Origin of the sequence: Bacteroides sp. AM07-18 (assembly GCF_003602695.1) — a bacterium.
In the GTDB taxonomy this organism is placed as follows: Bacteria; Bacteroidota; Bacteroidia; order Bacteroidales; family Bacteroidaceae; genus Bacteroides; species Bacteroides uniformis.
The window spans coordinates 115,825-231,167 of the sequence record NZ_QTLM01000004.1; the positions used below are offsets into that span (position 1 = coordinate 115,825).

Genomic DNA, 115,343 nt, shown 5'->3' on the forward strand with positions numbered 1-115,343 from the left:
ATAGACCATCACGCGGATATCGCGTACCACTCCCGTACGAAGGGGAATCATAATGGCGGAAGAACCGAAATAGCAGGAAGTCTTCAACATGGTCATGAAAGCAAGGAAAAGCCCCATGAACAGCAATGTCATCTGTGGCCCGTGTGTCTCAATCATCTGAGTGACGTAATAATAGAAATTGTTCACCGCCACTTCCTTCAAGCTACCGCTTCCCCACTCCATGAAGTGATACACTTGGGTGTTCTCCCCCGTCTTGAAAAGGATATTGAGAATAGGAATGAGCAGTGTGAATGAAAAGACATTGAATATAGCGGACAGCACATTGAGCACGATTGCCCAACCGATATATCTCTTGTAAGGCGACACAAAGCGCCGCATCAGTTGTAGGAATTCCTTCATTGCTTGTAGTTAAGTGAATTATGAGGTCGCAAAGATACAAGAAAACGAGGGAATGGAAAAGGGTTTCAGGTTATTTCTGCCTAAATGCCCACATTCTCTACTTTCTTTTGTGTCCTTGCATACTTCTCCAGCACCATGTACACTCATACATTGTCATCTTAATAATAGCCGGCTCATTTATTTTCCATCTTTACTCCTAACTTCCACACAATTTTCTTCAAACTTCAATATGCCCAAGCAATTATATGAGTAAATAATGAAAAAGATGTACCTTTGCACCCGACTTAACTGAGAACTTTGTTCACCACATGAGAAAAGCTATTATCACAACCCTATCTGTCCTAATCGTACTTCTGTCCATTGCTTGCAATACCCGAGTGAACTATAATAAGTACCTGATTACAATTGACTCGCTCATCGTTCAGCAACCGGACACTGCCCTATCTATGCTCGAAGCATTCCCGACAAACAGCCTGCAGACCCAAGCTGACAGTGCTTATTATGGCCTATTAATGACAGAAGCAAGAGATAAGAACTACATTATCCAAACCAATGATTCCCTGATACAATCGGCCCTGACCTACTACAACGGCACAAACGACATAGAAAAGCGGGCAAGGGCCCATTACTATTCCGGCTGCGTCTACCGGGATTCACAGAGAAGAACAGAATCTATGACTCAATACCTCATAGCAGAGCCCTTGGCTGAAAAAGCAGGAGAAAGACGTCTATTAAGTCTTATCTACCTGAATATAGGTTATCTATACTATTCACAAAACCTAAATACACAAGCCGATTCCAGCTATCAATTGGCACAACAAATAGGTATTCAGCTAAAGGACTCTGTTCTTCAAGCAGAAGTTCTGTCACGACGAGGAGTCATCTGTATGGAAAAAGGAGAAGAATTCTATCCCGAAGCCGAAAAAATGATGTTGAAGGCACTCGCTATCGTCCAAAAACAGTCCAACATACAATTAAAAGAAAATGTGTCCTCCTCACTATGCCAACTATACAACTGGATGGAAAACGGAGAGAAAGCTATAGAATTCGCCAAACAGAATCTTGGCGTACAGAAAGACCGCACAACATGCTACAAAGCTTTCGAACTACTTGGAAGCGCATATTACCTAATATTGCAATATGATTCTGCCCGCTACTACCTACAAAAATCCCTTTTCACAACAGACTATGCCACCAAAGCCGGGGCTTACATGTATCTGGCAGACATAGCCAAAGAGCAAGGAGACTTAGCTACTTCCTTAGAGATGGAACGCAACTACTCTGCCTATTTGGACAGCATGCAGAAGTCCAGACAGCCCGATGCCATTGTCTGCGCAGAACAAGGGATGCCAAGCAACAAGCAAAACATAATCAGCAAACACACCCATTATCGTATCATAGGTATATCAATAATCATATTAACCCTCATTGTAGCTGTAATCATCCTATCCTATAAGAAAAGAAAACAAAAGCCCAATAACCAAACCGAAAAAGAAATGCTGCATAAGGCAGGACTTGTTCTATTCGAACAATCTGAGGTATACAACAAGATGACTCTAATCATCCGCTCTCATAAAGAAAAGGCAGAATCAGAAATAATGCATCAAGGTGACTGGCTACAACTAATTGCAGAAACCAACAAATGTTGGAATAATATTGCCCGGGAACTACAATCAAAATATCACCTGACAGAAGACGAAATCTACTTATGTTGTCTGTACCTGACAAACCTCCCGATAAGCCATTTTTGCCATATATTGAGCTGCGAACGGGATACTATTTACAAAAAGGCAGACCGCATATTAGAAAACAAAATGGGATTTGCACACAAAGAGATATCTCTTAAGGAAGCTTTAAAAAAGAATCTCCAATCATCTTGCCAATCATAACAATCATTAGCAAGTACAACAATTATACAATATTATACGCCATTATACACCGAAATTATACAATATTATACACTTATCCTGCCGTATTAAACCGACCTTTGCGGCATCAATAATCAAAAAAGTGTATAATGATGAAGAATCTATTGTCTATCTTAATTGCGACATTCTTTTTAAGCAATATTGTGACATACGCACAAAAAAAGAACAATCCTTTTACAGAAATCGCCCTAATCCAAGCAAAAAGAAAAAATCCGACTAGTAAAGGAGATACCCCTATATCTCGTAGTATCATTCAAACCGCCAACGCCTACCTATATAATAATACGGTATGTGTCGACTTCAACGAGGTATTACCCACCGTCACCATCCTCCTCATCAATGAATCAACCGGTGAAACCGTCTATTCAGAAACATACGATGCTCCAACAAATATCAGCATCAACCTAGATGAAGAATCATGCGGCAACTACTCCATTCAAATAGAGTCCGATGAAGCATTCCTATATGGCAGCTTCACGCTATAGAAACATCCAACTGACAAGGAAGTGATATATATCACCAATTTATAAAACGAACCGATTGAAAGGACTGAATACGCGTTAAACCAGTCCTTTCAAAAGGCAAACTAAATTAATTTCCAGAATTATGAAGAAAAAACATTTTCTTTTTATTCCCATCATTACAATGGGAATATTCGCCATTAGCTGCACCAACACTTTTGACGAGCAGTTTGTTCAAGAAGACCAACAAATGCCAACAACGAAGTCAATGGGAGATGGTCAATATCAAGTATTAGGCTACGGTTATGATATAACCGGAGAATATCTTGCCAGACAATCCATAAAAAACGAAGTATTAGATATTGCAGGTTTCTATGCGAAAAATCCCCAATTATACAAAGTGGAATATGTAGGTGAAATCAAAGACAACTTTTATGCTGGAGAAGACTACATGAACTATGTAAAAGACATCATCAATAAAACGAATTTTAGTGGTTCGGTTGCTGCAAAAATCAATCCTAAAAAAGATGGGGCAACCAGCACAGACACCTCCAATAAGGAAGTACCCTATAGCCTTTCAGCAAATGTCTCTTTTGACAAAGAATCAAGCAATAAAACTTCCATTACGACCAAAGAGACCTACATTCGGGTCGACCAAATCAAGCAATTAGAACGCTACCAACTTTATGCTGACCCCACAGTTTTGGCCGACTACCTCACTCCATACTTTAAGAGCAGACTTTCTACAGCCTCTCCTGATGCCATTATTGAAGAATTCGGAACACATATTCTTATCGACTTCAATGTAGGTGGACGCCTTTCTATATTCTATAAGTCAACTATCACCGACAATCTAAAAGTAGAGTCTAAAACCAAAATTGCCAAAGGAGGCATCACTGGTGCCATTAAAACGGTTAACCTCTCCTTCTCCGGAAGTTCTACTACAACCGAAGTAGAACAATACCAAAGGAGAAATAGTAACTGGTCATGCAACGTCAACATGTATGGCGGCCAGCACGATGGTCATACAATCACAATAACATCCGACGGAGCAACCAACCACACATTCAATCTTAGCGGATGGCAGCAGTCTGTTGACAAAACGCATTGTGTATTGACAGAAATTAATTTCAATAAGACATACCCCATATACGAATTCATCAAAGACCCTATAAAAAAACAGCAAATTAAAGACGCTGCAGAAAAATACATCAAAAGCAAAATTCGTCCGATTATAGAGGTAAAACCAATGTTTCAAATAAAAAGTCCACACACAAAAGACAACTGGTGGGTTTTTTCACAAGATGACGTAAACTATATAAATCAAGTAAGCGGTGATTATTTAACTGACTTTTTAGGATTTGTATTAGTAGAACCTGCACCCAATACAAAACCAATGCATCGCCTGAAAAGCATACATACCAAAGACACGTGGTATGCTTTCAGTTACGCTGATGTTGAATATGCTAAAAAGAAATGGAATGAACAGTATTATGGAATAGATGGATATGTATATGCTGACGAGCAACCCAATACTGTACCACTGCATCATCTCAAGAGCACACACACAAAAGACACTTGGTACACCAACAGCTATGCGACCGTAGAGTATGCCAAAGCTAAATGGGGTGAACAATATTTCGGAATTGACGGATATATAATCAAACCCTAACCATTCTCCAAGACATAACAGAAACACTATATTAACGTGAATTCGATATGAATCAAAAGAGGTTTTGAACGAAGCTGATGGCTGTGATGGCTGATAGTACAGCTATATCGAATTCACGTATAGTTAATAATACTACTTTATTCATACTGTTTTCAAACCAAGCACCAAACAAGGTCCAAGGAAAGAGCAAACCACACCGGAAGAAATCATGCGGTCATGCTCCTTAACCGAGCTTTATGAATTGAGACCAAAAAGGGAGCATCTCAGGATGCGTCCAATTATGGCAGCCGAAAGGGAGCTGGCATCCATTTGCCCTATATGACCATGCCGGAATTTGCTCAATTGCAAATTTCATAGCCAATTTGTAAGAAGGACGTTTCAAATGAACTTCTTTATCATGAGTATTCAAAAGCAAAAAGACATCTTCGGGGAAAAAAGAATTACTGTCTGCCATGCACTTATCAATTATAGCTTTGTAATGCTCTGTAACTGCTATCATCTTACTGATTTTCCTTAAAGAAAAGCCACCATTACCAACATGAAACCAACAATACTTCATTCTGCGCAGATTCTTAGGATAGAAAATACTCCAGAAGCAACGCTGGACAAACCAGACGAAACGAGTAGGAAACCTCCAATATTTTCTTTGGTGCGGCATCCACGGCGCACCAATATAATCATACCCCAGTGAAGCCCAAAAGAACAATTCGTCTTTAAACGCATAAGCATCCAATTGATAAACAAGCATATAAGTATAGCTCGAAAAAGTTCTATAAAAAGCCACGTCAAGCATTAAACGATTATAAGCTTCAATACCTTGGAAACATCTGTCTGGGAAAGATATTACCTTAGGGAGTAAAAATTGAGATTGTATATTGGAAATATCCAGATTTTCAGGCTTAATAATCACTATGGAGTAATCAGACAAAATATCCAAGCACTGTTTCAGCGACACCGCTTCCATCTCTGATAGAGCAGGTAAATAAATAGGCACTACTACTACAATATCTTTTTTATCCATACACTATAACTTTGAAGGGCACAAAAATACACAATATAAAAGATATAAAAATCATTTCAATCACAGAACTTCAAAACTTTCCTTTACCTTTGCATCGTATTACAATATATAGACAAGCATGGAGCAGCCCTTTATAGTATATGATTCACAAATTTTCGACCAGCAGAAATTCGGCGGCATTTCTCGCTATTTCTGTGAAATCATGTCCAATTTACAGTTTAATTACGATATTGCAGTACGCTATACAGAAAATCATTATCTATTGAATAGTAAAATCAAGAGACACGGTATCTACATCCCCCATTTGTTCTTTAAGTATCATCAACAGAAACTGTATCAAAGCAACGCCAAACTAATCTTAAAGCTGATGCAGAAACACGCTCCATTTGTCTATCATCCGACATATTACAATCCCCTTTTTCTTAAGCAAATAGGCAATAATCCTTTTGTGATAACCGTACACGACATGACCTATGAAAAATATCCAGACTTGTTTCAAGACTCCATATCCATTATTCAACAGAAGAAAGAAATTATCACAAAAGCCAATCACATTATAGCCATTAGCGAACATACCAAGAAAGATATCATAGAAACATTAGGCATATCCCCTCAAAAAATAGACGTTATCTACCACGGTTGTAGTCTACAATCCACTATAAGCAAGCCTAATCTACATCTTCCCCAAAGATACATTTTGTTTGTTGGTGACCGGACATCCTACAAAAATTTCCAACGATTAGCAGAAGCTTTCAGTATAATCCATCAAACAGATGCACATCTACATCTAATATGTGCAGGCAAACCGTTTTCAAAGGCTGAATCAGAATTAATATCACGTATAGGCATCGCTCCGCATACACTGCAAATTTCGGTCAACGACCAGCATCTGAAAGAATTATACAACCGTGCTCTGCTATTTGTATATCCATCTTATTATGAAGGTTTCGGCATCCCTATTTTAGAAGCCTACACTTGCAACTGCCCCGTAGCTTTGAGCCAAGCCTCTTGCTTTCCTGAAATTGCCGAAAATGCAGCGGCATATTTCGACCCATTCTCTGTTTCTTCGATGGCAGAAGCTATCAAAAGTGTGATATACGACGAAGCTGAACGCACCAGACTTATACTTGCCGGCAAAGAAAGGATTAAACTTTACTCTTGGGAAAAGGCAACCCGCCAAACCGAACTTGTCTACCGGAAAGTAGCAAAAGCAGTCTTCTGACCATTCATTTCCGCATAGAGAAAGCGTTGTTCAATTTCAGCAAGAAGGTCAGGACAGGCTTTACCCTCTTCTGGAAACGGTGTGTCTTGCTCATCTCACGGAAAAGTTCAAACAAAGGCTGCTTTTTCAGGCAAGCAGCCAACTGCAAAGAGTCGAGTATCATGGGAGGAAATATTCCCTGCAGGATATATTTCTTTTCCTCCTCACAAAGACTTAAAGAGACAGAACTGATGCCTTGCATATTAAAGATACTTATCACCCTCTCGACATGTCTATAAGAACAGCTTTCAAGCACTATCTTCTTCACAAAGAATTCCCAATCAGAAACAATCTTAAGCGTCTCCGTATAAAGGCACCCCTCAAATAATGCTCTCTTTATAAAAGCAGCAGGATGTCCCAAAGAGCGTTCCAAAAAATATTCAAAGCTCAAGACATCCGGGTATACAAACAAATCCTCCTTTCCATCGCCGTGTACAAAAAGCAAATCCCCGTAAACAATGTCTTCGCCCGACAAAAAAGGATGAATGTCCTCCAATACAGCAAAGTCATGAAGAAAATCACCCGAATTCAAAAAAAGTAAATACTCTCCAGATGCCTCCCGGATGCCTTTATTCATGGCATTATATATGCCCGAATCTTTTTCAGAGCACCAATAAGCAATTTTATCCTGATTGTTCACAATCAAGTCCTTACTGCCATCAGTGCTGCCACCATCTATGACAATATATTCAAAGTCAGAAAAGCGCTGTCTGAAAACACTGTCCATTGTCTTGGCCAGTCCTTCAGCATTGTTATAGTTGATAGTTATGACAGATAGTTTCATTTGTGAAAAAGTCCTTTTATATATTGACGGAAAAATCTTCTATACCATTTATTTCTATGCGCCTCGCGCTTCTTGCGCAGATAAAGCAGTTCGCGAATGATGTGCAATGCACTGCCTCCAAAAAAGGAAGCATAAAGGGTTCTGTGTTTTGAATAGATATAAAACTCCGTTTCATTAAATACATCGGCCTGCTTTGCCGCAGTTATCATAGATTGCTCCTTGACACGGTAATAAAAGAGTGGAGAGGGTATCTGATACACAAGACTATTTTCATCTAACAACCTGATAAAGAACTCCCAATCCTCGTGTCCTTTCCGCATATTCTCATCATAGCCGCCAATGGCCATGCAATCACTGCGCCTAAAAAAAGCAGAACAAAAAATATGATTTCTCTGAAGCAACTCCTCATACCCTTCATAACGCAAATTCCAAACCTTATTTTTTACTCCGAAAAAAACTCCTCGACAAAATACCAGTTTCAGGAATGGATTGTCCTCGAATGCCTCCATCGCCTTTTCCATATACTCCGGATGTATAATGTCATCTGCATCCAACGGCAATATAAATTCTCCCTGAGCCAATTCTATACCTTTATTTCTCGCAGAAGACAATCCTCCGTTTTCCTTGAATACATATTTAATTCTTGAGTCTTTCCGCGTATACTCCAATGCCACTTTTTCTGTTTCATCAGGCGAACCGTCATTCACAACTATCGCTTCCCAGCACTGATAAGTCTGAGCCAATAAAGAGTTCAAGGCTTCGGGCAAATAAATGGCTTGATTATAACAAGGTACAATAACAGACACCATACCCTTTTCATTTAATGCGTCCATACAATATGTTTATATTTTATCTAAATTATTTAGCAGATGACAATAATCAATTTACAAAGTTAAGAATCTTTCCCTACTAAATATCTATATACTCCCGAAATACAATGCAACAAATGTTCTAAAGAAAAAGGATAAGACAAAAAAGCCATCAAAACTTCTTTCTTCTCAGGGAAATCAACTTTAAAAGATTTTTGCAAGAAACGATTAAAGCTCTTTTCTCTATATCTTTCCATCTCCCTTTTAGTAAGACAAAGGTCATCTATCTTTATCGGCAAAATAACATTCCATTTCCGATTATACATCCTGACCGTATCTTGGCACCAGTTGCGATTATAATTACCTTCCGAGAGATGTTCCACTTGAACTTCCGGTGAGCAACAAACATAATTCCTATATCGTTTGCTTACAGCTATCTGTAAAGAGAAATCAACATCATAGCAATGAAATCCAGTCAGCATCTTTTCATCGAAAGGATATGCCTTCCATACCTCTTTTCGGACAAACATTCCGAAACCGTCCACTGCTACAACTTCCGCAAACCACTCTCCTTGTACCACATTGAACCCAGTGAATGCCGTCACATTTCCTTTTTTTTGTAAATAAGAAGTACAAGCAAAACGACGATGCTGCATCCATCCCGAATAGCAGTCGAACATTATTTTAGTTCCTGCAAAACCTATTACTCCACAACTCGGTTCCGCCAACTTCTCAGCAACAACCGTCCCCCAATCCTGCGAATGGAATTTCACATCTTCATGGACGAAAAACAAATAAGGATAGCGAGCCTGCCGAGCACCTTCATTATAAGCGCGAGCTATAGACCAGCACTTCTCCCGATTATCTATAGCGATAATCTCATGTTCCACTCCAATAGTAGCATGTATATTTTGGCTGATTTCTTGCAATCGTTCCGGTGAAATAGAGCAAATGATAATTGACAGCATTCCTATATCCTCTTTTATATAATGTACCTTTATTTGAATTTATCTTTTCTATGAGTAGGAAGAAAAGGAATCACAAATGCTAATATCCTATTTATACGTTCCAGATAGTAATGTACTGGCAGAACCCCCATTTTCCCTCTTGCCTCAACATACAGACGGGCACGGATGTCCGGTGAAACCGGTAGTTTCGCTATAAGTCTATAACACTCTCCCCTCACCAAGCATTTTCTATACCAGCCAACGTCTGTACAAGAAAACATATACGACATCACATCTATCGTATTGAACATTCCTTCCCCTGTATATTTAGACCTGCTGGTTACTTTATTGGTATGTTGCCGGAAGTAATTCAATTTCCGGCGTACCTCTACAACTTTCCCCTCCTGTGCCACTTCTACCCAGAACTGCCAATCACCCGCACAGCGAAGTTGCTGAAAGGACTTATCTAGTTTATCGTAAACCTCCCTCTTGAAAAGCACCATACTGGCATTATACACATAATTCCTATATAACAGATTATGTTTTACATATTCTTTGCCATCGAATGTTTTCACTTCTCCGGTTTCTTTCCAACGGTCACGGCTCTTACGTTTCATCCTTTGTCCCTGTCCATCTATCAGAATGGAACCAGTAAGGCACATTATTGCACTTGGATTCAACTCCAATGCGGCAACTGTTGCCTCCAAAAAATGAATATCGGCAGTGTCATCACTTTCTGCAATCCAAACATACTTTCCTTTAGCAAGGCGAATGCCCCTATCCCATTGAAGAAAAGTATTGCCTGTATTCTTTTCATTCAACATTAATGCCGAAACTTTTGGATGTTCTTTATAGGCATTCAAAATATCACAACTATTGTCCGCAGAACAATCATCCAGCAGAATCAATTCAAAGTTCTGATAGGTTTGATTGAGGATGCTTTCAATCCTCTCTTTCAAATAAACAACATGATTATAATTGGGAAGTATTACACTCACCATAGGAGAATTATCCATAAAATTTATGCAGATTTCATACTTTATAAAACAAAAAAATAGGCCGACAGATTATCTATCGCCTACCATAACCGCAAAGTGGCCATCAACGGATAACCCACCCGCCATCGCAATTTAAACTTACGCACCAGATTCCAGGGCTTGGTTCTGGTCTTACCTTGAAAATACCAGATGTAGTTGTTTACGGCATCCAGTACCCGTGAAGAGGACTCACCGTCCAGATGGGCTTCATGCTTGTGCACATAAGCACGCATCCGTTCCATCAGTTCCGCCGGACGGGAAATGGCCTTTTCTATCGCTCCCTCTACAGCATCCGTGTCAGTGACATTCAGCAAATGAGCTCCCGGCATGGTGTTGCAATAGGTCACAACCGGTTTGTCCAACATCATTGCCTCGACAATCACAGACGAAGCATCGGACAACAGTACATCTGCACTGTTTAGCAGCTTGGCATCAACAAGTCCACTCTCGTGGAAAGTAATATTGGGGCAGGAAGCAGCCAGTTCCTTGTATTTCTTGAGGACTTCCATATCCGAGAATTTCGGATGGAACGAAATAATCCAATCCCAGTTCTTCTCGCGCACCAGTCTCTTGATGGTATCAAACAGATGAGGAGCAGAAGTTATATTTTTTGTAAACGTAGAAGAGTACAAAACTACCGGACGTGCATTATGAGGAGTGTGCGCACGTTCTTTCACGAAAGTATCCGCCTTGCACCAGCCCGTTTCGTATACCTTGAAGAAGCCGTATTTCCTCTCAAGTTCCTTGAAAGGAAGAGTGCTCGTTTCTCCTTGCGTGCAATAGACATCGAACCATCCACGAACAGAAAAATGGTCATCCTTTTCATCGCCACGCTTATTGATGGGGTAGCCATGGAAAAGGGAAACTTTCACTCCCGGGAAGAAATCATAAATATAATTACCCGGTGCAAAAACAGCAATAGGCTGATAATCCATCACTTCCTGAACAGATTGAAGCCACCTTTCATCTTGATTCAACAGAACCGGACAGTCTGGCTCGATAAACCATGCAACATCGTCTCCTCTACGCCTGATTTCGTCCTGAAGCGGGCGAAGTATAGGATAGGAATAGGCTACCGAAACGAAAAATAAATAATGCTTCTTCATACACTCAAAATATCACGGCAACGACACAATCGTCACCTCAAATTACCAATAGAACAATAAAATCCAGCCCTTAGTTTGTAACAGTTTTGCTTTCTTTGCTTTAAACGTCTGCAAAGTAAATACAAGAATTCTTTATATACTGCATCAATCCGGAAAAAAAAATGACTTTTATCAATTTTCCTCCAAAAGTTGCTGTTTATGAAGCTTTTTCTTCTCTAAAATATCTATCTTTGCACCCCAATATTTTAAAAATACTATTTTATGAGAAGAAACCTTTTTCATTGCTCCGACAGTCAACAAGGGGCAACAGATAAAGTGACTCTTTTGTTCGGAATCACCATTTTTTTCAAATTCCTGCTATTCGATTTCATCTGGAGCATCCCCACCACATTCGCTTCATTCTCTACCATCGAGTTCTATACAACCAAGATAATAGCCACCCTCGTACTTCTCGCCCCCTATAAGTTCTTCCGGCTCTGGAAAACAGAAATAGTCATCATGCTTTTACTGGATATACTGCTGATTGTCAACCTGATGTATTTCCGCACCTACTATACTGCCATCCCACTTAACAGCTATGGACTTTCTGGAAACCTCGCCGATTTCACCGGAAGCGTTTACGACTCCTTCCGCTGGTACGACATCTTCTTCCCTCTATCTACCATTGCCAGTATCCCCCTTTATTGGCATTACAAAAGAAATACCGCCGGAAGAACATCATACAAGTATTACGGAGGAGCTTTGGGAATCGGTATCCTGCTGTTTGCCATCACCACCCTGGCAAAAGGAGGATTCAAGGAAGCATACAACACCGTCCGCCAGAAAGCCTATCTGTGTGCAAGCACCACTTCCATGTATACCGTCTTCGGAAGCCTATGCTATGACCTCATCAACCAGAAGCAGGAGGCCACCCCACAGATACAGCAAGAGATAAAGGAGTGGCTGAGCCAGAAACCCGGACATCACCCTTTGGCCGGACGTATCGGAATCCGCAACAACTGCATCGTCATCCTGGCAGAATCTTTGGAAAGCTGGGTACTCGAAAGGGAAGTGGAAGGGCAAGAGATTACCCCATATCTCAACAAACTGCTGCAAGACTCCACCACCCTATACGCCCCCCACGTACTGACGCAAGTGAAAGGAGGGCGCTCCATTGATGCACAGCTGTTGCTTTGCGCCGGTATGCTGCCTATCAACAGCGGCACATACAGCAGCCAATATCCAGACCACACCTACGGAACCCTGCAAAAAGCCATGCATCAGCAGAAGAACTCGCGCAACTACCTCCTGACCATCGATAAAGTATCGACCTGGAACCAAGGCGTCATAGCCTACAGTTTCGGGACCGACACCATCATTGCTTATCATGACTTTGAACTGACAGAAGCCTTTGGCACGCACAAACGTACCGGAGACGGCTCCTTCCTGGCGCAATGCCGCCAAAAAATAGAGAAGGGGGAAATCTGGAAGAAGGGGGAGAATGTTTACATGCAGCTGGTGACCTACTCCGGCCATGCTCCCTTCAAATTGCCTGAAGAATTGAAAGAGATTCATTTCTCTCCGGCCATTCCACAGAAAATGAATGACTACATGACCACTGCACGCTATACGGACAAGGCGATAGGAAAATTCGTGGAGTACTTGAAAACACTCCCACAATACGACGAGACCCTTATCGTCATCACCGGTGACCACGAAGGACTGGCTACCTACCGTGAAGAATTGTGTAACGCCCCCGGTGGCAAGGGTATCGTATCCGACAAGACATTCACCCCTTTCATCATAGTAAACTCTCCGGTAGGCATGCGTTATGATAAAGTGATGGGACAAATCGATATGTACCCCACCTTACTGAACCTGCTCCAACTGGATGATTACTACTGGAGCGGATTGGGCCAAAGCATCCTCGACCCATGCAAGAAAGGATTCGCCATCAGCCCCCAAATGGAGGTGGTAGGTGAAGAGCCCACCCCGGCAGAAGCCGAGTTCGCTAAAAAAGCATACGATATTTCCGACCAGATGATACATTTTGATTATCTTTGCTCAAAAGCGAAGATAGGCGGCACCTCAAAATAAAAAATGAACAAGTTCATTTTGTTCTGCTTTCGGTTTGCACTATCTTTGCACCGTTCAAAAGAAGTAAAATGTAAATAAAAGCAATGAAGGTACATATTCATCCGCACTATGCCGCCTACGAGAGTTATATCCGAGCCATCCCATCGGAAGAATATGAACGGGAAGAGGTTTATTGTAACCGAAGGAACACAGTCGAAAGAGTGCGGTTCGGAGACAAGGACTTCGTAATCAAGAAATACAAAAGACCTGCCCTCATAAACTGCCTCATTTACACTTGGTTCCGCAAAAGCAAAGCGCAGCGCGCCTTTGAATATGCAGAACTTTTTCTGCAACGGGGAATAGAGACCGCCCCTCCGGTAGCTTATATAGAAATCAAAAAGAATGGTTTCTTCCACACCGGATACTTTATTTCCGAATACCTCCCCTACCCGCTTGTTACGGATATGTTCGGTACGGAAATGGAGGAAGAAGAGAAAAAACGGCTAAGACATGACCTCGTAGACTTCACTCTCCAATTACATCTGAACAAGGTCTTGCCACTGGACTATAATCCCAAGAATATATTTTACCGGAAGACAGACGGCAAATATCACTTCGCCCTCATTGACATCAACCGCCTGAAGCTCGGTAAAGTACCCGGTATCAGAATGTCCATGAATGCCTTCAGCCAACTGGGTATTCCCGCCGATGACTTCATGAAAATAATACCTCTATATGCCGAGCAAAGAGGATTCGATATTGAAGAATGCATATTCTTCACTCTCTTCAGCAGACTGAAATGGAGAAAGCAAAGACAATTTAAAAATTTCGTCAAAAGCAAGCTTCATTTCTGAAATGTCGTATCTTTGTACCAACGAGATTAGAAAATTATGCAAGATTATATCACCCAGTCCATCCAAGAAGGTATCAGGCTCAAAGAAAATATCCTGAACAACCGGCAAATGCTTGCCGACATCGAAACTGTCGGCAATCTGATAGTACAAGCCCTTCGACAAGGGCACAAAGTCTTGCTTTGCGGTAACGGCGGCAGTGCAGCCGATGCCCAGCATATCGCTGCCGAACTCGTCGGACGTTTCGTGACCGAACGGGAAGGCCTGCCCGCCATCGCCATGACAACCGACACTTCCATCCTGACCGCAGTCAGCAATGATTATGGCTTCGACCGCGTCTTCGAACGGCAGACAGCAGCCTTGGGAACGAAAGGTGATATTCTGATAGGCCTTTCTACCAGCGGCAACTCTCCCAACGTAGAGCATGCCTTGCAGAAGGCACAATCTATGGGCATCACCACCATAGGGCTCCTGGGAAGGGATGGAGGAAGGTGCAAGGAACTTTGCAATTACCCGTTGATTATACAGCACGCCGAATCTGCCAGGATTCAAGAAGTGCACATTACCATCGGACATATCTTGTGCGGCATCGTCGACAATAAACTGTTTTCTCATGAATAAAGCGATTTTCCTTGACCGGGACGGTACCATCAATGTCGATTTCGGCTACGTTTATAAGCCCCAAGAGCTGGAATTGCTGCCCGGCGTAGCCGAAGCACTCCGCATCTTTCAGGAACTGGGTTATCTGCTGATTGTCATCACGAACCAATCCGGCATTGGACGTGGCTATTTCACACCGGAGGACGCCGAACTGTTCAACCGGGCACTCGCCCAAGAGCTGGAGAAACATGGAGTTATACTGAACGATTTCTATACTTGCCCCCACGCTCCGGAGGAACATTGCGAATGCCGCAAGCCTTCTCCTTTCATGGTGATGGAAGCGATGAAGAAGTATGACATCGACCCGTCCCAATCCTATATGTTCGGAGACAAGAAGTCGGATACGGAATGCGGCGAACGAAGCGGTGTCAAGTCCTTCCGGGTCACCTCTGAGCATTCACTTCTATATTGGGCCAACCAATTAAAAAACAACCTATTATGAATACAGAATTAAACAGTATAAAGGGAAAGAAGGTACTCGTTATCGGAGACGTGATGCTGGATACTTACCATATAGGGGACGTGAAAAGGATTTCTCCCGAAGCCCCCGTACCAGTGGTCCGTGTCACCCGTACCTACAATGTATTGGGAGGAGCGGCCAATGTTGCAAGAAATCTGTTGGGACTGGGTTGCTCGCCGTATGTCGTCAGCCTGCTTGGCAACGACCACAACGGAAACACAATGCAGGAGATGTTCGCTGATTTGGGCATCAGAAACGAACTGTTTTATACAGAACACCCCACCATCACCAAAACCCGCGTAATAGGCAACAGCCAGCAAGTAGTACGGCTGGACTTTGAAACAGAAAATGAATGCCTGAACGAAGAGACTGAGCAGAAACTGCTGGATGCCGTGAAGCGTGCACTCCCCGAAGTGGACATTGTCGTGATTTCGGATTATGGCAAAGGAGTATGCAATGATACAGTATGCCAGCAGGTTATATCCGCCTCTGCCGGGCAAGGGAAGAAGGTCATTATAGACCCCAAAGGGACAAATTGGGAGAAATACCGTTCCGCAACCATCATCACCCCCAACCTGAAAGAGCTTTCGGCTGTTTCGGGAGTGGATGTGAGAAATGAGGATAAAGAAATCCATAGCGCAGCAGACCGGATACTGAAGGAGTATAACCTTACTTCTCTATTAGTGACACGTTCCGAAAAAGGCATGTCATACATAGCTCCGGAAGCCTCACAAGACATTCCTACCGAAGCAAGGGAAGTATATGACGTTTCAGGTGCAGGCGATACTGTCGTGGCAACTTTAGCAGCTGCGCTGGCAGCCGGTATCCCTATTGCAGATGCCATTTATCTTGCCAATAAAGCGGCCGGCATTGTAGTCGGGAAAATAGGCACCAGTCCCATTCTGTTCAAAGAGTTGCAGGACGAGTTACAAATCGGGAAACCGGCCAGCAAACTTATTCCTATTTCCCAACTTGCAGATACTATAAAACAACTGCGTGCGCAGGAGCGCAAAATCATATTCACAAACGGCTGCTTCGACATTCTGCACAAAGGACACGTGTGCTATCTGGAAAAGGCCAAAAGACTGGGGGACGTACTTATCGTAGGATTGAATTCGGACAGCTCAGTAAAACGTCTGAAAGGGGAATCGCGCCCCATCAATGATGAAAGCGCCCGCTCCACAGTCCTGGCAGCCTTGGAAGCAGTGGACTACGTAGTGATTTTTACGGAAGATACCCCTCTGAATCTCATCAAAACAGTTGCACCGGACGTGTTGGTAAAAGGTGGCGACTATGCCATAGAAAACATTGTAGGCAGGGAGTACGCCCAAGAAACAGTAACTATCCCTTTCGTAGACGGTTATTCCACTACAAAGACTATAGGCGCCATCAACCAAGAGAAGCAATAATCTTTTCAGCGACTTGTTGGGGGGTAATATCCACCATACACTTCTGATAAACAGCCAGCTTGCATTTACCCCGTCCGTCTTTGGTGCACGGACGGCAAGGCAGGGCTGTTTCGAGTATTTCCACCGTAGGTCCCGTAGGGAAACCGAAGGCCGTAGGTCCCATCAAGGCAAAAGCAGGAACACGGAACAAATCAGCGGCATGCATAAAACCCGTATCAGCGCTGATTACCAGATTGGAACGCAACACTATGTAAGAAGACTCCATCAATGAGGTTTGTCCCGCAAGGTTAACTACCCGTTCCGGTGCAGCACTTCTGATTTCCTCACAGAAAGTATCCTTCGGACCAGCCAGAATGACAAATCTATACTCAGGAAGAAGGGCAACCAATTCTTTCCAATAGGAAACGGGCCAGCGTTTCATTTCCCAGTTGGCAGACGGCACCAGCGTAATCATATCTTTGGTTACAAAGTTCTCATACTTGCTACGTATTTCATCCGGGAAATGCCAGTCGTGATAGTTGTCCGGAAAATGCGTAATTCCCCATTTCTTCAATGGTTTCTGAAAAGACACCATCCCCCTGAAAGGCTTGTCGAAATGATTGATTCCCAGTTTAAACAACAAAAAGCGTTTGCCTCTCTCTTTGCTCCGCAAAGCAACGTAAGGTTTCACAAAAGGCAATGGAGACACTATCAGCTTCAATATGTTGGAACGGATATTACTATGAGCGTCATAAATGTAGTCGAAATGCTCTTTTCTCAAATCAGCCGCCATTTTCAACAATCCGGCAAGTCCGGTCTCCTTGTCAAACGCCCAGATTTTATCAATCCTGCCATCCATCGACAAGGTCCCCACCATATCTTTCCGGGTAATCCAATGAATTTCCACATCTGCAAACCGTTCACGTATTCCACCGATAATTCCCATACACTGGATAATATCCCCTATCGAACTGAAACGGATAATTAAGAATTTGGTCATAACAAATTTATTAGAATTGCTGATTCGGCACAAAAGTAAGCGTTAACAACGAAAAAACAAACCAGACTACTCAAAATCTGAAAACAGAGCAACTCTTTATTACAAAAAGAATATGATAATTAAAGGATAAATTCAATTGGAAGTTCTCATTTATTTATATAAGTTTGCATCATATTTCATACAATGCACCTACTGAATAAAAAACGAAATCAATGGAGTACAAACTATTGTATGCCCTAAGAAGCGGGAAGAACATCAAACTTATCTATTATATAAAGAATATGCTCGGTATGCTGATACCCAATATATTCTTTCAGATGCAGCTTCGTCATAAGTTGGCATCTTTATCCGACAGAAAAGATAAAGACTACATTTTATACCGAGTAAACTACTATAACAAACTTTTACCGGGTGCAATATTGCCCGAATCGGTACCTGCACTCGCAGAACATAAACTAAAAGGGCATAAAGTCTATATCTATGATACCCGCTGCTATACCCGCTGGTTTTCCCAACAACTACGGTTGAACCTATGTGCCGGTGATGTGGATTTCGTCCCACCAATCCCATCCATTTCAAAAAGCCGTCTTATAACTGAAAACAACGGAAACGGGGTTATTATGAAACTCAACAAGATAAGGCATTTTATTTTTGTCCGTGACAAGAAAAAATTTACAGAGAAAAAAGATATGGCTGTCTTTCGCGGAAAAGTAACAGACAAAGAGCAGCGAATCAAATTCATGAAAATGTATTTTGGCCATCCCATGTGCGATTTGGGAGATATCAGCCGGGATACTATCAATCCTACGTGGTGCATTGGAAAATTGACCATTAAAGAACAATTGGAATACAAATTTATTCTAGCCATAGAAGGCTATGATGTTGCCAGCAATCTAAAATGGGTAATGTCTTCCAACTCTATTGCCGTAATGCCCCGTCCTACTTGTGAAACTTGGTTCATGGAAGGCACATTAATTCCTAACTATCACTACATTGAAATCAAACCGGACTTCTCTGATTTGGAAGAAAGACTGCAATATTACATGGCTCATACTGATGAAGCTCAAGCAATAATCAAACATGCACATGAGTATATAGAGCAATTCAAGAATAAAAAACGGGAACAATTGATATCCCTTCTTGTATTGGAAAAGTACTTCAAGATGACCGGACAACTCTAATCATTGATAGCATTATTACATCATTGACTTTCAGTTACACCGGTAATCAGGCTCCATATTCTCTGTAGGGCTTATCTAAATCCAGATAGTGGAAATTATGCTGTCTCTGCCCGCTTTGTTTCGGTATAACCATGTAGTCTCCATATTTTCTGGTCAGATAGGTATCATAATCTTGTACTCCCCACACAGTTTCGTCCTCAAACGAAACGGGAGTCGGAGTTCCCAGCTCTGCCTTGGGCATGATGCCGCGCATACCGTCATCATAATCACAAACTAAAGAAGACTTGTCAAAGTCATAGGTGGTCATCACATTTCTGATACTCCTCTGTACGCCGGCAGTAGTAAAAAGTCTCCGGCACAGCAGCGGCAACCATGAGCCGGGACCTTTCCCATGCTTATAAGGGTCGCGGTAGATAAAATAGAGCACCCGCTTGTAAAATTCATACCGGGCAAAATGAATCCTCTGTTTCAGGTTGCTTTGCGGTACACCGTCCAATGGAAATACGTCCAAGTAGATACCTCCCAAGTATTTCAAATGCATACGCTCAATAAGAGTCGTATCCGCATCTTGTATCTTGGCAAAAGGTAATGGATAATTCGGATCATTTTCTGCGCAGACAGCCTCATAAGGCTGGGGAAGCCACTCCTTGGAATGAGACATCAACAAATCATAATCAGCCCTCGGCATACCGATATCCAAATCATCGTCCCAAGGGATAAATCCCTTATGACGGACTGCACCAAGCATAGTACCGGCCATTATATAATAGCGCAAACCATGTTCTTTACAAACTTTATCCACAGCAAGCAATATCTTCAAAATACGAAGCTGCAAAGGACGTATATCATAATCTGCCATAAAAATCAGCCCATTAATTAATAAAGTTGTGAAGGAATCAACCGCTGTGCTTGTTCAAAGTCATTCACCGTATCAAGCTCCACAGAAAAATATTCGGTAGTGTCAAGCGCATAGAAAGAGTGTCCTTGTGGTATGAGACGCTCAAAAGCACGTTCATAGAAGATATTATCCAAACCTTCTTTGGTAATCATAACCTCCAATTCCCGGAAAAGCGCTTCTGTATAAGCGGCAGACATCTTCTCGATGCCAATAGACTCGCCAATAGCTCGGGATATGGAGCACGTCTTACTGATTTCCAACACCTTGCCATCATTGTCCGCTATTACCTTGATTTCCTCTTCCCCCAATGTATGATGGTTCAGAGCCAACGCATCCGCTTGACCATATCCAAGCAACTTGGCTACAATCTGCGGGTCAAAAAGGATATCGCTGTCCAGCAACAGAATGTCCTCTTTATCTACATAAGGCCGTGTAAGCCATAAAGAGTAGATATTATTGGTAGAAGCATATTTCTCATTATAGATAAACGTAACCTCCAATGCCGGATAATGAGCTTCCAGAAAGTTCACAATCTGCTGCTGTCTATAACCGGTGACAATGACAAACTCCCGAAAGCCATTCTGCAGCAATGCATCAAAGGCTCTTTGCAGCAAACAACGCTCTCCAACTTTCAACAGACATTTTGGAGTGGTATCAGTCAACGGACGCAAACGCGAAGCTATCCCTGCAGCCAATATAACCGCTTTCATTGTAATGCAATTTTTTTAATGGTGTCAATGACAATACGGTTCTGTTCAGGACGCCCCAAGGTAATACGCAAATGGGTATTGATGTCTGGTTCATTCATGAACTTCACCTTATAATCCTCGTCGGCAAAAGCTTTCTGTAAGCGTTCTTTCAAGACAATCGGATATTTTATAAGGACAAAGTTCGCCACCGACTCATATACCTTGAAACCAGGCAACGTCCCTATCTCCGCTTCAAAGCAGGCGCGACTCTCATTCATCAGCCGTGCTATATTCCGGTAATGCGCATCCGATTTCAGTGCGGCAATAGCAATATCCTCAGAGATACGGTTATAACCCAGATATTTGTTGCTGTATTTGCCAAAGTTGGCCAACTCCTTACTCATAAACCCAAAACCCATGCGCAATCCGGGCAATCCGTAGAACTTGGAAAGCGTGCGTGAAATAATCAGGTTGGGATATTTATCAACCAGCATTTTAATATAGTCCGTATCAGTAGATACGAAAGAGGCATAGGCTTCGTCCACCAAAACGATGGTTGTTACGGGCAACTCAGCCAACAAAGCGTCCAATTCTGCAGGGGTCAGACCGTTACCGGTGGGATTATTGGGCGAAGCGATTAATAAGACCTTGGGATTCTCACGCTGTACCATCTCTTTCATGGCAGCGAAATCATATTTAAAGGTATTGCCATCCTCATACAATGGATACTGCAACGTATGCCCGTCCACTTCATCAGCAATGGATTTATAGTACCACCACGAGAATTTAGGAATGAGCATCGTCTTGTTCCCATCCTCTTGGGTCAGGAAATAGTGGACTGCTTGTTTCAATATATCTTCTCCACCATAACCCAACAGCACCTGCGGCTCATCGATTCCGTAAGTCTCGGACAGATAAACGGACAGAATGCTCTTCTTGCCTTCGTCGTAGATACGGGTATAGAAACAGAGTTTGTTTATATCAAAATTCTTTAGAGCCTCCACCACCTCTTGCGAAGGTGCGTAGTTAAACTCATTGCGGTCCAAATAATTCATATCTTAGGTTTCTTTTGTTAGTACTTTCCGATAACACTCCATCGTCTCACGCGCCATCTGCTCCTCCGTGAAACGCTGTGCCCACTTCAGCCCCTCCTCAATCATGGTGGCACGCAAAGAAGGCTCTTGTGTACGGGCAATCGCTGCCGCCAATCCCTCCACATCATGGGGACGCACATACAATGAATGCTCCCCCCCCGCTTCTTCAAGACAAGAGCCGGTTGCTGCTACCACCGGAATGCCGGAATGCAAAGCCTCAAGAATAGGGATGCCAAAACCTTCGTAAACGGATGGGTATACAAAAGTCTCGGCCGACTGATAAATGGCAGGTAAATCGTCCGAAGGGATACCATGCAGAAAATGTACTCTGTCTTGCAATCCGGCTTTTGTCATAAACTCTTTCAGCTGATGGATATAGGCTGTGGGTCTCCCTACCAGAACAAAATGCAGTTCATCGGGCAGATACTCCAAAGCCTTCACAATGGCCAGCGCATTTTTACGCTCCTCAATGGTGCCCACCGACAAGATATAGCGTTCGGGCAACCGATAACTCCGCATCACCTCCTTGCGCTTATCCTTACCGACACGACAGGCATACAGAGAACTACACCCTTGGTAAATAACGGAAATTTTATCCGCAGGAATTCCATAATAATGTATGATGTCACGCTTGGTACACTCACTCACAGCAATGATGTGGTCTGCATGCTTGCATGCATAGCGGCATTTGTAGTTATAAATCAAGCGGTCGACCAACGAAAAACAATGTGAAAGTCTCAGGAAAATAAGGTCGTGAACAGTCACCACACTCTTTACTTCCCGTACCCGATGGATGGTCAAGGGAAGTTCGTTACTCAGTCCGTGGAACAGCTGTATGTTGTCCCGTTTCAAAGTCCTGCGTATACCTCCCACGCGCCACAACGAAGTCATTCCTCTCCAGAGCCAATGAGACGGATAATGTACCGATACCGTTCCCCGGCTTTCGGCCACCATCGACGAGAGTTGCTGATTTTCACGGTGTACCGGAGCATACAACCAATACTCGTTTTCCGGAGCAAAGGCTGACAATGACTGCACCACATACCGGCTGTAATTGCCCAATCCCGTAAAATTCTGCACAGCCCGTTTTCCGTCGTATCCTATTCTCATCTCTAAAAAGTTTCAGCTGCAAATGTACAAGATAATCCTCATATAGCAGTCTATTTCGCTTTCCTTTTTTGACAAAAACACAAATTCACCTATAAAACATAAAATAAAGATGAGCAATCACTTGCTGTCTGTTACAAAAACCAAGTACGGAATCGGGCACATCCCCATTGCCCAATCCGTACTAGCTCATTGTTTTATCCTTCAAACACCTTATCTCCTTCCCGAAAACTACTTTATTCATCATCGGCCCACTGTTATGAACCAATTCAACCACACTAGTGAGCTGTTTAGTTCACTCAAGTGAACATCACGGCTCACTAACGTGGGCTGCTGAAGAATCCAAAAGTAAAACGAAAGAATGAAAAGGATGCAACAGAAGAAAGAAGGATGCGGAACGGAAGAAAACACGGGTGAGAGCAAAATTTACCCTCACCCTTTTCGATTGCTCTCACCCACCCCTGCAATGCCGATGAATAGGGAAGTTGAAGAAAAGAGTGAGAGCGGTGAGGGCAGAAATGCAAACTTAAAACGGAAAAAGCCGAATTATTTTCCGGGCATTACTTAGCCACTTTGACGGATTAGTCGTATCTTCGCACGATGGAGAATCGTCGAAAAGAACAGCAGCATTATGAGAGTCATTGTTGACAACAAGATACCTTTTATTAAGGAAGCCATCGAAAAAATAGCCGACAGCGTGATTTATACTCCCGGCAGAGACTTCACTCCGGAGTTGGTAAAAGATGCCGATGCACTGATTATACGTACCCGCACCCGCTGCAACAAGGAATTGCTGGAAGGCAGTAAAGTCCGCTTCATTGCTACCGCCACCATAGGCTTCGACCATATAGATACGGAATATTGCCGTGAAGCAGGCATCGCTTGGACCAATGCCCCCGGATGCAATTCAGCATCCGTAGCCCAATACGTGCAATCAGCCTTACTATTATTGCAACAACTCAAAGGAGTACAACTGTCCGAATTGACATTAGGCATCATCGGCGTAGGCAATGTGGGTAGCAAAATAGCCCAAGTAGGGCAAGAACTGGGCATGCGTGTCCTGAAGAATGACCTGCCCCGGCAAGACAAGGAAGGAGAGGGCGATTTCAGTTCCTTGCAAGCACTCGCAGCAGAATGTGATATCCTCACCTTCCACGTACCTTTATATAAGGAAGGGCCATACAAAACATTCCATTTGGCAGACCATACTTTCTTCCGGTCATTAAAACGCTGTCCCGTCATTATCAATACCTCACGTGGAGAGGTGATTGAAACCAATGCGCTCCTGAATGCCTTAGAAGACGGACTGATTTCCGATGCCATCATTGATGTATGGGAGAATGAGCCTGATATCAATCTTACCTTATTAAATAGAGTGTTCCTTGGAACTCCCCATATAGCCGGTTATTCAGCCGACGGAAAAGCCAATGCCACCCGTATGTCCCTGGATGCCCTTTGCCGTTTCTTTCACATCAAAGCCGACTACCGCATCGCTCCCCCCCAACCCCGGAACCCGATTATTACCGCCGACAACCTGGCAGAAGCATATCTGCAAATGTATGACCCGAGAAGGGACAGCGAAGCACTGAAAACACATCCCGAACAATTTGAAAAATTGCGGGGAGACTACCCGCTACGAAGAGAAAAAGATGCTTACACTTATATCCCAAAGTAGCACATACATTTAGAGATACAGCCCGATAATACAAAAGACGTCACTATATAAGTTCCTCACGCCTTTACTATCAATGCCGAATCAGAGGAAACTATAGGCAAAACATTACAATATCAATGCAAAAAATACAGTTAGAGAAATCACTCAGTGAAGGATTTATTTTTTATGCAATTTCAACTCTGACGATTGCCATACAATTTCTGTTTTATCTGATTCACAGTCCCCGGCTCGCCATGATGGACGTGGGAGGCTGGATGTTTTATATAACGGCCGCTTGCTCACATGCCGCCTTGTGGGCACTTATTCCTTACATCATATCCTTAATCGTAGCCATTACCGTCCGGCGCCATCAAGCCGCCGCCATCACACACATTATTCTTGTATCATTACTCAATATACTTGCTTACATAGACGGCAGTGTGTACAGTCTTTACAAGTTCCATATCAATGGTTTTGTACTGAATCTCCTGGTTGGAGAGGGCAACAGTGAGATTTTCACATTCAGCTTCTGGCTTTATCTGAAGATTGCAGGAGTATTAGTGGGTATATTTGCCGCCAATACTTTGCTAAGAATACTTGCAGGCCATTGTTATACCCGCTTTCACCGCTGTGGCTTCCGTCCTGTACTTGCCACTCTGATTTTGTTTGCACTATTCTCTAACTTTTATCATGCCTATGCCGCCGTAGTGCAAAAGACTTCAGTGATTCGCAGCGCCCCCTGCCTGCCCTATTACTTCCCGCTTACGGCAACCCGCCTGATGATGAAGTTAGGAGTGGTCTCATCCAAGGATGTCATTAAAATGAACTTCAACAACAAGAAGCAGTCTGCTGACCTCAACTATCCGATAGATTCTTTGAAATACGAAGTCCATTCCAACCCCAAGAATGTAGTGCTGATAGCCATAGACTCATGGAACTACCGCGCCTTTAACCAGGACATTACACCTCATATCAGCCACTTTGCCGACAGTTGCAGCAGATTCACCTCCCATCTAAGCAGCAGCAATGGCACACGTGGAAGTATCTTCGGGCTTTTCTTCAGTCTCTCATCCATCTACTGGACTGATTTTGAGGTATCGGGCATACAGCCCCTGCTCATAGAAGAACTATTGAAGCAGAATTATCAGATAGGTATTTATCCCAGTGCTACAATCGTCAACCCGCCATTTGCCAAAATACTTTTCTCAAAGGTACCCGACTTGCGTACCCATACCGAAGGAAAAACCGTTTATGACCGCGACTGCCGTATTACAGCAGATTATCTGCAAGCACTCGATACGCTGGGCAGCGGTACAAAACCTTTCTTTTCCTTTCTCTTCTATGATTTGGCACACGGATATGAAGTGCCGAAGGACAAGCTTTATCGTTTCCAACCGTCCTGGGAGTTCGCCGACTATATGAAACTGAACAACGACATAGACCCTACTCCTTTCCTGAACCTCTACTACAACTGCGTGGCGGAAGCCGACTCACTGGTGGGATGCGTCCTCCACAAACTTGAAGAAAAGAAACTGCTAGACAATACCCTGGTCATCATTACCGGAGACCATGGACAAGAATTCAATGAGAATCATAAAAATTATTGGGGCCACGGCAGTAATTATTCACCGGTACAAACACATATCCCCTTCCTATTATATGAACCGGGAGAACAGCCACATACCTACCATCACCGTACCACGCACTATGATTTTGCACCAACCCTAATGAATAAAGTGCTGGGTGTAACCAATCCGCCTTCCGATTACAGTATGGGGCATTTAATAACCGATACTTGTCCACGGAACTGGCATATCGTGGGCGACAATCTCAATTATGCCTTTATCGTAGAAAATCATACTATTCTGGAAAAACACCCTTCCGGATATATAGAGATCAGCGACAGTGCATTGAATCCCCTGGAAAATTACAAGATAGACAACCGTAAGCTGAACGAGGCCATCCTCTCCCTTAACCGATTCTATAAATAACTGGGAGAGAGACCTTCCACCAACTCCTCTATCACCTTCGGATAGTATTCATACTCCAGCCGGTGGATGCGTTGCGCCAGCTCCTCCGGCGTATCGCCCGGCAATACGGGGCATTTCTGCTGGCAGATAATGCCGCCTTCGTCATAATGCTCATTCGTATAATGGATGGTAATACCGCTTTCCTTTTCGCCGGAAGCAATCACTGCCTCGTGCACACGGTCGCCGTACATTCCCTTTCCACCGAACTTGGGCAGCAACGAAGGATGTATATTTATCATTTTATTGGGATAAGCATGCAGAATATTGTCCGGCACACGTGCCAGGAATCCTGCCAATACCACAAAATCAATATCATGCTCTCGAAGCGTCGACAAAACAAGCTCTCCACTTTCCCAATCGCTCTTGGCAAACCAGACACAAGGCACTCCCAGCCCCTTGGCACGCTCTAAAACAAACGCATTCTGCCGGTTAGTCAAAACCAGAGCCACACGTGCCGAACCTTTTTCCCGGAAATAACGGATGATATTCTCGGCATTCGTACCACTTCCCGACGCTAAAACTGCGATATTTTTTCCCATAATCCCTCCAATTACTGCACAAAACCGTGAAAAATGTGCAAAAAGGTGCATTTAATTCATCAAATATTTGCGAGGAATGATAAATATTCATTCCTTTGCACCGCAAATTTAAAGAAATAAAACTAATTATTAATTAAAAACTTAAAGTTATGTCTGAAATTGCATCAAGAGTGAAAGCGATTATCGTCGATAAATTAGGCGTAGAAGAATCAGAAGTTACTAACGAAGCTAGCTTCACTAACGACCTGGGAGCTGATTCTCTTGACACTGTAGAACTTATCATGGAATTCGAAAAGGAATTCGGTATCTCTATTCCCGATGACCAGGCTGAAAAGATTGGTACTGTAGGTGATGCTGTATCTTACATCGAAGAACACGCTAAGTAATCTTATCCATTCGTTTATAACATGGAATTAAAAAGAGTTGTAGTAACAGGTCTCGGCGCCATTACTCCCATTGGCAACAGTGTTCCCGAATTCTGGGAAAATCTTGTGAATGGGGTTAGTGGAGCAGGACCTATTACTCATTTCGATGCATCGCTTTTCAAGACTCAGTTTGCATGCGAAGTAAAAGGCTTCGATGCTACCAAATATATAGACCGCAAAGAGGCCCGCAAGATGGACTTGTACACACAATATGCCATTGCAGTAGCCAAAGAAGCGGTAGGTGACTCTGGGCTTGACGTCGAAAATGAGGATTTAAACAGAATCGGTGTCATCTTCGGCGCCGGTATCGGTGGCATCCGTACATTCGAAGAAGAGGCGGGCAACTATGCCCTGACCGGTAAGGAAAACGGCCCCAAATTCAATCCGTTCTTCATCCCCAAGATGATTTCGGACATTGCTGCCGGACAAATTTCCATCATGTATGGTTTCCATGGTCCCAACTACGCAACTTGTTCTGCATGTGCCACTTCCACAAATGCCATTGCCGATGCGTTTAACCTCATCCGTTTGGGTAAGGCAAATGTTATCGTGTCCGGTGGTTCGGAAGCTGCCATCGCCGCTTGCGGTGTAGGTGGTTTCAATGCCATGCATGCATTGTCAACCCGCAATGATTCTCCCGAAACTGCATCCCGTCCGTTCAGCGCAAGCCGTGACGGATTCATCATGGGTGAAGGTGGCGGTTGTCTCGTTCTCGAGGAACTGGAACACGCCAAGGCACGCGGTGCCAAAATCTATGCGGAAGTTGCCGGCGTAGGAATGTCTGCCGACGCTCATCACTTGACAGCCTCTCACCCCGAAGGTTTGGGAGCCAAGTTAGTGATGCTGAATGCGTTGGAAGATGCAGAAATGAAACCCGAAGAAGTAGATTATATCAATGTTCACGGTACATCTACTCCCGTAGGTGATATTTCGGAAGCAAAAGCAATCAAAGAGGTATTCGGACAGCATGCGTATGAGTTGAACATCAGTTCGACAAAATCCATGACCGGCCACTTGCTGGGCGCTGCCGGTGCGGTAGAATCCATTGCAAGCATCCTCGCCATCAAGAATGGCATTGTTCCTCCGACCATCAACCACGAAGAGGGTGATAACGACGAAAACATCGACTATGACCTGAACTTCACGTTCAACAAAGCACAAAAGCGCGAAGTGAACGTAGCTTTGTCCAATACTTTTGGATTCGGTGGTCATAATGCGTGTGTCATTTTCAAGAAATACGCAGAATAATAAGGTCGTGTTACGTAACCAAATAGATAAAATAAGGCTCTTGTTCCGCAAGGATAGAGAGTCTTATTTTTGTTTTTACAGAATTCTCGGCTTCTTTCCACGTGACATCAAGGTCTATCAGCAGGCTTTGCTGCATAAATCCATCTCCATGCGCTCCGAAAAAGGACGTCCCATCAACAACGAACGGCTGGAATTCTTGGGCGATGCTATCCTCGACGCCATTGTAGGAGATATTGTCTACCGCCATTTCGAAGGACGCCGCGAAGGTTTCCTTACCAATACCCGTTCCAAAATTGTACAGCGGGAAACACTCAACAAACTGGCCGTGGAAATCGGACTGGACAAACTGGTGAAATACTCCACCCGCTCCTCATCCCACAACAGCTACATGTACGGCAATGCATTCGAAGCCTTCATCGGCGCCATTTATCTGGACCAGGGCTACGACCGCTGCAAGCAGTTCATGGAAGAGAAGATTTTCAAAAACTATATCGACCTCGACAAGATGTCTCGCAAAGAGGTCAACTTCAAGTCAAAACTCATCGAATGGAGCCAGAAGAACAAAATGGAGGTGTCATTCGAGCTTATCGAGCAGTTTCTCGACGAAGAATACAATCCGATGTTCCACACCGAAGTCCGCATCGAAGGGATATCGGCAGGTACCGGCACCGGTTATTCCAAGAAGGAGTCGCAACAAAATGCGGCACAGATGGCATTGAAAAAAATTAAGGATGCCGCTTTCAAGGAGGAAGTCCAGGCAGCCAAGGAGCGAAACCATGCAACAGAAACCTCCACAGAAGAAAATCCCATGGCAGAAGCTGTTGAAGAATCCCCACAAGAAAAATTAGCCGAAACAGATTCCCATCCGACGTCCCTGGACAACTAAGTCATTGTCTTCCGTCACCAGCTTCAACTTGCCCGCAATCTCCTCCAGCGGTGCAGAAGCTATTTCATTCCCCTTCAAGGTAATCATCCGCCCGAACTGCCCGTTGGCAATCAGTTCCGTGGCATGTCCGCCCATACGTGTGGAAAGGTTACGGTCAAAAGGTGTGGGTGAGCCGCCCCGCTGAATATAACCCAACACAGTCTCACGGGTCTCGATACCCGTCTCATACTCTATCTCCTGAGCGATATACTCGGCGGCACGCTTCCGCCCGTCCGTCTGTATACCTTCGGCTACCACCACGATGGAGTAAGGCTTTCCTTTCTTCAGCCGATTCAGAATCGTTTCTCCGATACGGTGGATATTATAGGGAATCTCCGGAATCAGAATCACGTCACCACCGCCTGCCATACCGGAGTATAAGGCTATCCAACCTGCCTTGTGCCCCATCACCTCAATCACCATCACCCGTTTGTGCGAGCTGGCCGTGCTGTGCAACCGGTCGATGGCATCCGTAGCAATGCTGACGGCAGAATCGAATCCGAAGGAGAAATCAGTTCCCCAAATATCGTTGTCTATGGTTTTAGGTACAGACACAATGTTCAGCCCCATAGCAGAGAGTTTGGCGGCTGTCTTCTGCGTACCGTTCCCGCCGATACAGACTACACAATCAAGCCCCATCTCTTCGATATTCCGCGCTATCAGTGCCGGTTTGTCCACGCCGGACATCACGCCGTTCTTCTTAAAGGGCTTCTCGCGCGAAGTACCGAGCATCGTACCTCCCAAGTTCAGCAAACCAGATAAGGACTTTTCGGTAAACGACTCCACATCCTTGGTCAGCAGCCCCTGAAAACCGCTGTGAATGCCAATTACCTCCATTCCATAATGGTTGATAGCTGTTTTGCATACACCGCGAATGGTAGCGTTGATGCCGGGACAGTCGCCTCCTGAAGTCAAAATACCTATTCTCATGATATTTTTGTTTGAATTATTGTTCTATAGGTCCGTAAAGATAGAAAAAAAAGAGAAAAAAGATAGAGATGCCGATAAATAAGATTATTTTTGCGGTTTAAAATAAGATTTCACAAAGAACGATGAATATTACAAAGTTTCTGAATAAGGTATATTTTGCTCCCCGTCTGAAAGAAATCGAACAATACACCAGCCATGCCGGTGAATTGCAACAGCTTGTACTGCAGCGCCTCGTCCGGACAGCGGCAAACACGGAATGGGGAAAGAAGCATGACTATGCCTCTATCCGTACTTATGAAGATTTCAAGAAGCGCCTTCCCATACAAACTTACGAAGAAGTAAAACCTTATGTAACCCGCCTGCGTGCCGGTGAGCAAAATCTGCTTTGGCCTTCGGAAATACGTTGGTTTGCCAAATCATCGGGTACCACCAACGACAAGAGCAAGTTCCTGCCCGTCAGCCGGGAGTCCTTGCACGACACGCATTACAAGGGAGGCCGGGATGCCGTTGCCATCTATCTGGGACAGAATCCCGAAAGTCGCTTCTTTTCCGGTAAAGGGCTTATCCTTGGAGGCAGCCACGCTCCCAACCTGAACACCAACCACAGTCTTGTAGGCGACCTCTCCGCCATCCTCATAGAAAATATCAACCCACTGGTAAACTTTGTCCGCGTACCCAGCAAGCAGACAGCCTTGATGGAGCACTTCGAGCCCAAAATGGAGGCCATTGCCCGCGAAACCATCCATGCAAATGTAAGCAACCTTTCCGGTGTACCGTCCTGGATGCTTGTACTCATCAAACATATACTGGAAAAGACGGGAAAGCAGAGCCTCGAAGAGATATGGCCCAACCTGGAGGTATTCTTCCACGGCGGCGTTGCCTTCACTCCCTACCGCGAGCAATACAAAGACGTGATCCGCAGCAGCAAGATGCATTATGTAGAGACTTATAACGCCTCCGAAGGCTACTTCGGCACGCAGAACGACCCTGCCGACCCTGCCATGTTGCTGATGATTGACTACGGTATCTTCTACGAGTTCATCCCGCTTGAAGATGTAGGCAAGGAGAATCCGCGTACCTTCTGCCTCGAGGAGGTGGAGCTGAACAAAAACTACGCCATGGTAATCTCCACTTCTGCCGGTTTGTGGCGATATATGATTGGAGATACGGTGAAGTTCACATCGAAGAACCCCTATAAGTTCGTCATCACCGGACGTACCAAGCACTTTATCAACGCGTTCGGCGAAGAACTGATTGTGGATAACGCGGAAAGAGGACTTGCCAGGGCATGTGCCGAGACCGGTGCACAAGTAGTAGATTACTCTGCTGCTCCCGTGTTTATGGACAAGCATGCCAAATGCCGCCACCAGTGGCTGATAGAGTTTGCACAAATGCCGGACAGCCTGGAGAAGTTCGCCAAAGTATTGGACGATACCCTGAAAGAGGTGAACTCCGACTACGAGGCTAAAAGGCAGAATAATCTGGCGCTGCAACCGCTGGAAATCATCGTTGCCCGCCCCAACCTCTTCCATGACTGGCTGGATAGCAAGGGGAAACTCGGCGGACAGCATAAGGTGCCCCGGCTCAGCAACACGAGGGAGTATATAGAGGAAATGCTGGAACTAAACCGGTAAATTACTATATCATAAAAATCAAGCGCGGATTACGCAAATTACGCGGATAAATTAATAAATCCATGTAATCTGCGTAATCCGCGTTTTACAAATCAGTCAGTACGTTTTGACTTTACTTTTTCATTTCAACAATCAGCCTCAAGGATTAGAAATTATATGCCAGCCCAATTCCCAGCACTTCCTTAAACTGCACCTTGGCGCCCTTCTTCACTCCATTGTCATCAAACGTTTTCACATCATTGTCATACTTCAGAGTTGTATTGATGGTAGCCGACAATACTTTATTGATTTTCATGCTGATAAGTACATCCCAATTCACATCTATGTTTCCAAAATCTTTGCTGTAAGGAGTAAAGAAATCAGCCGTAGTAATCAGATTCACATTCTCCATCACGGGCAATTCAGCACGGGCTTTCACAAAAGCGCCACCCTCTATCTTGAAGTGGTCACCCGGGTCTACACCAAAAGCACCCAAATCGGAAAGATAGTCATCAGTCACGAAAGTCATCTTGGTGGAAACGGGTGAAAGCAGTAGAGAATAGTTACTCTTAGGCCTCCATTCCATACCCAGGGCGATATTCGAATAGGCAGGAGCAAAGAAATTGGAAATCTGGTGCTCTTTGTCGGGATAGTCATATCCTTTGGCAAACTGGGTATTCAAATCACCCATCAGTGTATAGAACCAGACGTTGTCTGTAGAATATCCCAACTGAGTGGAAAGCCCTATTTTATCACTACTTTTCCTCATCCCCTGAGATTTGGTTTTCGACAAGCCATAGTCCAGCACCATGTTGGTGACCCAGAGCCAGTTTCCTTTCTTGTGTGTCAGTGATGCATTCAAGTAGGCATTTCCAGCAATGGAATTCTCACCTCCTGCCGACCAGTTGGCCATGGCAGTCTGTGACATATTAAGACCAGTCACTCCTTTCAATACCCAAGCTCCCTCCTGATAACCTTTATCATCCGTCTGAGCATAAGTTATGGTTGCTAAAGCAGCAAACAACATTACAATATATATCCTTTTCATATTACAGTTCGTTTTAAAAGTTTCTCATAAAAAGACGTCTCATAAAATTAACAACATTTACTATCTTTTGTTCGAGAAGCTATAAAACGAATGTAAGGTTCAGAGAATAATTCCACCGCCCAACAAGTATCCGTCCTTATCATAGAAAGCCGCTGCCTGCCCGGGTGCAATGGATTCCAGCGGCTCTATCAGACGGACACGTAACAGACCTTCCACCGTAAGAGTCACCCTGCACCGGTTTGCCTGCTTACGGTAGCGTATCTTCACAATAACCTCGTTTGCACCCAGCACACGACTATTCTCCACCAGGTTCCAGTCTCCCAGCCACATTTCCTGCCTGTAGAGGGAAGAGAGCGGAGCTAAAACGACTTCATTGCTTTCCACTCTTGTCTCTTTCACAAAAACAGCCTTGTTCAGATGGATACCCAAGCCCCTACGTTGCCCTACGGTATAAAACGGATAGCCCTCATGCCATCCTAAGAAATTCCCCTTTTCATCGACGAATCTACCTTTACCGGGTAATAGTGTTTCGGGGACTTCACACTTTAAAAAGGAACGGTAATCCAAAGGACAAAAGCACACCCCTATACTGTCTTTCTTCGCAGCCACCTGCCCGAAACCACGCTCCGCCGCATACGAGCGCGCCTCATTTTTCGTAATATCTCCCATCGGAAGCAACATACGCTGCAGGATGTCCTGCTTCAATCCCCACAGAAAGAAAGTCTGGTCTTTGTCCTTATCTGCGGCAGGAGCTATATAATACTTTCCTCCGGACAAGACTTTACGCACATAATGTCCGGTAGAAATCCAATAAATCCCCTTTTCATCGGCTATTTTAGCCAACAGCGCCCACTTCAGCTCATTATTGCAGACCGTGCAAGGAACGGGAGTACGCCCCCTTAGATACTCTTCCACAAAATAGCGGATAATACGCGAACGGAAAAGCTCGCGTGCATCATAGGTAATGTGTTTCATCCCCAGCTTCAGGGCCAGAGCCCGTGCATCTTCCAAATACCCGGTCTCATCTCCTGCCTCATAGAAACGGAAAGTCACGCCAGTCACCTCATAACCGGCTTCCTGCAACCTCATGGCGGCCACGGAACTATCCGTGCCGCCACTCATGCCAAGCAATACACGTTTATCTGACTTCATGGATACAAAAGTAATAAACGAAGGTGAAATCCGTTGCATTTACTCTTATAAAACAGAATATCATTATAGATTTTCACAGATTTATTATACCTTTGTACTCCTAAAAGAACTAATAATCAACTGTTATGGAACATCAACTGACCATTTACAACACTTTAAATAGAAAAAAAGAGCTGTTCGTACCGCTGCATGCACCGCATGTAGGCATGTATGTCTGCGGACCGACCGTGTACGGTGACCCGCACTTGGGACATGCACGCCCTGCCATCACTTTCGACCTGCTGTTCCGCTACCTGACGCACATCGGCTACAAGGTGCGCTATGTCCGCAACATTACCGACGTGGGCCATCTGGAGCACGATGCCGACGAAGGTGAAGACAAGATTGCGAAAAAAGCCCGTCTGGAACAACTGGAACCAATGGAAGTGGCACAGTACTACATCAACCGCTATCATAAGGCGATGGATGCATTGAATGTGCTGTCTCCCAGTATCGAGCCACATGCCAGCGGCCACATCATCGAACAGATAGAACTTGTAAAGGAGATATTGAAGAACGGATATGCCTACGAAAGTGAAGGTTCCGTTTATTTCGATGTAGAAAAATACAATAAGGACCATCACTACGGCAAGCTCTCCGGACGCAACCTGGATGATGTTCTCAACACCACCCGCGAACTGGACGGACAGAGCGAGAAGCACAACCCCGCAGACTTTGCCCTCTGGAAATGTGCGCAACCGGAACACATCATGCGTTGGCCTTCCCCGTGGAGCGACGGCTTCCCCGGCTGGCACGCCGAATGTACAGCCATGGGAAAGAAATACTTGGGCGAGCACTTCGACATTCATGGTGGCGGCATGGACCTTATCTTCCCGCATCACGAATGCGAGATTGCACAATCCGTAGCTTCCCAAGGGGAAGATATGGTACATTATTGGATGCACAACAACATGCTGACCGTGAACGGACAGAAAATGGGTAAGTCTTACGGTAACTTCATCACATTGGAAGAGCTCTTCAAAGGCACACACCCCATGCTGGAGCAAGCCTACAGCCCAATGACCATCCGCTTCTTCACCCTGCAAGCCCACTACCGCAGTACGGTAGACTTCAGCAACGAAGCTCTGCAAGCCGCCGAAAAGGGATTGGCAAGACTGATGGATGCTGTACATGGACTGGACAAGATTACCCCTGCTGCAACCTCTACCATAGACGTGAAATCCCTGCGTGCCAAGTGTTACGAAGCCATGAATGATGACTTGAACTCACCGATTGTCATCGCCCACCTCTTCGACGGCGCCAAAATGGTAAACAATATCCTGGCTGGAAACGATTCCATCGCAGCCGAAGACCTGAAAGAATTGAAGGAGACCTTCCACCTTTTCTGCTTCGACATCTTAGGATTACAAGAAGACAACGCCTCCAACGAAGAGCGTGAAGCCGCCTTCGGCAAGGTAGTGGACATGCTATTGGAAGAGCGTTCAAAGGCAAAAGCCAACAAAGATTGGGCTACATCCGACAAAATCCGTAATGAACTCACCGCACTCGGTTTCGAGATTAAGGACGGTAAGGACGGAAGCGAATGGAAGCTGAATAAATAACGAAGGTATCATAACTCACCACAGAATCATACAGATTGGGGTAAGTTTTAGACAGAAGAACAAAAGAACATATTTCTCTCTCTTGTTCTTCTGTTCTTTTAACTGAAAAATAAAATCTGTATAATCCTATGGTGATTGTGTATTTTGATACATCCCTGTTAGAATACGAATCCGAACCCGGCATACCACCCTACTTTCTTCGTCTGGTTGGACCAATTCAATTGTATCTCCACTGGTCCCAGAAAACTCTTGTACATATAGCCGATGCCTACCCCTGCCATATCAACCGATTCGGAAGAGTCAAGAATCTGATGAAACTTCCCGGAGTTTCGCCCATAACTGCCCATCACTGATATATACTGGTTTTTCAAGATACGCTGTCTGAGGTTCAGCCCTGCAACCAGCAATGCGGCTTGTGACAGTTCCGCACGGTTGATGCCCGTAAACGGTATCTGCTGTAGCATATAGCGCCCCGGTATGGTCCCCCCCACCATATTGATGATGGCAAAAGGATAATTATCGCTTCCGGACAATACGCGTCCATAAAACGAAGGAGTGACAGTGAGCTTACTCGACGGAGAGAAACATCCCTGCCAACGGACATCGAAAACAGAAATAGGATTGTTGTCCTTATACTGGAAGAGGTTATCCGTATAGAGATGGTAGGATACCGCCCACGACATCCCTTTTGTAGGGGCGCTCCTCTCATTCAAGTTGTTGAACACAAGTCCGGCAAAGTAACTGAATAAGGACGAATTCTCAAACAGTGCCGAAGCCAACGGGTCGAGCGACAGCAAATCATGATAGTGGTAGTAATCAAAGTCAATGCCCAAACTGACCTGGATATTGTTCCAGTCCTTCGCCGCCCCCATACGGACCAGCTGATGTGTAAAAGTCAAATCCAGCGCCCGTTTGCCTTCATTATAAATATTCATATCTTTATAGTCGAACTGATAGGCAAGTCCTGCCTGCCATCCACCGTCCCACTGATAACCATATCCGAGTCGTGCCAGTGTACGCTTGCCCAGACGGGCGGTGAGGCTGGCCAGCGACTCCCGCTGCCGGCCGAAATAGAAGTCCGTATTTGCCTGCAACGCCGCCAGTTCTTCCGTATCAAAACGAAAACCGACATTCAGCTTGTTCTCCCGTACAGCAGGGGCGGCTATTTGGGAATCAACGGGAATCTCCCTATCAACAGCCACGCCGGGCAAGCGGAAAGGTCCCGGGCGGCGAGGCTGATAATCTTCTGCAAGTCCCAGCTTCCGTTTCAGGGCAAGCAGTCCGTCCCAACTGTCCATGGCAGCACGCTCTCCCCGCACCATCAAAGTGTCGATGGCCTCTTTGGTGAAACTTGCAGCCGAATAGCCGGTGACATCCACCTTTATCAATACGTCGGTATTACGCAGATTCTCACGGTATTTCTTCTCTCCTTGCAGATTGATGATTTGCCCGAAGATGTCTTTCACCGATTTCAGCTCGGAAGCCTTAAGCAGCGGACTCTGCACATCCACCCCGATAATGTAGTCGGCCCCCATGGCAAGCGCCACATCTACCGGATAGTTATTCACCATTCCACCGTCCACCAACACCATTCCATCCAGGTCTACCGGAGCAAACACACCGGGAATGGACATGCTGGAACGCATGGCAGTGGCCAGTATTCCCTCATGGAACACTACTTCGCTGCCATTCACCAGATTTTCCGACACGCAGGCAAACGGAATAGGAAGACGGCTAAAATCCACAGAATCCTGGTAACCTTCTGTCAATGTGGAGAACAAACGTGCCAGGTTCTTCCCTTTTATGATACCCGCATCCGAAACAGCGGCAGATTTCAAAGAAAACGGAATGGAGAGTACATAGCGCTCCGACTTCAACCGGTCATCCAGCAACACATCCTTAGGATTGGGGGCATCCGAGAGCAAGAATTTCCAGTTCTGGGCATTCACCATACTGTCCAATTGCTGCGGGGTATATCCGATAGAATACAAACCGCCCACAATGGCCCCCATACTAGTGCCCACCACATAATCTATAGGGATACCCGCTTCTTCAATTACTTTCAGAGCACCGATATGCACCGTCCCTTTGGCGCCACCCCCACTGAGTACGACAGCCACTTTCGGACGCCCGGACGCCCAAAGGACCATCGGCAAAAACAACAAACAAGCCCATAGTCTGTACTTCATCTCCATCATTTACTTAATACGTATTGGTAATTTATTCCACTCTGAATCAAACAACCCGCTCCGACAAATAGTTCACTATCAGTCGAAGCGGGTCGCAAAAAACGTTCAAGCAATTTATGGAGGATTATCTATAACCCATTTCCAATCAATAAGGTATCATATCCTTCAAGATACCTTCCTTATACCAAGGATCATCAATTTCTTTCAACACTTTGCCCATCTCTGCGCAAAGGTCTTTTACGACTTCTTGGTTTTCTTCCAAAGAAAGGTTATTCATCTGATACGGGTCCTTTTCATCGTCAAACAACAAACTTTTGACCAGCTTATGGTTTTCGCGGTCAATGTAGAGCGCCAGCGTGTAGCGCGCCGATTTAAAGCCGCGCGACGAAGGGAAGTAGGAACGGACCATACCTTCCGCATCCTTCTCACCGTCCAGGTTCTGGATGTAGAGAGCGCCGGTGGGACGTACAATATCCGCCTTTTCATCGAAGAAAAGCGGTGCATAGTTGCGTCCCTGCACCTCGGCCGGAATGGAGTCGGCAAGACCGGCAAGACCCAACAAGGTAGGCATGATGTCCGGCGAGGAAAGCATCAAGTCGTCCACGCGGGGCTTAATCTTATCGGGAAAACGCACCAGGAAAGGAACGTTCATGGACTCGGAGTATGGGGAATTCTTCGGGTCTTCCGTATGCTGGCTGCACATGGTCTCTCCATGGTCGGAGGCAAACACGACAATGGTATTCTTGTCCAGTCCGAGTTCCTTCAAGGCATCGAGTATCTGACCGAAAGCACGGTCGACACCCGTCACAGAAGCAAAGTAGTAGCGTGCACTCTCTGCCTTGAGCATCTTGGAGTCGGCATTCGGACGGACGAGCAAGCTGTCCAGAGGCTGGTTTTTATAGAGATTGAAATCTTCCTCCATACAGTCGTCCAAAGAACGGTACGGACTATGGGGAGGATTCATGCCTACCATAATGAAGAAAGGTTTCTTCGGGTCGCGTACATTCCCCTCGTTCTTCAGATAAGACACCACCTTGCCCGATTCGTGTAACGGTGACCACTCGCGCGGGTCGTGGCGACGGCCTTCCGTATCCCAGTAATGCGGATTCTTGTGTTCGTCAAAGGTACCGTAAGAATACCAGTAATTGAACCCATGACGACGTTCTTTCGGCGTATAGGCATCCCATGCAGGTACACGGTCTTCCACATACTGTCCGGGACGTTCGGGGTCGTTGGGGGTAGGAAATTCGGCATGCAGTTTGCCAAAGTAGGCGCAGTCATATCCGGCATTGCAGAAAACATCACTCACACACACAGCATCCTCACGCAGAGAGCTGATGGGACGGCTCGAATTGCAATTCAATGGAATACCACTCTTATTAGGATACATTCCCGTCAACAGAGAACCACGGTGGGGACTGCTCAACGGGCAGTTGCTCATGGCAGATGTCAACACCACCGACTCCCGGGCAAAATCATTCAAGCGCGGGGTATGCACCGGGTCATTCCGAAAGTTCACTTTCTCGCGAAAACCTTCCTGGCCCCAGAACTCCATCGCCTGGTTACGGTATTGGTCGGGAAAAACGTAAATGACATTCGGCTGGACGGATTGTTCCGCCTGCGGGGCTTTACAGCCCTGCAAGGCGAACAAACCTAAACCACCTAACAAAATATTTAATTGAGTTTTCATTTTTCCAAGTCTCTTTTACGCATCAATCCTTCCAGGAAGTAATAGTCGGCATAATTCAGCGGTACATCAATCTCCGCACCGTGAGGAATACTGCCCACAGAGTGCATCAGGATGAAGTTGCCGTTGGTACCCACCTTGGCACGGTAGGAAGGAGAAGCGAGGCTTTCCATAATCCGGTCGGCGGTTTCCTTGTATCCCTTATCCGGCAGATAAGTACTCAGCTCGTAAAGGGCGGACGCCGTGCAGGCAGCTGCCGAAGCATCGCGAGGTTCATTCGGGATATTGGGAGCATCGAAATCCCAGTAGGGAACCAAGTCTTCCGGAAGATTCTTGTTGTTGAAGATAAAGTTGTAGACCTTTTCAGCCTGTTCCAGGTATTTGGCATCGTGTGTATAGCGATAGCACATGGTATAGCCGTACAAGGCCCACGCTTGTCCACGTGCCCAAGCAGACTCGTCGGCATAGCCTTGTGCAGTCTGTCTCTTACGGACTTCACCGGTTTCGGGGTCATAATCCACCACATGATAGCAGCTGTTGTCCTCACGGAAATGGTTAGCCATAGTCGTATCGGCGTGCTTCCGGGCTATGTTATAGAAAGTGGAGTCGCCGGACAGCCTGGAAGCTTCGAACAGCAGTTCGAGGTTCATCATATTATCAATGATAACGGGACATTTCCAGCCACGTTCAGCCTGCCACCCCTTGTCTGCATCCCATGACTGAAGTACGCCTGCTGCAGGGCGGAAACGGGTAGACAATGATTTGGCTGTCTGTATGATGACCGGCTTGTACTCCTCCTTACCCGCAAAACGGTATCCGTTCAGGTAGCTGCTGCCAATCATAAAGCCCACATCATGGTGCCAGGTAAGGTATTGTACCGAATCCAAATCCTCGGTATACTTCTCTGCCAGCGGCAGCCACTTCTGGTCACCGGTCAACTCGTACATATGCCAGATATTACCGGGGAAGAAGCCGGAACACCAATCGTCGATAGGTACATAGACAATGTTCCCATCCTTATCAATGGTACGAGGATTAAGGATTTTACCGGATTTCTCGATAATGTCTGTCTGAATTGTCTCCTGAGCCACAGCATTATCAATGTTTTCTTGGATAAAGTTGCTTTCAGCCTGCTTTTGCCCTGCGCAACCTGCCAATACAAGGAGGGAGATTCCCAATGTAGTGAGGACTGTTTTCATAATAAGGGATTTATTTATTAAGAGTTTATGATTTTTCCTGCTGCAAAAGTAGAGCAAGTGTACAGATTTGACCCGCCTAAATAATTCAATTAATGGCTAAAATCGTTACTTTTGCGTCCGGAAGCACATATTTTCCACCCATTAATCATTAATCACTAAACATTAATCATTACTCCCCATGACCGCACAAGAGTTTTTTAAGAACGACCGCTTCGCCACGAATGCAGGTGTAGAACTGATAGAAATAAAGGAAGGATACAGCAAGGCACGCCTGGTTATCACGGCAGAGCATCTCAATGCAGGAGGCCGTACGCAAGGAGGGGCCATCTTCACCCTTGCCGACCTGGCACTGGCAGCAGCAGCCAACTCCCACGGAACATTGGCCTTCTCTCTTTCGTCCAATATCACCTTCCTGCGCAGCAGCGGACCGGGCGATGTACTGTATGCCGAAGCACGCGAACGCTACATCGGCCGCACCACCGGATATTACCAGATCGACGTCACCAACCAGGAGGGAAAACTGATTGCCACTTTCGAATCCAGTGTATTTAGAAAAGGGGATAACATCACTTTTTCCTTACCACAGACGTCATCGGATAGCGGTTGCCCCGGACACTCTTGAAGAATGCCTTGGCCGAACCGAAATTCAAATACATGTCCAAGCGAATGGGAAGGTGGTTCTTATCATCGGATACGAAGAAGGTGATGACCTCCTTCTCCTTACCTTTCTTGTACTCTACGAAAGAGAATACCAAGCAGCGGTAAACGGTGTCGTTATTCGCCTTGACCTCCTCCTTGCCGCGGTAAATCAACGTCTGCTCTTCCACCCTGCGTCCTGTGGCCATGGGAAAGAGTATCTTCTGCCCTACCTTGTAGTCTTTAGGGTCATAAGAGCGCGCCTGCGCCAAAATGCTCAACATATCGAAGATACAGCGACTATCACTGTATTCCATCTCCTGAGCCTCACGCACGGGATTGTGCCAGGTGCGTCTCTGCTTTACATTCGCCAGTCCGTCCGAGTAGGAGAACCAAGCCTCGTCCACCGTATGGCGGCTTCCCTCCTCTGCCGCTTTACGGAAGTAGAGCGGCTCCAACCTATCGCTGACATAACAAGTCAACGTATCACGCATCTTGAAGAAAAAATCGGTCTTTTTACTGCCTACACAAAGCAAGTTAAAGCGAAATGCAGGCTCGGAATGGTAAGTCGTGGCATTGGTAGTGAGGCTTGCCAGACCCACCTTCTTCCAAATGAACTTCCAATTGAAATATAAATCGTACATGACATGCTCGCCCGACTGGAAAGCTTCATTCTTTGCAGTACATTGGGCCTGAACAGACTGGGAGGTTCCCAAACAGACCGCTCCCACCATTAATAGAATGAACAATTGCTTCCGCCTAATAGCTATGGCCTCTACCACTGTTGCGGCTGCTATTGCCACTGCGGTTATTTTTGTTCCTGTTTTGCTTTTTCTTGTCTTCATCTGGTTTTTGTTTTTTTAGTTCGTCCGGCTTCTGCCTATCCAGGGACTTGGCCTTAATATCCCATTCCTGGGTCAAATCAAAGTTCGCTTTAAGCTCCAGAACCATCGGATAATAGTAAACCATTTCAGGCTGGCGCTTCTCGGCGTAGTTTCCCGTATCCCAGACGCCATTCCCATTCGTATCATTTATCAGCCGCGCTCCATATTTGCCCGGATTGAGGAAATAGAAATCGGCTTTCCCATCCACCACCGGCACCGTGCGCAGCACTTTGTCCTGACCGTCCAGTAGTTCCACAAAAGCCAGAGAGTCCGCTCCATGCACATTAAAGAATATCTGCCCGTACTCTTCCAGCTTCTTGGCCTTGAAGTCCTTCTTTATCTTGTCGGAGAACAACCCGTACAACCCGCGTATGGCAGCAGAATCCACTTCAAATGTATAGCTTTCGCCGGGTGCCCATTCGGCAAACAGATTATAACGCTTCAAGTCCAAAGAGTCGCGCATAAAGTCGAACGGGATATCCTGCCACAACGAGTCCACTTTCAGTTTCAGATGGAAAGCGGTGGTATCTATGCTTGCCACCGGCTCCGTAAACGACAGAGTAAGATAATCATATACATCGATTGCAGAAGGGGCATACACATCTACAGCCAGGAATTCCGTCGGCTCGGGCTCTTCCACCTCACCTTCCTTCAACTTCTTCTTTTTCTTCTCACGCTCTTTCTGTTCCTTTTCCTTCGCTTCCTGCTTCTGCTTCTGCTGCTTGTCGTATGTCAACTTCGCCAGCACATTCAAAGTATCGGTACGGGGTACCAATCGTTTCAGGCTATCCGTATACAAATAGGTGATACTCATTTTCAGGGAATCCTGCTTATAGAGCAGAGAATCCTTTATCCAATAATGAATCGTATCGTTCCGGCCGGTAGGCTGTTCTATAACAAACGCATCTTCCTCATTAAAGTTCAATCCTTTCAATAAAGGCAACGTGTCTGCCGGAGCAGTGAAATAGAGCGAAAACTTCTCCGGAGTCAACCGTTCGGCCTTCAAAAAACGTTGCGAGAAGGAAAGCTCCTTGAAAGCACGCAGCAGAACATCATCCGGAAGGTAGTGGGTATATTGACGTTCTACAATCGTATCTACTGTCAGCGAGTCTATCCAGGTCGTATCCTGGCGCATGCGCTCTTCCATGGAAGGAATGATGATAGAGTCATTAAAAGCTATCACTTCCGTCGGCTGGGAATAGGCAAAATTCTGGTCGGCATCCTGCAAGGCATAAATGCGATACTTGCCGGGAGCCACTCCACGGATAGAGAAGCGTCCGCGACTGTCCGTACGCCCCACCCGCTCAAAAGGAAGTTTGGTAAAAGCGGAGTCGGCCAGATTGGCATGCAGACCGACCAGCATTCCTTTCACCGGTTCAAGATTGGCCGCATTCAGTACTGTACCGGCCACAGCCATAGAGTCGAGACGGTCGCCCGTAGAGAAAGAATAGAAGAAATTCTCCAAGGGATTCCCCTCATTATTATCCTGGATGGCATCACCAAAATCGAATGTATAAGTAGTATTGGGTTTCAATGTATCCTGCAGAGTGATGACCACCTTCTTCCCATTAGACTTAATTTCGGGCTGCTGCACCTGCGGAGGGGATATTACAATCTTCTCATTCGGCTTGTCAAGCTTGATAAATTCGTCGAACTCAATGGAAAGTTTATTTTTATTGTGATGGAGTGCGCCGGGCGTGGGAGTACCGGAAATAAAACGCGGAGGAGTCTCATCATAAGGTCCTCCTTCAATACGGCCCACACTGGCACAAGAATACAGTGCGGCAGCTATGGCAACACCCCCCAACAACCTACGGAAAAGCGGCTTCATTTTAGTATGGCGTTTACGTTCTAACATGCTGCAAAAATAAAGGTTATCTGCCAATTAGCGGTATGCTTTACAGTATTTTAATCAAAAAATGTCCTTTCGTTCTCATCTATGTATGAAACATAGTTAAAAAAGGAAGTGTTTCACACCTTATATACTAAGAAAAGAATATTTTTGCAGACGAAAACTGAATAGGAGTATTCAGTTTTCTTTTTCCTGCCTTATTTCTAAATCATGAATTACACACAAAAACGCCTTTCAAGAATCGAAAAAAAGAAGAATATAAAATTATACAGAGAACAAAAAAGAGTATGAAGAGTAGATTAGTATTATTGGCATGTTGCCTGGCACTGCTCAGCAGTTGCGGACAAGGCGACAAAGGAACGGGTAAAGCTCCCGAATTTGCAGTGATTGAGGCAAAGACCACCACTGCCAACTTGACAAACAGCTACCCTGCTACTATCAAGGGTAAACAAGATGTAGAAATCCGCCCGATGGTGAGTGGGTTCATCACAAAATTGCACGTGGATGAAGGCGCAACAGTGCGCAAAGGACAAGTGTTGTTCAGCATCGACCCCGTACAGTATCAGGCAGCCGTAAATTCGGCCAAAGCTGCTGTTGAAACAGCCAAAGCTGCCGTAAACACACAAGAACTGACTGTAAACAACAAACGTGAACTGAACAAGAAAAACATCATCAGTGACTACGATTTGCAAATGGCCGAAAACCAGCTGGCACAGACAAAGGCACAACTAGCACAAGCCAATGCCCAATTGGTCAATGCCAAGAACAATTTGTCATACACCAGTGTAACCAGCCCCAGTGACGGTGTAGTAGGTAGCATTCCCTACCGCGTAGGTAGCTTGGTTAGTCCTTCCGTAGCCAGCCCGCTGACTACCGTTGCCGACATCTCCGAAATGTACGCCTACTTCTCCATGACCGAACGCCAACTCTTGTCACAGATTCGTGAAGGCGGTAGCACCAAGGAAATTCTGGAAAAGATGCCGAATGTACAGTTGCAGCTCATCGACGGAACCATGTATGCCGACAGTGGCCGCGTGGAGACAATCAGCGGAGTCATTGACCAGACTACCGGTTCGGTAACCATGCGTGCCCTCTTCCCCAACAAGCACAACGTGCTGCGTAGTGGAAGCACCGGCAATGTGGTATTCCCCAACCCGCTGCATGATGTCATCATGATTCCACAGTCTGCCACTACCGAAATCCAGGACAAGCAGTTCGTATTCGTACTGCAACCGGACAACACGCTGAAAAATACCGAAGTTAAAGTGTTCAGCTTAGACGACGGCAAGTATTATTACGTGACGGAAGGTTTGAAAGCAGGCGAAAAAATCGTTATCGAAGGGGTACAGAACCTGAAGGACGGACAGTCCATCACGCCCATCACGCCTGCTGAAAAGGAAGCCGAATACCAGAAGGCTCTAAAAGACCAGAAAGAAGGCAATATTCAGACTGCGTTTCAATGAAAGAATGAAAAATAAAAAAATTCTTCAATTTTTAATTCCTTAATTGTTCATGAAATGAAATTAGATAGATTTATTAACCGTCCGGTACTATCAACGGTAATTTCCATCCTGATAGTAATCTTAGGAGTTATTGGTCTGGCTACCTTGCCTATCACCCAATACCCGGACATTGCACCTCCCACCGTATCGGTAAGTGCGACTTACCAAGGTGCCAATGCCCAAACGGTGCTTAACTCCGTTATCGCTCCGCTGGAGGACCAGATTAACGGTGTGGAAAATATGATGTATATGAGTTCGAGCGCCACCAACAGCGGTTCGGGCGACATCTCCATCTACTTCAAGCAAGGTACCGACCCCGATATGGCAGCGGTGAACGTACAGAACCGCGTTTCCATGGCGCAAGGCTTGCTGCCTGCCGAAGTTACCAAAATCGGTGTAACCACCCGTAAACGCCAGACTTCCATGTTGATGGTATTCTCCATCTATGATGAAAAAGACCAGTACAACATCGAGTTCCTGGAAAACTACGCCAACATCAACCTTATCCCTGAGGTGAAACGTGTCAACGGTGTGGGCGATGCCATGGTATTGGGACAAGACTACTCCATGCGTATCTGGCTGAAACCTGATGTAATGGCCCAATACAAACTTATCCCCAACGATGTGGTTGCCGCCTTGAGCGAACAGAACATCGAAGCGGCTCCCGGCCAGTTGGGTGAGCGCGGTAACCAAACCTACCAGTATACCCTGCGCTACAAAGGACGTCTGCAACAGACTACGGAGTTCGAGAACATTGTCATCAAGGCCTTGGAGAACGGTGAAATACTCCGTCTGAAGGATGTAGCAAATGTGGAACTGGGCCGTCTGTCATACGGATTCAACAATATGGTAAACGGACATAAAGCCGTGAGTTGTATCATTTTCCAGATGGCAGGCAGTAATGCCACGCAGACCATCTCGGATATCGAGGCCCTACTGGACGACTATTCCAGCAAACTGCCCACCGGCTTAAAGATAAACATTGCACAGAGTGCCAACGACTTCCTCTTCGCTTCCATACATGAGGTAATCAAGACATTGATCGAGGCCTTTATCCTGGTGTTCATCGTAGTGTATATCTTCCTGCAGGATATGCGCTCCACGTTGATTCCCGCCATCGCCATTCCCGTGGCGTTGATTGCCACCTTCTTCGTATTGAAACTGATTGGCTTCAGTATCAACTTGCTGACCCTTTCGGCCATGGTGCTTGCCATTGCGATTGTGGTCGATGATGCCATCGTCGTCGTCGAGGGCGTCCATGCCAAGCTGGACCAGGGCTACAAATCGGCCCGTACAGCTTCCATCGACGCCATGAGTGAACTGGGTGGTGCCATCGTCTCCATTACGTTGGTGATGATGTCCGTATTCGTTCCCGTGAGCTTCATGGGAGGTACGGCAGGTACTTTCTACCGTCAGTTCGGTTTGACCATGGCGATTGCCATCGGTTTCTCGGCTCTGAACGCCCTGACCCTGAGTCCTGCGCTGTGTGCCATCTTCCTGAAACCTCACAACGGCGGACACGAAAGTCTGAAAGAGCGTGTAGGCGTTGCCGCCAAGGAAGCCCGCAAGATTATGATTGCACGTTATGCCGACTCTATAGGCCGGTTGATGCGTCCCGGCATTACACTGCTCTTCGTGACGGTAGCTATCCTGGGCATGATTTTCGGTCTGTTCAGCTTCAGCGAACACCCCATTCTGTGTAGCTTGATGATTATCATCAGTGTGCTGGCGTTGGCAGGTATGACTACCGACAAGTTCAAACAATCCTTCAATGACTCATACAACGGTATCTTGGGCAAGTATAAGAAACAAGTGCTGTTCTTCATCCAGAAACGCTGGATATCGGCAGGACTGGTTATCGGCTCTATTGTACTGTTGGGCGTATTCATGCAGATAACCCCGACCGGTATGGTGCCCAACGAAGACACCGGTACCATCATGGGCGCTGTGACACTGCCTCCGGGCACTTCACAAGAACGCGCACAAGAGATTTTGAACCGTGTGGACAGCTTGGTTGCTGCAGACCCTGCCGTACAGTCACGTACCGTTATCTCAGGTTATAGCTTCTTGGGCGGTCAAGGCCCCTCCTACGGTTCACTCATCATCAAGCTGAAGAACTGGGAAGAACGTTCCACGATGCAGAACTCCACGATTGTGTACGCCACTTTGTACATGCGCGCCCAAAAGATTATCAAGGAAGCGCAGGTATTGTTCTTCGCGCCGCCTATGATTCCGGGTTACTCGGCTTCAAGCGACATCGAGTTGAACATGCAGGACAAGACGGGTGGTGATTTGGACCACTTCTTCGACGTGGTGAACAACTATACTGCTGCCCTGGAAGCGCGTCCGGAAATCAACTCCGCCAAGACCTCCTTCAACCCCCACTTCCCGCAATACCAGCTGGACATTGATGCTGCCGCTTGTAAGAAAGCAGGCATCAGCCCCAATGATATCTTGACTACCTTGCAGGGATATTACGGTGGTTTGTATGCTTCCAACTTCAACAGCTTCGGTAAGATGTACCGCGTAATGGTACAAGCCGAACCTGATGCTACCAAGAATATGGAAACACTGCAAAGCATCAAGGTGCGCAACGGCAACGAGATGGCACCTATCACGCAGTTCATCTCCATCAAGAAAGTATATGGTCCTGACGTCATCAGCCGTTTCAACCTCTACACCTCCATGAAGGTGATGGTGGCTCCCGCATCAGGCTACACTTCCGGTCAGGCTCTGCAAGCCATTGCCGAAGTGGCGCAGGAAAACCTGCCTGCCGGTTTCGGTTATGAGTTGGGAGGTATGGCGCGTGAAGAGGCCGAAACGAGTGGCAGCACTACGGGACTCATCTTCATATTGTGCTTCGTATTCGTTTATCTGTTGCTGAGTGCCCAGTACGAAAGCTACATCCTGCCTTTATCCGTATTGCTGTCCGTGCCGTTCGGTCTGCTGGGTAGCTTCCTCTTTGTAGGCGGTATAGGCGCATTGGGCAGCATCCCGGCACTGAAAATGATTCTGGGTACGATGTCCAATGACATCTATATGCAGATTGCCCTCATCATGTTGATGGGTCTGTTGGCCAAGAATGCCATCTTGATTGTAGAGTTTGCCCTCGAACGCCGCAGAATGGGTATGAGTATCACCTGGGCAGCCGTATTGGGTGCCGCAGCCCGTCTGCGTCCTATCTTGATGACGTCGTTGGCAATGATTGTCGGTCTGCTCCCGCTGATGTTTGCTTCCGGTGCGGGTGCCAACGGTAACCGTACGCTGGGTACGTCTGCCATCGGCGGTATGTTAATCGGTATGATTCTGCAAATCTTCATAGTGCCCGCACTGTTCGTGGCATTCCAGTACTTGCAGGAGAAATTCAAGCCGATGGAATGGGAAGATGTGGACAACTCGGATGCAGAACCGGAGATTGAACAATATACAAAATAGTGATTAACGATTAGCGATTATGAAGAAAATAATATGCCTGATGTGCGCAACTGCTTTATTGAGCAGTTGCCACATCTACAAATCATACGACAGACCCGAAGACATAACAACTGCCGGACTGTATCGCGACACGGCGTCCGTGAACGATACATTAGCCGCAGATACGGCCAACTTCGGTAATCTGCCTTGGAGAGAAGTGTTCACAGACCCGCAGCTGCAGACACTTATCGAGCAAGCACTCACCAACAACGGTGACCTGCGCAGTGCCGCCTTGAACGTGAAACAAGCACAAGCCGCACTGATGTCTGCCCGTCTTGCCTATGCTCCGATGCTTGCCTTGTCTCCGCAAGGAACCGTCAGCAGCTGGGACAAGGGAAAGGCTACACAAATCTACTCCCTGCCCGTCACCGCAAGCTGGCAAGTCGACCTCTTCGGTCAACTGCTGAACCCGAAGCGACAAGCAAAGGTTAGCTTGAAGCAGACGCAATTCTACGAACAAGCCGTTCAGACGCAAGTCATCGCCGGCGTAGCCAACATGTACTACACCCTGCTGATGCTGGACCGCCAACTGCAAATCACCGAAGGCACCGTCGAGATTCTGAAAAAGAACCTGGAGACCGTGCAAGCCATGAAAGATGCAGGCATCTACGGAACCACTTCTGCTGCCGTAGAGCAGAGCCGCACTGCCTACGCTCAAGTCATGGCATCACTGCCCGACATACGCCAGAGCATACGCGAAACCGAAAACGCCCTCTGCCTGATGTTGCACCAACCGGCACAGAGCATCGCACGCGGTGTGCTGGAAGAGCAACAGCTGCCTACGGAATTTTCAGTAGGTATCCCCTTGCAGTTGCTATCCAACCGTCCGGACGTGAAAGCTGCCGAGATGTCACTGGCTGCCAGCTACTATAATACCAACAGCGCCCGTGCCGCTTTCTACCCGCAGATTACATTGAGCGGTTCGGGAGGCTGGACCAATAACTCCGGTGCAGGTATCGTCAACCCGGGTAAACTGCTGGCTTCCGCCATCGGTTCGCTGACGCAACCCTTGTTCTATCGCGGTGCCAACATTGCCCGTCTGAAACAAGCCAAGGCACAAGAGGAGCAGGCTAAGATTCAGTTCCAAACCGCCCTGCTGAATGCCGGAAATGAAGTGAGCAACGCCCTGCACCTGTATCAAATGGAGAAGGACAAAGCCGTTTCACGCACTATTCAAGTAAATTCTGCCCGCCAAGCTGCCTCAGATACAAAAGAATTGTTTAACTTAGGCACGTCGACCTATCTGGAAGTCTTGTCTGCCGAGCAGTCTTACCTCAGCGCACAGCTTGCAGAAGTATCCGACACCTTCAGCAGCATGCAGGCAGTCATCAGTCTGTATCAAGCGCTTGGAGGAGGAAGAGAATAAAATGAGCGATAAGTGATTAGTGATTAGCGATTAATGAAATAGTAAATCCTAATCACTAACCATTTATCACTAATCATTAATCATTAATCGCTAATTACTATGATAAGTCCGTTAGCTTATGTAGATTCTGCCGCAAAAATCGGCAAGAATGTAACCATCCAGCCCTTTGCATTTATCGAAGGGAACGTGGAAATCGGTGATGACTGTATTATTATGTCGGGGGCAAAAATTCTGCACGGTACCCGCATGGGAAAAGGGAACAAGGTGCATCACAATGCCGTTCTGGGTGCCGAACCGCAAGACTTCCATTATACGGGAGAGAACAGCATGCTGATTATCGGTGATAATAACGACATCCGCGAGAACGTGGTTGTCAGCCGTGCTACCCATGCAGGAAGCGCCACCCGCATCGGCAATGAAAACTACCTGATGGATGGTGTACACCTCTGCCACGACGTGCAGATAGGCAACCATTGTGTACTGGGTATCAAGACTACCGTAGCCGGAGAATGTCAGATAGACGACTGCACCATTCTGAGCAGCAACGTCATTCTGCACCAATACTGCCACATTGGAAGTTGGGTACTGATTCAGGCAGGCTGCCGCATATCAAAGGATGTGCCGCCCTATATCATCATGAACGGTAATCCGGCAGAATACCACGGTATCAACGCTGCTGTGCTTCAACACAAACACCAGGTGACCGAACGTGTATTGCGCCATATCGTAAATGCCTACCGTCTGGTATACCAGGGAAACTTCAGCGTGCAGGATGCCTTGCAGAAGATTGAAGACCAAGTACCGATGAGTGACGAGATACACAATATCATCAACTTCATCAAGAATTCCAAAGGAATCGTGAAGTAAACACCCTTCTTCGGGCACGAATCACGCAGACAATACGGATGAATAAATTCTTTTCTGTAAGTCTGCGTAGTTCGTGCCCTTTTCTATATTCCTCTACAATAGTTCCTGCATTATCTTTTACTATTTTTTGATGCACATTCATTCCAGGCAGTATGCTAAGTAAAACAAACTGTTTCCTTTAACTAAACATTTTGTTTCCTTATAGAGAACGCTTTGTTTCCCTTAACAAAACAGTTCGTTCCATTATATGAAAACAAAGTGTTCTCTAATGCTGGAACAAACTGTTCAGTGTTGTGAACTAACGGATTAAGTATATAAAGGGTATTTATTATACTGTTTCTGTAGACAATGGTCTGTCTTGTCCTATAAAAGACGGGGAAAGAAGCAGGAAGCAACCGGGTACGCTCGGAAGGGTGAGGGTAAAATTTGCCCTCACCCTTTTTATTTGCTCTCACTCACCCTTGAAAGGGCGATGAATAGGGAGTTTCAGAAAAGCGGTGATAGTGGTGAGGGCAGGTTGAGTAATTTTTTGTTCTACTACTACTCGAAATGCAGGGTACCGAAGAACTCCGGGCAATGGAAGTTCGGCTTCTCCAGACCTATCGGATTCCAGGAAAGGAAATGGGGAGTCTGGAGCTTGTCACCGCATTTATAAAAATTGGCACGGAGCGTCTTTCCATCCAACGAAGTGATGTCATGCAGGAAGAAAGCGGAATAAGGGATGACCAGGGCCACTTCCCAGGCACACTCACCTACTCTTTCGTCGAAAGCCTCACGTCCCAAAGAAGCCCAACGCTGTACTTTATCGAGCACCTCTTGCGGGGCATGCTGGCGGTTTCCACGTCCGGCACCTGCCCCAATAAGCAGAGTCCCGGCACAATTACACTCCATATTGTAGTACACTCCGTCATCGGCAGGCACAGAGAAGAACTCTACACACGCATCTTCCCAAACCGGACCGTTATCGTGGCCTGCAACTGCGCGTACACTCGCTTCCCTTACCTTGAAATGCAGCAGAATGGCATCTTCCGTATGCGCTATGCGGAATTCCACATCGGGAGTATAAGGAAAAGCAGCCCAATTCACTGTGTTTACGGGCTGAAACGCCACCTTCTCTTCATCCAGAAGAGCCGGAACCGACTCTACCGGTATATTGGCCGCACTTACTTTCTTTACATTCAATTCTTTCATTTTACTATTTTGGGGATTAATTGCAGATAGCGGCAACATGCAAAGAGCTGCCGCTATCGTCATTAAAAACTTTTTCAGATACATGAGTCAATGAATTTTTTCATCTCCGGTGTATGCTCCTCCACGCTCTGCAACAGTTTGAACTGAGCCTTGGTACGCACAAGATTGTGCTCCGGATACAGGATTTTATAATAAGTATCACCGTTGATATAATCTGCCAGGAAGCGTACGCACTGCATGTATGGGAACAAGGCAGCCGCATAAGGCAGATTCTCAATCTCTATCGGCAACAAGAAGGATTTGCCCGATTCCAGATAACCCTTGGTAAATGCCTGGAATATTTCCATATTGAAGTTCACATTATCCAGATTCTTGTCGTCTTCCAACCCCGTGTTGGCACCTGAGCGAAGGAAATCGCCATAATCGGAGAAGATGAAGCTGGGCATCACCGTATCCAGGTCAATGACACAAAGCACCGTACCGTCTTCGTCGAACATCATGTTGTTTACTTTCGTATCACAGTGGCATACCCGTTTGGGCAGTTTGCCTTCACGGTACAGACGTTCTGCCTTACACATTTCATCAGCGCGTTTTTCTATCTCATCCAGAAAATACCGCACCTCCTGCACACGTCCCGCAGCATCGGCAGCCACAGCGTCACGGAGTTGCTTCAGGCGGAACTCCATGTTGTGGAAATCGGGAATTGTCTCGCCCAATGTATCTGGAATGTCGGCAAGCATAGCCTGGAAATTACCGAAGGCAGTTCCCGCATAATAGGAATATTCGGGGTTCACCGTCTCGTAAGTCTTGGCACGGGGAATAAAAGTCATGATACGCCAGTAGTTCTCACCGTCATACCAATAGGTTTTCCCTTCGGCCGTGGGGATGAAATGAAGCACTTTACGCTCGACATCGGCCTCTCCTTTCTCTTCCAGCTTCTTACGGATATGCCCGGTCACAGCCTCGATATTAGACTGTAACATCTCTACATTCTGGAAAATGGCATGATTGATACGTTGCAGAACATAGTCCGGCGCATCGGCCTCAACGGTGGTCACTTTGTACGTATCGTTAATCAGGCCTGAGCCTAAAGGCTTGATTTCACGAACCGTACCCTGCATTTGAAAATGAGATACAATAGATAAAAGGTCTTTCATGATAATAAATGAATTAATTTGTTTACAAAGATACGCCGATTGCCATCTATCAAAAGACAAGTATCGTTCGGCGCGCTTCCAAAATTATACATTTATCCAAACATAGCCGCAAAAACTGCCTAATAAATAAGAAGTCTTGTACAAAATATACCTATATTTGTAACTGAAACCTTAAAAACTACCCGAAAAGTGCGAACGTTTATCATCCGGCTGCTTCTTGTTTCAGTAAGCATGATTGCTGCAACCCTGCAGGCGCAGAACATCACCTTCAACCATCTGACAACCGACGACGGTCTGTCACAATTCTCCGTGAACAGCCTTTACATCGATGAAAACGGTGTCTTATGGATTGGAACCCGAGAAGGCTTGAACCGTTATGACGGAGAAGACATACAAACTTACAAGCTGCAGAAGAACGACCCTTACAGCCTTTTCTGCAACACCGTGCTGCGCATGGCCGGCAACCGTAACGGAAAAATCTACCTGCTCTGTACGGAAGGAGTAGCCGAGTTCAATCTTGCCACCCAAAGATTCACCACCCTGCTGCAAGGAAATGTACACAGCATATATTACAAAGAGGCCCTTTTCATCGGAAAACAGAATGAAATCTACCGCTATAACGAGCAGACCGGGAACTTTGACCTCTATTACCAGCTTCCCGGAAAAAGTCTGGAAATCTGCTGTATGCATCTGGACAAAGGACAAATGTGGATTGGAACGACCACCGACGGAGCATACCGCCTGCAACTGGACAAGAACGAGCTGACCCACCCCATCCTGAAAGGCAACATCACCAGCATATACCAAGACAGCGAAGGCGAGTTATGGATTGGCAGCTGGGAAGAAGGGCTGCACCATGTAAAGACCGACGGAACCATCGAAATCTTTGAATACGACGCAAAGAACCCTTACAGCATCTCTTCCAACTTCGTGCGAGCCTGCTGTGAAGACAATCTGGGAAACATCTGGATTGGGACATTCAACGGATTGAACCGGTATGACAAAAGTACGGGACTCTTCCAGAACCACACTGCCAGTGATGCCCAGAGCGACGGACTGACACACTCTTCCATCTGGTGCATCGTAAAGGACAACCAAGGAACGCTGTGGCTGGGGACCTACTTTGGCGGCGTCAACTACTTCAACCCCGAGTACGAGATATACAGCCGCTATATGTATTCGCCCATCGAAAAGAAGGGGCTGAGCAATCCGGTTGTAGGCCGCACCATCGAAGACAAGGACGGCAATCTGTGGATTGGCACCGAAGGGGGCGGACTGAACTATTACAACCGCCGTACCCGTGAGTTCAAATGGTTCCGCCCGGAAATCGGTCCCAACAGTATTTCCCATAACAACATCAAGGCTCTCTATTATGATGCCTCCAAAGACATCATCTGGATAGGAACCCATCTGGGCGGACTGAACAGACTGGACATACGCTCGGGGCGATTCACACACTACCGCATGGAAGCAGGTAATCCGGAGACCTTGCCTTCCGACATCATCCGCGATATCGCGCCTTACCAAGACCACCTGGTGATAGCCACCCAAAACGGAATCTGCCTCTTCGACCCTGCCAACGGGAAATGCCAACAACTGTTCCAGGACAGCAAAGAAGGCAAAAAAATCAAGATGGTGGCAGATGTCACTTTCGACAGCAACGGTACGCTCTGGATTGCAGCCACGGGCGAAGGTGTGTTCAGCTACCGTTTCGATACCGGCAAACTGACCAACTACCGCCATGATACTGCCGACCCACACAGCATCAGCAACAACAATGTAAACAACATTACCCAAGACAGCAAAGGCAATCTGTGGTTCGCCACTTCGGGCAGCGGACTGGACTTATACCGCCCTGCCAGCAACGACTTCGAGAACTTTGACCAAGCGAAGAACGGCCTTTCCAGCGACTGCATCTACGAGACGCAGGAATCCCCCACCAGCGGCAAACTGCTGCTCATCACCAACGAAGGCTTCTCCATCTTCGACTACCGGCAAAAGGCATTCCTGAACTACAGTGCCGAAAACGGTTTCCCAATGACTGCCGTCAATGAGAATGCCCTTTGCGTGACCCGTGACGGAGAAATATTCCTGGGAGGCACGCAGGGAATGATTTCTTTCCACGAAATGGAGTTGAACTTCACACCAAAACCCTACAAAATCATCCTCTCCCGCCTCATTGTGAACGGAACGGAAATACAAGTGGGAGATGAGACCGGTATCCTGCAGCAAGCCTTGTACTGCACCCCCGAGATTACGCTCAACGCTGACCAGTCCATGTTCAGCATAGAGTTCGCCACTTCAAACTATGTAGCCGCCAACAAAGACGACATCATCTATAAGCTGGAAGGCTTCTCCAACGACTGGAACAGTGCCCGTGGACTGCACAACATCACCTATACCAACCTGAACGCCGGAACCTATAACTTGATTATAAAGCCCAACGGAAAAGACGAGAGCCTTTGTCCGCAAGTCCACCTTACCATACACGTGTTGCCTCCCTACTACAAGACTCCCCTTGCCTATCTTATCTACCTGATAGTGACGGGAATCCTGCTCTGGTATCTGGTGCGTACCTACAAGTCCAGAATCAAGTTGCGTGAATCACTGAAGTACGAACAGAAGCACATTCGTGACGTAGAGGCCCTGAACCAGTCAAAGCTACGTTTCTTCACCAACATTTCCCATGAATTCCGCACCCCGCTGACACTCATCGTGGCCCAAGTGGAAACGCTGATGCAACTCCAGAACTTCACGCCTGCCATATATAACAAGGTACTGGGCATCTACAAGAACAGCATACAGCTACGGGAACTCATCACCGAGCTGCTCGACTTCCGCAAGCAGGAACAAGGGCACATGAAGATAAAGGTAAGTCCACACAACATCGTGAACTTCCTATACGAAAACTATCTGCTTTTCCTGGAATATGCCAGCGCCAAACAAATCAGCCTCTACTTCGAGAAGGAAACAGACAGCCTCGAAGTATGGTATGACCAAAAACAGATGCAGAAAGTGATAAACAACCTGCTGTCCAACGCCGTCAAGCATACCAAGGCGGAAGACAGCATCACCCTCAGCATCAAGACCGAAGGCAGCAATGCCGTCATCCGCGTGACCGATACCGGCAGCGGCATAGATGCCCGGGAAGTGGACAAGATATTCGACCGCTTCTACCAGATAGACCAAATGGACTCTACAGATGCAAGCAAGACGGGTACGGGTATCGGCCTGGCATTGACGAAGGGTATCGTGGAGCTCCATCACGGCACCATCCGTGTGGAAAGCGAACTGGGCAAAGGTAGCAGCTTCATCGTAAACCTGCAATTGGGGAACGCACAGTTTGACGAAGAGCAAATAAATAAGAATGCAGACAGTGTGCAACAAATAGAAATTCCCAAACCGGAAAACGATGCCCTGCTCAAGGCGGAGCTGGAAGAGAGTGCTCCCATCAAACGACTCCCGGATGCAAAAATCCTGATAGTGGAAGACAACGACTCCATCCGCGACATGCTGGCAGGTATCTTCAAGCCCTTCTACGAAGTGCTGACTGCGGCCGACGGAGCGGAAGGACTTGCACTGGTGCGCAGCGAAATGCCCAATATCGTAGTCAGCGACGTGGTGATGCCCAACATGTCGGGAACGGAACTGTGCAAACAGATAAAGAGCGACTTCAACACCTGCCATATTCCCGTGGTACTGCTCACGGCACGTACTGCCATCGAACAGAATATCGAGGGACTGCGCATCGGTGCGGATGACTATATCACCAAGCCGTTCAACACCAATCTATTGATTTCGCGCTGCAACAACCTCGTGAACTCGCGCATCCTTCTGCAGGAAAAGTTCAGCAAGCAGCCGCAAGCCTTTGTACAGATGCTTGCCACCAACCCCATAGACAAGGAGATTCTGGACCGTGCCATGGCAGTCATCGAGCAACATCTGGACGATACGGAATTCAACGTCAACGTCTTTGCCCGTGAAATGGCAATGGCACGCACCAATCTGTTCACCAAGCTGAAGGCTATCACCGGGCAAACTCCGAACGACTTTATCCTGACTATCCGCCTGAAGAAGGGTGCCCTGATGCTGCGCAACAATCCGGAGCTGAATATCACTGAAATTGCGGACCGGATCGGTTTCAGTTCTTCACGCTATTTCTCCAAATGCTTCAAGGACATTTACCATGTCAGCCCACTGGCCTACCGCAAAGGAGAGAATGGAGGAGAGGAAAGTACGGAAGACAGTGAAGAGACATCTTAATATTGTACATCAAGCCATCGCATGATACGGTTTGTACTTTTTCTCCCTTCCCTTGTACTTCCTTATACACCCGATTCCATAAAACCTCTTACCTTTGACCTCAGAATTACAATCTAAAGTCAAAGAACTATGAAGCATTTTTCCCCCTTGTGGTCTCTGATTCCCGGTGCAGCCCTGATAGCGGGATGCGGAAGCCAACCTAAAGACAAGACTTCGGAGCACTCGCCGCAGAAGCCCAATGTAGTATATCTGATTGCTGATGACCTGGGTATCGGCGACCTGAGCTGTTACGGTGCCACCAAAGTAAGCACTCCCAACATTGACCGCCTTGCCGGACAAGGCATGCAGTTTACCAACGCTTATGCCACTTCTTCCACCAGCACTCCTTCCCGTTTCGGCCTGCTGACGGGCATGTATCCCTGGCGACAGAAGAATACCGGCATCGCTCCGGGCAATTCCGAACTCATCATCGATACCGCCTGCGTCACTATGGCCGATATGTTCAAGGAAGAAGGCTACGCCACTGCAGCAGTGGGCAAGTGGCACCTCGGCCTGGGCCCTAAAGGCGGTACAGACTTCAACCACTCCATCAAACCGAACACCCAAGACATCGGCTTTGACTATGAATACATCATCCCCGCTACCGTCGACCGCGTTCCCTGCGTCTTTGTAGAGAACGGACATGTAGTAGGCCTCGACCCCAACGACCCTATCACTGTGAGCTACGACCACAAGGTCGGTGACTGGCCCACCGGTCTCGAAAACCCCGAACTCGTCAAGATGAAACCCAGCCAGGGGCACAATAACACCATCATCAACGGCATCCCCCGCATCGGCTGGATGACCGGCGGCAAATCCGCCCTTTGGACAGACGAAGACATTGCCGACGTGATTACAGACAAAGCCAAGAACTTCATCACAGCCCATAAAGACGAACCTTTCTTCCTTTATATGGGTACGCAAGATGTACATGTTCCCCGCGTGCCACATCCGCGTTTCGCCGGCAAGAGTGGTTTGGGCGTACGTGGCGACGTCATCCTCCAGCTGGACTGGACCGTGGGTGAAATCATGCACACTTTGGACAGCCTCGGCATTGCCGACAACACCATTTTTGTATTCTGCAGTGACAACGGTCCCGTCATAGACGACGGCTATCAGGACCAGGCACGCGAACTGCTGAACGGCCATACTCCCATGAAGCACTACCGCGGTGGGAAGTACAGCGCTTTCGATGCCGGTACCCGCATTCCCTTCATTGTACGCTGGCCCAATGGCATCAAGCCCGGCAAACAACAAGCCCCCTTCTCCATGATTGATGTATACGCTTCACTCGCCGCCCTGCTGGACCATCCACTGAAAGCAGGCACCGCTCCCGACAGCCGCAACCAGCTCAACAACTTTCTGGGAACCGACACCGCCGGATGTGACTATATCGTACAGCAAAATCTGGACAATACGCTCTCCATTATCGAGGGAGACTGGAAATACATAGAGCCCAGCGACAAACCCGCACTGGAGTATTGGACCCAAACGGAAATGGGAAACGCCCCGCAGCCCCAACTGTACAATCTTTCCGTCGATCCGTCTGAAAAAGACAATGTGGCAGATGCCCATCCGGAAAAGATAGAAGCGCTCTCCGCCCTGCTGGAAAAGGTTAAGGGCGCAAAGGACTAAAACGGAGGCACGGCCCTTTCATTTAAAGGAGTTAAAGGGCGATAACTCCTTCTAACTCCCTTAAATGAAAGAGCCGTGAAACGGAGGGAGATAAAAGTACAAGAGTGTTGCCGTCCGCGGGTTTTGTACGAATTCGTACTTTTTGCGAACTATTAACGGATATGTTTGTATATTCCATCCCCTACATTTGCGATGTGATTTCACCCCAAAGTGAGTACAAGACGAAGAAACAACCTTTATTATTAACTAATTAAATTAATATTTATGAAACAAAAATCCAGCTTCTTTAAAGCATTAGGTATTATGTTACTTGTCCTATTTGCCACGCAGGCCAATGCACAGGAACTGACCGTCTCCGGAACGGTGAATGATGACTTCGGTCCGATCATCGGTGCGTCAGTCCTCGTGAAGGGTACAAGCAATGGCAGTATCACCGATATGAACGGAGAGTTCACTTTGTCCGGTGTACCAGCCAAAGGAACTCTGGTTATCTCATTCATCGGCTATCAGACACAAGAAATTCAGGTAAACAATCAGCAGAAACTTTCCATCAATTTAAAAGAAGACTCACAACAACTGCAAGAAGTAGTGGTAGTGGCAGTGGGTTACGGCGATGTCCGCCGCAAAGACCTGACAGGTTCCATCGCGAAAGCAGACATCAAGGAATTAGTCAAAACTCCGGTAAACAATGTTGCTGAGTCTTTAGGAGGACGTATTGCAGGTGTGCAGGTTTCATCGACGGACGGCGGACTGGGTGACAACTTCAACATCGTGATTCGTGGTGCCGGTTCATTGACCCAAAGCACAGCGCCTCTATATGTTATCGACGGTTTCCCGCAAGAAACCTCTAACATGGGTTCTTTAAACCCGAATGACATCGAATCCATTGACGTTTTGAAAGATGCTTCCGCCACCGCCATCTATGGTTCGCGTGGTGCTAATGGTGTAGTTATCATCACTACGAAAAAAGGCAAATCTGGAAAACCGACCATCTCCTACAACGGAAGTTTCACGGTAGGACTGGTGAACAATACCCCCGAAATGATGGATGGATATGAATTTGTGAAACTCCAACAAGAAGTCATGGGTGCAGAGGATTTCAAGAACATGTATCTGAAAGATGGAAATACACTGGAGGATTACCGCAAATTCAAATCCTACGATTGGCAGAAAGAGATTTACCGCACAGCCATGAGCCATAACCATCACGTGCTTTTGAATGGCAATGCCGGCGACTTGAAATATTCTACTTCCGTATCTTACAATGACCAGGAAGGCGTCATCATCAATTCTGACTTAAACAGATACCAGGCACGTGTCAACCTCAGCCAGCAATTCAACAAGAGACTGAAGGTAGATGCCAACGCCAACTTTGCCAGTACAACACAGAACGGGCCCAATCCCTCGAACAACACCAGCGCCATGTCTACCGCATTCATGTACAGTGTATGGGCTTACCGTCCCGTATCTCCGTCAGGCGCCGACTTAAAAGACGAAATTTACGATACCGATATAGACATGGCAGAAGACTATCGCTTCAACCCTGTATTGTCGGCCAAGAACGAATATCGCAGGAACACTACCAACACATTGCAAGCCAACTTGAGTGCAGAGTATGAAATCATCAAGAACTTGAAGTTTAAAGTTGCAGCAGGCTATTCGAGCCGTGACATAAAGAAAGAAGAGTTTAATGGTCCTAATACCCGTACCGGTAATTCTCACCCTTCCAATACACAAAGTAAAGGTATCAATGCTAATTTGTACCAATATGAATTCAGAAGCTATCTGAACGAAAACACATTGACCTATCAGTTCAATAAAAAACTTCACAGCATGAATGTACTGGCAGGTTTAAGTTTACAGAAGAACAGCAATTACTCCCACTCCGTAGCAACCGAACATATCAGTAATGAGTCTTTCGGTATGGCAGGACTAGATAAAGGTACCAACCAAACCATAGAGAGCAACCAGGGAGAAAGCAAGATGATGTCCTATTTCGGTCGTATCAACTATAACTATGATTCAAGATACTACCTTAACGCCACCATGCGTGCCGACGGTTCTTCTAAATTCCCGAAAAACAACCGCTGGGGATATTTCCCTTCTGCATCTGTGGCATGGGCTTTCGGTCGCGAAGCTTTTGTATCGGAAAATGCTTCTTGGCTGTCTAATGGAAAACTACGCCTCAGCTACGGCCAGACAGGTAACAACCGTGTGGGCGACTTTGACTACATGGCCAAACTGATTACAAGCGACAACGTGTATAAATATCCTTGGAATGGTTCATTTACCCCAGGTTTCCATATTGCCAATAAAGCCAATTCACAACTCAAGTGGGAAACTACCGAACAAATAGACTTCGGTCTGGATTTAGGTTTCTTCGACGGACGTATCAACGTGACTGCCGATTATTATATAAAAACCACTAAGGATTTGTTACTCAGAGCTGATGTTCCAGGCAGTTCCGGTTTCTCCAGTGCAACGCTCAATGTCGGTAAACTCAAGAACAAAGGTTTCGAGCTTACTTTGGAAACTATCAACCTGAAGAATAAGAAGTTCTCATGGACTTCCAACTTCAATATAGCATTCAACTCCAACAAGATTACCGCATTGACGGAAGGAAAAGGTGAAATTACAAGTTATGTAAGCTGGGACAACAAGTACAAAACCATGCCCGCATACGTCAGCCGTATCGGCGAATCGGCCGGCAAGATGTATGGTTTCATTTATGAAGGTACCTACAAAGAATCGGACTTCAACATCACTACGGACGACAAAGGCAAGAAAGTGTACACCCTGAAAGAGGGTATCGCTTCTTACGTGAAAGGCTGCCAACCCGGTGACCCCAAATATAAAGACATGCCTACGATAGATACCAATGGCGACGGTATTCCTGATACAGGCGACGGTATCATCAATGACAAAGACCGTACCACCATCGGTAACGGCCTGCCCACATGCACCGGCGGTTTCACCAATAGCTTTACCTATAAGAATTGGGACCTCAGTATCTTCTTGCAATGGAGTTTAGGAAATGATATTCTGAACGCTAACCGAATGGTCTTTGAAAATCCCGCCAAGAAGAAGAACACTAACATGTTTGCATCCTATACCAACCGTTGGACTCCCGAAAACCCGTATAGCAACATGCCCCGTGCAAATGCCCTCGGCTCCAACGAGTATAGTTCTCTCTATGTGGAAGATGGTTCGTTCTTGAAACTGAAATCTATCTCTTTAGGTTACAATTTTCCGGCACAGATGCTGAGAAAAGCATTCATCAGCTCTGCCAGAGTATTTGTTTCCGCTGAAAACATCGCTACCATTACAGGCTATTCCGGCTCAGACCCAGAAGTATCTACACGTAATTCGGTATTGACTCCCGGATTCGACTGGTCTGCATATCCACGCTCTTTCAACGCATCTATCGGAGTGAACCTTACTTTCTAACAACAAACGTATAAAACAAAAACAATGATGAAAAAGTTCTATAATATATTCAAAAAAGCCCTTGTCCTCATAGGAGTAGTCTCTATGACTTCATGTGACTTCTTAGGAACCGAACCATACGATTTCGTTTCACCAACCACATTCTATAGAAACGAGTCTGAATGTACCATGGCACTTGCCGCAGTATATTACCCAATGGCAACCGCCAACTTATATGGTAATTTCTATTCCACAGAAATGACCAATATAGATGACCTGAGCTACTATACGCGCAACAGCAACTTTTCCGGTAAGCTATGGGCAAACGACTATACCAGCACCACTCAAGAAATATGGAATATCTGGGAAGCACTATACACCGGCATTAAAAACGCCAATGGTTTGCTTGAGAACATAGACAAGGCAGAAATGAGTCAAATCGCCAAAGATAGAATCAAAGGGGAAGCTAAGTTCCTCCGTGCTTACTATCACTTCTTACTTGTACAGGCTTTCTATGAGGTGCCTATCCGCAAACAATCTTTAGATGACATCAATGCCGCCAGTATGCCTGCCACCTCCAATGCGGAAGCATTAGACTGGATTATCAAAGAAATGGAAGATTGCATTCCCTTGGTTGACAAAAAAGAATATGACAAAAGCCCATCCCACGTGAAAGAAACTTCTGTATATGGCATCCTAGCACGCGTATGCTTATGGAGAGCAGGAAAACCTTCCGACGGTGGAGAAGCCTATTATAAAAAAGCGGCTCAATATGCCAATGAAGTCTACAAATCCAAGAAACATGACTTAAACCCTGATGTGTACGCCATGTGGAAGTGTATGGCAACAGATAAATATGACACTGAATATAACGAATCCATCTGGGAAGTAGAATTTATAGGTACTCGCCTTGACAATAATTATACCGAAAGCCGTATTGGTAATACCATCGGTAACGCCCAAAGAAATGGTAACGCCACGGGTAAAGGTTATACCTATGCTTTCTATGCAGGTACATTAGTCCTTTGGGATTTATTTGAAAAGAACAGTACAGACAAACGTCGTGACCTTTCCATGGCACCTTATTACTTGAATGCGAAAGATGTGCAAGTAAAATGGAAAGACCATGAAATCACCATGCGCCGTTGTGGCAAGTTCCGCCGTGAGTGGGAAACAGCCGAAAACAAGAACAAGAACTGGACTCCCGAGAATTATCCGATTCTGCGCTATGCCGACGTATTGCTAATGCTGGCCGAAGCCGAAAATGAAGTGAACAAGCAACCTACGGACCTGGCTTATACAGCAATAAATCTTGTACGCAAGCGCGCCGGCATTCCGGAACTCAAAAACTTGTCATACGACCAGTTCCAACAAGAATTACGTGATGAACGCGCCCGCGAACTTTGCTTCGAGTCCATACGTAAGTTCGATTTGGTACGTTGGGGAATTTACTTGGAAAGAATGCAGAATACACTGGGTACGGCAGCAGCCGACAAACGCTGGAACTCACAGAGTGAAAATGAAGCCAAGGCCGACAAGACCGGTGGCAAATATGACTTCGCCGCTACTGTAGCAGCCAAAACAGAAGAAAAACATCAGTTCTATCCCATTCCCAACAAAGAACTGTCCGTGAATACTAAACTAAAACAGAACAAATGGTGGTAATAAAACCGCAAGACTTCTAACCTTATTATCTCTATATCACAAATAATCAAATAGACCTTAATTAATTTTATTTGTGCAGAGGAGGGTAATCGAGAGATTACTCTCCTCATTTTAATGAATGATTTTACCACTTGTTTTGTACAATCCACACATCTTATGAAAACAATATTCCGTAATTTTGTAACACAATCAATTAATTACCTTATTTAACCTGATAGTTATGACACGAAAGTTTTTTCAGTTGCTATTTATTTTGACCTATCTTAGTTCATCCGCTTTTGCACAATTCGTAAGTTTCGAAGAAGAAATCCCCTGTAACTTCAAAAGTTCCGATAAACAAGAGTTGGCGTTATCATCATCATACTATAAAGAAGGAAGCAAGAGCCTGGAGTGGAAATTCTCTCCTAACAGCATATTGGACATTCCATCCGAATCTGTTTTTACCCTGGAGGGCGACAACGGAATCACTCTGTGGATATACAATGAAAAGCCTCAGCAAGACTCCCTGCGTTTTGAATTTTACTCTCCCAACGGACATGTTTCCCATCACTTCGGATTCCGACTATACGCTGCCGGATGGCGCGCCTGCTGGATAAGCTTCAAGCACATGCAAGGAGACAAACAAGATAAGAAAATTGCCGGTTACCGTATCATTGCCCCCAACCGCACCGGACGAGTCTTTATAGACCGACTGACCTTCCCGGTAAAAAAAATCAATGACCGTACTACCCCCGATTTGCAGATGCCGACCAATAACTCGCTGACCTATCGCGACCTGTGGCATTGGTGCCGCGTCTGGCAATGGGAACAATATCAATACGACCTACCTCTGAGCGAATCGTTAACCACCGACGAGAAACAAGAACTGGCCACTGTAGAAGCACGGCTGACCGCAATACTCGACACCCCAAAAGCACCTAAAAAAGGAATATCAAAAGCCTACAGCACATTCAAGGCGGCCAATATCCGTCCATCCAGTAACGGTTTCACCGGTGCTCCCGTTGTAGCACCCGATGAACTAAACCGTCGAAAAGGCGAACTCTCTTGGAACGATCTGGAAGATATGCTCTCGGGGTTTGCATACGATGCTTACTACAACCATTCTGCCCAATCGGCAAAGAATTACTTCCTCGTTTGGGACTACGCTATCAACCAAGGTTTCGCTTTTGGCAGTGGCATGGGCACCAACCATCACTACGGTTATCAGGTACGAAAAATATATACTACGGCATGGCTGATGCGCGACGCTATCTGGAAAGCTCCCAATAGGGATAATATTCTCTCAGCACTTATCTTCTGGTCAGCATTACAAGAAACAAGGATACCTTTCCAATACGGACGGGACGAATTACTGGATAGCTGGCACACCCTGCTGATGGCAAAAACCGTATCTGCACTCTTGTTTGTGGACGAAAGGGAAAGAGCACGGGCCCTTGCCGGACTCTCCAGATGGCTGAGTGGTTCCTTGCAATACAGTCCGGGAACCATTGGCGGTATCAAGGTAGACGGAACAACCTTCCACCACGGAGGATTCTATCCTGCCTATACCACCGGAGTGCTCGCCATGGTAGGGCAGTTCATAGCACTCACCAGCCATACCCGGTACGTGCCTACCATGGAAGCACGCCAGGTGCTGAAATCCGCATTCATATCTATGCGCAATTATTGCAACATCTATGAATGGGGTATCGGTATCAGCGGAAGACACCCTTTCGGAGGTTCCATGAAAGAAAATGACGTAGCTGCCTTTGCCTATCTTGCCCTTGCCGGAGATTTATCAGGAGAAAGCAATACCTTCGACCACCACTTAGCAGCAGACTATATGCGGCTTTGCAACAATGATACTCCCGAAGCCATCTATTTCAGAAAAGAAGGAATTACCCCCGCAAAAGCTCCGCAAGGCTTTTTTGTATACAATTATGGTTCGGCAGGCATTTTCCGCCGAAACGACTGGATGGTAACCTTGAAAGGCTATACTACCGATGTATGGGGATCCGAAATCTATAGGAAAGATAATCGTTACGGACGTTACCAAAGTTATGGTTCCGTCCAAATCATGGGTTATCCGTCGCGCAAAGCCAGCGGTTTCGATGAAAACGGATGGGACTGGAACCGTCTGCCCGGAACCACCACAATACATTTACCGTTCGACTTACTAGACAGTCCTCTGCCCGGTACCACCATGGCACATTCCAAAGAGAACTTCTCCGGCAGCAGTTCCCTTGAAGGTAAGAACGGTATGTTTGCCATGAAGCTGATGGAACGTAACTTGAAAAACTTCACACCCGATTTCGTTGCCCGCAAATCTGTGTTCTGTTTCAATAACCGTATGATATGTCTGGGTACGGGTATCAGCAATAGCAATGCTTCTTTCCCAACGGAAACAACGCTCTTTCAAAGTACCTTCCAAAAGGGGAAAAGCGACATCTATGTAGACGGCAAACTAAAGAACGTGCCTTTCCACCAAGAATTAAACGATGGCAAACGTCATTGCATCCAAGATGGATATAACAATTACTATCTGGTGAATGGAGATAACGTGCAGATACAGATTGCCCGGCAAGACTCCCACCATGAAAAAACCCGTGCCAAGACACAAGGAACTTTTGCTTCTGCCTATATCAATCATGGGGCAGCGCCACAAAATGCCGGATACGAATATATGGTATTGATACAGCCCAGTCCAAAAGAACTGGATGCCGCCCGACGGAAAGCACCTTACCAGATACTCCACAAAGACAGTATCGCCCATGTGGTTATCGATAAACAGACAGGTATCACTGCATACGCAGCTTTTGAAACTTATCTTCCCCAAAAAGACGAACTATTCCTTTCCATCCCTGCAGAAACGATGGTAATGCAAAAGCAATCTGGTTCCAACCTCTTGCTCAGCGTATGCGACCCCAATTTGAATATCTCTGAAAAGGCTTTTACCACCAAAGAGCCAAGCCGCCCCATTGAGAAGAAGTTGATACTGAAAGGTCAATGGAAATGTAAAACACTGCAGGAGGACGTAACCGTAGAAGTAGGACAAACAGAAACAGTACTCACCGTGACTTGCAGACACGGGCAGCCTATAGAATTTATCCTGCTGAACAAATAGTTAGCAAGCGATAAAAAGCCGGAGAAAGCAGTGGGGAAAATATAGAATTTCGGCAAAGCAAGTGCTGTTTCGCAAGAAAACATGTATCTTTGCCGATATGAACGAAAACAGATTACCCATCTACTTCGCCCCACTGCAAGGCTACACTGATTCGGCCTACCGCTTGGCACATGCCCGAATCTTCGGAGGTATCAACACCTACTATTCTCCGTTTGTACGTGTGGAACACGGCGAAATCCGTCGCAAGGACATACGCGAAATCCATCCCGACAACAACAGGGAAATGCACTTCATTCCGCAACTCATAGCCCCGACTCCCGATAAATTAGAGCAGATAATGGCCCTTTTCATCGAATACGGCTATCGGGAAGCCGACATCAACCTTGGCTGTCCGTTTCCCATGTTGGTCAAGCGGCACAACGGAGCAGGTATGTTGCCCCACCCCAAGGAGGTAGAGGCGCTGCTGAAAACCGCTGTAGAGAAGTTCCCGGAAATCCGCTTTTCAGTAAAACTGCGATTGGGATGGGAACATGCGGACGAGTGCCTCGCCCTGCTCCCTCTACTGAACGAACTGCCACTTTCACATGTCACTCTCCATCCGCGCTTAGGCATCCAGCAGTATAAAGGTACTGTTGACTGGAATGGCTTTGAAGCCTTCTACAAGGGATGTGACAAACCACTGTTGTACAACGGTGACATACACACGCCAGATGACATCGAAAGCATAGTCGCCCGCTTTCCCCGATTGGTTGGTGTTGTCATAGGACGTGGATTGCTCGCCAACCCTGCTTTGGCCTGGGAGTACCAGCAAGGACATCCTCTTTCTTCCGATGAAATGGCAAAAAAAGTGAGACTACTACACAACGAAGTGTTCAATGCCTACAAGGAACGCCTACAAGGTGGTGACCTACAACTGCTGACAAAAATGAAAAGTTTTTGGGAATACCTGCTTCCCAATGCCGACCGGAAAGCAAAGAAAATCATCCATAAGACAACGAAGCTAAGCAACTACGAAGTAGCCGTCGCTCGACTGTTTGCAGAACTTTGAGAAACCGATTTTGAGCTTACCGAAGTTTCACAAGCGATGCAAACAGTTACAAAATGGAAAGAACATTACTCCGGGATTAGATGTACCTCAGGCCGTATCTGCGCCACACGATGCCGTCTCATCCATTCGCCCAAATAGGCGCGATGCTGCTGCAACACTTCCCGATAATTCTTTTCAAGAGCCAAGTTACGCATCTCTCCGCGGTCGTCCTCCATGTTATAAAGCTGTTCACGATAGTTTCCTTTATCATACAACACATATTTATAACGCGGAGTACGCAAAGCCCAACCACGGGTAATACCTTTGTCGAAGGTGGTTTCTATGACCACATAAGGTTGGTGTGCCTGTTCTGGGTCGGCACTCTCAACCAAGGATTTAAAAGAAACGCCATACAAACCTCCGGGCAGAGGAATGTCTGCCCAGTCGCATACGGAAGCAAAGAAGTCAACACCTGCATTGACGAGCTGCGGCATCTCTTTTCCGGCATTCTTCTTTCCGGGTAGAGTCACTATCAGAGGGATGTTCACCACTTCTTCGTAAAGAGCAGACTTCTGATTCCATTGATGTGCTCCCACACCGTCACCGTGGTCGCTCGTGAAGATAATTACCGTGTTCTTCCATAGATTCCGCCGATCAATGATGTCGACAATCTTTCCGATTTCAGCATCCACTTTTTCTACCAAACGGAAATAAAGACTGCGATAGCGACGCCAGTCATCCGGGGAATAATGACGCGTGGGATAGGTCGAATAGTTCAGCGATTGTTCATAGGTTATCACATCGGCATCGTAAGGATGGCGGGAAAAGTTCAAGGGCAATCCAGGCCATTCGTCTTGAGAAAGTTCAGGCAAATTGCCGTATGGCAGATTCTGCCCACGTGCATATTCACAGATATTGTGGGGATTATCGAAGCCAACTACAAGAAAGAAGGGCCGGGTGTGTTCCCGTTCAAGAAAGGCAACGGAAGCCTCAGCCAATCCGTGGTCGGTGTGCGGATGAAGGACAGAAAAACCAAACTCCCGATCCGGTATGGAAGCGGTATGTACATGCCACTTTCCGGCATATGCGCATTCATATCCGGCATGCTGCATCAGAACTCCCAAGGTCGTTGCCCGCAAGGAATCGGGCATAGGCACATTGTTTCTCGCAAGACCTATTTCATGGGATGTGTGTCCCGTAAACATGGATGCCCTAGAAGGACCGCTCAAGGGAGCAGAGCAATAAGCATTGGTAAACAAGACACCCGCCTGCGCCAAACGGTCTATATTCGGGGTATGCACATCCGTATTTCCCACACAGCTCATAGCAGAAGCCGTTTGCTGATCGGTCACAATATAGATAATATTCGGCAACTCCTTGGCTCCCGACAAAACTGGAACAAAAGCTGTGGTACAAAATAGTACGTCTTTGAATTTCATCATGGTACAAATTTATCGGATTTAAAAATCGATTTCTAAGGTTCACCTTTTCAATTCCACGTCAAGGCTCACTGCATCGCGACAGGTAAAACGAAGTACTGTCTGCTTCCGGTCGGCCACCACCACTTGACAATATGGAGTTTCGGTCACTTTCCACAAACCTTTCAGCGTAATGGTCACGGGAATTTCACCACTGACATTTTTTATCCACGGGCGTGAATAGATACTGCGCTCAATACGTTTTCCGTCTTTATCGAAAGCCTCGTCACTCGGACCACGATACAAGGCCAGGTCGGGTTGGGAGACAGTCAGCAGAAGCTTGTCCTTATATTCGCGTATCATGACAAGGCACGATGTATCGGCTTTCTGCAACAATCCGCCGTCGGGCAGAGCTTGCGGAGTCTCAAACAAGACGTAAGAAGTAAGACCGTCTGCCGGAGAACGCACAATGTGGGCGTTGCGGTCTTGTTGGAGAATCTTGTAAGTGGGTTTCTTGGCGAATGCCTCCAAAGCGGCGGCATCCGTGTGGGGTAGCACGGCATATTCGTAGGAAGCGCCTTTCGGGGCTTTGCCATGCTGTAATGTCAAGGACACCCAGTCGCCGGAAGTGGGCTTGGTGCTACGCTCGCCCACGGTCACTTGCGGGAAGTTCTTCTCGTAGCGGGCATCAGGGCGGGAGGCTTTGGAAATGTAATAACCTACGCCGTTGGGATCTATATAAGTCTGCCCGTCACTCTGACAGGACTCCCAGTACCGGCGGGTTTCGGGAGTGGTGGCGGCAAGCTGGAACACGGTGGTTTCCGTTGGATATTCGGTATTTAGGTTTTCGATGTCCGTACCGAGGCATACAATGGTGCCGTCGAAGAAATGGAACGACTTGCGGGCACGGTGAGAACCGTTATACTTATCATGTTCATGCAGCACCATACCGAAGTTACCGTTCAGATGTGCTTGGGACAAACCGCCGGCAAAAGCTTCGTCGGAATAGAGCATCTCCTCCATGCCGGAGAAGGTATCGACATTCAATACCCGGGCACGCAGCTGGTCGAAAGGCAAATGAATGCTCGTGACACCCGGAATACGATTCCAGTCGAAACCGGCCTCCTGCCAGCCACTGGTGGCAAAAGTAACCATTTCATCGGTTTTTCCGGTAAGAATCTGCATGCTGCCATGTGCCAGATAACGGCCATAGAAATTGGCGGGGAGATAGTGCTCGGCAGCCCAGAGGTAACGGGAATGTCCGCGTACTACGGCAGCCCAGTTGCTGCGACGCTGTACGGATACACAACCGTAACCCAAAGCCAGATTGCCTTGCGGGTCGGGTTCCGGACGGAAGCCTTGGGCTTCAAGCAACTTCTTCATCTCCAATTCGTGGCGAGTGGAAGCCTTCGGCAGATAGTCGGGCGCATTCTTGTCCGGAGCTTCTGTATAGGCAACCAGGCGCAAATAGGCAGCGGCCATTTCGGGGTCATACTTCTGCTTGCCATCCGGCGTACCGGCAATGGCCATCGTGGCATATTGGATAGGTATCAGACTTCCTCCCCCGTTGGGATGGCGTCCGGACATGGAGAGAGACCATTGCTTCAGGTTGCAATAGAAACGCATGGTGAGAAGCACTTTCTTCACCGTCTCGTGTGCCTGCTCGGACAGGCGGAACTCGGTACCACTCAGCAAGTAAATCATATTAGTGGCACCGTCCAGACCGCCCACTGCATAAGCAGAATAATTGTTGCAATGATGGAAGCAGGCACCGTCCGGCTTGAAAGAACCGGCCAATCCCGGCGCAGGAAGACAGCCTTTGTCCAGCCAACGGGAGAAGGAACGCAGGTATTGCAGTTTCTCCGGTGTATCCTCCATAATCAGAATGCTGGCTATGCGGCCTTGCAACTTGGTGTTGAACGTATCTATATCAATACCGTTGACGGCAGGTTCGGGATATACCTCATTGGTGATGGCATACCAGTTGAGCGTACGTACCGCCTCTTCCAGCTTACCTACCTCACGCAACACGTCCTTCATCAAGAAATAAGCCACAAACAGACCGCGCATACTATATCCGTAATGGTGGATATTCCCCCAGCAACTGCCGTAGGCAATACCCTGGTCGGTGGCGTTATCGTACATGGCGATGAATTTCTGCTTCAACTCGTGTTTCAGCGCCGCATCTTCCGCATTGTTGTAGGCGATGGCGACGCGTTTCATCAGGTTGAAATAGTCGCTTATCTCTATCCCCAGTCTGGAGAACATATCTTTGTCCCAATCGGGTACCATACGTTCGTATGCCTCGGAGTGACGTACGAAATAGATAGGACGTCCTGCTACCTTGCCGTTCTTGTAGGTAATCCGATAAAAATCATACTTCTCACGGATGGACTGCATCTCCTTGTCCGAAAGCGCGGAAGGTGTGTAGAGCATGCCGCGGAAACGCTTCTCCATAATCCGTATATCCTGCTTCTGCGCCTCGGTCACGTCTGTCAGAGGGATGTCCGGTTTCCACAAGGAGTGTTCGTAGATAACCAGCCAGTGGTTGGTGGTTCCCTTATTTACAAACGGTACCTGCAAGTCGGCAGTCTGCTGGCGGGCATCCACCTTGCTGGCAGTAATCAGATGGTCGAAAAAGAGTTTCCCCTTCACGTCGGGGGCTACAATTCGGATTTCGTCCATCCCTTCTTCCGGGGTACCTTGCATATCGCGTTCATAACATACCCATGCTCCGCGCCAACCGGTAAAGTTGATGCCAAAAGGAAAAGAGGTGCATACCTTGCCATCCTTCAGGAACTCAAACAGAATCTGCTTGTCCTGGGCCTGCTCATTGTACACCCATACGATGAAAGCCGAAAGATAGGTGTCTTTCCCCGTCGGGTCTTTCTTCTCAAATTTCAAGTCTTTTTTGATAGACAGTGCGGCACCCGGCTCGAAAGTCCAGCTCAAACTGTGGTCGCCGTCCCTATAATGTTCGTCGCTAATGCCCAACTGCGAACCGGCTGCCGTAGTGACAAACGCCGGAACCTGCTTCTCCTCAAAAGAAAGCAAGCGCTCATTCTTCACGATTTGTGCGTGTACACTGCCCGGCAGCAACATGCAAACGAGCGCTACCGCTCCTATTTTCCATTTACTGAATTGCATCATGTCTGTTTATTTAAGGTTATCGATATTTGCTACTTGGAAATCTGCAAAACGTACGTGGTTCTGCCACAACCGTAAGGCGAAATAGCCGTCTCCTTTGCCATCGGCAACCGGTAAGCTGAAAAGCTCTTCACCATCCATGGCATAAGTGGTGGCTCCATTCTCCACACGGATTTTAACTTCATACCAATGGTTGGGCTTCAAAAGGTGGGCGGCATCGGTATACTCTTTCAAGATGGGTTTAATCTTTGCATCGTCCACTCCATAATACTCTCCATGGTATTCACGGAAACGCGTAGTTCCATTATCATTACCGCCGTAGCCCACATAGTAAAGGTCCAGCGTATTGTAATTCTTGAACTCGCCGTTGCGCCATGCACTGCGGGCAAAGAAGTCATCCGGATGCCGGGGGTCATCGGCCCCCCAAAAACAATTCAAGTCACTGAGACGGTCGTAGCTACCATTCTCAACCACCACTTGTACCCGGTAGGTAATCTCATAGTTTCCCGTCAACCGTTCCTTATACCAAAGGGACAGCCCGTCCGGAGATACAATATCCATCGTATCGCCGATACATGTAATTTCCACTTTTCCGGAAGAATCCTCCACGACCCAGGCGGTAAGCCGGCAGGAAGCGCCCATCTCCATACCGGGGAGGACACATAAGAGAAGTTGCATCAAAAGAAGTTGTAACCGCATATTTCAATGTATTAGTACGGTACAAAGAAACCCCTCTTTTTGGAAAAAGAGGGGCATAAATCGTACAGAAGAAGGATAAAATAATGATTGAGGCGGATTTCTGCCCCCACTTCATCAAGGATGAAGTTCTTCGAAAGCCTTGTTTTCCTCTTGTACCGCCTGAATAGTTTCTTCCAGTTCATTGATAGGGAGATCGAAGTTGTACCAGTCGTTATAGCAGTCGGTGACATACCACTTGCCATCCGTCAGTTCAAAGACCACACGAAGGGAAGGTTCTGATTCATCATAGCCTGCTTCGAACTCTTTATGGGCAGGCTCATTGACAGTGAAGTGAGAAATATAGGTACCTCCCTCCTCTTCGGTAGTACGTCCTTCCTTCAGCGTTTCTTCGTCTAGCAATGCCCACTTCTCGCGGGTGAAGGGAAAAGTCTGTTCCGTCTCACCGTCATCCTTCAAGAGGGCGATGGGAGACTTCAAAGGAAACTTGATTCGGGAATACTGGAATGAAGCACTGGACGTGAATTTCTGGAGAAATGTCTTGAAATCCTCCTCTTCGGCAGCCAGACCATTGAGAGTCGTCAGCATGAGTGCCGCAAACAGACAAAAAACAAAGCGGATAGCCTTCATATACTCGGATTATTTTTCAATGCGCAAAGATAATATAAAAGTAATAAAATGCTAAGGCTATGGGGCGATAATTATTATCATCTATGTTTCAGATACTCGTAACCAAACCGGCAACGCAAGCAGTCTTTCTTGTCACAATATTCCTTTTGAAGTTGAAGCAGAGCCTGCGAATCGGCAGCGGTAGATACCGGCAAACCGGCACCATCCCAAAGTCGGGTTACGTGATTGTTTTCGGCCTTCAAGGATTCAAGGAAACGGGTGGCACGGTCACACAAAACGTCATCGGCCTTGTGCAGGCCATAAGCATAAAGAAACGGGATGACCGTATTGATGGCAATCAGATTCAAGGCACCGTCCCCTACCCGCTTTTCCCTCCGGGGTGAAACCTTTCTGAAATTGAAGTGCTCCTCCCAATACGCGGAAGTCTTGGCAGCCAGTATCTTCTTCACCGCCTCCAGCGTTTCAGCCTCCATAACACGCGAGAAGAGCGACTGCTCCTTGTGATACAGACAGGCAAGCTGGGCGAGGCGTACATGTGGAAAGTTATCGGGACGAAGACGCAGAAACCGCCACTGCTCAACAGACATGGGAGCTGGCAGCTCGAACTTGTGTTGCAGGTAGCGGAACTCTTTCTGAAGTATCAAATAATAATCATCTGCCTCTGCCGAGACCTCCTCCAGCAGGCCTGCCTGCCCCAGGAAGAAAGCCTCCACTTGAAACAGACTGTCCCGATGCTTGTCTACGGCGCGGAATGGAAGGCGGTTTGCCCATGCCTCGAAAGCATCCCCATTCAGCCCGAAGCCGAAGTTACGAGCAAGAGTAATGAAGAAAACATCTTCCCAATGATGATTGCAGCGTTCGAGCCGCTGGGATATGACGCATGCTTTCTGCTCAAAACGCTCTACCTGCAAAGCGGACAGCCAGGAATGGACGGTCAGCTTTGGGAGGGAGGCAAGGATGGAATAGCAGGGAGGATAAATCTCTGTCTGCCGAAGCTCTTCATAGCGCAAGCGGACAGTGTCGGGGCAAGTGAGCACCATCTGGGGAACCAGCTCACCGTTCGTGCGGTACACATCACAATTCGATTCGCCCACCACGTGCAGGATGACGGTATCATACGCCTTGTCACGGTCGTGCCTATGGAGCAGCCAGTCTGATGCCTGCGTATGCACTTCGACGTTGCCCACCCAGAGCGTACCGTCTATTTTCAGTTTGGCATTAAAAAAATCGGGGCCTGCATTCATGTTCGGCAAACCGGGATCTATCACTTCTACCGGCCGGCCGGAGGTTGTCTGGAGCAATGACAAAGGAAATATTTTGTGCTTCCAAACATAATGCAGTAGTTGTTCCATGTTAACAAGACGTTAATGTTGAGCACAAATGTAAGAAAAAGATTATCTTTGCGACCTATAGTTTGTTGATAAACTAAATAAAAACAGATAGAAACAATGAAAATCGCATTAATCGGCTACGGAAAAATGGGCAAGGAAATCGAGAAAATAGCCCTTGGCCGCGGACACGAAATTGTAAGCATCATCGATGTCGACAATCAGGAAGACTTTGAATCGGCAGCCTTCAAGAGCGCCGACGTTGCCATAGAGTTCACCAACCCCATGGTTGCATACAATAACTATATGAAGGCATTCCGCGCCGGGGTCAAACTGGTATCCGGCAGTACGGGATGGATGGCAGAACATGGAGACGAAGTAAAGAGACTTTGTACCGAAGGCGGCAAGACACTGTTCTGGTCTTCCAACTTCAGCTTGGGAGTAAGCATCTTCTCTGCCGTCAACAAGTACCTCGCAAAGATAATGAACCAATTCCCTGCCTATGATGTGACAATGAGCGAAACGCACCACATCCACAAGATGGACGCTCCGAGCGGAACGGCCATCACGCTTGCCGAAGGTATTCTGGAGAATCTCGACCGTAAGGACAAATGGGTAGAAGGGACTTTCCAAGCTCCCGACGGAACCGTTTCGGGCTCTACGGAATGTGCAGCCAATGAGCTATCCATAAGTTCTATCCGCGAAGGAGAAGTACCGGGCATCCACAGCATCCGCTACGACTCCGAAGCCGACAGTATCACTATCACCCACGATGCCAAGAATCGCAGGGGATTTGCCTTGGGAGCTGTCCTTGCTGCCGAATATACCGCCAAGCACGAAGGTGCTTTGGGAATGAGTGACTTGTTTCCATTTTTAAAAGACTAAAACATCATGAGAAAAGCAACACGCACCCAATGGATTAAATTCAGTATAGTCACCCTGCTCTACCTTGCCTTTCTGGTTTGGGTAAAAAGCTGGCTGGGACTGATTGTACTACCCTTCATTTTTGACATCTACATCAGTAAGAAGATACCCTGGGGATTCTGGAAGAAATCGGAGAATCCTGCCGTACGCAGCATCATGAGTTGGGTGGATGCCATCGTATTTGCGCTGGTAGCCGTCTACTTCGTAAATATCTATGTGTTCCAGAATTATCAGATACCGTCTTCCTCATTGGAGAAATCCTTGTTGGTAGGCGATTTCCTTTACGTCAGCAAGATGAGTTATGGTCCGCGCGTACCGAATACGCCGCTTTCCATGCCGCTGGCACAACATACACTACCGGTATTCAACACCAAATCGTACATCGAATGGCCCCAATGGGAATACAAGCGTGTACCAGGCTTCGGCAAAGTGAAACTGAATGACATTGTGGTGTTCAACTTCCCGGCAGGCGACACGGTAGCCACCAATTTCCAGCAGACAGACTTCTATACCCTTGCTTACGAAGAAGGAAAACGCGTGTATCCCAACAAGGTGAATATGGACAGCCTGACACGCAAGCAGCAACGTACTGTCTACGACCTGTACTACAATGCCGGACGTAATCTTATCCGTTCCAATCCGAGAATGTACGGTGACATTGTCATACGCCCCGTTGACCGTCGTGAAAACTATGTAAAACGTTGCGTAGGCCTGCCCGGCGATACGTTGCAAATCAAGAAAGGACAGGTATACATCGACGGTAAAGCCATCGAGAACCCTACAGAAATGCAGTTCAACTACTTTGTACAGACTACAGGTCCTTATATCACCGATGATATGTTCCGTGAACTGGGCATCAGCAAAGAAGACCAGACACTGATGACCGACGGTCTGGGCTGGGAAGAGAATCTGATTGAAATGGGATTGGACCGCCGGGATGCCCAAGGCAGGCTGGCACCGGTCTATCATCTTCCGCTCACCAAAAAGATGTACGAGACCCTTTCGGGCAACAAGAAACTCATCAGTAATATTATCATTGAACCGGGAGAATTCTCGGGACAGATGTATCCGCTGAACCTTTACACTAAATGGGACCGCAACAACTACGGCCCGATATGGATTCCTGCCAAAGGCGCCACCATCAAGCTGACCGAGGACAACCTGCCTATCTACGAACGCTGCATCGTTGCCTATGAAGGCAACAAACTGGAAGTCAAGGAAGACGGCATCTACATCAATGGTGAAAAGACCGACTCTTATACCTTCAATATGGACTACTACTGGATGATGGGCGACAACCGCGACAAGTCCGCCGACTCCCGATACTGGGGTTTTGTGCCGGAAGACCATGTCGTAGGAAAGCCTATCGTAGTATGGTTGTCACTGGACAAAGACCGGGGCTGGTTTGACGGTAAGATACGCTGGAACCGGATATTCAAGTGGGTGGACGGCATTAAATGAAAAAAGGGTGTAAGATAGCAATCACAATAGTTGGAGTGGCACTCGTCGTGGTGCTGCTTCGGGGTTGTGTGGCAACTTCCTATCTTATCCCCTCTTCCGGCATGGAAAATTCACTGTACCAAAGTGAGCGTATTCTTGTAAACAAGTGGAGCTACGGTCTGCGGCTTCCTTTCATGAAGTTATGGGGGTATCATCGCTGGGCGGACAGTCCGGTGCAGAAAGAGGATATTCTTGTATTCAACAATCCTGCCAATCTTTCAGAACCCGTGATTGACCGACGGGAAGTCTTCATCAGCCGTTGCATCGGTATTCCCGGAGATACCTTGCTGATAGATTCGCTTTTTTCAGTGATTCCTTCCGAAAAGAATGCGCCCGACCAGAAGTTTCTTTATTCTTACCCCAGACAACGGGAACGACAGTTGGATTCATTGCTTTCCATACTTTCCATCGCTCCCAACAAACTATTGGGGCAGGACTCAACAAAGAATATACGCAGTTTCAGCCGTTATGAACACTACTTGCTGGAACAAGCCATGAACGGGAACTGCTGGATAGAACCTATTGTCAAGGAAGATTCTATGGAGATACTGAAACCTCTGATAATCCCCAGCAAAGGCAAAGCCGTGCGCGTATATCCGTGGAACAAGACTTTGTTGCGAAATACCCTGGTACTTCACGAAAAGAAACAAGCCGAAATCAAAAACGACACCCTTTATGTGGAAGGCAAACCCGTGCAACACTGCCATTTTACCAAAGACTACTACTGGGTAGGTGCCAACAATGCCATCAATCTTTCGGACTCCCGTCTTTTCGGTTTCGTCCCCAAAGACCACATCATAGGCAAGGCATCTATCATCTGGTTCTCCAAAGAAAAGGGAACAGGACCTTTCAGCGGTTACCGATGGGGCAGGATATGGAAAAGAGTGGAATGACAAACAAATGAAAGAATAAAAATGAAAATACAAACAATGCACAGTAGCTTCAATCGTAAATCGCAAATCATCTAATCGTAAATATACTGATGAAAACAGTTTTTCTTTCTTCCGCCTATTTGGCTCCCATAGAATATTATACCAAATTGCTGGCATACGATAAAGTATTCATCGAACAGCATGACCACTATATGAAGCAGACTTACCGGAACCGTTGTACCATTGCCGTACCGGACGGTGAACTGGCCCTTTCCATCCCCACCGTCAAACCGAATACCCTAAAATGCCCGATGCGCGATATACGCATTTCAGACCACGGGAACTGGAGGCATCTGCACTGGAATGCCATAGAATCTGCCTACAACCACACTCCTTTCTTTGAATATTATAAAGACGACTTCCGCCCTTTCTATGAAAAGAAGTATGAGTTTTTAGTCGATTTCAACGAAGAACTTTGCCATCTTATCTGTTCTCTGATAGACATACAGCCCGATATGGCACGCACCACCGAATACCGGACTGAATTCACTCCGAATGAAGCGGATTTCCGCGAACGCATTCATCCGAAAAAGGATTTTTCTCTGGAAGATACAGAATTCTCACCACAACCTTATTATCAAGTGTTTCAAGAGAGACTCGGGTTTCTGCCCAACTTGAGCATCATAGACCTGCTGTTCAATATGGGACCGGAGAGCTTATTGGTATTACAGAAGTCCATCACTCTAAAATAAGACATGAAACCGAAAGCAACAATACAATGGACGCTTGCCTTCCTGCTCCTGGCATCTTGTATGCAAGCACAATCCATTTGGAACACAGCACACCTCGCAAATGTAAAACACTCTATTCACGAGCCTTTCTATGCCACAACTTACGAGATATTGAAAGCGGAAGCGGACAGGTTATTGGACGCCCAGCCCCTTTCTGTCATGATGAAAGAAAAAACACCTGCCAGCGGTGACAAGCATGACTATATGAGCCAAGCCCGATACTATTGGCCCGACCCGACAAAGCCAAACGGCCTGCCTTACATCAACCGCGACGGCGTATCCAATCCTGAACTGAACAAACTAGACCGTAATCGGTTGGGAACAACAGCCGGCCGCATCACTACCCTGGCTCTGGTCTGGTACTTCAGCGGAGAAGAGCAGTATGCCCGGAAAGCCACAGAACTTATCCGCGTATGGTTTCTGAACAAAGACACCCGAATGAACCCCAACCTGGAATATGCACAAATGATGCCGGGACACAATAACGACAAAGGTCGCTGCTATGGGCTGATAGACACCTACTCCTTCATAGAAATGCTGGATGCTGTGGCACTGCTAGAACAGTCAAAAGCATTTACTACCCAGGACAGCAAACAACTGAAGAAATGGTTTTCCAAACTGACCGACTGGATGCTCGCCAGTCCGCAAGGTAAGGAAGAAGCAGCCAGTGCCAACAACCACAGCGTAGCCTACGATGCCCAAATCATAGCTTTCGCCCTCTATACCGGTAACAAGAAACTGGCGCAGGAAATCATCAATGACTTCCCCCAAAAACGTATCTTCCCCCAGATAGCTCCTGACGGACGACAACCGCACGAACTGCAACGTACCCTTGCCTTCCACTACTCACAGTACAACCTGACCCACTTTATTGACATCATGCTGATGGCAAAAAATCTTGGAATCAAGCTGGATGACATCACCTCTACCGATGGACGTAACTTCTACAAAGCCATGGATTTCCTGGCTTCCTACGTCGGAAAGGGCCTCAGTGAATGGCCCTACCAGCAGATAAGCGGCTGGGAAAGCTCGATACAGAATTTCTGCAAAGACCTCTACCGTACTGCCGTCTACCTGAATCCTGCACGCAAAGACTACCTGAATCTTTATTATGCCCACCGTATCCTAAAACCGCATGACAACTTCAATCTACTGTATATACAAGCCACGGCATTGGACAACCCGATAAGGAAATAGCACTTTCTTCCGGACAACAAATGCATCTTTTTTGTATGATTGTTAGTCAGTGCAACAGATTATTCCGTATTTTTGCAACGCTAATCAAATAAAACACAACGTAATTTTTAAATGAACGAATCATGAAAAACTTATTTAACATTAAAGACAAAGTAGTGGTCATAACCGGCGGAACAGGAGTATTGGGGAAAGCCATCGCCTTTCATCTGGCAGAAGAAGGTGCAAAGGTCGTCATTTTGGGACGCAAGGCAGAAATAGGGGACGCCATTGCCGGAGAAATCAAGGCAAACGGTGGAGAAGCCATGTTCCTGACAACCGACGTGATGAACCGTGAACTGCTGGAACAGAACTTGGCTGACATCCTGAAAGCCTATGGCCGCATAGATGCCCTGCTGAATGCAGCCGGCGGAAATATGCCGGGTGCCACCATCGCGCCCACGGGCACTTTCTTCGATTTGAAGATAGAAGAGTTCCAACGGGTGCTTGAATTAAACCTGACCGGTACCGTACTGCCTACACAAGTCTTCCTCAAACCGATGGTGGAACAGAAGACAGGCGCTATTGTCAACTTCTCCAGCATGGCTGCTTTCCGCCCCATGACGCGTGTAGCCGGATATGCTGCCGCAAAAGCCGGTATCTCCAATTTCACAGCCTTCATGGCTACGGAAGTTGCCAAGAAGTTTGGTGAAGGTATTCGTGTAAATGCCATCGCACCCGGATTTTTCCTCACAGAGCAGAACCGTGCCCTGCTGACGAACCCGGATGGAAGCTACACGGAACGTGGGCAAGATGTGATTCGCCAAACTCCCTTCGGACGTATGGGCCGTGCAGAAGAGCTTTGCGGAACCATCCAATACCTCATCAGCGATGCTTCCAGCTTTGTCACCGGTACGGTGGCTGTAGTGGACGGAGGGTTCAACGCATTCGCCATGTAAATAGTAAATTGCAAATCATCAAACAATAAATAACATGATTCTTTGTGAACAAACCTGGCGCTGGTACGGTCCCAACGACCCGGTAAGCCTTTGGGACATCAAACAAGCCGGGGCTACCGGCATTGTAAACGCCTTGCATCATATTCCAAACGGGGAAATATGGACAGTAGAGGAAATCAAGAAACGGAAAGAAATGATTGAAGCCGTCGGTCTGCGCTGGTCTGTAGTAGAAAGTGTACCCGTACACGAACATATCAAGACCCAAACCGGAGACTTCCAGAAGTATATCGACAACTATAAAGAGAGCTTGCGTAACCTGGGCAAATGCGGCATTCACATTGTCACCTACAACTTTATGCCCGTACTGGACTGGACACGTACCGACCTCGCCTACGAACTACCCGACGGCAGTCGTGCCCTCCGCTTTGAACGTGCCGCTTTCATCGCCTTCGACCTCTTCCTGCTACGTCGTCCCGGTGCAGAAGGCGAATACACCGATGAAGAAAAGGCCAAAGCCCGTGCCCGCTTCGAACAGATGACAGAGGCAGACAAACAACTGCTTGTACGCAACATGATTGCCGGACTTCCCGGCTCAGAAGAAAGCTTCACCCTGGAACAGTTCCAACAGGAACTGGACCGCTACAAGGGCATCACTCCGGAACGCCTGCGTGCCAACCTGATCTATTTCCTGCAAGAAATCACTCCGGTAGCCGACGAAGCAGGTGTCATGCTCGTTATCCATCCGGACGACCCACCGTGCTCCATCCTCGGCCTGCCACGCATCATGAGCTGTGCTGCCGATTTCCAGGCACTGATTGACGCTGTTCCCAACAAGAGCAACGGTCTTTGCCTCTGCACCGGTTCGCTCGGTGTAAGCAGCGCCAACGATTGTGCAGTCATCATGCAGCAATTTGCCGACCGCATCAACTTTGTCCATCTGCGCAGTACACAACGCGACGCCGAAGGCAATTTCTACGAAGCCAACCACCTGGAAGGAGACGTGGACATGTATCACGTGATGAAAGCCTTCCTTGAACTGCAACAACGCCGTGGTGTCTCTATCCCGATGCGACCCGACCACGGACACCAGATGGTAGACGACTTGAAGAAGAAAACCAATCCCGGCTATTCCTGTATCGGCCGTCTGCGCGGACTGGCAGAGCTTCGTGGACTGGAAATGGGTATAGCCAAATCGCTGTACGAATAAGGCACAAGATATAGCAAGCATAAGGAAAGAACAGGAAGCCCTCCGTCCGAAACTTCAAAGTTTCGGACGGAGGGCTTCCCTTTATAAGTTTTCTGCCATCAGCCGCCTCTTCTTAAGGCACTGTCTGCCGACATTTATTTACCTTCTTTTGCAGCAAGCACTTTCCATACAACGGCACTCAGCGCAGCACCCACAAACGGAGCTACAATGAACAGCCACAACTGAGAGAGAGCCTCGCCACCCTGGAACAGTGCCGGACCGATGCTACGGGCAGGATTGACAGAAGTTCCCGTAACAGGAATACAAACAATGTGCACTAATACCAACGTAAGACCAATGGCCAATCCTGCAAGATTACCCGCCCCCTTCTCGGAATCCGTAGAACCTAAGACAACCAGCACAAAGATAAACGTGAACACAGCCTCTGCAATGAATGCCTGCAACATCATTCCGTCAGCAAACCCATTGGAACCGGTAGCCGTAGGACCACCATGAGCGCCCGTAGACACCAATGCATAAAGAATGGCAGAACCGATAACCGCCCCGATAACCTGAAACACCATATACATGGCTGCATCTTTCCCGCTCATCCTGCCGGACAACAGAACGCCCAGGGTAATGGCAGGATTAATATGACAGCCCGAGATTCCTCCGATAGCGTATGCCATCGCCACAACGGACAAGCCGAAAGCAAAAGCCACTCCCAGCGTTCCGACACCTGCACTAACCGCCCCCGCCGCACTTCCGGCAAAGACAGCACTACCACATCCCATCAGGACAAGAACCATTGTCCCGATCATTTCTGTAAAAATAAATATAAAAGATGAAAATCTGCCCAAACACGGCGGTAAAAACTCACCCATTACTACAAAACATCACTGCTTTAACTCTAACATCCAGCATATCTGCATCTTCCTTAGCCAACCCGAAGAAACTCAGAAATATAAGAAAACATATTGGCTTGTAAAGAGTACAAAGAAAGGGTGCAACCTCACGGCCACACCCTCCATCTACACTATCTTTGATAATAACCTAAAAGGAAACTTTATTTTCCTACATCATTTCAATTCAAAAGGAACCGTTCCCTTCACATCGGCTGCCGAAGCTGCTATGACAGCCTCGAACTTGCCCGGCTCGGCCACCCAAGCGTGCTGGGTGTCATCGAAGAAGCTAAGAGCCTCCTTATCAATGGTAAATGTGACTTCCTTTGTTTCGCCCGGAGCCAGTTTCACCTTTTGGAAACCTTTCAGTTCCTTGACGGGACGAGGCAGAGAGGACTTCTTGTCACTGATGTACAGTTGGACAACTTCCTGCCCTTCGCGCGCTCCGGTATTCTTTACAGAAACCTTCACGGTCAGCGTACCGTCGGCCTGCATGGTCTTGCTGTCGGCCGTCGGCTTGCCATATTCGAAAGTGGTATAGCTCAAACCGTGGCCGAAGGGGAACAACGGTTTCACCTTCTTCTGCTTATCGGCCCAGCGGTAGCCCACGAAGATGCTTTCATTGTACTTGATGTCGATGATGTCCTTGCTCCGCTTGCCGGTATATTCGCCCAGGCTGTGGGCCGGGCAGTCCTCCAGCTTCACGGGGAAGGTGAACGGAAGCTTGCCGCTGGGATTGACATCACCCATGAGGATGGCGGCAAGGGAACTGCCGGCTTCGGAACCCAGATACCAGTCCTGCACGATGGCAGGCACCTCGTTCACCCACGGCATGGCAATGGCGTTGCCGGAGATGTTGACGACAATCAGATTCTTGTTCGCCTCGGCCAGTGCGGAGATAACGGCATCCTGACCGTAGGACAAGCCCAGCCCCTTACGGTCGGAGTCCTCGCAGTCCTGCCCGTTGCTCTTGTTCAGGCCGCCGATGAAGATGACATAATCGGCATCCCGGGCCTCTTTCACGGCTTCGGCTATCAGCTCTTCGGGAGTACGGTCATCCTTCAGGTTCTGTCCGGTCACCACCCCGTTGTATTCACCGCTTGCATCGCCCACGTAGCCACGGGCATAGACCACCTCGGCCTTGCCGGCCACACGCTGCTTGATGCCGTCCAACGGAGAGAGTTCGCGCTGTACCTTCAGGGAAGAACTACCACCGCCTACGGTCATCATCTTGATGGCATTCTCGCCCACTACAAGAATCTTTTTAGCCCGGTTCAGGTCTATCGGGAGCACATTGCCCTTGTTCTGCAACAGTACGATGCCCTCCTCACCGATGCGGCGGGCAGCCTCGTAATGTTCCGGAGAGAGCATGCTTCCCCACGGACGATCGGGGTTCATCACCGTACGGAAGATAAGGCGCAGAATGCGGCGTACCTTGTCGTCCAGTTCCGTGGTACCTACCTTACCTTCGCGGATGAGGTTCAGATAGGGATTTGCCAGATAATAGTTATCGTATGCGTTGCTGGCACCGTTCGAGAGCCCGTTGGTCCAACTGCCGAATTCCATATCCAGCCCGTTGGTGATGGCTTGCCGGGTATCGTGCGTGCCGCCCCAGTCGGAAATGACTACGCCGTCGAATCCCCATTCGCCCTTCAATATATCGTTCAATGTGTATTGGTTGTGACAAAGATGTTGGCCTTTGTATAGGTTGTAGGCACCCATGATGCTCCACGCTCCGCCTTCCTGCACGGCCATCTTGAAAGCAGGCAGATAGATTTCATAAAGAGCACGGTCGTCCACGATGACGTTGGTGGTGTGGCGGTTCACTTCGTGGTTGTTCAAGGCGAAGTGTTTCACGCAGGCAGCCACGCCGTTCTGCTGCACGCCCCGGATATAGGGCGACACCATCTTTCCGGCCAGATAAGGGTCCTCACCCATATACTCGAAGTTGCGTCCGTTGAGCGGTGTGCGGTAGATATTGACACCGGGGCCCAGCAGGACGGACTTGTTGCGGTAGCGCGCCTCTTCACCGATGCTCTGTCCGTAAAGGAGAGACATTTCGGGGTTCCAGGTTGCCGCCAGACAGGTCAGGGCAGGGAAAGCCACGCAGGAGTCGTTGGTGCATCCGGCTTGTTCCCACTCGTCCCACAACACATCGGGACGTATGCCGTGGGGGCCGTCGTCCGTCCATACATCGGGAATGCCCAGACGGGGCACACCCGCACTGCTGAACTTGCTTTGCGCATGAGTCAACTTCACTTTCTCTTCCAGGGTCAGACGGCTCAAGGCGTCTTCCACTCTTTCTTCAATAGGTTTGCTTGCGTCCAGATAGACGGGCTTCTGCTGGGCCGAAAGAGGCAGCGCGACAGCGGCCAGAACCAAACCGAATAATACTTTTTTCATTGTTGTATAATTAAGTTGTTATATAAGTAAGCAATCATAATCAGTCCGTACCATTGATAATCTCCAACATACAAGGGAATATGACTTAGCCCTACCTACATAGGAACTGAAGTCCTTACACCCGTATAGTGAGTACCCATAACATCCGGATGTTGTTGTCCAAAACATCCCCATGTTTTACCCCAAAACACCCGGATGTTTTATCCCAATACATCCCCATGTTTTGCCCTAAAACATCCGGATGTTTTGGGTGCTCAGTCCTATGGTGTGTACAGCTCAGTCCCTACCTCTTTCATGCTAAGTCCCGGCATCTCATCCTCTGGGACTTGATACGTACTGTTTGTAGCGAGGCAGCACCCGCTACTTCATTCCCAATGACCGGATATAACCCTCCTGAACCACACAATTCTTCAGTTTGCATGCCTCGATAAAGTCCATCATCGCCTTGCGGGACATGGCCTGCGCGGGACGTGCCTCACGGATTTCCTTGTACGTGGCACGCGGTGCTTCGGAGAAATACACGATGTTTGCCCAGTTCTCCGGCGGAGTGATGCCGACGAAAGAAGAACCGTCCATCTTCTTGTAGGGCCAGAAGGTATAGCCGATGTTGTTCTCGCGCATCGTCTGGCAGAAAGCGGCCTGCCATTCGTCCGTATTGTGGCCTATCTCACCCATGTACATGGGCAGGTTCACACTGTCGCGGAAGTTGATAATCGTCTGGATGGCAGCTTGGGTAGGTTCGCCTCCGTAGCGGTGGCAGGTGTACATTATCTTGTCGTCGAACTTGGAGTCCTTGAAAGGCTTGAAATTACCGTTCCATTGCGAACCGCCCAGCAGGATGATGTGGTTGTTGTCCACCTCGCGGATGGCGGCTACACCTTTCTTATATACATCTTCCAGCTTGCCGTTGAGTTCCTCCATATTCTCGAAGTAAGGGGCAATGGGCTCGTTGAAGAGTTCGTAACCGAGGATGACCGGTTCGTTCTTGTAGCGGTCGGCTATCCGGCGCCAGATGTCACAGTAGAGTTGCTGGCTGACTTCGCTGTCGAACAGCCAGGGATAGCCGTAGCTGTCGTCGATATTGTCGCCCGTCTGTCCGCCGGGAGCGTCGTGCATGTCGAGGATGAGGTACAAGTCCGATTCGCGGCACCACTCTACCAGGCTGTCCACGCGGGCAAATCCGTCCTGGGCGGCAGTCAGCCCCATATAGTCCTCGTCCGTAAACAGTTTGTAATGGAAAGGCAGGCGGATGGTGTTGGCACCCTGCTCCTTGATGAAGCGGATGTCCTCGCGCGTTACATAATTGTCCTTGAATGCTTTCCAGAAGTCGGCCGTAAAGTCCGGTCCCACCAGCTGGCAGAACATCTCATTGATGAAACGAGCGGAATTGGTCTTGTTGAACTTGAACATGTATCCTTCCGGATTCAGCCAGTTACCCAGGTTGGTACCCATGATGAAGAGTTTGGTACCGTCGGGCTTTATCAAGTCCTGACCCTGAATGGTTACGAATGCATCCGAAGTTACTTCTTTTGTCGCTTGTTTCTCACCGCATCCCGCAAGGCCCAAAGACAGCAAGGCGATGGAAATGCTTGTCGCTAATAAATGTTTCATGGCAATAATTTTGGTTATAGTATCAGTTGCGATATTCGCTTTTGCTTCCCCAAAGTTAGGAAAGATAAGAACACCTCGTACCGGCGAATCGGGAATAGGTGGAAGGAGTGAAGAAGCATGAACAAACAAACAACTAATAATCAGAAATATAAGCAAAAGAAGAGAAAGGCAGAAAGTGGATTCAAAAAGCCGGTTTGACGTATTGTCAGCGTATCTGCATCAGCCGTATTTCAAAGTCCTCGCGCGAAATGCGAGCCTTGTTCTTCACTTTGGCACGGTAATTATAGATGGTGTTTACGGAATAACGGAGGAATTCTGCAATCTGCGAACTGTCGTCGATGCCCAGACGAATCAAGGCGAAAATGCGGAGTTCCGTATTCAGCAACTCGCCTTTACGGAGCACGATGCGTTCTTCGGGCTGCAGCAAGTCATTGAATTTATCGACAAAATCGGGGAAAAGGTGCAAGAAGGCAGTATCAAAGTTATCATAGAGTTCCTTCAGTCCGGTGTCCAGCACCTCGCGGGAACGCACCATCTTCAGCAGCTCTTCCATCTGCCCGGCAGAGATTTTCTTGTTGACCATCCGCCGGTAGGTATCCAGCCGGTTGATATAAACGGAGCAGAGATTCATGAAACGGCCCACATACTCCTCCTTGATGTTGTTTGAGAGTTGCAGTTGCTCGTTGGCATGCTCCAGCTTGTTCCGTGCGGCAGAGAGTCGCTGCATCTGCCGGTAGATAAAGCCCACTGCCACCACCAACAGCACAATCAAAGCGCTGATGAGCCAGAGGTACAGCCGGAGCCGGTCATTCTGCTTCTCACGCATGGCCTGATAAGTGAGGTCTATCAGTGAAAGGATGCCGGCAGTCTGGAGGCTGCGGCTACGGGCGTTGTATCGGTTGGTTTCGTCCCACGAGAAACGGATGTAACGGTAGGCATGCTCCATATCCCCTTCCTCATAAAGAAGTTCCGCCAGGTTCCAGAGTGAGGCATGGTCTGTGATGCTCAGGCGAATATCGGTCAGTGCAGACAAAGCCAGATAGCGCTTCTCCTCCTCCCGGTTCCCGAGCCGGCGGTAGAGCAATGAGCGCTGATAGGTCACCAGCGCATATTCGGGAGTATTGGGCTTGGCATGTGCCAGACGCGTATCATTGATGCTCAAGGCTTCGTCCGGATGGCCTGCAGCGGCCTCCCGCGTCTCTCTTCGTTCCAGGTAGAGGGGGGATGAAGGCAGAAGTACCTGCATCAAAGAATCGTCATAATGGGTAGCCAAAGCCTGATAATGCTTCTTGAAAGAATCGTCCAGCGTATAGAAACTCAGTTCTGTGTAAAGTTTATGACAGGCATTGTAATAGTCCGGCAGCAGATGGGAGGGAAGGGAGGCTTTGTCCGTCTGCCTCAAGAGTTCGGCAGCTTCCTCGTACATGCCTGCCGAAGCCATCAGGTGGGCAAGCTCCAGCCTTGTTTCGAGTGCTGCATCCTGCCGGCCATAGCGCTCTGCCCAATCCAGATTGACACGAAGATAATGGATGGCCGAATCGCAGATATATGCCTTGTACTCCTTATAGATTTCCCCATTCCATCGAAAAAAAGAAATATTGGCGGTATCGGTATCCAGCACTTGGCGCTTCAGCCGGGCAATGCGTCCTTCACGCACGGCGACATAGTGCCGGTGCGCCTCGATAGCCTCATCCAAAGAGGATGTCAGCGCAGTAAAAGAGGGCGTGCCGGCAGCAAAAACCACACTTTGCCATACCACGACGGCAAGAAAACAAAAAGTGAACAATCTCCTTTCCATGACCATAAAGTTCATGCAAATATAGCAAGAAATCCTGCAAAGCAGTAGCATCAGAAAGAATAGTTTCCTATATTTGCGTTCTAAACCCCCAAACAAATTATCTATCATGAAAAGCTTAACACCCCAACGGATTGCCGCGGTAGACGTATTCCGCGCACTCACCATGTTCCTCATGCTCTTTGTCAACGACATTCCCGGACTGAAAAACGTCCCCCACTGGCTGATGCATGCCAGGATGGACGAAGACATGATGGGATTCTCCGACACCATCTTCCCCGCTTTCCTTTTCTGTATGGGCATGTCCGTATCCTTTGCCATACAAAACCGGTACAAAAAAGGAGACAATACCCTGCAAGTCGTGGCCCATATCTTCTGGCGGACAGTGGCGCTGATTGCCATGGGACTGTTTTCACTGAACAGCGGAGGCATCGAAGGCGGTCTATCGCACCAATGGTTCTCCATCCTGATGGTCATCGGTTTCTTCCTCACCTGGGGGGTATATCCCAAAGCGGTAGGAACGAAAAAGGTCCTTTTCACCGCAATGAAAACAGCAGGCGTGCTTCTGCTTGCCTTCCTCGTCATCTACAAGGACATGAACGGGAAACCGTTCCAGATAAGCTGGTGGGGCATCCTCGGACTTATCGGCTGGACGTATGCGGTATGTGCAGGCATCTATCTATTCACTCGGGAGAACCTGCGGAAGAATGCCATTGCCTGGTTCGTGGTCGTATTGCTTGCCGTAGTCAGCCATTCCGACTTGATACCGGGAGAGTACGGCAGCCGGATTGTCCTGCTTCCCTTTATCCCGAGCGACTGGACGCTGCATGCCCTTGGTATGTCCGGCGTACTGACCTCCCTGCTCATGCAGCGCTATGCCGACCGGGAACGGCCGGGACGGTTCATCGGCATGCTCTGTGCCCTCGGCATAGGAATGCTTGTCCTTGCCCTCGTCTCACACCCGTTCTGGATTATATCCAAAATACAAGCCACACCGACATGGCTGTTCTACTGCCTCGCCATGTTCTTCCCCTTGTTCGGCTTCTTCTACTGGCTGACGGACGTGAAAGGCAAGACCAACTGGTTCGATATTATCAAACCCGCAGGCACGGCAACGCTGACCTGCTATATTATCCCTTACATCTGGTATGCTGTCCAGCAACTGCTGCATCTGCACTATCCCGAAGCATTGGGAAGCGGTGTACCGGGGCTGCTCAAGTCCCTCGTCTTCTCGCTTGTCATTGTGGGGCTGACCGGCCTGCTGGTGAAAGGCAAGATTAAACTGAAAGTATAATGTTGAAAGTCCAAACACCCAACGGTGACCGCAAGGTGCTGCTGCATTCGTGCTGCGCACCTTGCTCCTCTGCCATCATCGAGTGCATGCTGGAGAACGGCATACGCCCCACCGTATTCTACTGCAATCCCAACATCTATCCGCAGGCGGAATATGAGATAAGGAAAAACGAGGCTATCCGTTTCGTAACCTCCAAAAACATCGATTTCATCGATGCAGACTACGATTATGCACACTGGCTGCACACCATGCAAGGCCTGGAGCACGAACCGGAACGCGGCAGCCGTTGCCTGAAGTGCTTCACCCTGCGCCTGACAGAGACAGCCCGCTACGCCTCCGAACACGGTTTCTCCGTATTCACCACTACCCTCGCCTCTTCGCGCTGGAAAAGCCTGGAACAAATCAATGAAGCCGGACGCCGTGCCGCCGCGCTCTATCCGGGCACCCTCTTCTGGGAACAGAATTGGCGGAAAGGCGGACTTCAAGACCGGCGCAACCAACTGCTGAAAGAGTACGATTTCTATAACCAGCAGTATTGCGGATGCCAATTCAGCATGCAACGGCTGGATGCAAAGCAAGAATCAATCACCGATAAATGAGCGTCGAAAGATAGTCCTCGGCAAACATCTCGTTCGCCACCTCTAACAGCACTTCCGAAGTGAGCTGTTCAATGCGATGGAACACGGCTTCGGAAGTTTCGCATTTATCATAATGCAGGAAAGTCTTGCCCATGCCCAGCGCATTGTTCTCATTGTTGTCCGAAGCTACACCGATTTGCCCGATAAGCTGCTTCTTGGCGGCCGCAAGCTGCGAGGAAGTCATCCGGGCATCACGCAGGCGTTTCAATTCCTTATATACCAGGCGGGTGCAGTAGTCCAAATCTGCAGGGTCGCAACCGAAGTAGATGCAGAAGGTGCCCGTATCGGTATAGGAGGTCAGGTTGGATTCCACGTTATAGACCAGTCCGCGACGCTCGCGGAGAGAAACGTTCAGGCGGCTGTTCATGCCCGGGCCACCCAGGATATTGTTCAGCAGGTAAAGTGCGGTGCGCTTGTCATCGTACGCATTATATCCCCGGCTGCCAATCATGACGTGTGCCTGATGGGTATCCTTATGCACTACAAGATGCTCGGGCACATAGAGGGGCGGCGGAGTACGGCGGTTGTCCACTGCCACGGCAGGTAAATCCGCGAGGAGCTTTTCCGCCCAGCGCACCACCTGCCTGAAGTCCAGATTGCCCAGAACAAAAAAGACCATATTGCCGGGATGGTAGAAACGGGAAGTGAATGCAGCGGCATCCTCACTGCGGAACAGCTTCAGCTGCCCGGGATTGCCCAGAATGTTGCGTCCCAGGGGATGCCCTCTGAATATCAAGTCCTCGAAATCATCGAAGATGAGCTCGGAAGGGTTGTCTTCGTAGGATTGTATCTCGTCGATAATCACCTCTGTCTCCTTCTCTATCTCGCGTTGCGGAAAGGTGGAGTGGAATACAATATCCGTCAGAAGTTCGAAGGCACGGCCGAAATGCTCGGTCAAGAAAGCAGAGTAAATCATCGTCTCTTCCTTGTTGGTGTAGGCGTTGAGGTCACCGCCCACATTCTCCATGCGGTTCAGGATGTGCCATGCCTTGCGCTTGGCGGTACCTTTGAATATGAGGTGCTCCACAAAATGCGCCATACCCTGCTCGTTTTCAAGCTCGTCGCGCGTACCCGCATCTACGGCAAAACCACAATAAGCCACTTTGGAGGCCGAGGGTTCATGAATGATGCGCAAGCCGTTGGGCAGGATATATCGGTTGAAAGCCGACGGTAAATTCTCTTTTAACTTCTTCATTCTGACGTTTCAAACTATTTGAGGCGACAAAAATACAATAAAACTTATTGCCGTTTATAGAAAATTGCAGATATTTGCAATGTACAAATGTGCTAATGTGCCAATGTGCCAATGACCATGCGGCATCACAGCGCAGCCAATTAGCACATTAGCACATTAATCACATTAACACATTATAGGTATATGATTGCATCCATTCAAGAGCTTTTGCAGAAAGAGGCACAGGCCGTACTGAACATTCCAGTGACGGACGCTTATGAAAGAGCTGTAGAACTCATCGTAGAACAAGTGCACCGCAAAAAAGGGAAACTGGTAACTTCGGGTATGGGCAAGGCCGGACAGATAGCCATGAACATCGCCACTACCTTCTGCTCCACCGGCATTCCTTCCGTTTTCCTGCACCCCAGCGAAGCACAGCATGGTGACCTCGGCATCCTTCAGGAGAACGACTTGTTGCTACTTATCTCCAATTCGGGCAAAACTCGCGAAATCGTGGAGCTGACACAGCTGGCACATAACCTGAACCCGGGACTGAAGTTCATCGTCATCACCGGAAACCCCGACAGCCCCCTGGCACACGAATCCAATGTATGCCTCAGCACCGGGAAACCGCAAGAAGTATGTGTACTGGGCATGACGCCTACGACTTCGACCACCGCCATGACCGTCATCGGCGACATCCTGGTGGTACAGACCATGAAAGAAACAGGATTCACCATTGAAGACTACTCCAAGCGCCATCACGGTGGTTACCTCGGAGAAAAATCAAGATCGCTATGCGTAAAGTAATAGGCATCGGAGAAACCATACTGGACATCATATTCCGTGGCGGACAGCCCACAGCAGCCGTTCCGGGCGGTTCGGTATTCAACGGCATCGTTTCACTGGGACGTATCGGTGTTCCCATCTGCTTTATCAGTGAAACGGGCAACGACCACGTGGGCAATATCATCCTCAACTTCATGCGCGAGAACAATATTCCCACAGACCATGTCAATGTGTTCCCCGACGGGAAGTCCCCCGTATCACTCGCTTTCCTGAACAACCGGAGCGATGCGGAATACATCTTCTACAAAGATTATCCCAAGCAGCGCCTGGACGTGGAATATCCGCAGATTCAGGAAGACGACATCGTAATCATAGGGTCGTACTATGCCCTGAATCCGGTACTGCGCGACAAAGTGGTGGAGCTACTGGAACGCGCACACGACATGCATGCCATCATCTACTACGATCCCAATTTCCGTTCGTCCCATAAAGAGGAGGCCATCAAGCTGGCTCCCACCATCATCGAGAATCTGGAATACGCCAACATTGTACGCGGCTCGCAAGAGGATTTCTTCTATATGTGGGGCCTGCAGGAGGCCGACAAGATATACAAAGACAAAGTAAAGTTCTACTGCCGCAACTTCCTCTGCACAGCCGGCGCGGAGCAGGTTTCATTGCGCACCGGCACGATTTCCAAGGAATATTCCATCCCCCCACTGGAGGCGGTCAGCACCATCGGTGCAGGAGACAACTTCAACGCAGGCATCATCTTCGGGCTGCTGAAATATAATGTACGCTACGAGGACCTCGATACCATGGACGAGGCTACTTGGGACCAAGTTATCCAATACGGCATTGAGTTTGCCGCCGAGGTATGCAAGAGTTTCAACAACTCCGTTTCAAAGGAATTTGCAGAAGCACGAAAATACCAGCCATAGACACCCTTACAAAAGGGTGTTCACCACAGATTACATGGCCTGAAAATCCATGCAATCTGTGGTAGAACAGCTTCCGGATTAACAAAATTCTCCCGCTTTTCCTTTCATTTCTGCTTTTTTTTTGCTTTATTTGTCTATCCTTTATACCTTAAGCATTCGCGCTATGAATACAAAAGGAAGCAGACAGCACTCTCCAACCCCTCCTAAGCAGAAATGGCAAAACATCTGCCTTGCCTTGTGCATTCTTTTAGGAATACTCGCCTCTTGCGAAACAGAAGAATCCTTCTATCAACCCCGATTCCCGGCAAACGATGTCCCGTTGACCCGGCAAGCGTTATTCAAGCCGGAAAACTTCTTTGCCTACACCGACTCTACCCTAAAAGCCGTGATTTCCGCACTACGCAGAGTGGAAGAAGAAAAGCATTTCACCGCTTCTTTCCTGTTGAAATACGGCATTCCTCTCTGGAACTTCACCTATAAATTGACTGGAGAAGAGACCTGTATCTTCGTTCCCCTCTACCGCCTTGACAAGCCACACTGCATCGATGCCATCTGGCTGTTGCACATCAAAGACGGATGGATGAAGTTTTTTCCATTGAAGCGTGATGACGAACTCATAAGAGAAAGCGACCAAGTGTTCATATTCGACTTGTTAAGCTATCTAGTATTTGGCGAAGAGAATGCGCAAGGACTCACATTCAAGCCTCATGCCCAGACCCGTTCGGTAATAACCGTCACCCAATGCTGGGATGTATATACCGGACCTAAAGACCAGCTGGAATACAGCTATACCAACTGCGTTAGTCATTCCTATTGGGTGGATGATGCCTTTATAAATAATAGCAACTGGAACAGTGGTGGAGGAGGAAGTGGCGATGTGTGGATTGGAGGAGGAAGTTCTGGAGGTTCCGGCTCTTCACCGGGTACTCCGGCAGGAAATATATTCAAGAAAGAAGCCGACCAAGACTCGCTTTTATGGGTAATCACCGAAAACATGACAGCCCGAATCATGGAAGACTGTTTGGGAGGAGACCTATACAGCCAACTGAAAGAGAAAGTCAAAAACAACAAAATCAATCTGGAATTCGATTTCGGCAAAGGGTATTCCTACAATTGGGAAGAGCATACCTTGCACATCGGATTGGAAGAATTGGAAGCAAACAACCTTCTGCATGAAATGTTCCATGTTTTCCAAACCACACAAGAGCCTATATCATCGTTCAAAAGTTCTATGATGAACAGAGAGATAGAAGCGCACTATGCGCAATACCTGTTCTTGAGGAGGAGCGTGGAGTGGACGGACAAAAAACAAGATAAATATGCAAAAAGCCAACGCCTAAGAGCAACAACTTCATTGACTAAATATGTAAATCAGCAAGGTCATGTTACAACTTCATTCTTGGATATCTTTGAAACCTATATATCTAATAATGTCGTTAATGCTTTCCGTCAGGAAGGATACGACAATTATCCATTTAAAGAGTATTCGGATATCACCAATATTTTTCCCAACATAAAATTAACAACTAAAAATTGTGACGAATGAAAAGACTATTGCTTATTACACTGCTTATAGGATACATCTACCCTTGTGTAGCACAGGACAAACCTATCAGAACAGAAGAATCACTTGAAGGAACAGTCATTTATAAAAAGACCACCACTTTCGAGGTAGATGGTTATACGTACCAATGCGACGTAGATGACGGTAGCCAGTTTGTGACTCTTTATAACAAAGAAAACAAACTGACATACGAAAAGATTGTGTATAAAGACACGGGGAAGACATATATTGGCAGCTGGAGTAGCAATGTAATTGAATATGACAGATTCATGAGTCAGCAAGCAGATTTCATAGTAGACCAAGCATTCACCAAAGCCATGGCAGATGAAATTGGGAAAACGGAACTTATGATAACCATGTTGCTCAGTCCAAATACGGGAGAAGTAATGGAAGTGAATTTCAATTTTTTCACCTTTGAGCCATACGCCAAAGTGCCACTACATGTATATAGGGAAATCGAAGTAAAACTGAAAGAACAAATTCATTTTAAACCCATAGAGGAAGGAAAACAACTCAACTACATTATGCTGGCATGGATGCAAAAGCCCCAAGGGAAACTCCCCCCATTACCTCCTCCCGGTTCGCTAATGTAAGCAACATACAAAATTAACAACTAAAAATTGTGACGAATGAAAAGACTATTGCTTATTACACTGCTTATAGGATACATCTACCCTTGTGTAGCACAGGACAAACCTATCAGAACAGAAGAATCACTTGAAGGAACAGTCATTTATAAAAAGACCACCACTTTCGAGGTAGATGGTTATACGTACCAATGCGACGTAGATGACGGTAGCCAGTTTGTGACTCTTTATAACAAAGAAAACAAACTGACATACGAAAAGATTGTGTATAAAGACACGGGGAAGACATATATTGGCAGCTGGAGTAGCAATGTAATTGAATATGACAGATTCATGAGTCAGCAAGCAGATTTCATAGTAGACCAAGCATTCACCAAAGCCATGGCAGATGAAATTGGGAAAACGGAACTTATGATAACCATGTTGCTCAGTCCAAATACGGGAGAAGTAATGGAAGTGAATTTCAATTTTTTCACCTTTGAGCCATACGCCAAAGTGCCACTACATGTATATAGGGAAATCGAAGTAAAACTGAAAGAACAAATTCATTTTAAACCCATAGAGGAAGGAAAACAACTCAACTACATTATGCTGGCATGGATGCAAAAGCCCCAAGGGAAACTCCCCCCATTACCTCCTCCCGGTTCGCTAATGTAAGCAACATACAAAATTAACAACTAAAAATTGTGACGAATGAAAAGACTATTGCTTATTACACTGCTTATAGGATACATCTACCCTTGTGTAGCACAGGACAAACCTATCAGAACAGAAGAATCACTTGAAGGAACAGTCATTTATAAAAAGACCACCACTTTCGAGGTAGATGGTTATACGTACCAATGCGACGTAGATGACGGTAGCCAGTTTGTGACTCTTTATAACAAAGAAAACAAACTGACATACGAAAAGATTGTGTATAAAGACACGGGGAAGACATATATTGGCAGCTGGAGTAGCAATGTAATTGAATATGACAGATTCATGAGTCAGCAAGCAGATTTCATAGTAGACCAAGCATTCACCAAAGCCATGGCAGATGAAATTGGGAAAACGGAACTTATGATAACCATGTTGCTCAGTCCAAATACGGGAGAAGTAATGGAAGTGAATTTCAATTTTTTCACCTTTGAGCCATACGCCAAAGTGCCACTACATGTATATAGGGAAATCGAAGTAAAACTGAAAGAACAAATTCATTTTAAACCCATAGAGGAAGGAAAACAACTCAACTACATTATGCTGGCATGGATGCAAAAGCCCCAAGGGAAACTCCCCCCATTACCTCCTCCCGGTTCGCTAATGTAAGCAACATACAAAATTAACAACTAAAAATTGTGACGAATGAAAAGACTATTGCTTATTACACTGCTTATAGGATACATCTACCCTTGTGTAGCACAGGATAAACCTATCAGAACAGAAGAATCGCTTGAAGGAACAGTCATTTATAAAAAAACCACCACTTTCGAGGTAGATGGTTATACGTATCAATGTGACGTAGATGACGGTAGCCAGTTTGTGACTCTTTATAACAAAGAGAACAAGTTGACATACAAAGATATTGTATATAAAGCCACAGGAAAAATATACATCGGTAGCTGGAATGAAAAAAAAGTAATTGAATACAATAGCTCCATGAGTAAACAAGCAGACTTCATTGTGGACGAAGCTTTTACCAAAGCCATGGCAGATGAACTCGGAAAGCGTGAGTTCACAATAACCATGCTACTCAGTCCGGATACGGGGAAAGTAATGGAAGTGAATTTCAATTTCACGACCTTTAGCCCATACGCCAGAGTACCACTGCATGTATATAGGGAAATCGAAGTAAAACTGAAAGAACAAATACACTTTAAACCCGGAGAAGTGGGAAAACAACTCAATTACATCATGCTGTCATGGAGACAAAAGCCCCAAGGGAAACTCCCCCCATTACCACCTCCCGGTTCGCTGATGTAACATTGTAAACCAACCTGCCTATGCACGAAAGAATCTATAGCAGTTTTTTTAAAGTTCAAAAAAGAAATATAAAAGCTTGGCATTGCTGTTACCTTCTGTGGGTAAATTACATATATTTGTGATTAACGACATCAGAGAGGTTACGAATTATGTATAAGAACTTATTGAACTTGCTTGTTTTGGCAGTGCTGCTCCCTTCCTGCAATGGCACTGCCCCTCACATTTCCGTTGTATGCGAAGAAAACAACGTGGGCAACTGCATTGTAAAATGGGAAATGGCCCCTCTCATCAAAGGAAATGTGAAGGTATATGCTTCGACCAATCCCAACCATATCCCCGAAGATGTTCCCGTTGCCGTCGCCAACATCTCCGACCTGAAGATGACTGTCATCACTACCGACCCTACACAACGATACTACTACACACTTGTATTCGCTGACAAATACCGGGTAAAGATTGCCACCCGCAACATCAACATCCCCGGCATACAGAACTTCCGAGACCTGGGAGGCTATTCCTCCTATCCCACCCAAAAGAAAGTGCATTGGGGCATGCTGTACCGCTCTGCCGAAATAGATAAACTGAAACCGTGTTCGCGCAAAGAGCTCAAGAACATAGGCATAAGGACTATCATCGACCTGCGTTCATCTGTCGAAGCGAATAGACAAAGCCCTTTGCAACAGGCATTCAAAGTGATCCATATCCCCATTCCTACCGGCGACATGGAGTATATCCTGAAAGGTGTACAGGAACAGAAAATCAAGAGCGATACTGTCTACCGAATCGTGGAGCAGATGAACCGCGAACTCATCAACAACTACACCAAAGAATATCGCCGGATTTTCGATATCCTGCTGGACAAGAACAATTATCCCGTCGTAATCCATTGCTCTTCGGGCAAAGGGCGCACGGGCATCGTATCGGCACTTGTGCTTGCCTCCCTTGGAGTGGACGAAGACATCATCATGGAAGATTATCGCCTCAGCAACGACTACTTCAACATCCCGGCGGCCTCCCGATATGCTTACCAGCTTCCGGCACGCTCGCAAGAGGCCATCACTACCGTATTCTCGGCACGCGAAGATTTCCTGAATGCCGCCATTGAAGAAATGAAACGAAGGTATGGAGATACCGACACCTACCTGCAAAGAGGCATCGGTCTGACAAAAGAAGAAAGAAAGAGACTGCAAGACATTCTTTTAACGGATAATTGACAATGGATAATGGATAATGAGTAGCCAATAAAAAACGATTTTATCATGTAATTGCATAATTATCAACCATCAATTATCAATTATCCATTGAAAAGCACTATCTTTGCGCCCGAAATATAAAGATAAAGATATACAGAAGATTTAATGAAGACATTTGAAGAGCTCGGTGTGTCGCCGGAGATACGCCGCGCCATCGAAGAAATGGGTTACGAGCAGCCCATGCCGGTACAAGAGGAAGTAATTCCCTACCTTTTAGGAGAAAACAATGATGTAGTAGCACTGGCACAAACAGGAACAGGAAAGACCGCAGCGTTCGGCCTGCCGCTCATACAGAAGATTAACGTCAACAACCGAATTCCCCAATCACTTATTCTCTGCCCCACCCGCGAACTTTGTTTGCAGATAGCAGGCGACTTGAACGATTATTCTAAATATACCGATGGCTTGCGAGTGTTGCCCGTATATGGAGGCTCGTCCATCGAAAGCCAGATACGCGCCCTGAAACGGGGTGTACACATCATCGTAGCCACACCGGGACGACTGCTGGACCTGATGGAACGCAAAACCGTGTCCCTCGCCACCATACAGAACGTGGTTATGGACGAAGCGGACGAAATGCTGAACATGGGATTCACAGACAGCATCAACGCCATTCTCGCCGATGTGCCGCAGGAGCGCAACACCTTGCTGTTCTCCGCTACCATGAGCCCGGAAATCGCACGCATCTCCAAGAAGTACCTGCGCGATGCCAAGGAAATCACCATCGGACGCAAAAATGAAAGCACCAGCAACGTGAAACACGTAGCCTTCTGTGTACATGCCAAAGACAAGTATGCTGCCCTGAAACGTATTGTGGACTACTATCCGCAGATATACGGCATCATCTTCTGCCGTACCCGCAAAGAAACGCAGGAAATAGCTGACAAGTTGATGCAGGAAGGCTATAATGCCGACTCGCTGCACGGCGAACTGAGTCAAGCGCAGCGTGACACCGTGATGCAAAAGTTCCGCATCCGCAACCTACAACTGCTGGTTGCCACGGACGTTGCCGCACGCGGCCTCGATGTGGACGACCTGACACACGTCATCAACTACGGATTGCCCGATGACACCGAGAGTTATACCCACCGCAGCGGCCGTACGGGACGTGCCGGCAAAACCGGGACTTCCATCGCCATCATCAACCTGCGAGAGAAAGGCAAAATGCGCGAGATTGAGCGCATCATCGGCAAGAAATTCATTGCAGGCGAAATGCCCACCGGCAAACAGATATGCGAAAAGCAACTGCTCAAAGTGATAGACGATCTTGAAAAGGTGAAAGTGAACGAGGAGGAAATCGCCGACTTTATGACCGACATCTACCGCAAGCTGGATTGGCTGAGCAAAGAGGACCTGATTAAACGCATGGTTTCGCATGAATTCAACCGTTTCCTGGATTACTATCGCGGCCGTGACGAGATAGAGACAGCAACCGGTAGTGAGCGTGGTGCAAGAAGTGGCGAGAGGGGCGACCGCAACGACCGTAGAAGCAGCCGCAAAGCAGAACCCGGCTTTACCCGCTTGTTCATCAACCTGGGTAAAATGGACAACTTCTTCCCCAACGAATTAATCAGCCTGCTGAACAACAATACACGTGGACGTGTAGAGCTGGGACGAATTGACCTGATGCAGAAGTTCTCCTTCTTCGAAGTGGAGGAAAAGGAAGCCACCAATGTAGTGAAGGCCCTGAACCGCGCCAGCTGGAACGGCCGTAAAGTATCCGTAGAGGTTGCTGGAGACGAGGGTAAGGAGGCTCCGAGGGGCAAACGTCCGGGTACAGCCGGAAGCCATGGGAAAAAAGAGTTTGACAGCAAGAAGCGCAGTTACAAGGAAGACGGCAAACGGAACGATGCCACCGGCAAACGCAGCGAAAAGGCCGAAAGTCCTGCAAACGACAAGAAGAAAGGCAAGCCCAGCCGCGAAGAGCGGGGTTACACCAAAGCCCGTGGCAAAAAGGATGACTGGAAACAGTTCTTCCAGGGCAACAATGACTTTAAGGATGCAGAGCCCGACTTCAGTGAAGAAGGGTGGGCAAGACGGACACCGAAGAAGAAGTGATATAAACTATAGAAAGATAATAGGGTGATAAAACCGGCAGCATCCGCTACCGTTTTATCACCCTATCCTTTTTCACGACTCTTTATCCTTTATTTCGTGCAGCTTTTCGTACTGAATGCAACGAGCATCCAAACCATTTTCTCCTGCTCTTTCAGGTAGCCGGTCATCAAATCTGCCGTCACGTCATCGCCAGCTTCATTTGCCAGTTCAATTACCTTTCTCTCTTCACCAATCAGGTAGCCGTAAGTCTCGAGGATATGGTCCACAGCCTCACTGCCGCAAGAGATGTCGGACACTTCCTTCACGTTGGCAACCTTCAGGTATTCACTGAACTTATTCTCGGGCACGCCACCCAGCATCAAGATGCGCTCTGCAATCTCGTCAATCTTCTCGGCGGTATCGTCATACATACTCTCGAACTTCTCGTGCAGCACAAAGAAGCCGTGTCCCTTGATGTTCCAGTGCATACCGCGCAGATTGGTGTAATGTACCTGGAAGTCGGCCAATAATTGGTGCAATGCTGATGCTACGCCAGCCACTTTCTTTTCATTCAAATGCAAGTAATCTAAAGTTTTCATAATTCTATTGTTTTAAATATTTATACTATTTTTCTTTTGGGTATTGCAAAGATAAGGGGTAAATCAAGGCTTGTCAAACAGATAATTTCTATCTTTGCATAGACGAACTCTATACATAACCTTCAAATGCCTTGTTCATCATGACTTTACAACAATTGGAATACATCCTTGCCGTCAACCAGTTCCGCCACTTTGCCAAAGCAGCCGAATATTGCCGCGTGACACAGCCCACCCTCAGTGCCATGATTCAGAAACTGGAAGAGGAACTGGACACCCGGATTTTTGACCGCAGCCAGCAGCCGGTATGCCCCACTCCCGTCGGTATCCACATCATAGAACAAGCACAGAATATATTGGTTCAAGCCAACCGTATAAAGAATATTATAGAAGAAGAAAAACACTCACTGACCGGCATCTTCAAGCTGGGCATACTTCCCACCGTAGCTCCTTACCTCCTGCCCCGTTTCTTTCCGCAGCTGATGAAGAAATACCCCGACCTCGACATCCGGGTAGTCGAAATGAAAACAAACGACATCAAGAAAGCCCTGCAGACGGGAGAAATAGATGCAGGTATCGTAGCGAGTCTGACAGGTATGGAAGAGTTGCAGCAGACGCCGTTGTTCTATGAACAGTTCTTTGCCTACGTGTCGCGCGAAGACGCCCTCTTCAACAACGAGGTAATCCGTACTTCCGACCTGAACGGCGAACAGCTTTGGCTGCTCGACGAGGGCCATTGCTTCCGCGACCAGCTGGTGCGCTTCTGCCAGATGAAGTCGGCACGTGCCAGCCAGCTTGCCTATCACTTGGGCAGCATGGAGACCTTTATGCGCATGGTAGAAAGCGGCAAAGGCGTGACCTTCATCCCCGAACTGGCCGTTCTGCAACTGGGCGATGCCCAGAAAGAGCTGGTACGTTCCTTCGCCATCCCCTGCCCCACCCGCCAGGTCGTGCTGCTGACCAATAAGAACTTTATCCGCCACACGCTGCTCGAAGTGCTGGTTAAGGAGATAAAACTTTCCGTACCCAAGGAAATGCTCTCACTGAAAGCAACCCAAGCAGTCGTATAGATTTCATCTATCGCTCCATAAAATCTTTCAATCGGATTTTTTGTTCTATCGGGGAAAAATGCTATATTTTTGCAAACAGAAAAAGCGAAGGTCGGTTGCACCTCAGCATCATCAAGCAAACTGGCTTCTACATTCTGTCTGCACAATCTTCGCATTGGTAAAACAAAAAACTAAACCTATTAAAAGAGAAAAATTATGGAACCGATCATCAACTCACAACTCCCTGAATTCAAGGTTCAGGCTTTCCAAAACGGAAGTTTCAAAACAGTATCCCACGAAGACGTAAAAGGTAAATGGGCCATTTTCTTCTTCTATCCGGCAGACTTTACCTTCGTATGCCCTACCGAGCTGGTAGACATCGCAGAGAAATATGACCAATTCCAAGCAATGGGCGTAGAAGTATATTCTGTAAGCACAGACTCGCACTTTGTGCACAAGGCATGGCACGATGCTTCCGAAAGCATCCGCAAGATTAAGTACCCCATGCTTGCCGACCCCACAGGCGTACTGAGCCGCGCATTCGGCGTGATGATTGAAGAGGAAGGCATGGCATATCGCGGCACATTCCTCGTAAATCCCGAGGGTAAAATCAAGATTGCCGAGATACAGGACAACAACATCGGACGCAATGCCGACGAGCTGCTGCGCAAGGTAGAAGCTGCACAGTTTGTTGCCACACACGATGGAGAAGTATGCCCTGCCAAGTGGAAGAAAGGAGCGGAAACTTTGAAGCCGAGCATCGACCTTGTAGGAAAGATTTGATAAGTAATAGGAGGAGCGGGCGCTTTCACCATAGAAAGACGTCCGCTTTCCTTTAAGACGTCCGCAGTACTTGTACAGAAGTACTGTAGTACTTTCAAAGGAGTACCGCAGTACTTTCGAAGGAGTATTGGAGTACTTCCTCACAAGTTCTGCAACTACTCTATATCAAACATATTAAAAGACTATTTTCTCACCCCAAACACCCTATTAATCATGTTAGAAACAACTATATTAGACCAGGTGCGGAGCGTATTCCAGCATTTGGAAGCCCGCTACGTCTTTCACATCACCTATCATCCGGGTCACGAGCAGGCACAAGAGCTTATCGGATTCTTGAAGGATGTGGCAAGCTGTTCCGACAAGCTCTCCTGCCGGATGAGTGAGATAGAGAACCCCGTGTTGGAGTTCACATTGCTGAAAGACGATGTGGAAACCGGCATCAAGTTCCGCGGCATCCCCGGCGGACACGAGTTCACTTCCCTCCTGCTTGCCGTGCTGAATGCCGATGGAAAGGGGAAAAATCTGCCGGACGAAGCAATTCGTCGCCGCATCCGGGCGTTGCAAGGCGACATCAGCCTGCAAACGTATGTATCGCTTACTTGCACCAACTGTCCGGATGTGGTGCAGGCACTGAACATCATCGCATTGCTGAATCCGCACGTCACCCACGAGATGGTGGACGGGGCGCTTAATCAAGAGGAAGTGGATGCGCTGAAGATACAAGCCGTGCCGTCAGTCTACGCTAATGGCAAGCTGCTTCACGTAGGTCGCGGTTCTTTAGGAGAGCTTTTGCAGAAGCTGGAAGAAGCCTTCGGCAGTGCTCCGCAAGAGGACGAAGCACCGATAGAGAGAGATTTCGACGTGCTGGTATTGGGCGGTGGACCAGCCGGAGCTTCCGCAGCCATCTACTCTGCACGCAAGGGCCTACGGGTGGCGATTGTTGCCGAGCGCATAGGCGGACAGGTAAAAGAGACGGTAGGCATAGAAAACCTTATCTCCGTGCCGCAGACTACTGGTGCAGAACTTGCCAACGCACTCCGCACACATATAGAGCACTATCCGATAGAGATTTTCGAGGAGCGTAAGATAGAGAAAGTAAAGTTGCAGGGAACGGAAAAAAGTGTCTCCACCGTAGGCGGCGAGGTGTTCCATGCACCGGCAGTAATCATTGTCACAGGGGCAAGCTGGCGCAAACTGAATGTGGAGGGCGAAGCGGAATACATAGGACGCGGCGTGGCATTCTGTCCGCATTGCGACGGTCCGTTCTATCAAGGCAAGCATGTGGCGGTTATCGGTGGAGGTAACTCGGGGATTGAAGCTGCCATCGACCTGGCAGGCATCTGCCGGAAGGTAACGGTATTCGAATTTGCCGATACACTGAAAGCCGACCAAGTGCTGCAAGAGAAAGCCCGGAGCCTGCCGAATGTGGAAATCTTCACCTCGTCACAGACCGTAAAAGTCGATGGAAACGGGGAAAAAGTAACTTCTATCCGCATCAAGGACCGCCTTACCGGCGAGGAACGCGACTTCCCGTTAGACGGCATCTTCGTGCAAATCGGTTTGGCAGCCAACAGCGCTCCTTTCCGCGACAAGCTGGAAACGACTCCGACCGGGGAGATTAAGATTGACGCTTTCTGCCGTACCACACTTCCGGGGGTATATGCGGCAGGGGATGTATCGAATGTTCCCTACAAGCAGATAGTCATTGCCATGGGCGAAGGGGCAAAGGCAGCACTCTCGGCATTCGATGACCGTATCCGTGGAGTGATTTAGAAAATATCACCCATAAAAGTATAGGCAGGGGGCACACGTTAAGGATTGGCAAGCTTCAGTTCCTGAATCAGATTTCCTGCCTTCCCATACTTCTCAATCATAAACAGTATGTAGCGTACATCTACCCCGATGGTGCGCTGCATCTTCGGCTCATAAAGGATGTCGCTGCTCATGGCTTCCCAGTTCCCATCGAAGGCAAGCCCCAGAAGTTCTCCTTTGGCATTGAACATGGCACTGCCGGAATTGCCTCCCGTAATGTCATTATTGGAGATAAAGCAGACATTCATTTCTCCCTTCTCATCGGCATATCTACCGAAATCACCGGAGGAAAGAAGGGATAGCAACTCAGGCTGCATTTCAAAATCCACATCGCCTGCATGGGCTCTGACTTTCTCCAGAATACCTTTCGCGGTGGTATAATAATCATATTCCGCTCCGTCGAAGGGGGCATAACCGCAGACAGTGCCAAAACTCAAACGCATGGTGGAGTTGGCGTCGGGATAGAAGTTACGGGATGCGTACATACGTCGCACGGCAGAGTTGAACAAACGTTCATTCCGCTCGATTTCACCGGAAGCCTGCTGTACCTGCATATTCATCTCGAATAGCTTCGTGATGAGGTCGATGCCCAAGTTGATGGCAGGGTCATTATATATCTGATAGGTGGTGTCCTGCTCCAGAAAACGCTTCAATCCACGGGGGGTGGTCAGCTCCGAGCGGGCATAAAGACTATCCACATAGGTACGCTCGTTACCTCCGTATTCTGTCGCAATCGTCTGGTAGAGCTCGGGCAGATAGGTGGAATCCACTTGGGAGCGGTATTCTTTCAACAGTGCTGTAAACACTTCCTTGTCAATGCCCAAGTCCAGATTGGCATATTTCTCAACGATAGCTTTCAGATTGGCAACCACCGTTTTCTCTTCCCCCTCAAAGTCGAAGTTGAGGATGGACAAAGCAAGCTGCACCAGTTCCGGACCGTTCAGGAAAGATTCGGCAAAGTAAGCTCTGGCACGATAAGCATCACGGCGGCTCTTGTAGTTCAGCTCCAGGTCGGAAAAAAGATGCAGCAGATGTTCCCGCTCCTCCGGTGTCTGCTGTATCCAGCGACGGAGTTCGGTCTCCATGGCACGCTTCTTGTCCAGCACATGCAGTTTCTTGATGGTGCGGTTCACTCCTATGCTGTTCTTCCAATAATTGGAACTTTCGTCGTATTTGGAAGCGTACTTGATGCGGATGCTGTCACGGCTATCCATTTCACGCTTCCAGATGGCCTGCTTCACACCACGGACATCTATCTGAGCCTGGTTGGTGGTGGTCATCATCTCTTCGATGCCAAAAGAGGAAAGATAGCGTTCCGTACTGCCCGGATAGCCCATCGTCATACAGAAGGAACCCTCACGATAGCCGTCCAGGGATATCGGAGCCACGTATTCGGGATGGTAGGGAACATTGTCGGGAGAGTAGTCGGCAGGACGGTTGTCTTTGCCGGCATAGATACGGAATACGGCGAAGTCGCCCGTATGGCGTGGCCATACCCAGTTGTCAGTGTCCCAGCCGAACTTGCCCACTGAAGAAGGGGGTGCAAATACCAGACGCACATCATTGTAGTCGCGATAAACGGAAAGCCAGAATTCATTGCCTCCATAGTAAGCATCCACAATGCCTATCAGCGTGGAGTCTTTACGAGAAACCTCTTCGCCAATGACCAGCATCACCGAATCTACTACACTTGTACGCTCAGATTCGTTCATATCCGGTTTTACTGCTCCAAGTACCCGACGGGTCACGTCTTGCTGGTGCAAGAGGAAGCGGACGTAAAGTTCCGGATTAGGCAGTTCTTCACTAAGATTACGTGCCACAAAGCCGTCTTTCAGATAGTCGTGCTCCACAGACGAGTGTTGCTGTATGCTGCTGAAGCCGCAGTGATGATTGGTAAACACCAGCCCGTCCCCGGACACCACCACTCCGGAACAAAAGCCTCCGAAGCTGACTACCGCATCCTTCAGAGACGGGCGTTTCGTATTGTATAGCTTGTTGACAGACATCTGCAAGCCCAACTCTTTCATGGTCTGGCGTGTCTGCTTGTTCAGATTTCCCAGCATCCACATCCCTTCATCCGCTTGTCCCGGCAGAGAAAAAAGGAAGCAGACAGCTATCAGTATAAATCTTATTTTCATTCCGTCAATTCTTGTATTATTCAGTAATCAGCCTCAATTGCTTGGCACCCGTACGCGCCTTGAGCCACTCCGCAATCTTTTCCTTCTCGTGCGCACCCGGATGCTTGCCGAATTTCAAGACGGCAAGGGTCACAGTATCCACCCGTACAGAATCTACCGCCAGTTCAATCGCATGAGATATTGATACGGTCTTTACCGACGGGTAGAGCACTTTCAGTTCTGGGATAATCTTCTTGCCCAATTCATCGAAGGTTTTGTATCTTTCCAAATTCTGCTCCAGTGTGGCAATCTTCTGTTTCTGTTCCACCAGACGCTGCTCACTGTTCTTGTAGAAGTCTTCCATCACCATGGCACGGATGGAAGAAATATCCACCGCTTCATTGTTCATACCTTGGAGGACTATCAGCTTGGTATTGTCCAGCTTATAGTCTTTCATCTTGCTGCGGGCAATGGCGATGGAAGCTTCGGGCACCTCCTGCCCAATCAGCACGACACGTATTTCGTGGCCCTTGCCCTCGTGATGGATTTTCTTGTCCAGCACCTGCGTATTCTCAAAGGAGAGCTGCTCGTTGACAAAACGGTTGGCAGCACTCTCAAAGAAGGTATCCTGGACGATACCTACCGTCAGATAGACAGCGGGACACATGGTCAGGATAGCAATCAGGACAATATATTTACGTACTTTCTTCTCCCGGTTCTTATCCACAAACTCCTTGCGCTGGAAGTGCATCACGCGCACGCCCAGGAAAGTGGCAAGACTGATAAACACGGAATTGATGAAATAAAGATAGAATGCACCGAGGAAATAAATCAAGTTACCCGTTGCCAGCCCGTAGCCTGCCGTACAGAGAGGCGGCATCAAAGCCGTGGCAATGGCAACACCCGGAATCACATTTCCTTTCTCTTTGGTAGAGAGCGCCGTCACACCTGCCAAGCCACCCATCAAGGCGATGAATACGTCATAAATGGTGGGTGACGTACGTGCCAGCAATTCCGACTGCCCCTCGGCAACGGGACTCACCAGAAAGAAAATGGTAGCAGTGGTCACACTGAACAAGGTAGTTATCAAGAAGCTCTTCAAAGACCGCTTCATCAATTCAAAATCATTCAACCCCACAGAAAGCCCCACGCCCATGATAGGCCCCATCAGCGGCGAGATGAGCATGGCACCGATAATCACGGCTGTGGAGTTTACATTCAATCCCAACGAGGCCATGAATATGGCGAATATCAGAATCCAAAGATTGGCTCCTTTGAATTCCACTCCCTTACGGATGGAATCTACAGTTTCCAGTTCATTGTCCTTGTCTTTACGCAAATCAAGATAGTCTTTCAGAAAAGTCTTGATAGCGAAGGTATTTCTGTTGTCAGAATCCATGATATTTACAATTTGACGATTTACTATTCAGTAGTTTATTTCTTTATCAACCAGCTGATGACGGGTATGCTGCCGAGAGGCATATCACGCCGCACGATATAGGCCACAAAGACCAGCAACAAAACGGTACGGTACACCATACGCAGGTAGATATTTTCTATCGGGACATATTCGGCAGCCAGATAGAGTACTGCCGCAAGCAGCACATAACTACCGATAGCCTTCAGGTCATACTGAATGGGATACTTCTTCTGCCCTACGAAATAGGACAGAAGCATGGCGATACCATAGCCACAGAATCCTGCCCAGGCACAAGCCATATAACTGTATCGGGGAATCAGAAGTATGTTCATCACTACCAGCACCGCGCAACCTATCAGGGAGAAGTAGGCTCCCCAACGCGTTTCGTCAATCAGCTTGTACCAGAAGGAAAGATTGAAATAGATACCCATAAAGATTTCGGCAGCCATCACGATAGGCACTACCCGCAATCCCGGCCAGTAATCAGGGCCGATGATATAGCGCAAAATATCCAGATAGAACATGACAGCCAGGAATGCCAGCAGTGTAAAGATGATGAAAAACTTCATGGCCTGCGCATATACCTGCTTATTGTCTTTGTCCCGGCTCTTTCCGAAGACAAAAGGCTCGTATGCATAGCGGAAAGCTTGTGTAAGCATCGCCATCACCATAGCAATTTTGCTGGCAGCTCCATAAATGCCCAACTGCACAGTAGCTTCCGCCTCATCCGGATAGACAAAAGGAAAAATAATCTTATCGGCCACCTGATTCAAGATACCCGCCAAGCCAAGTACCAGTAACGGCAGACTGTAAGCAAGCATCCGCTTCAACAGTTTTTTATCCAGCACATAAGCAAACCCGCGTAACTCCGGAATCATGCAAAGCATAATGGTAGAGGTGCATATCAGATTGAAAAGGAAGGCATAGCCCACGTCATCCCCTTTCATCCCTACATAATAGACCAGATTCAGTGCTATATTCAGGAAGATGAACAGCAGTTTGAGTGCCGCAAACTTAATGGGACGCTTCTTGTAGCGCAAATAAGCGAAAGGAATGCTTTGAATAGCATCCATCGCCACCACAATCATCATCATGCCCACGTACCAGGGATGCTCACTGTACTCCATCCATCCGGCAATAGGGTCGAGAAACAGCAGCCCCAATGCAAGGAAAGTAAGCGCCCCCATACTCACACTGAGTAATGTCGTGGAGTACACACGCATCGGGTCATCCTCCCCTTTATTGGCAAAGCGGAAGAAACCGGTTTCCATGCCGCACGTCAATAATACCAGCATGAGGGCCACCCACGCATATACATTCGTCACTACGCCATAGCCGCCACTCTGTGCGGACATCGCCATGGTATATACGGGCACCAGCAGGTAATTGAGGAAACGCCCCACAATACTGCTCAGCCCATAAATGGCAGTTTCTTTTGCCAATGATTTTAATCCGGCCACTTCTTTTTAATGATTAATGGTTAGTGATTAATGATTAATGAATCACTCGTCGCCAAACAAGGTACGCTGGCTACTATAGAGACTCCGCCCCAAATGCTTGTAGGCAAGCTCCGTCACTTCACGCCCACGGGGGGTACGTTTCAGGAAACCCTCTTTTATCAAGAACGGTTCATAGACTTCCTCTATCGTGCCGGCATCTTCGCCCAAAGCGGTGGCAATGGTGGTCAGTCCCACCGGGCCGCCTTTGAACTTGTCAATGATGGTGCAGAGTATCTTATTATCTATCTCATCCAGACCGTATTTGTCGATATTCAGGGCTTCGAGGGCAAACTGTGCAATTTCCGTATCGATACTCCCCGAACCTTTCACTTGGGCAAAATCGCGTACACGCCGCAGCAATGCATTGGCAATACGCGGTGTGCCACGGCTGCGGCTCGCAATCTCGGTGGCAGCCCTTACGGAGCAAGGCACATCGAGGATGCCGGACGAACGACGGATAATGCCGCTCAACACATCATCATCGTAATATTCCAGATGCAGGTTGATACCGAAACGGGCACGCAACGGAGCTGTCAACAGACCGCTACGCGTGGTAGCTCCCACCAGCGTGAAAGGATTCAAATCAATCTGTATGCTTCGGGCAGAAGGGCCTTTGTCTATCATGATGTCTATGCGGTAGTCCTCCATGGCTGAGTACAGATATTCCTCCACTACGGGGCTCAACCGGTGTATTTCGTCGATGAAAAGTACATCATTGGGCTCCAGGCTGGTAAGCACTCCCGCCAAATCCCCCGGCTTGTCGAGTACCGGACCGGAAGTTATCTTGAAACCTACGCCCAGTTCGTTGGCTATGATATTGCTGAGTGTTGTTTTTCCCAATCCGGGAGGGCCGTGAAGCAGCACATGGTCTAGCGCCTCGCCACGCAGGCGGGCAGCTTTCACAAATATGCGCAGATTGTCCACCACCTTGTCCTGCCCGCTGAAATCCTCAAAATTCAACGGACGGAGAGCATTCTCGAAATCACGTTCTCGGCTGGTGACGGGCTGCTGGTTGCGTATATCAAAATCTTCTTGTTCCATACTATCTATCATGTTCCAAACACTGCTTTATTTCCTATTGATTTTTCCACATTACCGTAACAATCCCAACTGTCTGTAGGCTTCTCTGACCTCATCCACAAATTGCCTATATGAAGGAAGCAGATGCAACTTTTCCAATTCCAACCTCGCACCAATGGAAGCATATAGTTCACTAATATCCAAATCCTTCCTATGCCTACGTGTCGTAGTCCGATTAGATTTACCTATGGCTTGTATAATGGTAGCCTTAGGATCAAGATAAAGTTCCGGCATACGATTTATACCCAATTCTTCATCCGACATCCTTGTACCCATTTCCTCTTTTAATAGTTCTTTGTCAGCAAGCATCCATGCTTCTACCATCCTCACTGGAACAATAGGAATCAGACTCTTGCAAATCTCCCCTTTCTTATCAGACAAGAACTCTTTGGCCGGATTTATCTTTTCAGCATAGGCTCTTTTAGTATCCTTACTATCAGCATCTGTATGGACACAAAGTATATCCATACCCATCTCTTCCATTCCTCGACGTGAAGCTTTCTCTACATATTCATTAAAACTAAGTCGCACTTTTTCCACAGTCAAGCATTTCACGTATGGTTCTAAATCATTCTCGCATTCAAAAGCCACATCAATAAAAGTCCTTTCCACCACACTCTGCAAGAAACGTACATCCGTAGGGCCTTCCGTGATTAATCCAATAAATAATTGTCTAGCCATATTACCACTCCTTTAGGGTATTTTCTAAGTACTCCTTAATCATTTGCAAAGAAAGCTTTCGTTCTTGCTCAGAGAAATTGATAGTCAATTGCCCTTCTTTAGGAACTTGTATAATTTTCGAAACATCGAGTTTCACCTTATTGCCCGATGGCAAAGAAAGCACTCTTGATTTCATCTCCGCAAAATGGATGGAAACATTCAAATCATCTTCCCATTTCTGAATTTCACCGACAAAAACGGTAGAATGCGTATTCACAATCACTTGTCTTAAAGGTAGATCATGGTCTTCAAAGTTAGTGGTCAAATCCTTCAATAATTTCGCCATTGATTTTATCCTAAATGGGTGAATGCCATTCTCCGGTTCTTCAAAACAAAGCAAACCGGAGTATTTCATATCGTGTTGCAGGATGCAAAGCGTAAGCAATCGCAACGTACCCTCGGACAACACGCGGGAAGAGTATTTCTTTCCGTCCACATTCTTCAGATAAATGATATACTGCTTGTTTTCTGTATCATCTTCTACAAAGACCTGGGTATAGTTGGGAATAAAACTATTTAATTCACGAGATATCTCTACCAATGAATATTTATCTTCCTGCTGAATCCTAAATAATGCTGCAGCCAGGTTTTTCCCAGAAACACCAATGACATCTTCTCCCGTCCTCTTACTTGTGGGTTGACGTAAATCCTCCGGGTTCAACTGTAAGAAACGCCAACTGATCATTTCCTGCTTCACGGCCAGAATATGGCGGAAATCAACAGAATCAATGCTGCTCAATACCGTACGCGTAGCATTTCTCAGGGGAAAACTTCGCTTGTTACCTCCACCACCATCTTGAGGAACAAATACCGTAGGCAATTCATTTTGCTCTTGTGTATAGATATAAGGTTGACCACGTTTCCCTGTAATTACTTTAGGTCTCCAAAATTCTATTTGTTCTTTAGGCAAAAGTTTTATCCATTTGTCTTCTTGATGTTTCAATGTAGCCAAATGTTCATAAACAACTTCTAAATCATCAATACCACTGGAGTTTACAAAGCGATGTATTTTTAGTTCATAACGCAACCTCGTATATTTCAATCTTGCAGTAGCTCCCCAAGCATCAGTCACTTCACGATTTACCAGCACTTCCACACAAAACTCCATTTCATCGGCATAAGCATGTTCATCATACTGAGTGAATAGTTCAAACAAATCACCTCTTTGCCCTTCTCTGAATGCTGTATGTATTTTGTCCACTTCAGCCAAGCGTGACAACAGATTCAATGCATCAAACAAGTTACTCTTCCCAGCAGCATTTGTTCCTGCAACAATGGTCAAAGGGGTAAACTCCATTTCAAAATTATGAAATGACTTAAAACCATTTATTTTAAGATAAGTAATCATAGGGATATTCCTTTTGTTTCCTGCAAAATAACGAATTTATTTTGAGATAGCACTCATCCCCTTTCTTTTTTCACATAAGTAAAAGGCGTATGACATACCTGGTACGCTCCATACAACGGAATATTATGCTGCCCGGAGGCAAATTACAGAAAAAACGATAGAAGTAGCAAGATATATACTTGAAATATATTTGCAGGCTCACACTTTCTTCCT

General features: G+C 47.2%; 89 protein-coding genes and 1 pseudogene (1 of these 90 running past the window's edge). 50 read left to right on the top strand and 40 right to left on the bottom strand.

Annotation, left to right across the window (positions count from 1 at the left end):
* Positions 1-399: the beginning of an ABC transporter ATP-binding protein gene (locus tag DW096_RS07950; RefSeq protein WP_005825904.1), read on the bottom strand. 1,440 nt of this gene lie to the left of the window's left edge; the window shows 399 of its 1,839 coding nt (coding positions 1-399); it begins with the start codon at positions 397-399; its stop codon lies beyond the left edge, outside the window.
* A gap of 308 nt (positions 400-707) precedes the next feature.
* Between DW096_RS07950 and DW096_RS07955 the strand changes: the two genes are divergently transcribed.
* The 3 genes from DW096_RS07955 (at position 708) to DW096_RS07965 (ending at position 4,460) form a co-directional block, all read left to right on the top strand.
* The gene (locus DW096_RS07955; protein ID WP_117878279.1) at positions 708-2,288 is read left to right on the top strand and encodes a lipopolysaccharide assembly protein LapB; all 1,581 of its coding nucleotides are present in this window, start codon (positions 708-710) and stop codon (positions 2,286-2,288) included.
* Positions 2,289-2,416: 128 nt separating this feature from the next.
* Positions 2,417-2,812 carry a DUF3244 domain-containing protein gene (locus DW096_RS07960; protein ID WP_034522885.1) on the top strand — a complete coding sequence of 132 codons (396 nt, stop codon included), beginning with the start codon at positions 2,417-2,419 and terminating at the stop codon, positions 2,810-2,812.
* 121 nt (positions 2,813-2,933) lie between these two features.
* Positions 2,934-4,460, top strand: coding sequence for an MAC/perforin domain-containing protein (locus DW096_RS07965; RefSeq protein WP_005833767.1), 1,527 nt, complete (start codon positions 2,934-2,936; stop codon positions 4,458-4,460).
* 223 nt (positions 4,461-4,683) lie between these two features.
* Here DW096_RS07965 and DW096_RS07970 read toward each other — a convergent pair whose 3' ends face one another.
* The gene (locus DW096_RS07970) at positions 4,684-5,481 is read right to left on the bottom strand and encodes a DUF5672 family protein (protein WP_005833769.1); all 798 of its coding nucleotides are present in this window, start codon (positions 5,479-5,481) and stop codon (positions 4,684-4,686) included.
* A 118-nt stretch (positions 5,482-5,599) separates the two neighbouring features.
* Between DW096_RS07970 and DW096_RS07975 the strand changes: the two genes are divergently transcribed.
* On the top strand, positions 5,600-6,703 hold the full coding sequence (locus tag DW096_RS07975) for a glycosyltransferase family 1 protein (RefSeq protein ID WP_005833771.1): 1,104 nt from the start codon (positions 5,600-5,602) through the stop codon (positions 6,701-6,703).
* Between the two features lie 4 nt (positions 6,704-6,707).
* On the opposite strand, the gene DW096_RS07980 is transcribed toward DW096_RS07975, so the two are convergent.
* From DW096_RS07980 to DW096_RS08000, 5 genes are all read right to left on the bottom strand, one after another.
* Positions 6,708-7,526: a glycosyltransferase family 2 protein gene (locus tag DW096_RS07980; protein ID WP_005833773.1), complete on the bottom strand. Its 819-nt coding sequence runs from the start codon at positions 7,524-7,526 to the stop codon at positions 6,708-6,710.
* Positions 7,523-8,359 (bottom strand): glycosyltransferase family A protein, encoded by an 837-nt coding sequence (locus DW096_RS07985; RefSeq protein WP_005833775.1) that lies wholly within the window; start codon positions 8,357-8,359, stop codon positions 7,523-7,525. Before DW096_RS07985 ends, DW096_RS07980 begins: the two co-directional genes overlap by 4 nt.
* Positions 8,360-8,418: 59 nt before the next feature.
* Entirely contained in the window at positions 8,419-9,303 is an 885-nt protein-coding gene (locus DW096_RS07990) for a glycosyltransferase (RefSeq protein ID WP_005833777.1), read from the bottom strand.
* Between the two features lie 29 nt (positions 9,304-9,332).
* Positions 9,333-10,298 carry a glycosyltransferase gene (locus tag DW096_RS07995; protein WP_016272069.1) on the bottom strand — a complete coding sequence of 322 codons (966 nt, stop codon included), beginning with the start codon at positions 10,296-10,298 and terminating at the stop codon, positions 9,333-9,335.
* Positions 10,299-10,360: 62 nt separating this feature from the next.
* The gene (locus tag DW096_RS08000) at positions 10,361-11,425 is read right to left on the bottom strand and encodes a CDP-glycerol glycerophosphotransferase family protein (RefSeq protein WP_117680846.1); all 1,065 of its coding nucleotides are present in this window, start codon (positions 11,423-11,425) and stop codon (positions 10,361-10,363) included.
* Positions 11,426-11,686: 261 nt separating this feature from the next.
* Between DW096_RS08000 and DW096_RS08005 the strand changes: the two genes are divergently transcribed.
* The 5 genes from DW096_RS08005 to hldE all read left to right on the top strand — a co-directional run bounded on the left by DW096_RS08005 (position 11,687) and on the right by hldE (position 16,860).
* Positions 11,687-13,501 (top strand): LTA synthase family protein, encoded by a 1,815-nt coding sequence (locus DW096_RS08005; protein WP_120028724.1) that lies wholly within the window; start codon positions 11,687-11,689, stop codon positions 13,499-13,501.
* Between the two features lie 83 nt (positions 13,502-13,584).
* A complete protein-coding gene (locus DW096_RS08010; RefSeq protein ID WP_009037398.1) occupies positions 13,585-14,334 on the top strand; it encodes a lipopolysaccharide kinase InaA family protein in 750 nt (249 codons plus the stop codon).
* Between the two features lie 36 nt (positions 14,335-14,370).
* A complete protein-coding gene (gene gmhA, locus DW096_RS08015) occupies positions 14,371-14,952 on the top strand; it encodes a D-sedoheptulose 7-phosphate isomerase (protein ID WP_008662056.1) in 582 nt (193 codons plus the stop codon).
* Positions 14,945-15,433 carry a D-glycero-beta-D-manno-heptose 1,7-bisphosphate 7-phosphatase gene (locus DW096_RS08020; protein WP_118930958.1) on the top strand — a complete coding sequence of 163 codons (489 nt, stop codon included), beginning with the start codon at positions 14,945-14,947 and terminating at the stop codon, positions 15,431-15,433. The genes gmhA and DW096_RS08020 overlap by 8 nt, the downstream gene beginning before the upstream one ends.
* Positions 15,430-16,860, top strand: coding sequence for a bifunctional D-glycero-beta-D-manno-heptose-7-phosphate kinase/D-glycero-beta-D-manno-heptose 1-phosphate adenylyltransferase HldE (gene hldE, locus DW096_RS08025; RefSeq protein ID WP_118930959.1), 1,431 nt, complete (start codon positions 15,430-15,432; stop codon positions 16,858-16,860). Before DW096_RS08020 ends, hldE begins: the two co-directional genes overlap by 4 nt.
* Here the strand turns inward: hldE and DW096_RS08030 are convergent.
* On the bottom strand, positions 16,841-17,839 hold the full coding sequence (locus tag DW096_RS08030; RefSeq protein ID WP_035447675.1) for a glycosyltransferase family 9 protein: 999 nt from the start codon (positions 17,837-17,839) through the stop codon (positions 16,841-16,843). The two genes, hldE and DW096_RS08030, sit on opposite strands and share 20 nt — an antisense overlap.
* Before the next feature lie 212 nt (positions 17,840-18,051).
* Between DW096_RS08030 and DW096_RS08035 the strand changes: the two genes are divergently transcribed.
* Positions 18,052-19,020, top strand: a complete 969-nt coding sequence (locus tag DW096_RS08035; RefSeq protein WP_118930960.1) for a glycosyl transferase family 90 — start codon at positions 18,052-18,054, stop codon at positions 19,018-19,020.
* A gap of 46 nt (positions 19,021-19,066) precedes the next feature.
* On the opposite strand, the gene DW096_RS08040 is transcribed toward DW096_RS08035, so the two are convergent.
* The 4 genes from DW096_RS08040 to DW096_RS08055 are packed head-to-tail and all read right to left on the bottom strand — an operon-like array spanning position 19,067 to position 22,811.
* Positions 19,067-19,879 (bottom strand): phosphorylcholine transferase LicD, encoded by an 813-nt coding sequence (locus DW096_RS08040; protein ID WP_057281887.1) that lies wholly within the window; start codon positions 19,877-19,879, stop codon positions 19,067-19,069.
* A gap of 17 nt (positions 19,880-19,896) precedes the next feature.
* Complete coding sequence (locus tag DW096_RS08045) at positions 19,897-20,628, bottom strand: NTP transferase domain-containing protein (RefSeq protein WP_005825963.1); 732 nt, start codon at positions 20,626-20,628, stop codon at positions 19,897-19,899.
* A complete protein-coding gene (locus DW096_RS08050) occupies positions 20,625-21,662 on the bottom strand; it encodes a histidinol-phosphate transaminase (protein ID WP_022401857.1) in 1,038 nt (345 codons plus the stop codon). The genes DW096_RS08045 and DW096_RS08050 overlap by 4 nt, the downstream gene beginning before the upstream one ends.
* A 3-nt stretch (positions 21,663-21,665) precedes the next feature.
* The gene (locus tag DW096_RS08055) at positions 21,666-22,811 is read right to left on the bottom strand and encodes a glycosyltransferase family 1 protein (protein WP_118930961.1); all 1,146 of its coding nucleotides are present in this window, start codon (positions 22,809-22,811) and stop codon (positions 21,666-21,668) included.
* A gap of 367 nt (positions 22,812-23,178) precedes the next feature.
* On the opposite strand from DW096_RS08055, the gene DW096_RS08060 reads away from it, so the two are divergent.
* From DW096_RS08060 to DW096_RS08070, 3 genes are all read left to right on the top strand, one after another.
* Positions 23,179-23,376, top strand: coding sequence for a hypothetical protein (locus DW096_RS08060; RefSeq protein ID WP_227212774.1), 198 nt, complete (start codon positions 23,179-23,181; stop codon positions 23,374-23,376).
* 63 nt (positions 23,377-23,439) lie between these two features.
* Entirely contained in the window at positions 23,440-24,483 is a 1,044-nt protein-coding gene (pdxB, locus tag DW096_RS08065; protein ID WP_118930962.1) for a 4-phosphoerythronate dehydrogenase PdxB, read from the top strand.
* Positions 24,484-24,599: 116 nt separating this feature from the next.
* The gene (locus tag DW096_RS08070; RefSeq protein ID WP_057259202.1) at positions 24,600-26,453 is read left to right on the top strand and encodes a sulfatase-like hydrolase/transferase; all 1,854 of its coding nucleotides are present in this window, start codon (positions 24,600-24,602) and stop codon (positions 26,451-26,453) included.
* Here DW096_RS08070 and purN read toward each other — a convergent pair.
* Positions 26,444-27,031 carry a phosphoribosylglycinamide formyltransferase gene (gene purN, locus DW096_RS08075; RefSeq protein WP_016272085.1) on the bottom strand — a complete coding sequence of 196 codons (588 nt, stop codon included), beginning with the start codon at positions 27,029-27,031 and terminating at the stop codon, positions 26,444-26,446. The two genes, DW096_RS08070 and purN, sit on opposite strands and share 10 nt — an antisense overlap.
* A gap of 149 nt (positions 27,032-27,180) precedes the next feature.
* Here purN and DW096_RS08080 point away from each other — a divergent pair, with 149 nt between their 5' ends.
* From DW096_RS08080 to rnc, 3 genes are read left to right on the top strand one after another with little or no spacing between them, the layout of a single operon-like run.
* The gene (locus tag DW096_RS08080) at positions 27,181-27,417 is read left to right on the top strand and encodes an acyl carrier protein (protein WP_004291965.1); all 237 of its coding nucleotides are present in this window, start codon (positions 27,181-27,183) and stop codon (positions 27,415-27,417) included.
* A 21-nt stretch (positions 27,418-27,438) separates the two neighbouring features.
* Positions 27,439-28,704: a beta-ketoacyl-ACP synthase II gene (gene fabF, locus DW096_RS08085; RefSeq protein WP_005825984.1), complete on the top strand. Its 1,266-nt coding sequence runs from the start codon at positions 27,439-27,441 to the stop codon at positions 28,702-28,704.
* Positions 28,705-28,711: 7 nt separating this feature from the next.
* Entirely contained in the window at positions 28,712-29,590 is an 879-nt protein-coding gene (gene rnc, locus DW096_RS08090; RefSeq protein ID WP_172679983.1) for a ribonuclease III, read from the top strand.
* On the opposite strand, the gene DW096_RS08095 is transcribed toward rnc, so the two are convergent.
* Positions 29,549-30,559 carry an ATP-dependent 6-phosphofructokinase gene (locus DW096_RS08095; protein WP_005833813.1) on the bottom strand — a complete coding sequence of 337 codons (1,011 nt, stop codon included), beginning with the start codon at positions 30,557-30,559 and terminating at the stop codon, positions 29,549-29,551. The genes rnc and DW096_RS08095 overlap by 42 nt on opposite strands.
* A gap of 122 nt (positions 30,560-30,681) precedes the next feature.
* On the opposite strand from DW096_RS08095, the gene DW096_RS08100 reads away from it, so the two are divergent.
* Positions 30,682-32,193 carry a GH3 auxin-responsive promoter family protein gene (locus DW096_RS08100; RefSeq protein WP_005833815.1) on the top strand — a complete coding sequence of 504 codons (1,512 nt, stop codon included), beginning with the start codon at positions 30,682-30,684 and terminating at the stop codon, positions 32,191-32,193.
* A 145-nt stretch (positions 32,194-32,338) separates the two neighbouring features.
* On the opposite strand, the gene DW096_RS08105 is transcribed toward DW096_RS08100, so the two are convergent.
* Both DW096_RS08105 and mnmA read right to left on the bottom strand, forming a co-directional pair.
* Entirely contained in the window at positions 32,339-33,220 is an 882-nt protein-coding gene (locus tag DW096_RS08105) for a DUF3078 domain-containing protein (RefSeq protein ID WP_005825995.1), read from the bottom strand.
* A gap of 99 nt (positions 33,221-33,319) precedes the next feature.
* Positions 33,320-34,372, bottom strand: a complete 1,053-nt coding sequence (gene mnmA / locus DW096_RS08110) for a tRNA 2-thiouridine(34) synthase MnmA (protein ID WP_009037404.1) — start codon at positions 34,370-34,372, stop codon at positions 33,320-33,322.
* A gap of 125 nt (positions 34,373-34,497) precedes the next feature.
* Here mnmA and cysS point away from each other — a divergent pair, with 125 nt between their 5' ends.
* A complete protein-coding gene (gene cysS, locus DW096_RS08115) occupies positions 34,498-35,973 on the top strand; it encodes a cysteine--tRNA ligase (protein ID WP_057281885.1) in 1,476 nt (491 codons plus the stop codon).
* Between the two features lie 158 nt (positions 35,974-36,131).
* On the opposite strand, the gene DW096_RS08120 is transcribed toward cysS, so the two are convergent.
* The 3 genes from DW096_RS08120 to DW096_RS08130 all read right to left on the bottom strand — a co-directional run bounded on the left by DW096_RS08120 (position 36,132) and on the right by DW096_RS08130 (position 41,048).
* On the bottom strand, positions 36,132-38,162 hold the full coding sequence (locus DW096_RS08120; protein WP_199711482.1) for a patatin-like phospholipase family protein: 2,031 nt from the start codon (positions 38,160-38,162) through the stop codon (positions 36,132-36,134).
* A 145-nt stretch (positions 38,163-38,307) separates the two neighbouring features.
* Positions 38,308-39,852, bottom strand: coding sequence for a sulfatase (locus DW096_RS08125; RefSeq protein ID WP_117713652.1), 1,545 nt, complete (start codon positions 39,850-39,852; stop codon positions 38,308-38,310).
* On the bottom strand, positions 39,849-41,048 hold the full coding sequence (locus tag DW096_RS08130; RefSeq protein ID WP_005833826.1) for a glycoside hydrolase family 88 protein: 1,200 nt from the start codon (positions 41,046-41,048) through the stop codon (positions 39,849-39,851). The genes DW096_RS08125 and DW096_RS08130 overlap by 4 nt, the downstream gene beginning before the upstream one ends.
* 178 nt (positions 41,049-41,226) lie before the next feature.
* On the opposite strand from DW096_RS08130, the gene DW096_RS08135 reads away from it, so the two are divergent.
* Positions 41,227-41,670, top strand: coding sequence for a PaaI family thioesterase (locus DW096_RS08135; protein ID WP_005826009.1), 444 nt, complete (start codon positions 41,227-41,229; stop codon positions 41,668-41,670).
* Here the strand turns inward: DW096_RS08135 and DW096_RS08140 are convergent.
* Both DW096_RS08140 and DW096_RS08145 read right to left on the bottom strand, forming a co-directional pair.
* Entirely contained in the window at positions 41,615-42,529 is a 915-nt protein-coding gene (locus tag DW096_RS08140; RefSeq protein ID WP_080545834.1) for a DUF3108 domain-containing protein, read from the bottom strand. The two genes, DW096_RS08135 and DW096_RS08140, sit on opposite strands and share 56 nt — an antisense overlap.
* Complete coding sequence (locus DW096_RS08145; protein WP_005826015.1) at positions 42,444-44,426, bottom strand: Ig-like domain-containing domain; 1,983 nt, start codon at positions 44,424-44,426, stop codon at positions 42,444-42,446. Before DW096_RS08145 ends, DW096_RS08140 begins: the two co-directional genes overlap by 86 nt.
* A gap of 281 nt (positions 44,427-44,707) precedes the next feature.
* Between DW096_RS08145 and DW096_RS08150 the strand changes: the two genes are divergently transcribed.
* From DW096_RS08150 to lpxA, 4 genes are all read left to right on the top strand, one after another.
* Entirely contained in the window at positions 44,708-45,883 is a 1,176-nt protein-coding gene (locus tag DW096_RS08150) for an efflux RND transporter periplasmic adaptor subunit (protein WP_005833830.1), read from the top strand.
* Between the two features lie 54 nt (positions 45,884-45,937).
* Positions 45,938-49,357: an efflux RND transporter permease subunit gene (locus tag DW096_RS08155; RefSeq protein ID WP_120028725.1), complete on the top strand. Its 3,420-nt coding sequence runs from the start codon at positions 45,938-45,940 to the stop codon at positions 49,355-49,357.
* Between the two features lie 19 nt (positions 49,358-49,376).
* Positions 49,377-50,762, top strand: a complete 1,386-nt coding sequence (locus DW096_RS08160; protein WP_057097415.1) for a TolC family protein — start codon at positions 49,377-49,379, stop codon at positions 50,760-50,762.
* 99 nt (positions 50,763-50,861) lie between these two features.
* Complete coding sequence (lpxA, locus tag DW096_RS08165; protein ID WP_005833833.1) at positions 50,862-51,629, top strand: acyl-ACP--UDP-N-acetylglucosamine O-acyltransferase; 768 nt, start codon at positions 50,862-50,864, stop codon at positions 51,627-51,629.
* A 540-nt stretch (positions 51,630-52,169) separates the two neighbouring features.
* Here the strand turns inward: lpxA and DW096_RS08175 are convergent.
* Both DW096_RS08175 and DW096_RS08180 read right to left on the bottom strand, forming a co-directional pair.
* Positions 52,170-52,904: a carbohydrate-binding family 9-like protein gene (locus tag DW096_RS08175; protein ID WP_005826029.1), complete on the bottom strand. Its 735-nt coding sequence runs from the start codon at positions 52,902-52,904 to the stop codon at positions 52,170-52,172.
* Positions 52,895-53,977 carry a phosphotransferase enzyme family protein gene (locus DW096_RS08180; RefSeq protein ID WP_005826031.1) on the bottom strand — a complete coding sequence of 361 codons (1,083 nt, stop codon included), beginning with the start codon at positions 53,975-53,977 and terminating at the stop codon, positions 52,895-52,897. The genes DW096_RS08175 and DW096_RS08180 overlap by 10 nt, the downstream gene beginning before the upstream one ends.
* Before the next feature lie 189 nt (positions 53,978-54,166).
* On the opposite strand from DW096_RS08180, the gene DW096_RS08185 reads away from it, so the two are divergent.
* From DW096_RS08185 to DW096_RS08210, 6 genes are all read left to right on the top strand, one after another.
* Positions 54,167-58,240 carry a hybrid sensor histidine kinase/response regulator transcription factor gene (locus tag DW096_RS08185; protein ID WP_035447654.1) on the top strand — a complete coding sequence of 1,358 codons (4,074 nt, stop codon included), beginning with the start codon at positions 54,167-54,169 and terminating at the stop codon, positions 58,238-58,240.
* A 129-nt stretch (positions 58,241-58,369) separates the two neighbouring features.
* Positions 58,370-59,914 (top strand): arylsulfatase, encoded by a 1,545-nt coding sequence (locus DW096_RS08190; protein ID WP_118930965.1) that lies wholly within the window; start codon positions 58,370-58,372, stop codon positions 59,912-59,914.
* Positions 59,915-60,178: 264 nt separating this feature from the next.
* On the top strand, positions 60,179-63,361 hold the full coding sequence (locus DW096_RS08195; protein ID WP_117963696.1) for a TonB-dependent receptor: 3,183 nt from the start codon (positions 60,179-60,181) through the stop codon (positions 63,359-63,361).
* A 27-nt stretch (positions 63,362-63,388) separates the two neighbouring features.
* Positions 63,389-65,005 carry a RagB/SusD family nutrient uptake outer membrane protein gene (locus DW096_RS08200; RefSeq protein WP_057281930.1) on the top strand — a complete coding sequence of 539 codons (1,617 nt, stop codon included), beginning with the start codon at positions 63,389-63,391 and terminating at the stop codon, positions 65,003-65,005.
* 220 nt (positions 65,006-65,225) lie between these two features.
* The gene (locus tag DW096_RS08205) at positions 65,226-68,108 is read left to right on the top strand and encodes a chondroitinase family polysaccharide lyase (protein ID WP_057281881.1); all 2,883 of its coding nucleotides are present in this window, start codon (positions 65,226-65,228) and stop codon (positions 68,106-68,108) included.
* Between the two features lie 97 nt (positions 68,109-68,205).
* Complete coding sequence (locus DW096_RS08210; RefSeq protein ID WP_057281929.1) at positions 68,206-69,156, top strand: tRNA-dihydrouridine synthase family protein; 951 nt, start codon at positions 68,206-68,208, stop codon at positions 69,154-69,156.
* 65 nt (positions 69,157-69,221) lie between these two features.
* On the opposite strand, the gene DW096_RS08215 is transcribed toward DW096_RS08210, so the two are convergent.
* From DW096_RS08215 to DW096_RS08235, 5 genes are all read right to left on the bottom strand, one after another.
* Positions 69,222-70,574 (bottom strand): sulfatase, encoded by a 1,353-nt coding sequence (locus tag DW096_RS08215; RefSeq protein ID WP_369904470.1) that lies wholly within the window; start codon positions 70,572-70,574, stop codon positions 69,222-69,224.
* Between the two features lie 42 nt (positions 70,575-70,616).
* Positions 70,617-73,703 (bottom strand): chondroitinase family polysaccharide lyase, encoded by a 3,087-nt coding sequence (locus DW096_RS08220; RefSeq protein ID WP_118930966.1) that lies wholly within the window; start codon positions 73,701-73,703, stop codon positions 70,617-70,619.
* Between the two features lie 6 nt (positions 73,704-73,709).
* Complete coding sequence (locus DW096_RS08225; RefSeq protein WP_005826049.1) at positions 73,710-74,399, bottom strand: DUF6250 domain-containing protein; 690 nt, start codon at positions 74,397-74,399, stop codon at positions 73,710-73,712.
* 114 nt (positions 74,400-74,513) lie between these two features.
* Positions 74,514-75,026, bottom strand: coding sequence for a hypothetical protein (locus tag DW096_RS08230; RefSeq protein WP_005826053.1), 513 nt, complete (start codon positions 75,024-75,026; stop codon positions 74,514-74,516).
* Between the two features lie 77 nt (positions 75,027-75,103).
* Positions 75,104-76,378, bottom strand: coding sequence for a DUF2851 family protein (locus tag DW096_RS08235; RefSeq protein ID WP_005826054.1), 1,275 nt, complete (start codon positions 76,376-76,378; stop codon positions 75,104-75,106).
* 96 nt (positions 76,379-76,474) lie between these two features.
* Here DW096_RS08235 and dapB point away from each other — a divergent pair, with 96 nt between their 5' ends.
* The 7 genes and pseudogenes from dapB to uxuA all read left to right on the top strand — a co-directional run bounded on the left by dapB (position 76,475) and on the right by uxuA (position 83,780).
* Positions 76,475-77,239, top strand: a complete 765-nt coding sequence (gene dapB / locus DW096_RS08240) for a 4-hydroxy-tetrahydrodipicolinate reductase (protein WP_005826055.1) — start codon at positions 76,475-76,477, stop codon at positions 77,237-77,239.
* Positions 77,240-77,245: 6 nt separating this feature from the next.
* The gene (gene lepB, locus DW096_RS08245) at positions 77,246-78,739 is read left to right on the top strand and encodes a signal peptidase I (RefSeq protein ID WP_005826057.1); all 1,494 of its coding nucleotides are present in this window, start codon (positions 77,246-77,248) and stop codon (positions 78,737-78,739) included.
* A complete protein-coding gene (gene lepB, locus DW096_RS08250) occupies positions 78,736-79,671 on the top strand; it encodes a signal peptidase I (RefSeq protein ID WP_005826058.1) in 936 nt (311 codons plus the stop codon). Before lepB (DW096_RS08245) ends, lepB (DW096_RS08250) begins: the two co-directional genes overlap by 4 nt.
* 89 nt (positions 79,672-79,760) lie before the next feature.
* A complete protein-coding gene (locus DW096_RS08255; RefSeq protein WP_005826060.1) occupies positions 79,761-80,402 on the top strand; it encodes a WbqC family protein in 642 nt (213 codons plus the stop codon).
* Positions 80,403-80,405: 3 nt separating this feature from the next.
* A pseudogene (locus DW096_RS08260) lies at positions 80,406-81,623 on the top strand (alginate lyase family protein); the annotation flags it as partial.
* 137 nt (positions 81,624-81,760) lie between these two features.
* Positions 81,761-82,573 carry an SDR family oxidoreductase gene (locus DW096_RS08265; RefSeq protein ID WP_057254023.1) on the top strand — a complete coding sequence of 271 codons (813 nt, stop codon included), beginning with the start codon at positions 81,761-81,763 and terminating at the stop codon, positions 82,571-82,573.
* 34 nt (positions 82,574-82,607) lie between these two features.
* Positions 82,608-83,780: a mannonate dehydratase gene (gene uxuA, locus DW096_RS08270; protein WP_005826068.1), complete on the top strand. Its 1,173-nt coding sequence runs from the start codon at positions 82,608-82,610 to the stop codon at positions 83,778-83,780.
* A 134-nt stretch (positions 83,781-83,914) separates the two neighbouring features.
* Here the strand turns inward: uxuA and DW096_RS08275 are convergent, their stop codons facing one another.
* The 4 genes from DW096_RS08275 to DW096_RS08290 form a co-directional block, all read right to left on the bottom strand.
* Positions 83,915-84,580 carry an MIP family channel protein gene (locus DW096_RS08275; RefSeq protein WP_085931073.1) on the bottom strand — a complete coding sequence of 222 codons (666 nt, stop codon included), beginning with the start codon at positions 84,578-84,580 and terminating at the stop codon, positions 83,915-83,917.
* A 258-nt stretch (positions 84,581-84,838) separates the two neighbouring features.
* Complete coding sequence (locus tag DW096_RS08280; RefSeq protein WP_009037433.1) at positions 84,839-87,064, bottom strand: glycoside hydrolase family 3 C-terminal domain-containing protein; 2,226 nt, start codon at positions 87,062-87,064, stop codon at positions 84,839-84,841.
* A gap of 360 nt (positions 87,065-87,424) precedes the next feature.
* Positions 87,425-88,675 carry a glycoside hydrolase family 5 protein gene (locus DW096_RS08285; RefSeq protein ID WP_118931074.1) on the bottom strand — a complete coding sequence of 417 codons (1,251 nt, stop codon included), beginning with the start codon at positions 88,673-88,675 and terminating at the stop codon, positions 87,425-87,427.
* A gap of 205 nt (positions 88,676-88,880) precedes the next feature.
* A complete protein-coding gene (locus DW096_RS08290; RefSeq protein WP_034525487.1) occupies positions 88,881-90,473 on the bottom strand; it encodes a DUF6377 domain-containing protein in 1,593 nt (530 codons plus the stop codon).
* Between the two features lie 106 nt (positions 90,474-90,579).
* On the opposite strand from DW096_RS08290, the gene DW096_RS08295 reads away from it, so the two are divergent.
* Positions 90,580-91,764, top strand: coding sequence for a DUF5009 domain-containing protein (locus DW096_RS08295; RefSeq protein WP_034525478.1), 1,185 nt, complete (start codon positions 90,580-90,582; stop codon positions 91,762-91,764).
* Positions 91,764-92,363, top strand: a complete 600-nt coding sequence (locus DW096_RS08300) for an epoxyqueuosine reductase QueH (RefSeq protein WP_005826077.1) — start codon at positions 91,764-91,766, stop codon at positions 92,361-92,363. Before DW096_RS08295 ends, DW096_RS08300 begins: the two co-directional genes overlap by 1 nt.
* On the opposite strand, the gene DW096_RS08305 is transcribed toward DW096_RS08300, so the two are convergent.
* Positions 92,350-93,597, bottom strand: coding sequence for a pitrilysin family protein (locus DW096_RS08305; protein WP_005826079.1), 1,248 nt, complete (start codon positions 93,595-93,597; stop codon positions 92,350-92,352). The two genes, DW096_RS08300 and DW096_RS08305, sit on opposite strands and share 14 nt — an antisense overlap.
* A gap of 183 nt (positions 93,598-93,780) precedes the next feature.
* Here DW096_RS08305 and DW096_RS08310 point away from each other — a divergent pair, with 183 nt between their 5' ends.
* The 9 genes from DW096_RS08310 (at position 93,781) to DW096_RS08350 (ending at position 102,727) form a co-directional block, all read left to right on the top strand.
* Positions 93,781-94,386, top strand: coding sequence for an SIS domain-containing protein (locus tag DW096_RS08310; protein ID WP_005826081.1), 606 nt, complete (start codon positions 93,781-93,783; stop codon positions 94,384-94,386).
* Entirely contained in the window at positions 94,374-95,303 is a 930-nt protein-coding gene (locus DW096_RS08315; protein ID WP_034525479.1) for a carbohydrate kinase, read from the top strand. The genes DW096_RS08310 and DW096_RS08315 overlap by 13 nt, the downstream gene beginning before the upstream one ends.
* A 163-nt stretch (positions 95,304-95,466) precedes the next feature.
* Positions 95,467-96,849, top strand: a complete 1,383-nt coding sequence (locus tag DW096_RS08320; protein ID WP_005826092.1) for a hypothetical protein — start codon at positions 95,467-95,469, stop codon at positions 96,847-96,849.
* Positions 96,846-97,460 carry a DUF5043 domain-containing protein gene (locus DW096_RS08325; protein WP_005826095.1) on the top strand — a complete coding sequence of 205 codons (615 nt, stop codon included), beginning with the start codon at positions 96,846-96,848 and terminating at the stop codon, positions 97,458-97,460. Before DW096_RS08320 ends, DW096_RS08325 begins: the two co-directional genes overlap by 4 nt.
* A gap of 36 nt (positions 97,461-97,496) precedes the next feature.
* Positions 97,497-98,111, top strand: a complete 615-nt coding sequence (locus DW096_RS08330) for a DUF5043 domain-containing protein (RefSeq protein WP_005826095.1) — start codon at positions 97,497-97,499, stop codon at positions 98,109-98,111.
* Between the two features lie 36 nt (positions 98,112-98,147).
* Positions 98,148-98,762, top strand: coding sequence for a DUF5043 domain-containing protein (locus DW096_RS08335; RefSeq protein ID WP_005826095.1), 615 nt, complete (start codon positions 98,148-98,150; stop codon positions 98,760-98,762).
* A 36-nt stretch (positions 98,763-98,798) separates the two neighbouring features.
* Entirely contained in the window at positions 98,799-99,416 is a 618-nt protein-coding gene (locus DW096_RS08340) for a DUF5043 domain-containing protein (protein ID WP_005826097.1), read from the top strand.
* 149 nt (positions 99,417-99,565) lie between these two features.
* A complete protein-coding gene (locus DW096_RS08345) occupies positions 99,566-100,630 on the top strand; it encodes a tyrosine-protein phosphatase (RefSeq protein ID WP_005826099.1) in 1,065 nt (354 codons plus the stop codon).
* 144 nt (positions 100,631-100,774) lie between these two features.
* Positions 100,775-102,727: a DEAD/DEAH box helicase gene (locus DW096_RS08350; protein ID WP_009037442.1), complete on the top strand. Its 1,953-nt coding sequence runs from the start codon at positions 100,775-100,777 to the stop codon at positions 102,725-102,727.
* Between the two features lie 89 nt (positions 102,728-102,816).
* On the opposite strand, the gene DW096_RS08355 is transcribed toward DW096_RS08350, so the two are convergent.
* Complete coding sequence (locus DW096_RS08355; RefSeq protein WP_005826103.1) at positions 102,817-103,305, bottom strand: Dps family protein; 489 nt, start codon at positions 103,303-103,305, stop codon at positions 102,817-102,819.
* Positions 103,306-103,445: 140 nt separating this feature from the next.
* Here DW096_RS08355 and DW096_RS08360 point away from each other — a divergent pair, with 140 nt between their 5' ends.
* The 3 genes from DW096_RS08360 to ahpF all read left to right on the top strand — a co-directional run bounded on the left by DW096_RS08360 (position 103,446) and on the right by ahpF (position 106,907).
* Positions 103,446-104,372: a hydrogen peroxide-inducible genes activator gene (locus DW096_RS08360; protein ID WP_117963397.1), complete on the top strand. Its 927-nt coding sequence runs from the start codon at positions 103,446-103,448 to the stop codon at positions 104,370-104,372.
* Positions 104,373-104,567: 195 nt separating this feature from the next.
* Positions 104,568-105,134, top strand: coding sequence for an alkyl hydroperoxide reductase subunit C (gene ahpC, locus DW096_RS08365; RefSeq protein WP_005826106.1), 567 nt, complete (start codon positions 104,568-104,570; stop codon positions 105,132-105,134).
* A 213-nt stretch (positions 105,135-105,347) separates the two neighbouring features.
* A complete protein-coding gene (ahpF, locus tag DW096_RS08370) occupies positions 105,348-106,907 on the top strand; it encodes an alkyl hydroperoxide reductase subunit F (protein WP_005826109.1) in 1,560 nt (519 codons plus the stop codon).
* Between the two features lie 38 nt (positions 106,908-106,945).
* Here the strand turns inward: ahpF and DW096_RS08375 are convergent, their stop codons facing one another.
* From DW096_RS08375 to DW096_RS08400, 6 genes are read right to left on the bottom strand one after another with little or no spacing between them, the layout of a single operon-like run.
* A complete protein-coding gene (locus tag DW096_RS08375) occupies positions 106,946-109,084 on the bottom strand; it encodes a S46 family peptidase (RefSeq protein ID WP_117963399.1) in 2,139 nt (712 codons plus the stop codon).
* A gap of 16 nt (positions 109,085-109,100) precedes the next feature.
* Complete coding sequence (locus tag DW096_RS08380) at positions 109,101-110,462, bottom strand: TIGR00341 family protein (protein WP_005833899.1); 1,362 nt, start codon at positions 110,460-110,462, stop codon at positions 109,101-109,103.
* Between the two features lie 35 nt (positions 110,463-110,497).
* Complete coding sequence (locus DW096_RS08385) at positions 110,498-111,943, bottom strand: lipopolysaccharide biosynthesis protein (protein ID WP_005833900.1); 1,446 nt, start codon at positions 111,941-111,943, stop codon at positions 110,498-110,500.
* A gap of 42 nt (positions 111,944-111,985) precedes the next feature.
* Positions 111,986-113,023: a Holliday junction branch migration DNA helicase RuvB gene (ruvB, locus tag DW096_RS08390; RefSeq protein WP_034523273.1), complete on the bottom strand. Its 1,038-nt coding sequence runs from the start codon at positions 113,021-113,023 to the stop codon at positions 111,986-111,988.
* 51 nt (positions 113,024-113,074) lie between these two features.
* A complete protein-coding gene (locus tag DW096_RS08395) occupies positions 113,075-113,743 on the bottom strand; it encodes a DUF4276 family protein (RefSeq protein WP_016272130.1) in 669 nt (222 codons plus the stop codon).
* Between the two features lies 1 nt (position 113,744).
* Positions 113,745-115,130 carry an AAA family ATPase gene (locus DW096_RS08400; RefSeq protein ID WP_016272131.1) on the bottom strand — a complete coding sequence of 462 codons (1,386 nt, stop codon included), beginning with the start codon at positions 115,128-115,130 and terminating at the stop codon, positions 113,745-113,747.
* Positions 115,131-115,343: the final 213 nt, after the last annotated feature.

Coding starts and splice junctions, on each gene's coding strand:
- DW096_RS07955 (WP_117878279.1), top strand. CDS start 708: ATGAGAAAAGCTATTATCACAACCCTATCTGTCCTAATCGTACTTCTG.
- ahpC (WP_005826106.1), top strand. CDS start 104,568: ATGGAACCGATCATCAACTCACAACTCCCTGAATTCAAGGTTCAGGCT.
- DW096_RS08120 (WP_199711482.1), bottom strand. CDS start 38,162: ATGAAGTACAGACTATGGGCTTGTTTGTTGTTTTTGCCGATGGTCCTT.
- DW096_RS08055 (WP_118930961.1), bottom strand. CDS start 22,811: ATGAGAATAGGATACGACGGAAAACGGGCTGTGCAGAATTTTACGGGA.
- DW096_RS08160 (WP_057097415.1), top strand. CDS start 49,377: ATGAAGAAAATAATATGCCTGATGTGCGCAACTGCTTTATTGAGCAGT.
- lpxA (WP_005833833.1), top strand. CDS start 50,862: ATGATAAGTCCGTTAGCTTATGTAGATTCTGCCGCAAAAATCGGCAAG.
- DW096_RS08285 (WP_118931074.1), bottom strand. CDS start 88,675: ATGAAACATTTATTAGCGACAAGCATTTCCATCGCCTTGCTGTCTTTG.
- DW096_RS08195 (WP_117963696.1), top strand. CDS start 60,179: ATGAAACAAAAATCCAGCTTCTTTAAAGCATTAGGTATTATGTTACTT.
- DW096_RS08375 (WP_117963399.1), bottom strand. CDS start 109,084: ATGAAAATAAGATTTATACTGATAGCTGTCTGCTTCCTTTTTTCTCTG.
- DW096_RS08035 (WP_118930960.1), top strand. CDS start 18,052: ATGGAGTACAAACTATTGTATGCCCTAAGAAGCGGGAAGAACATCAAA.
- ahpF (WP_005826109.1), top strand. CDS start 105,348: ATGTTAGAAACAACTATATTAGACCAGGTGCGGAGCGTATTCCAGCAT.
- DW096_RS08330 (WP_005826095.1), top strand. CDS start 97,497: ATGAAAAGACTATTGCTTATTACACTGCTTATAGGATACATCTACCCT.
- DW096_RS07990 (WP_005833777.1), bottom strand. CDS start 9,303: ATGCTGTCAATTATCATTTGCTCTATTTCACCGGAACGATTGCAAGAA.
- DW096_RS08030 (WP_035447675.1), bottom strand. CDS start 17,839: ATGACCAAATTCTTAATTATCCGTTTCAGTTCGATAGGGGATATTATC.
- DW096_RS08380 (WP_005833899.1), bottom strand. CDS start 110,462: ATGGATTCTGACAACAGAAATACCTTCGCTATCAAGACTTTTCTGAAA.
- DW096_RS08255 (WP_005826060.1), top strand. CDS start 79,761: ATGAAAACAGTTTTTCTTTCTTCCGCCTATTTGGCTCCCATAGAATAT.
- DW096_RS08070 (WP_057259202.1), top strand. CDS start 24,600: ATGCAAAAAATACAGTTAGAGAAATCACTCAGTGAAGGATTTATTTTT.
- hldE (WP_118930959.1), top strand. CDS start 15,430: ATGAATACAGAATTAAACAGTATAAAGGGAAAGAAGGTACTCGTTATC.
- DW096_RS07975 (WP_005833771.1), top strand. CDS start 5,600: ATGGAGCAGCCCTTTATAGTATATGATTCACAAATTTTCGACCAGCAG.
- DW096_RS08005 (WP_120028724.1), top strand. CDS start 11,687: ATGAGAAGAAACCTTTTTCATTGCTCCGACAGTCAACAAGGGGCAACA.
- DW096_RS08225 (WP_005826049.1), bottom strand. CDS start 74,399: ATGCGGTTACAACTTCTTTTGATGCAACTTCTCTTATGTGTCCTCCCC.
- DW096_RS08235 (WP_005826054.1), bottom strand. CDS start 76,378: ATGGAACAACTACTGCATTATGTTTGGAAGCACAAAATATTTCCTTTG.
- fabF (WP_005825984.1), top strand. CDS start 27,439: ATGGAATTAAAAAGAGTTGTAGTAACAGGTCTCGGCGCCATTACTCCC.
- DW096_RS08275 (WP_085931073.1), bottom strand. CDS start 84,580: ATGATCGGGACAATGGTTCTTGTCCTGATGGGATGTGGTAGTGCTGTC.
- DW096_RS08290 (WP_034525487.1), bottom strand. CDS start 90,473: ATGGAAAGGAGATTGTTCACTTTTTGTTTTCTTGCCGTCGTGGTATGG.
- DW096_RS08175 (WP_005826029.1), bottom strand. CDS start 52,904: ATGTATCTGAAAAAGTTTTTAATGACGATAGCGGCAGCTCTTTGCATG.
- DW096_RS08010 (WP_009037398.1), top strand. CDS start 13,585: ATGAAGGTACATATTCATCCGCACTATGCCGCCTACGAGAGTTATATC.
- DW096_RS08300 (WP_005826077.1), top strand. CDS start 91,764: ATGTTGAAAGTCCAAACACCCAACGGTGACCGCAAGGTGCTGCTGCAT.
- DW096_RS07995 (WP_016272069.1), bottom strand. CDS start 10,298: ATGGATAATTCTCCTATGGTGAGTGTAATACTTCCCAATTATAATCAT.
- DW096_RS08125 (WP_117713652.1), bottom strand. CDS start 39,852: ATGAAAACTCAATTAAATATTTTGTTAGGTGGTTTAGGTTTGTTCGCC.
- ruvB (WP_034523273.1), bottom strand. CDS start 113,023: ATGGAACAAGAAGATTTTGATATACGCAACCAGCAGCCCGTCACCAGC.
- DW096_RS08130 (WP_005833826.1), bottom strand. CDS start 41,048: ATGAAAACAGTCCTCACTACATTGGGAATCTCCCTCCTTGTATTGGCA.
- mnmA (WP_009037404.1), bottom strand. CDS start 34,372: ATGAAGTCAGATAAACGTGTATTGCTTGGCATGAGTGGCGGCACGGAT.
- gmhA (WP_008662056.1), top strand. CDS start 14,371: ATGCAAGATTATATCACCCAGTCCATCCAAGAAGGTATCAGGCTCAAA.
- DW096_RS08350 (WP_009037442.1), top strand. CDS start 100,775: ATGAAGACATTTGAAGAGCTCGGTGTGTCGCCGGAGATACGCCGCGCC.
- lepB (WP_005826057.1), top strand. CDS start 77,246: ATGAGAAAAGCAACACGCACCCAATGGATTAAATTCAGTATAGTCACC.
- DW096_RS08020 (WP_118930958.1), top strand. CDS start 14,945: ATGAATAAAGCGATTTTCCTTGACCGGGACGGTACCATCAATGTCGAT.
- DW096_RS08355 (WP_005826103.1), bottom strand. CDS start 103,305: ATGAAAACTTTAGATTACTTGCATTTGAATGAAAAGAAAGTGGCTGGC.
- DW096_RS08335 (WP_005826095.1), top strand. CDS start 98,148: ATGAAAAGACTATTGCTTATTACACTGCTTATAGGATACATCTACCCT.
- DW096_RS07985 (WP_005833775.1), bottom strand. CDS start 8,359: ATGGACGCATTAAATGAAAAGGGTATGGTGTCTGTTATTGTACCTTGT.
- DW096_RS08205 (WP_057281881.1), top strand. CDS start 65,226: ATGACACGAAAGTTTTTTCAGTTGCTATTTATTTTGACCTATCTTAGT.
- DW096_RS08320 (WP_005826092.1), top strand. CDS start 95,467: ATGAATACAAAAGGAAGCAGACAGCACTCTCCAACCCCTCCTAAGCAG.
- DW096_RS07970 (WP_005833769.1), bottom strand. CDS start 5,481: ATGGATAAAAAAGATATTGTAGTAGTAGTGCCTATTTATTTACCTGCT.
- DW096_RS08400 (WP_016272131.1), bottom strand. CDS start 115,130: ATGATTACTTATCTTAAAATAAATGGTTTTAAGTCATTTCATAATTTT.
- cysS (WP_057281885.1), top strand. CDS start 34,498: ATGGAACATCAACTGACCATTTACAACACTTTAAATAGAAAAAAAGAG.
- DW096_RS08265 (WP_057254023.1), top strand. CDS start 81,761: ATGAAAAACTTATTTAACATTAAAGACAAAGTAGTGGTCATAACCGGC.
- DW096_RS08045 (WP_005825963.1), bottom strand. CDS start 20,628: ATGAAAGCGGTTATATTGGCTGCAGGGATAGCTTCGCGTTTGCGTCCG.
- DW096_RS08230 (WP_005826053.1), bottom strand. CDS start 75,026: ATGAAGGCTATCCGCTTTGTTTTTTGTCTGTTTGCGGCACTCATGCTG.
- DW096_RS08220 (WP_118930966.1), bottom strand. CDS start 73,703: ATGATGCAATTCAGTAAATGGAAAATAGGAGCGGTAGCGCTCGTTTGC.
- DW096_RS08345 (WP_005826099.1), top strand. CDS start 99,566: ATGTATAAGAACTTATTGAACTTGCTTGTTTTGGCAGTGCTGCTCCCT.
- DW096_RS08305 (WP_005826079.1), bottom strand. CDS start 93,597: ATGAAGAAGTTAAAAGAGAATTTACCGTCGGCTTTCAACCGATATATC.
- DW096_RS07980 (WP_005833773.1), bottom strand. CDS start 7,526: ATGAAACTATCTGTCATAACTATCAACTATAACAATGCTGAAGGACTG.
- dapB (WP_005826055.1), top strand. CDS start 76,475: ATGAAAATCGCATTAATCGGCTACGGAAAAATGGGCAAGGAAATCGAG.
- uxuA (WP_005826068.1), top strand. CDS start 82,608: ATGATTCTTTGTGAACAAACCTGGCGCTGGTACGGTCCCAACGACCCG.
- DW096_RS08080 (WP_004291965.1), top strand. CDS start 27,181: ATGTCTGAAATTGCATCAAGAGTGAAAGCGATTATCGTCGATAAATTA.
- DW096_RS08180 (WP_005826031.1), bottom strand. CDS start 53,977: ATGAAAGACCTTTTATCTATTGTATCTCATTTTCAAATGCAGGGTACG.
- DW096_RS08295 (WP_034525478.1), top strand. CDS start 90,580: ATGAAAAGCTTAACACCCCAACGGATTGCCGCGGTAGACGTATTCCGC.
- DW096_RS08060 (WP_227212774.1), top strand. CDS start 23,179: ATGCAACAGAAGAAAGAAGGATGCGGAACGGAAGAAAACACGGGTGAG.
- lepB (WP_005826058.1), top strand. CDS start 78,736: ATGAAAAAAGGGTGTAAGATAGCAATCACAATAGTTGGAGTGGCACTC.
- DW096_RS08150 (WP_005833830.1), top strand. CDS start 44,708: ATGAAGAGTAGATTAGTATTATTGGCATGTTGCCTGGCACTGCTCAGC.
- purN (WP_016272085.1), bottom strand. CDS start 27,031: ATGGGAAAAAATATCGCAGTTTTAGCGTCGGGAAGTGGTACGAATGCC.
- DW096_RS08135 (WP_005826009.1), top strand. CDS start 41,227: ATGACCGCACAAGAGTTTTTTAAGAACGACCGCTTCGCCACGAATGCA.
- DW096_RS08215 (WP_369904470.1), bottom strand. CDS start 70,574: ATGAAATTCAAAGACGTACTATTTTGTACCACAGCTTTTGTTCCAGTT.
- DW096_RS08325 (WP_005826095.1), top strand. CDS start 96,846: ATGAAAAGACTATTGCTTATTACACTGCTTATAGGATACATCTACCCT.
- DW096_RS08105 (WP_005825995.1), bottom strand. CDS start 33,220: ATGAAAAGGATATATATTGTAATGTTGTTTGCTGCTTTAGCAACCATA.
- DW096_RS08315 (WP_034525479.1), top strand. CDS start 94,374: ATGCGTAAAGTAATAGGCATCGGAGAAACCATACTGGACATCATATTC.
- pdxB (WP_118930962.1), top strand. CDS start 23,440: ATGAGAGTCATTGTTGACAACAAGATACCTTTTATTAAGGAAGCCATC.
- DW096_RS08050 (WP_022401857.1), bottom strand. CDS start 21,662: ATGAATTATTTGGACCGCAATGAGTTTAACTACGCACCTTCGCAAGAG.
- DW096_RS08200 (WP_057281930.1), top strand. CDS start 63,389: ATGAAAAAGTTCTATAATATATTCAAAAAAGCCCTTGTCCTCATAGGA.
- DW096_RS08210 (WP_057281929.1), top strand. CDS start 68,206: ATGAACGAAAACAGATTACCCATCTACTTCGCCCCACTGCAAGGCTAC.
- DW096_RS07965 (WP_005833767.1), top strand. CDS start 2,934: ATGAAGAAAAAACATTTTCTTTTTATTCCCATCATTACAATGGGAATA.
- DW096_RS07960 (WP_034522885.1), top strand. CDS start 2,417: ATGATGAAGAATCTATTGTCTATCTTAATTGCGACATTCTTTTTAAGC.
- DW096_RS08100 (WP_005833815.1), top strand. CDS start 30,682: ATGAATATTACAAAGTTTCTGAATAAGGTATATTTTGCTCCCCGTCTG.
- DW096_RS08155 (WP_120028725.1), top strand. CDS start 45,938: ATGAAATTAGATAGATTTATTAACCGTCCGGTACTATCAACGGTAATT.
- DW096_RS08140 (WP_080545834.1), bottom strand. CDS start 42,529: ATGAAGACAAGAAAAAGCAAAACAGGAACAAAAATAACCGCAGTGGCA.
- DW096_RS08280 (WP_009037433.1), bottom strand. CDS start 87,064: ATGAAAAAAGTATTATTCGGTTTGGTTCTGGCCGCTGTCGCGCTGCCT.
- DW096_RS08340 (WP_005826097.1), top strand. CDS start 98,799: ATGAAAAGACTATTGCTTATTACACTGCTTATAGGATACATCTACCCT.
- DW096_RS08310 (WP_005826081.1), top strand. CDS start 93,781: ATGATTGCATCCATTCAAGAGCTTTTGCAGAAAGAGGCACAGGCCGTA.
- DW096_RS08145 (WP_005826015.1), bottom strand. CDS start 44,426: ATGTTAGAACGTAAACGCCATACTAAAATGAAGCCGCTTTTCCGTAGG.
- DW096_RS08360 (WP_117963397.1), top strand. CDS start 103,446: ATGACTTTACAACAATTGGAATACATCCTTGCCGTCAACCAGTTCCGC.
- DW096_RS08040 (WP_057281887.1), bottom strand. CDS start 19,879: ATGGCAGATTATGATATACGTCCTTTGCAGCTTCGTATTTTGAAGATA.
- DW096_RS08190 (WP_118930965.1), top strand. CDS start 58,370: ATGAAGCATTTTTCCCCCTTGTGGTCTCTGATTCCCGGTGCAGCCCTG.
- DW096_RS08000 (WP_117680846.1), bottom strand. CDS start 11,425: ATGAAGAAGCATTATTTATTTTTCGTTTCGGTAGCCTATTCCTATCCT.
- DW096_RS08095 (WP_005833813.1), bottom strand. CDS start 30,559: ATGAGAATAGGTATTTTGACTTCAGGAGGCGACTGTCCCGGCATCAAC.
- DW096_RS08395 (WP_016272130.1), bottom strand. CDS start 113,743: ATGGCTAGACAATTATTTATTGGATTAATCACGGAAGGCCCTACGGAT.